The 112,614-nt window shown below is 64.3% G+C and carries 97 protein-coding genes, 1 tRNA gene and 10 pseudogenes (2 of these 108 only partly in view); 51 read left to right on the top strand and 57 right to left on the bottom strand.

Annotated elements, in window-relative coordinates:
• From AB3L03_RS19805 to AB3L03_RS19790, 4 genes and pseudogenes are all read left to right on the top strand, one after another.
• On the top strand, positions 1 to 979 hold the 3' portion of the coding sequence (locus AB3L03_RS19805) for an NADP-dependent oxidoreductase (RefSeq protein ID WP_018452994.1). Its footprint begins 23 nt before the window's first position; the window shows 979 of its 1,002 coding nt (coding positions 24-1,002); the start codon falls outside the window, past its left edge; its stop codon occupies positions 977 to 979.
• 151 nt (positions 980 to 1,130) lie between these two features.
• On the top strand, positions 1,131 to 1,946 hold the full coding sequence (locus AB3L03_RS19800; protein ID WP_368506903.1) for a cysteine rich repeat-containing protein: 816 nt from the start codon (positions 1,131 to 1,133) through the stop codon (positions 1,944 to 1,946).
• Positions 1,947 to 2,213: 267 nt separating this feature from the next.
• Positions 2,214 to 3,352 (top strand): annotated as a pseudogene (locus tag AB3L03_RS19795) (FAD-dependent monooxygenase).
• Positions 3,349 to 4,962, top strand: a complete 1,614-nt coding sequence (locus AB3L03_RS19790; RefSeq protein ID WP_018452991.1) for a benzoate-CoA ligase family protein — start codon at positions 3,349 to 3,351, stop codon at positions 4,960 to 4,962. The pseudogene AB3L03_RS19795 and the gene AB3L03_RS19790 overlap by 4 nt, the downstream one beginning before the upstream one ends.
• A 45-nt stretch (positions 4,963 to 5,007) precedes the next feature.
• On the opposite strand, the gene AB3L03_RS19785 is transcribed toward AB3L03_RS19790, so the two are convergent.
• Positions 5,008 to 5,520, bottom strand: coding sequence for a MarR family winged helix-turn-helix transcriptional regulator (locus AB3L03_RS19785; RefSeq protein WP_018452990.1), 513 nt, complete (start codon positions 5,518 to 5,520; stop codon positions 5,008 to 5,010).
• Complete coding sequence (maiA, locus tag AB3L03_RS19780; protein WP_018452989.1) at positions 5,510 to 6,142, bottom strand: maleylacetoacetate isomerase; 633 nt, start codon at positions 6,140 to 6,142, stop codon at positions 5,510 to 5,512. The genes AB3L03_RS19785 and maiA overlap by 11 nt, the downstream gene beginning before the upstream one ends.
• Positions 6,143 to 6,232: 90 nt before the next feature.
• Between maiA and gtdA the strand changes: the two genes are divergently transcribed.
• On the top strand, positions 6,233 to 7,273 hold the full coding sequence (gtdA, locus tag AB3L03_RS19775; RefSeq protein WP_018452988.1) for a gentisate 1,2-dioxygenase: 1,041 nt from the start codon (positions 6,233 to 6,235) through the stop codon (positions 7,271 to 7,273).
• A 108-nt stretch (positions 7,274 to 7,381) separates the two neighbouring features.
• On the opposite strand, the gene AB3L03_RS19770 is transcribed toward gtdA, so the two are convergent.
• The 4 genes from AB3L03_RS19770 to AB3L03_RS19755 are packed head-to-tail and all read right to left on the bottom strand — an operon-like array spanning position 7,382 to position 11,392.
• Positions 7,382 to 8,206, bottom strand: coding sequence for an ABC transporter permease (locus tag AB3L03_RS19770; protein WP_018452987.1), 825 nt, complete (start codon positions 8,204 to 8,206; stop codon positions 7,382 to 7,384).
• Positions 8,199 to 8,972, bottom strand: a complete 774-nt coding sequence (locus AB3L03_RS19765) for an ABC transporter ATP-binding protein (RefSeq protein WP_368506902.1) — start codon at positions 8,970 to 8,972, stop codon at positions 8,199 to 8,201. Before AB3L03_RS19765 ends, AB3L03_RS19770 begins: the two co-directional genes overlap by 8 nt.
• A 16-nt stretch (positions 8,973 to 8,988) precedes the next feature.
• Positions 8,989 to 9,993, bottom strand: coding sequence for an ABC transporter substrate-binding protein (locus tag AB3L03_RS19760; RefSeq protein ID WP_018452985.1), 1,005 nt, complete (start codon positions 9,991 to 9,993; stop codon positions 8,989 to 8,991).
• 34 nt (positions 9,994 to 10,027) lie between these two features.
• A complete protein-coding gene (locus tag AB3L03_RS19755) occupies positions 10,028 to 11,392 on the bottom strand; it encodes an FAD-dependent oxidoreductase (RefSeq protein WP_018452984.1) in 1,365 nt (454 codons plus the stop codon).
• Between the two features lie 113 nt (positions 11,393 to 11,505).
• Between AB3L03_RS19755 and AB3L03_RS19750 the strand changes: the two genes are divergently transcribed.
• Positions 11,506 to 12,390, top strand: coding sequence for a LysR family transcriptional regulator (locus AB3L03_RS19750; RefSeq protein ID WP_018452983.1), 885 nt, complete (start codon positions 11,506 to 11,508; stop codon positions 12,388 to 12,390).
• Between the two features lie 47 nt (positions 12,391 to 12,437).
• On the opposite strand, the gene AB3L03_RS19745 is transcribed toward AB3L03_RS19750, so the two are convergent.
• Complete coding sequence (locus AB3L03_RS19745; RefSeq protein ID WP_085351611.1) at positions 12,438 to 13,241, bottom strand: enoyl-CoA hydratase-related protein; 804 nt, start codon at positions 13,239 to 13,241, stop codon at positions 12,438 to 12,440.
• A 154-nt stretch (positions 13,242 to 13,395) separates the two neighbouring features.
• Between AB3L03_RS19745 and AB3L03_RS19740 the strand changes: the two are divergent.
• Positions 13,396 to 14,371 (top strand): annotated as a pseudogene (locus AB3L03_RS19740) (ketopantoate reductase family protein).
• A gap of 4 nt (positions 14,372 to 14,375) precedes the next feature.
• On the opposite strand, the gene AB3L03_RS19735 reads toward AB3L03_RS19740, so the two are convergent.
• On the bottom strand, positions 14,376 to 15,068 hold the full coding sequence (locus AB3L03_RS19735) for an alpha/beta family hydrolase (RefSeq protein WP_231189766.1): 693 nt from the start codon (positions 15,066 to 15,068) through the stop codon (positions 14,376 to 14,378).
• Between the two features lie 127 nt (positions 15,069 to 15,195).
• Between AB3L03_RS19735 and AB3L03_RS19730 the strand changes: the two are divergent.
• A pseudogene (locus tag AB3L03_RS19730) lies at positions 15,196 to 16,340 on the top strand (acyl-CoA dehydrogenase family protein).
• A gap of 26 nt (positions 16,341 to 16,366) precedes the next feature.
• Here AB3L03_RS19730 and AB3L03_RS19725 read toward each other — a convergent pair.
• From AB3L03_RS19725 to AB3L03_RS19700, 6 genes are all read right to left on the bottom strand, one after another.
• Positions 16,367 to 17,506: an amidohydrolase/deacetylase family metallohydrolase gene (locus AB3L03_RS19725; protein WP_018452978.1), complete on the bottom strand. Its 1,140-nt coding sequence runs from the start codon at positions 17,504 to 17,506 to the stop codon at positions 16,367 to 16,369.
• Between the two features lie 124 nt (positions 17,507 to 17,630).
• Positions 17,631 to 17,707: transfer RNA gene (locus tag AB3L03_RS19720), tRNA-Arg, on the bottom strand.
• 97 nt (positions 17,708 to 17,804) lie between these two features.
• Positions 17,805 to 18,761, bottom strand: a complete 957-nt coding sequence (locus AB3L03_RS19715; protein WP_368506901.1) for a tripartite tricarboxylate transporter substrate-binding protein — start codon at positions 18,759 to 18,761, stop codon at positions 17,805 to 17,807.
• A gap of 48 nt (positions 18,762 to 18,809) precedes the next feature.
• Positions 18,810 to 19,181: a cupin domain-containing protein gene (locus AB3L03_RS19710; RefSeq protein ID WP_018452976.1), complete on the bottom strand. Its 372-nt coding sequence runs from the start codon at positions 19,179 to 19,181 to the stop codon at positions 18,810 to 18,812.
• A 26-nt stretch (positions 19,182 to 19,207) separates the two neighbouring features.
• The gene (locus tag AB3L03_RS19705; RefSeq protein WP_204514026.1) at positions 19,208 to 19,846 is read right to left on the bottom strand and encodes an RraA family protein; all 639 of its coding nucleotides are present in this window, start codon (positions 19,844 to 19,846) and stop codon (positions 19,208 to 19,210) included.
• A gap of 26 nt (positions 19,847 to 19,872) precedes the next feature.
• Positions 19,873 to 21,390: an AMP-binding protein gene (locus AB3L03_RS19700; protein ID WP_247299205.1), complete on the bottom strand. Its 1,518-nt coding sequence runs from the start codon at positions 21,388 to 21,390 to the stop codon at positions 19,873 to 19,875.
• A 208-nt stretch (positions 21,391 to 21,598) separates the two neighbouring features.
• On the opposite strand from AB3L03_RS19700, the gene AB3L03_RS19695 reads away from it, so the two are divergent.
• Complete coding sequence (locus AB3L03_RS19695; RefSeq protein ID WP_018452973.1) at positions 21,599 to 22,231, top strand: hypothetical protein; 633 nt, start codon at positions 21,599 to 21,601, stop codon at positions 22,229 to 22,231.
• Positions 22,232 to 22,348: 117 nt separating this feature from the next.
• Here the strand turns inward: AB3L03_RS19695 and AB3L03_RS19690 are convergent, their stop codons facing one another.
• Positions 22,349 to 22,564, bottom strand: a complete 216-nt coding sequence (locus AB3L03_RS19690; RefSeq protein WP_083926313.1) for a hypothetical protein — start codon at positions 22,562 to 22,564, stop codon at positions 22,349 to 22,351.
• A 28-nt stretch (positions 22,565 to 22,592) separates the two neighbouring features.
• Complete coding sequence (locus AB3L03_RS19685; RefSeq protein ID WP_247299203.1) at positions 22,593 to 23,600, bottom strand: 2-dehydropantoate 2-reductase; 1,008 nt, start codon at positions 23,598 to 23,600, stop codon at positions 22,593 to 22,595.
• 158 nt (positions 23,601 to 23,758) lie between these two features.
• Between AB3L03_RS19685 and AB3L03_RS19680 the strand changes: the two are divergent.
• Together AB3L03_RS19680 and AB3L03_RS19675 are read left to right on the top strand one after the other, a co-directional pair.
• Positions 23,759 to 24,339, top strand: a pseudogene (locus AB3L03_RS19680) (YidB family protein).
• 30 nt (positions 24,340 to 24,369) lie between these two features.
• On the top strand, positions 24,370 to 24,642 hold the full coding sequence (locus AB3L03_RS19675) for a GlsB/YeaQ/YmgE family stress response membrane protein (protein WP_083926312.1): 273 nt from the start codon (positions 24,370 to 24,372) through the stop codon (positions 24,640 to 24,642).
• 221 nt (positions 24,643 to 24,863) lie between these two features.
• Here AB3L03_RS19675 and AB3L03_RS19670 read toward each other — a convergent pair whose 3' ends face one another.
• Complete coding sequence (locus tag AB3L03_RS19670; protein WP_085358831.1) at positions 24,864 to 25,649, bottom strand: SDR family NAD(P)-dependent oxidoreductase; 786 nt, start codon at positions 25,647 to 25,649, stop codon at positions 24,864 to 24,866.
• A gap of 238 nt (positions 25,650 to 25,887) precedes the next feature.
• On the opposite strand from AB3L03_RS19670, the pseudogene AB3L03_RS19665 reads away from it, so the two are divergent.
• The 3 genes and pseudogenes from AB3L03_RS19665 (at position 25,888) to AB3L03_RS19655 (ending at position 28,963) form a co-directional block, all read left to right on the top strand.
• Positions 25,888 to 26,951, top strand: a pseudogene (locus AB3L03_RS19665) (acyl-CoA dehydrogenase family protein).
• 17 nt (positions 26,952 to 26,968) lie between these two features.
• The gene (locus AB3L03_RS19660) at positions 26,969 to 28,129 is read left to right on the top strand and encodes an acyl-CoA dehydrogenase family protein (protein ID WP_008133127.1); all 1,161 of its coding nucleotides are present in this window, start codon (positions 26,969 to 26,971) and stop codon (positions 28,127 to 28,129) included.
• Positions 28,130 to 28,144: 15 nt separating this feature from the next.
• Positions 28,145 to 28,963, top strand: coding sequence for an enoyl-CoA hydratase/isomerase family protein (locus AB3L03_RS19655; RefSeq protein ID WP_368506900.1), 819 nt, complete (start codon positions 28,145 to 28,147; stop codon positions 28,961 to 28,963).
• Positions 28,964 to 29,062: 99 nt separating this feature from the next.
• On the opposite strand, the gene AB3L03_RS19650 is transcribed toward AB3L03_RS19655, so the two are convergent.
• The 4 genes from AB3L03_RS19650 to AB3L03_RS19635 form a co-directional block, all read right to left on the bottom strand.
• Positions 29,063 to 31,231 (bottom strand): acetate--CoA ligase family protein, encoded by a 2,169-nt coding sequence (locus AB3L03_RS19650; RefSeq protein ID WP_368506899.1) that lies wholly within the window; start codon positions 31,229 to 31,231, stop codon positions 29,063 to 29,065.
• A 136-nt stretch (positions 31,232 to 31,367) separates the two neighbouring features.
• Complete coding sequence (locus AB3L03_RS19645) at positions 31,368 to 32,120, bottom strand: hypothetical protein (RefSeq protein WP_026232430.1); 753 nt, start codon at positions 32,118 to 32,120, stop codon at positions 31,368 to 31,370.
• A 2-nt stretch (positions 32,121 to 32,122) separates the two neighbouring features.
• Positions 32,123 to 32,914 carry an enoyl-CoA hydratase gene (locus AB3L03_RS19640; RefSeq protein ID WP_085351625.1) on the bottom strand — a complete coding sequence of 264 codons (792 nt, stop codon included), beginning with the start codon at positions 32,912 to 32,914 and terminating at the stop codon, positions 32,123 to 32,125.
• Positions 32,915 to 33,048: 134 nt separating this feature from the next.
• A complete protein-coding gene (locus AB3L03_RS19635) occupies positions 33,049 to 34,254 on the bottom strand; it encodes an ABC transporter substrate-binding protein (RefSeq protein ID WP_018452962.1) in 1,206 nt (401 codons plus the stop codon).
• A 254-nt stretch (positions 34,255 to 34,508) separates the two neighbouring features.
• Here AB3L03_RS19635 and AB3L03_RS19630 point away from each other — a divergent pair.
• Positions 34,509 to 35,347 (top strand): annotated as a pseudogene (locus AB3L03_RS19630) (thermonuclease family protein).
• 134 nt (positions 35,348 to 35,481) lie between these two features.
• Entirely contained in the window at positions 35,482 to 36,873 is a 1,392-nt protein-coding gene (locus tag AB3L03_RS19625; RefSeq protein WP_368509062.1) for a M48 family metalloprotease, read from the top strand.
• Positions 36,874 to 37,071: 198 nt separating this feature from the next.
• On the opposite strand, the gene AB3L03_RS19620 is transcribed toward AB3L03_RS19625, so the two are convergent.
• The gene (locus AB3L03_RS19620; protein ID WP_007604615.1) at positions 37,072 to 38,397 is read right to left on the bottom strand and encodes an MFS transporter; all 1,326 of its coding nucleotides are present in this window, start codon (positions 38,395 to 38,397) and stop codon (positions 37,072 to 37,074) included.
• A gap of 47 nt (positions 38,398 to 38,444) precedes the next feature.
• Here AB3L03_RS19620 and cyoA point away from each other — a divergent pair.
• The 7 genes and pseudogenes from cyoA to AB3L03_RS19585 all read left to right on the top strand — a co-directional run.
• Positions 38,445 to 39,374: pseudogene (gene cyoA, locus AB3L03_RS19615) on the top strand (ubiquinol oxidase subunit II); the annotation flags it as partial.
• A gap of 378 nt (positions 39,375 to 39,752) precedes the next feature.
• On the top strand, positions 39,753 to 41,750 hold the full coding sequence (gene cyoB, locus AB3L03_RS19610; RefSeq protein WP_368509061.1) for a cytochrome o ubiquinol oxidase subunit I: 1,998 nt from the start codon (positions 39,753 to 39,755) through the stop codon (positions 41,748 to 41,750).
• The gene (gene cyoC, locus AB3L03_RS19605; RefSeq protein WP_007599270.1) at positions 41,751 to 42,380 is read left to right on the top strand and encodes a cytochrome o ubiquinol oxidase subunit III; all 630 of its coding nucleotides are present in this window, start codon (positions 41,751 to 41,753) and stop codon (positions 42,378 to 42,380) included. It abuts the gene before it with no gap.
• Entirely contained in the window at positions 42,377 to 42,763 is a 387-nt protein-coding gene (cyoD, locus tag AB3L03_RS19600) for a cytochrome o ubiquinol oxidase subunit IV (RefSeq protein WP_204512779.1), read from the top strand. The genes cyoC and cyoD overlap by 4 nt, the downstream gene beginning before the upstream one ends.
• A complete protein-coding gene (locus AB3L03_RS19595) occupies positions 42,760 to 43,614 on the top strand; it encodes an SURF1 family protein (RefSeq protein ID WP_204512780.1) in 855 nt (284 codons plus the stop codon). The genes cyoD and AB3L03_RS19595 overlap by 4 nt, the downstream gene beginning before the upstream one ends.
• Positions 43,586 to 44,965: an ATP-binding protein gene (locus AB3L03_RS19590; RefSeq protein ID WP_368506898.1), complete on the top strand. Its 1,380-nt coding sequence runs from the start codon at positions 43,586 to 43,588 to the stop codon at positions 44,963 to 44,965. Before AB3L03_RS19595 ends, AB3L03_RS19590 begins: the two co-directional genes overlap by 29 nt.
• Entirely contained in the window at positions 44,955 to 45,488 is a 534-nt protein-coding gene (locus AB3L03_RS19585; protein WP_018452952.1) for a response regulator transcription factor, read from the top strand. Before AB3L03_RS19590 ends, AB3L03_RS19585 begins: the two co-directional genes overlap by 11 nt.
• Before the next feature lie 37 nt (positions 45,489 to 45,525).
• Here the strand turns inward: AB3L03_RS19585 and AB3L03_RS19580 are convergent, their stop codons facing one another.
• Positions 45,526 to 46,236 (bottom strand): glutathione S-transferase family protein, encoded by a 711-nt coding sequence (locus AB3L03_RS19580; RefSeq protein ID WP_204512782.1) that lies wholly within the window; start codon positions 46,234 to 46,236, stop codon positions 45,526 to 45,528.
• 109 nt (positions 46,237 to 46,345) lie between these two features.
• Here AB3L03_RS19580 and AB3L03_RS19575 point away from each other — a divergent pair.
• A pseudogene (locus tag AB3L03_RS19575) lies at positions 46,346 to 46,718 on the top strand (winged helix-turn-helix transcriptional regulator).
• Between the two features lie 135 nt (positions 46,719 to 46,853).
• On the opposite strand, the gene AB3L03_RS19570 reads toward AB3L03_RS19575, so the two are convergent.
• From AB3L03_RS19570 to AB3L03_RS19550, 5 genes are all read right to left on the bottom strand, one after another.
• The gene (locus tag AB3L03_RS19570) at positions 46,854 to 47,678 is read right to left on the bottom strand and encodes a CarD family transcriptional regulator (RefSeq protein WP_018452949.1); all 825 of its coding nucleotides are present in this window, start codon (positions 47,676 to 47,678) and stop codon (positions 46,854 to 46,856) included.
• 344 nt (positions 47,679 to 48,022) lie between these two features.
• A complete protein-coding gene (gene fdxA, locus AB3L03_RS19565) occupies positions 48,023 to 48,361 on the bottom strand; it encodes a ferredoxin FdxA (protein WP_018452948.1) in 339 nt (112 codons plus the stop codon).
• Positions 48,362 to 48,493: 132 nt separating this feature from the next.
• Entirely contained in the window at positions 48,494 to 48,736 is a 243-nt protein-coding gene (locus AB3L03_RS19560; protein WP_018452947.1) for a S4 domain-containing protein, read from the bottom strand.
• Positions 48,737 to 48,785: 49 nt separating this feature from the next.
• Positions 48,786 to 52,202: a helicase-related protein gene (locus tag AB3L03_RS19555; protein WP_204512784.1), complete on the bottom strand. Its 3,417-nt coding sequence runs from the start codon at positions 52,200 to 52,202 to the stop codon at positions 48,786 to 48,788.
• Between the two features lie 677 nt (positions 52,203 to 52,879).
• Positions 52,880 to 53,689, bottom strand: a complete 810-nt coding sequence (locus tag AB3L03_RS19550; protein WP_085384094.1) for a DUF3108 domain-containing protein — start codon at positions 53,687 to 53,689, stop codon at positions 52,880 to 52,882.
• Positions 53,690 to 54,300: 611 nt separating this feature from the next.
• Here AB3L03_RS19550 and rpmB point away from each other — a divergent pair.
• From rpmB to AB3L03_RS19535, 3 genes are all read left to right on the top strand, one after another.
• Positions 54,301 to 54,612 (top strand): 50S ribosomal protein L28, encoded by a 312-nt coding sequence (rpmB, locus tag AB3L03_RS19545; protein WP_007604603.1) that lies wholly within the window; start codon positions 54,301 to 54,303, stop codon positions 54,610 to 54,612.
• A gap of 274 nt (positions 54,613 to 54,886) precedes the next feature.
• Positions 54,887 to 57,457 carry a sensor histidine kinase gene (locus AB3L03_RS19540; protein WP_368506897.1) on the top strand — a complete coding sequence of 857 codons (2,571 nt, stop codon included), beginning with the start codon at positions 54,887 to 54,889 and terminating at the stop codon, positions 57,455 to 57,457.
• Between the two features lie 4 nt (positions 57,458 to 57,461).
• On the top strand, positions 57,462 to 59,252 hold the full coding sequence (locus tag AB3L03_RS19535; protein ID WP_368506896.1) for a hypothetical protein: 1,791 nt from the start codon (positions 57,462 to 57,464) through the stop codon (positions 59,250 to 59,252).
• A gap of 667 nt (positions 59,253 to 59,919) precedes the next feature.
• Here the strand turns inward: AB3L03_RS19535 and AB3L03_RS19530 are convergent.
• The 4 genes from AB3L03_RS19530 to AB3L03_RS19515 form a co-directional block, all read right to left on the bottom strand.
• On the bottom strand, positions 59,920 to 60,513 hold the full coding sequence (locus tag AB3L03_RS19530; protein WP_368506895.1) for a DNA methyltransferase: 594 nt from the start codon (positions 60,511 to 60,513) through the stop codon (positions 59,920 to 59,922).
• A gap of 385 nt (positions 60,514 to 60,898) precedes the next feature.
• Positions 60,899 to 61,177: a DUF1488 family protein gene (locus AB3L03_RS19525; protein ID WP_007604598.1), complete on the bottom strand. Its 279-nt coding sequence runs from the start codon at positions 61,175 to 61,177 to the stop codon at positions 60,899 to 60,901.
• 149 nt (positions 61,178 to 61,326) lie between these two features.
• Positions 61,327 to 61,623, bottom strand: coding sequence for a hypothetical protein (locus AB3L03_RS19520; protein WP_204512787.1), 297 nt, complete (start codon positions 61,621 to 61,623; stop codon positions 61,327 to 61,329).
• Positions 61,616 to 61,882 carry a hypothetical protein gene (locus AB3L03_RS19515; protein ID WP_085351640.1) on the bottom strand — a complete coding sequence of 89 codons (267 nt, stop codon included), beginning with the start codon at positions 61,880 to 61,882 and terminating at the stop codon, positions 61,616 to 61,618. Before AB3L03_RS19515 ends, AB3L03_RS19520 begins: the two co-directional genes overlap by 8 nt.
• Before the next feature lie 360 nt (positions 61,883 to 62,242).
• Between AB3L03_RS19515 and AB3L03_RS19510 the strand changes: the two genes are divergently transcribed.
• The 3 genes from AB3L03_RS19510 (at position 62,243) to AB3L03_RS19500 (ending at position 64,605) form a co-directional block, all read left to right on the top strand.
• On the top strand, positions 62,243 to 62,374 hold the full coding sequence (locus AB3L03_RS19510; RefSeq protein WP_007599247.1) for a hypothetical protein: 132 nt from the start codon (positions 62,243 to 62,245) through the stop codon (positions 62,372 to 62,374).
• Positions 62,375 to 62,669: 295 nt separating this feature from the next.
• Positions 62,670 to 64,007 (top strand): DUF2235 domain-containing protein, encoded by a 1,338-nt coding sequence (locus AB3L03_RS19505; RefSeq protein ID WP_368506894.1) that lies wholly within the window; start codon positions 62,670 to 62,672, stop codon positions 64,005 to 64,007.
• A gap of 352 nt (positions 64,008 to 64,359) precedes the next feature.
• A complete protein-coding gene (locus tag AB3L03_RS19500; protein ID WP_027515169.1) occupies positions 64,360 to 64,605 on the top strand; it encodes a PilZ domain-containing protein in 246 nt (81 codons plus the stop codon).
• Between the two features lie 243 nt (positions 64,606 to 64,848).
• Here AB3L03_RS19500 and AB3L03_RS19495 read toward each other — a convergent pair whose 3' ends face one another.
• The 5 genes from AB3L03_RS19495 to cobS all read right to left on the bottom strand — a co-directional run bounded on the left by AB3L03_RS19495 (position 64,849) and on the right by cobS (position 70,884).
• Positions 64,849 to 65,259 carry a hypothetical protein gene (locus tag AB3L03_RS19495; RefSeq protein ID WP_026232425.1) on the bottom strand — a complete coding sequence of 137 codons (411 nt, stop codon included), beginning with the start codon at positions 65,257 to 65,259 and terminating at the stop codon, positions 64,849 to 64,851.
• A 265-nt stretch (positions 65,260 to 65,524) separates the two neighbouring features.
• Entirely contained in the window at positions 65,525 to 66,637 is a 1,113-nt protein-coding gene (locus AB3L03_RS19490) for an NADH:flavin oxidoreductase/NADH oxidase (RefSeq protein ID WP_368506893.1), read from the bottom strand.
• Between the two features lie 123 nt (positions 66,638 to 66,760).
• Positions 66,761 to 67,822, bottom strand: a complete 1,062-nt coding sequence (locus tag AB3L03_RS19485; RefSeq protein WP_085351644.1) for an esterase-like activity of phytase family protein — start codon at positions 67,820 to 67,822, stop codon at positions 66,761 to 66,763.
• A complete protein-coding gene (cobT, locus tag AB3L03_RS19480) occupies positions 67,819 to 69,723 on the bottom strand; it encodes a cobaltochelatase subunit CobT (RefSeq protein ID WP_018452934.1) in 1,905 nt (634 codons plus the stop codon). The genes AB3L03_RS19485 and cobT overlap by 4 nt, the downstream gene beginning before the upstream one ends.
• A gap of 162 nt (positions 69,724 to 69,885) precedes the next feature.
• On the bottom strand, positions 69,886 to 70,884 hold the full coding sequence (gene cobS / locus AB3L03_RS19475; RefSeq protein ID WP_018452933.1) for a cobaltochelatase subunit CobS: 999 nt from the start codon (positions 70,882 to 70,884) through the stop codon (positions 69,886 to 69,888).
• 310 nt (positions 70,885 to 71,194) lie between these two features.
• On the opposite strand from cobS, the gene AB3L03_RS19470 reads away from it, so the two are divergent.
• The 3 genes from AB3L03_RS19470 to AB3L03_RS19460 all read left to right on the top strand — a co-directional run bounded on the left by AB3L03_RS19470 (position 71,195) and on the right by AB3L03_RS19460 (position 72,488).
• A complete protein-coding gene (locus tag AB3L03_RS19470; RefSeq protein ID WP_018452932.1) occupies positions 71,195 to 71,854 on the top strand; it encodes a DedA family protein in 660 nt (219 codons plus the stop codon).
• Between the two features lie 105 nt (positions 71,855 to 71,959).
• On the top strand, positions 71,960 to 72,172 hold the full coding sequence (locus AB3L03_RS19465; protein ID WP_143273843.1) for an antitoxin MazE-like protein: 213 nt from the start codon (positions 71,960 to 71,962) through the stop codon (positions 72,170 to 72,172).
• Entirely contained in the window at positions 72,153 to 72,488 is a 336-nt protein-coding gene (locus tag AB3L03_RS19460) for a type II toxin-antitoxin system PemK/MazF family toxin (RefSeq protein ID WP_085351645.1), read from the top strand. Before AB3L03_RS19465 ends, AB3L03_RS19460 begins: the two co-directional genes overlap by 20 nt.
• A gap of 48 nt (positions 72,489 to 72,536) precedes the next feature.
• On the opposite strand, the gene AB3L03_RS19455 is transcribed toward AB3L03_RS19460, so the two are convergent.
• Complete coding sequence (locus tag AB3L03_RS19455; protein WP_085351646.1) at positions 72,537 to 73,757, bottom strand: citrate synthase family protein; 1,221 nt, start codon at positions 73,755 to 73,757, stop codon at positions 72,537 to 72,539.
• Between the two features lie 75 nt (positions 73,758 to 73,832).
• Between AB3L03_RS19455 and AB3L03_RS19450 the strand changes: the two genes are divergently transcribed.
• Positions 73,833 to 74,927 (top strand): citrate synthase/methylcitrate synthase, encoded by a 1,095-nt coding sequence (locus AB3L03_RS19450; RefSeq protein WP_018452928.1) that lies wholly within the window; start codon positions 73,833 to 73,835, stop codon positions 74,925 to 74,927.
• 198 nt (positions 74,928 to 75,125) lie between these two features.
• Here AB3L03_RS19450 and AB3L03_RS19445 read toward each other — a convergent pair whose 3' ends face one another.
• Entirely contained in the window at positions 75,126 to 75,761 is a 636-nt protein-coding gene (locus AB3L03_RS19445) for a J domain-containing protein (protein WP_027515160.1), read from the bottom strand.
• A 152-nt stretch (positions 75,762 to 75,913) separates the two neighbouring features.
• On the opposite strand from AB3L03_RS19445, the gene AB3L03_RS19440 reads away from it, so the two are divergent.
• Positions 75,914 to 76,189 carry a BolA family transcriptional regulator gene (locus AB3L03_RS19440; RefSeq protein WP_026232423.1) on the top strand — a complete coding sequence of 92 codons (276 nt, stop codon included), beginning with the start codon at positions 75,914 to 75,916 and terminating at the stop codon, positions 76,187 to 76,189.
• A gap of 142 nt (positions 76,190 to 76,331) precedes the next feature.
• Here the strand turns inward: AB3L03_RS19440 and AB3L03_RS19435 are convergent, their stop codons facing one another.
• The 3 genes from AB3L03_RS19435 to AB3L03_RS19425 form a co-directional block, all read right to left on the bottom strand.
• Entirely contained in the window at positions 76,332 to 77,636 is a 1,305-nt protein-coding gene (locus AB3L03_RS19435; protein ID WP_018452925.1) for an HlyC/CorC family transporter, read from the bottom strand.
• Positions 77,637 to 77,726: 90 nt separating this feature from the next.
• Positions 77,727 to 78,875, bottom strand: coding sequence for a 3-dehydroquinate synthase (gene aroB, locus AB3L03_RS19430; RefSeq protein ID WP_368506892.1), 1,149 nt, complete (start codon positions 78,873 to 78,875; stop codon positions 77,727 to 77,729).
• Positions 78,872 to 79,495, bottom strand: coding sequence for a shikimate kinase (locus AB3L03_RS19425; RefSeq protein WP_368506891.1), 624 nt, complete (start codon positions 79,493 to 79,495; stop codon positions 78,872 to 78,874). The genes aroB and AB3L03_RS19425 overlap by 4 nt, the downstream gene beginning before the upstream one ends.
• Positions 79,496 to 79,679: 184 nt before the next feature.
• Here AB3L03_RS19425 and AB3L03_RS19420 point away from each other — a divergent pair, with 184 nt between their 5' ends.
• The 4 genes and pseudogenes from AB3L03_RS19420 to AB3L03_RS19405 all read left to right on the top strand — a co-directional run bounded on the left by AB3L03_RS19420 (position 79,680) and on the right by AB3L03_RS19405 (position 84,029).
• Entirely contained in the window at positions 79,680 to 79,826 is a 147-nt protein-coding gene (locus tag AB3L03_RS19420) for a hypothetical protein (RefSeq protein WP_035669499.1), read from the top strand.
• Between the two features lie 16 nt (positions 79,827 to 79,842).
• Positions 79,843 to 80,825, top strand: a pseudogene (gene xerD / locus AB3L03_RS19415) (site-specific tyrosine recombinase XerD).
• Positions 80,826 to 81,106: 281 nt separating this feature from the next.
• A complete protein-coding gene (locus AB3L03_RS19410) occupies positions 81,107 to 82,069 on the top strand; it encodes an acetyl-CoA carboxylase carboxyltransferase subunit alpha (RefSeq protein WP_007599220.1) in 963 nt (320 codons plus the stop codon).
• A gap of 412 nt (positions 82,070 to 82,481) precedes the next feature.
• Complete coding sequence (locus tag AB3L03_RS19405) at positions 82,482 to 84,029, top strand: murein L,D-transpeptidase family protein (protein ID WP_247820915.1); 1,548 nt, start codon at positions 82,482 to 82,484, stop codon at positions 84,027 to 84,029.
• Between the two features lie 186 nt (positions 84,030 to 84,215).
• Here the strand turns inward: AB3L03_RS19405 and AB3L03_RS19400 are convergent, their stop codons facing one another.
• The 7 genes from AB3L03_RS19400 to AB3L03_RS19370 form a co-directional block, all read right to left on the bottom strand.
• Positions 84,216 to 84,911, bottom strand: a complete 696-nt coding sequence (locus AB3L03_RS19400; RefSeq protein ID WP_026232421.1) for an ABC transporter ATP-binding protein — start codon at positions 84,909 to 84,911, stop codon at positions 84,216 to 84,218.
• Positions 84,904 to 85,638: an ABC transporter ATP-binding protein gene (locus AB3L03_RS19395; RefSeq protein WP_018452918.1), complete on the bottom strand. Its 735-nt coding sequence runs from the start codon at positions 85,636 to 85,638 to the stop codon at positions 84,904 to 84,906. Before AB3L03_RS19395 ends, AB3L03_RS19400 begins: the two co-directional genes overlap by 8 nt.
• Positions 85,625 to 86,731, bottom strand: a complete 1,107-nt coding sequence (locus AB3L03_RS19390; protein ID WP_247820914.1) for a branched-chain amino acid ABC transporter permease — start codon at positions 86,729 to 86,731, stop codon at positions 85,625 to 85,627. The genes AB3L03_RS19395 and AB3L03_RS19390 overlap by 14 nt, the downstream gene beginning before the upstream one ends.
• Before the next feature lie 6 nt (positions 86,732 to 86,737).
• On the bottom strand, positions 86,738 to 87,955 hold the full coding sequence (locus AB3L03_RS19385) for a substrate-binding protein (protein WP_018452916.1): 1,218 nt from the start codon (positions 87,953 to 87,955) through the stop codon (positions 86,738 to 86,740).
• A 4-nt stretch (positions 87,956 to 87,959) separates the two neighbouring features.
• Positions 87,960 to 88,817 carry a branched-chain amino acid ABC transporter permease gene (locus AB3L03_RS19380; RefSeq protein WP_085351651.1) on the bottom strand — a complete coding sequence of 286 codons (858 nt, stop codon included), beginning with the start codon at positions 88,815 to 88,817 and terminating at the stop codon, positions 87,960 to 87,962.
• Positions 88,818 to 88,925: 108 nt separating this feature from the next.
• On the bottom strand, positions 88,926 to 90,440 hold the full coding sequence (locus AB3L03_RS19375; RefSeq protein ID WP_368506890.1) for an amidase: 1,515 nt from the start codon (positions 90,438 to 90,440) through the stop codon (positions 88,926 to 88,928).
• Between the two features lie 174 nt (positions 90,441 to 90,614).
• Positions 90,615 to 91,802: a substrate-binding domain-containing protein gene (locus AB3L03_RS19370; protein WP_085384113.1), complete on the bottom strand. Its 1,188-nt coding sequence runs from the start codon at positions 91,800 to 91,802 to the stop codon at positions 90,615 to 90,617.
• 178 nt (positions 91,803 to 91,980) lie between these two features.
• Between AB3L03_RS19370 and AB3L03_RS19365 the strand changes: the two genes are divergently transcribed.
• The gene (locus AB3L03_RS19365; protein WP_007599198.1) at positions 91,981 to 92,415 is read left to right on the top strand and encodes a MarR family winged helix-turn-helix transcriptional regulator; all 435 of its coding nucleotides are present in this window, start codon (positions 91,981 to 91,983) and stop codon (positions 92,413 to 92,415) included.
• Positions 92,416 to 92,635: 220 nt separating this feature from the next.
• Here AB3L03_RS19365 and secA read toward each other — a convergent pair whose 3' ends face one another.
• Positions 92,636 to 95,476, bottom strand: a complete 2,841-nt coding sequence (secA, locus tag AB3L03_RS19360) for a preprotein translocase subunit SecA (RefSeq protein ID WP_204512793.1) — start codon at positions 95,474 to 95,476, stop codon at positions 92,636 to 92,638.
• 361 nt (positions 95,477 to 95,837) lie between these two features.
• Between secA and AB3L03_RS19355 the strand changes: the two genes are divergently transcribed.
• Positions 95,838 to 96,770 (top strand): peptidylprolyl isomerase, encoded by a 933-nt coding sequence (locus AB3L03_RS19355; protein WP_018452911.1) that lies wholly within the window; start codon positions 95,838 to 95,840, stop codon positions 96,768 to 96,770.
• A gap of 102 nt (positions 96,771 to 96,872) precedes the next feature.
• Positions 96,873 to 98,113, top strand: a pseudogene (gene argJ / locus AB3L03_RS19350) (bifunctional glutamate N-acetyltransferase/amino-acid acetyltransferase ArgJ).
• 51 nt (positions 98,114 to 98,164) lie between these two features.
• On the opposite strand, the gene AB3L03_RS19345 reads toward argJ, so the two are convergent.
• Positions 98,165 to 99,520 (bottom strand): TadE/TadG family type IV pilus assembly protein, encoded by a 1,356-nt coding sequence (locus AB3L03_RS19345; RefSeq protein WP_085357815.1) that lies wholly within the window; start codon positions 99,518 to 99,520, stop codon positions 98,165 to 98,167.
• 140 nt (positions 99,521 to 99,660) lie between these two features.
• On the opposite strand from AB3L03_RS19345, the gene AB3L03_RS19340 reads away from it, so the two are divergent.
• Positions 99,661 to 100,071, top strand: coding sequence for a (deoxy)nucleoside triphosphate pyrophosphohydrolase (locus AB3L03_RS19340; RefSeq protein WP_247820911.1), 411 nt, complete (start codon positions 99,661 to 99,663; stop codon positions 100,069 to 100,071).
• A 156-nt stretch (positions 100,072 to 100,227) separates the two neighbouring features.
• Here the strand turns inward: AB3L03_RS19340 and AB3L03_RS19335 are convergent, their stop codons facing one another.
• Positions 100,228 to 101,097, bottom strand: coding sequence for a methyltransferase domain-containing protein (locus AB3L03_RS19335; protein ID WP_368506889.1), 870 nt, complete (start codon positions 101,095 to 101,097; stop codon positions 100,228 to 100,230).
• Between the two features lie 115 nt (positions 101,098 to 101,212).
• Between AB3L03_RS19335 and AB3L03_RS19330 the strand changes: the two genes are divergently transcribed.
• The 5 genes from AB3L03_RS19330 (at position 101,213) to AB3L03_RS19310 (ending at position 104,070) form a co-directional block, all read left to right on the top strand.
• Positions 101,213 to 101,527, top strand: coding sequence for an NIPSNAP family protein (locus tag AB3L03_RS19330; RefSeq protein ID WP_007599187.1), 315 nt, complete (start codon positions 101,213 to 101,215; stop codon positions 101,525 to 101,527).
• Positions 101,528 to 101,592: 65 nt separating this feature from the next.
• Positions 101,593 to 102,390: a ComF family protein gene (locus AB3L03_RS19325; protein WP_085357819.1), complete on the top strand. Its 798-nt coding sequence runs from the start codon at positions 101,593 to 101,595 to the stop codon at positions 102,388 to 102,390.
• Between the two features lie 47 nt (positions 102,391 to 102,437).
• Positions 102,438 to 102,713: a glutaredoxin 3 gene (gene grxC, locus AB3L03_RS19320; RefSeq protein ID WP_368509060.1), complete on the top strand. Its 276-nt coding sequence runs from the start codon at positions 102,438 to 102,440 to the stop codon at positions 102,711 to 102,713.
• Positions 102,710 to 103,588, top strand: coding sequence for a carbon-nitrogen hydrolase family protein (locus AB3L03_RS19315; protein ID WP_085348371.1), 879 nt, complete (start codon positions 102,710 to 102,712; stop codon positions 103,586 to 103,588). Before grxC ends, AB3L03_RS19315 begins: the two co-directional genes overlap by 4 nt.
• The gene (locus AB3L03_RS19310) at positions 103,585 to 104,070 is read left to right on the top strand and encodes a DUF1178 family protein (RefSeq protein ID WP_368506888.1); all 486 of its coding nucleotides are present in this window, start codon (positions 103,585 to 103,587) and stop codon (positions 104,068 to 104,070) included. The genes AB3L03_RS19315 and AB3L03_RS19310 overlap by 4 nt, the downstream gene beginning before the upstream one ends.
• Here the strand turns inward: AB3L03_RS19310 and AB3L03_RS19305 are convergent.
• From AB3L03_RS19305 to AB3L03_RS19295, 3 genes are all read right to left on the bottom strand, one after another.
• A complete protein-coding gene (locus AB3L03_RS19305) occupies positions 104,067 to 104,966 on the bottom strand; it encodes an EamA family transporter (protein WP_368506887.1) in 900 nt (299 codons plus the stop codon). The genes AB3L03_RS19310 and AB3L03_RS19305 overlap by 4 nt on opposite strands.
• A 251-nt stretch (positions 104,967 to 105,217) precedes the next feature.
• Positions 105,218 to 105,991, bottom strand: coding sequence for a bifunctional 2-polyprenyl-6-hydroxyphenol methylase/3-demethylubiquinol 3-O-methyltransferase UbiG (gene ubiG, locus AB3L03_RS19300; protein ID WP_162496295.1), 774 nt, complete (start codon positions 105,989 to 105,991; stop codon positions 105,218 to 105,220).
• Between the two features lie 14 nt (positions 105,992 to 106,005).
• Complete coding sequence (locus tag AB3L03_RS19295) at positions 106,006 to 106,473, bottom strand: PH domain-containing protein (protein WP_018452897.1); 468 nt, start codon at positions 106,471 to 106,473, stop codon at positions 106,006 to 106,008.
• Between the two features lie 150 nt (positions 106,474 to 106,623).
• Between AB3L03_RS19295 and AB3L03_RS19290 the strand changes: the two genes are divergently transcribed.
• From AB3L03_RS19290 to prfA, 3 genes are all read left to right on the top strand, one after another.
• A complete protein-coding gene (locus tag AB3L03_RS19290; RefSeq protein ID WP_085348397.1) occupies positions 106,624 to 107,880 on the top strand; it encodes an aspartate kinase in 1,257 nt (418 codons plus the stop codon).
• A 269-nt stretch (positions 107,881 to 108,149) separates the two neighbouring features.
• Positions 108,150 to 110,417 carry a phosphoenolpyruvate--protein phosphotransferase gene (gene ptsP / locus AB3L03_RS19285; protein WP_026232414.1) on the top strand — a complete coding sequence of 756 codons (2,268 nt, stop codon included), beginning with the start codon at positions 108,150 to 108,152 and terminating at the stop codon, positions 110,415 to 110,417.
• Positions 110,418 to 110,473: 56 nt separating this feature from the next.
• Positions 110,474 to 111,559, top strand: a complete 1,086-nt coding sequence (gene prfA / locus AB3L03_RS19280) for a peptide chain release factor 1 (RefSeq protein ID WP_085348398.1) — start codon at positions 110,474 to 110,476, stop codon at positions 111,557 to 111,559.
• 33 nt (positions 111,560 to 111,592) lie between these two features.
• On the opposite strand, the gene AB3L03_RS19275 is transcribed toward prfA, so the two are convergent.
• Positions 111,593 to 112,000: a helix-turn-helix domain-containing protein gene (locus tag AB3L03_RS19275; RefSeq protein WP_345946345.1), complete on the bottom strand. Its 408-nt coding sequence runs from the start codon at positions 111,998 to 112,000 to the stop codon at positions 111,593 to 111,595.
• A gap of 175 nt (positions 112,001 to 112,175) precedes the next feature.
• Positions 112,176 to 112,614: the 3' portion of a hypothetical protein gene (locus AB3L03_RS19270; RefSeq protein ID WP_368506886.1), read on the bottom strand. The gene runs 158 nt beyond the window's last position; the window shows 439 of its 597 coding nt (coding positions 159-597); its start codon lies beyond the right edge, outside the window; it ends in the stop codon at positions 112,176 to 112,178.

Below are 112,614 nucleotides of genomic sequence, written 5' to 3'. Positions count from 1 at the left end.
GATTCTTTTGGTGGAAAAGCCCAGCGGCAAGCTCGGTCCCGAGCACTTCAAGCTGGTCGAAGGTGCGGTGCCCGAGCCGAAGGACGGCGAGGCCTTGCTGCGCGTGCGTTACATCTCGCTCGACGCCGCCAACCGCGCCTGGATGCACGGCGCGACCTATCGTTCAGCGGTGGAGGCCAACAGCGTGATGGCCGGCGGCGCCATCGCCGAGGTCATCAGCTCGAAGGCGCCGGAGCTTGCGCCGGGCGACATCGTGTTCGGCGACACCGGCTGGCAGGAGTTGGCGACAGTGCCCGCCAAGCATCTCACCAAGATGCCGAAGCTCGAGCCGATGACGCATCTGCTCAGCGTGTTCGGCATTGCCGGCCTCACCGCCTATTTCGGCCTGCTGGAGATCGGCAAGCCCAGAGAGGGCGAGACGGTCGTGGTCTCCGCGGCCGCGGGCTCGGTCGGCTCGATCGTCGGGCAAATCGCGAAGATCAAGGGATGCCGGGTCATCGGCATCGCCGGCGGCGCCGACAAGTGCAGCTGGCTGACCTCCGAACTCGGCTTCGATGCCGCCGTCGACTACAAGGACGGCGCGGTGTTCAAGGCGTTGCGCGCGGCGGCTCCGAAGGGCATCGATGTCTATTTCGACAATGTCGGCGGCGACATTCTCGAAGCCTGCCTGCCGCAGATGAACAATTACGGCCGCATCGCCTGCTGCGGTGCGATCTCGCAATATGACGGCGCGCCCTCGGCACACGGCCCGCGCGGCGTGCCCGGCCTGATCGTGGTGAAGCGGCTCGTCATGCAAGGCTTCATCGTGATGGACTACATGAAAGAGAGTCAGCGAGCGCTCGCCGACCTCCAGGCCTGGGTCACATCCGGCAAGCTGAAGGTGCAGGAGGACATCATCGACGGCCTCGAGAACACGCCGAAGGCGCTGGTCGGATTGCTGGCGGGCGAGAACCGCGGCAAGCGGATGATCAAGCTCTGACGACGTAGTTACGTCGCAATTGCAAAGCCAATATCTACTTGCGGTAGAGGTCGCGGCGGCCAATGATGTCGCGCGCGGCATCACCCGCGACGATTGTTTGCATCACATTTGAAAAAATTGTCGGCGTTGCCGACAGGGCAGGAATACTCGGATGTTCAACACGTTGAAACATGCGTCGGCACGCGGGGCGTTGCTGGCGGCGGCTCTCTTCGCAACTGCAGCAGGCGCATTCGCACAAGCGCCGACCGAGGCGCAAAAGAGCGCGATCCGCTCCGCATGCCGCTCGGATTTCATGGCGCACTGCGCGAGCGTCACGCCCGGCGGCGTGGAAGCCTATCAATGCCTGCAGAAGAACATGTCCAGCCTGTCCTCGGGATGCCAAACCGCGGTCCGCGCCGTCGAGCCTGCTGCGGCGCCGAAGACCGAGGCTCCACCCAAGGCGGAGGCCGCGCCTGCCGCGCCGAAGGCTGAAACCGCCCCCGCCGCAAAGCCGGCATCTGGAGCAGCGCCGAAGGACGCGGCAGCCAAACAGCCGAGCAGCGCGCAGGTCGCTGCCGTCAAGAGCGCGTGCCGCGCCGATTATCCCAAGGTGTGCGCCAGCGTGCCGCCAGGCGGCGCGCCTGCGCTCGAATGCCTCGAGAAGAACAAGGCAAAGGTTTCGCCGGCCTGCGAGAAGGCCGTGAGCGCCGCGGCCGGCGGCGGTGGCACGGCAGCAACGGCGGCACCTCCGGGCGCGGCTCCCGCGGCGGCGGCAGCACCGGCAGCCGCGCCCGCCGTGATCGCGTTGCGCCCGCTGCGGCCGCGCGAAGAGCTGTTCATCGTCCGCTCCGCCTGCGGTGCCGACATCCGCACGCTGTGCGCCGGCGTAGCGCCTGGCGGCGGCCGCATCGTGCAGTGCATCGCCAGCAACGCCGCGTCGCTGTCACCTGCCTGCAAGGACGTGCTGGCGCCGTTCGCGGCACGCTAGAGAAGCGTGCCATCCGGCGGTCCGCTGCACCACCGTGCTCGTGGGCGGCGTACGGGTGAAGCGCTGCGTCTGACGGGGCGGATGGCCAAGCCGCCACGGTTTGGCTATGCTTCGCAAGGTCACTGCTTCGGACACGCGCCAAACGCGCGTCCGGACGTGAGCTGTGGTGTGCCGCGCGGCTTGCCGATAATTCCGCTGGCGCGGGTGGCCGGAGCACATTAGTCTACCCCTAGATAGTAAGTATACTGTCAATTAGGGAGGCAGACGTTGCGGATCGCCGTGATTGGCGGGGGGCCCGGTGGGCTCTACTTCGCCTATCTCTGGAAGAAGCGTCACCCCGAGGATCAAGTCGACCTGTTCGAACAGAACCCGGCCGACGCGACCTGGGGCTTTGGCGTGGTGTTTTCTGATCAGGCCCTGGAATTCCTGCGCGCCGACGACCCCGAGACGGTCGACGCGATCTCGCCGCACATGGAGAGCTGGGAGAACATCACGCTGAACCTGAGCGGCGACAGCGTGGCCATCGACGGCGTCGGCTTCTCCTCGATCGGCCGGCTCGAGCTCTTGCGATTCCTGCAGCAGCGCGCGATCAATGCCGGCGTCACCCCGCGCTTCGACACGCCGATTCATGCGATCGATCAGCTCAACGGGCACGATCTGATCGTCGCTGCCGACGGGCTGAACTCGCTGGTACGCCGCGCCTTCGAGGGCGATTTCGGCACCTCGCTGTCCTACTCCTCGAACAAGTTCGTCTGGTACGGCACCTCGAAGCGCTTCGAGACGCTGTCGCAGACCTTCGTCAAGACCGACCGCGGTGCCTTCAACGCCCATCACTACCGCTACTCGCCGACCATGAGCACCTTCCTGGTCGAATGCGACCATGCGACGTGGCAGGCCTACGGTTTCGCCTACAAGGACGTGGAGCAGTCCAAAGGTGTCTGCGAGGAGGTGTTCGCCGACACGCTCGGCGGCCGCTCGCTGGTTTCCAACAAATCGGTCTGGCGCAACTTCCCCTGGGTCTGGAACGAGCACTGGTCGTTCAAGAACATGGTGCTGCTCGGTGACGCCCTGCACTCGGCGCATTTTTCGATCGGCTCCGGCACGCGGCTCGCGATCGAGGACGCCATTGCACTGGTCAAGGCGCTGGAATCGGACGCCCATCTCTCGACCGCCCTGCATCGCTACCAGGCCGCGCGAAAGCCGGTGGTGCAGAAGCTCGTCAATGCCGCGCGGACCAGCGCTTTCTGGTACGAGCACTTTGCTCAGCACATGCAGCAGGGCCTGATGGACTTTGCCTATAGCTACATCACCCGCTCCGGCCGCATCGACGACCCCGCCTGCGCGCGATGTCGCCGGGCTTCATGGCGCGCTACGAAGCCGCCAAGAACGGTGGGGACGAGGCATGAGCCGGCAGATTCACGACCAGGTGCCCGCCGACTGCGCGGGCGCGCGCGAGATCGGCTTTTCCGTTCCGCAGGTCTACAATGCCAGCCGCGTGCTGTTCGACAATGTCGGCAAAGGCCACGGTGACAAGCTCGCGCTCATCGGCCCCGCGAGCACGCGCACCTACGCGGAGCTCTGCGCGGAAGCCGGGCGCTGGGGCAACGGCTTTGCCTCGCTTGGCCTCAAGCGCGGCGATCGCGTGCTGTTGTTCCTCGATGACACTCCGGCCTACCCGGCCGCGTTCTTCGGCGCGGTGCGCGCCGGCTTCGTGCCATTGCTGATCAACACGCTGACACCGCCGGATCTGCTGCAATTCTATCTCGCCGATTCCGGCGCGACTGTTGCGGTGGCGGACGCCGAGTTCTGTGCACGTTTCAACGCCGAGGCCTGCAAGGACACGGCCCTGCATACCCTGGTCGTCGTCAATGGCCCGGCGAGCGATCACGCCGCGCCGAACGCCGTTTCCGCCGCCGGCTGGCTCCCCCAGTTTCCGACTGAGCTCGCGGAAGCCGACACGCATCGCAACGAGATGGCGTTCTGGATGTATTCGTCCGGATCGACCGGCCGCCCCAAGGGCATCGTGCATCTCCAGCACGACATGGCCTATAGCGAAGTCGCCTTTGCGCAGAACGTCTTGAAGCTGACGCCGGATGACATCTGCTTCTCGGTGCCAAAAATCTTCTTCGCCTATGGCTTCGGCAACGCGATCACCTTCCCGTTCTCGGCGGGCGCGACGACACTGCTGTTGCCCGGCCAGCCGAAGCCCGTGGCAATCTTTTCGGCGATCGAGCAGTACAGGCCGACGGTCTTCTTCGGCCTGCCGACGCTTTATACATCGCTGACCAAGGCCGAGGGTGCGAACAAGACCGACTTCTCCTCACTGCGCATGGCGCTCTCGGCCGCCGAGGTGCTCTCGGCCGACGTCTTCAACGGCTGGAAGACGCTCACCGGTCTCGAGATCGTGGAAGGCCTCGGCTCGACCGAGGTGCTGCACATCTATCTCTCCAACCGCCCCGAGCGGAAGAAGCTCGGCGCCGCCGGCCTGCGCGTGCCCGGCTACGAGGTCGCGCTGCGCGACAAGGACGGCCGCGATGTCGCCGACGACGAGGAAGGCATCTTGTGGGTGCGCGGCGATTCCAACACGCCGCTGTACTGGAACCGGCCGGACAAATCCGCCGAGACCATCCGCGAAGGCGGCTGGATCTACACCGGCGACCGCTTCGTCCGCGATGGCGATGGCTTTCACTTCTTCCGCGGCCGCGCCGACGATCTCATCAAGATCTCCGGCCAATGGGTCTACCCGCTCGAGGTTGAGCTTTGCCTCGCCGACCACCCGGACATCCGCGAATGCGCGGTGTTCGCCGCCGAGCTGCCGGACCGGCGCATGACGCTTAAGGCAGTGGTGGTGATGAACACCCGCGCGGCGGATCAAAGCGAAACGACCCGGCGGCTGCAGGATTACGTGAAGGGCAAACTGCTTCCTTACAAATATCCGCGCGAGGTGATCTTCATCGACGAGCTGCCGAAGACCGGCACGGGGAAGATCGACCGGCAGGCGTTGCTGAGGATGTGAGCCACCGCTGCCATCGCCCGCGAAGGCGGGCGATGACAACCAGGATTAAGGTGCCTTCCCCAGATGCTCCATCGCGTCCTCCGCCCGGAGCGGCACCCGCGACGCCTCGTTGTTGAGATCGACGAGCTGCGCCAGGAGCCCCATAAGCGCCTTACGGTCCGCTGGCTTGAGCGGCTCGAGCATCCGCGCCTGGGCGCGTTCGACGGCGGGAATGATGTCGCGCAGGATCGCCGCGCCTGATTTGGTCAAATAGAGCAGCTTGATCCGCTTGTCTTCCGGCGCCGGCCTGCGCTCGACGAAATCCTTGGCCTGAAGCCGCTCGATCACGCTGCCGAGCGTGGAGCGATCGAAGGCGATCACCGCGGACAGCCGCGTCGCGTCGATGCCGGGGTGGGTGTGGATCGCGATCAGCGCCGCGTATTGCACCGGCGTGAGGTCGAACGCCTTGCACTCCTCCATGAAGATCGAGACCGCGATCTGCTGCATGCGCCGGAACAGATAGCCCGGCGCCGCATAGACCGCGTCTATCGTGATTGGAGGGGCAGGCTTACTCGGCATCGGGCTGCTTCTCCGGCGCGGCGTTGACGAACGCCGGCAGGGCCTTGGCCGCAGCTTCCGCTTCAAGCAGGCGCGGATAGGCGGAGACGTCGACGCCGAAGCGGCGCGCATTGGCGAGCTGCGGCACAAGACAGAGATCGGCGAGCGTCGGCACATCCCCGAAGCAGAACGGGCCCGGCTCGTTTCTGATCAGCGTCTCGCACGCCGCGAGCCCCTCGCGGTTGACCCAGGCCGCCCAGTCCTGAACCTTCTCCTCGGCAAGGCCGAGCTCGCGCAGCCGCGCCAGCACCTTCAAGTTCTGCACGGGGTGAGTGTCGCAGGCGATCGCCAGCGCGAACGCCCTCACCTTGGCGCGCTGCAACGCATCCCTCGGCAACAGGGGCGGGTTGGGATGGGTCTCGTCGAGCCATTCGATGATGGCGACCGATTGGGTCAGCACTGCGCCCGCATCGTTCTCCAGCGCCGGCACCAGGCCTTGCGGATTGATGGCGAGATAGGCTGGCGCACATTGCTCGCCCTTGCGAAGATGATGCGGCAGGTGCTCGGCACCGCGGCCTTTGAGGTTCAGCGCGATGCGTACCCGGTAGGCGGCGCTGGAGCGGAAATAGCCGTGCAGCTTCATCGGAACCCTCCCGTTTCGTTCTTGTTCGCACGTTGACGCTACCCAGATCGTAAGTATACTGTCAATCAACAAAGCGACGGGAGCCGCACCATGGAAGCCGTGACCAAGACGCCGGAACGCGAGGCGTTCTACAAGAAGATCGACGGCGAGAATCTCACCGCGCTCTGGACGGTCATGAGCGATTTGATCACGCCGGAGCCGAAGAGCGCCTGCCGGCCGCATCTGTGGAAGTTCGACATCATCCGCGACTACATGACCGAAGCCGGCAAGCTGATCACGGCGAAAGAGGCCGAGCGGCGCGTGCTGGTTCTGGAAAACCCCGGCCTGCGCGGACAGTCGAAAATCACCACGTCGCTCTATGCCGGCGTGCAGATGGTGGTGCCCGGCGACGTCGCGCCCGCGCACCGGCACAGCCAATCGGCACTGCGCTTCGTGCTCGAAGGCAAGGGCGCCCACACCGCCGTGGACGGCGAGCGCACCGCGATGGAGCCCGGCGACTTCATCATCACGCCGTCGATGACCTGGCACGATCATTCCAACGAGACCGACCAGCCGATGTTCTGGCTCGACGGTCTCGACATTCCGCTGGTGCAGTTCTTCGACTGCTCTTTCGCGGAAGGCTCCAACGAGGATCAGCAGAAGATTACAAGGCCGGCCGGCGACAGCTTTGCACGCTACGGCCACAATCTGCTGCCGGTCGACGTGAAGCGGAGCTCGAAGACTTCCCCGATCTTCAGCTATCCCTATGCCTACACGCGCGAGGCACTGGAGAAGGCTCGCGCGAGCCAGGAGTGGGATGCCTGTCACGGGCTGAAGCTGAAATTCAGCAACCCCGAGACCGGCGACTTCGCGATGCCGACCATCGGCACGTTCATCCAGCTGCTGCCGAAGGGCTTCAAGACCGCGCGCTATCGCGCGACGGACGCGACGGTGTTCTGTCCGATCGAGGGCCACGGCCGTACCCGCATCGGGGATGCGACGTTCGAATGGGGCCCGCGCGATTTGTTCGTGGTGCCGAGCTGGCAATGGGTCACGCACGAGGCTGATATGGATGCGGTGCTGTTCAGCTTCTCGGATCGCCCCGTGCAGCAGAAGCTGGATTTGTTCCGGGAGGATCGCGGGAATGCGTGAGGTACGCTGCTGGTAGCATCGTCATTGCGAGCGCAGCGAAGCAATCCAGAATCTTTCCGCGGCGACAGTCTGGATTGCTTCGCTGCGCTCGCAATGACGGAGTAAACCTCACCGCCAGTGCAACAGCCGCGTCTCCAGCCAGTTGATCACCCTCCCCACCATCAACCCAAACACCGACAAAATCACCACGCCCGCGAGCAGCTGATCCGTCTGCATCAAATTGCCAGCCTGCAGCACGAACGCGCCGATGCCGTACTGCGCGCCGATCATCTCGGCGCTGACGACGAGCAGCAGCGCCACCGACGAGGTGATACGGAAGCCGGCGAGGATCGCGGGCAGCGCGCCCGGCCAGACCACCTTGCGCACGATGGTGGCGAACGGCACGTTGAAGCTCTGCGCCATGCGGATGAGGTTGCGCGGCACCGCGTCGACGCCGCTATAGACCGAGATCGCGGTCGAGAAGAACACCCCGAGCGCAATGGTCGCGATCTTCGGCTCTTCACCGATGCCGAGCCAGAGGATCAACAGCGGCAGCAGCGCGATCTTCGGGATCGGGAACAGCGCCGAGATGAAGGTGATGCCGACGCTGCGCGCCAGACGCGACAGGCCGATGGCAAAGCCAACGGCGACACCGGCTGCCGTGCCGAGCAGCCAGCCGACACCGATGCGCAGGAGCGACGCGGAAAGGTGCTGCCACAGCGCACCCGAGATCGCGAGCTGGTAGATCGCCCGCGCGATCGCCGATGGCGGTGGCAGGAATAGCGGATTGACCAGGCCGGTGCTGCCGGCGGCCTGCCAGATCGCAATGACCAGCGCGAGCGCGATCCAGCCGCCGAAACGGCTGCTCGCCGGCACGAAGCCGGCGCCGCGAAAGCGGACGCGCCGGACCGCTTCATCCTTCGTCGATGTTCCCGCCGGAGCGCGATCAAGCATGCTGGACCTCGCGCTCGGCATCGATCGCCTCGTTGCGGATCAGCGACCAGATCTGGTTCTGAAGCGCGAGCAGCTTTTCACGGGCTGCAATGTCACCGCGCTCAGTGCGCGTCATCGGCACGCTCACGACCTCGCGAATACGGCCAGGGCGCCGCGACAGCACCACGATGCGGTCGGCAAGCCTCGCCGCCTCTTCGAGATTATGCGTGACATACACGGCGCCCATGCCGCCATCGGCGAGCAGCCGGACGAAATCCTCCATCAGCAGTTCGCGGGTCTGCGGATCCAACGCCGACAATGGCTCGTCCATCAGGAGAATGGCCGGCCTGACCGCGAGCGCGCGCGAAATGCCGACGCGCTGGCGCATGCCGCCGGAAAGCTGCTTTGGATAGGTTTTGCGAAAATCGGTCAGGCCGGTGCGGCGCAAGGCGTCCTCGACCAGCGCGCGGCGCTGCACGGCCGAGAGCTGGGTGTGCAGCAGCGGGAATTCGACGTTCTCCTCCACATTCGCCCAGGGCAGCAGCGCAAAGTCCTGGAACACGAAGGTGAGCGGATTGAGGCTGTCCGCCGGCGGCGATCCACGCAGCTCGGGCGCGCCGGAGGTCGGCAGCAACAGCCCGCCGAGGATCGACAGCAACGTGCTCTTGCCGCAGCCCGACGGCCCCACGATCGCCACCACCTCGCCCGCGCTGACGGTGAACGAGACGTTGTCGAGCACGGCGAGATCGCCGAAGCGATGGGTGATGTGGTTGGCGATCAGGTCCATGGACTGCGTTCTACTCTCAATCCGCCTTCACGAATTCCTTGGCGATGATCGCATTCGCGTCGAAGCCCTTGTCGGCAAAACCCTGCTCCTGGAGCCATTTGATCTGGTTGTCGACGTTCTTCACATCCAGCTTGCCGTCGGGATCGATATAGGCGCAGTTGCCGACCACCTGCTCGACCGGGAGGTTCGTATATTTGGCGATGATCTCCAGCAGCGGCTTTGTCTTGTCATTGATCGGCGCGACACCGTCCTTCATCGCGGCGAGGATGACGTCGTGATATTCGCGGTCGGCCTTTGCCAAGGCGCCGAGCAGCTTCGTCACCAGCACCTTGTTGGTCAGCGTCTTCGGCGAGGCGAACACCGCGCCCAATTGCCAGGGTGTCTCGTCGCCGACCCAGCCGAGAAACTTCGCACCACCGTCGTCCATCAGCTTTCGCGCGGTGGAGATCGGCAGCAGCGCTGCATCCACGGTCTCGCCCTTCAGCGCGGCCGCCGCATTCGACAGCGATTGCAGCGGCACAATCTTCACGTCGGCGAGCTTGAAACCGTATTTGTCGGCAAGCAGGCCGAGCGAATAGTGAAAGGAGGAGCCAACCTGCGTCATCGCCACGCGCTTGCCCGCGAGGTCCTTCGGCGTCTTCAGACCGCTCGCATAGGCGTTGTTGCTGGCGAAATAGCCGATCAGGGGATAACCAGCCTTCTCGCGGCTCATGCCGCCGATCACCTTGAGCACGCCCTTGCCGGCGAGATTGTAAAGACCTGCGGTGAAGGCGGTGACGCCGAAATCGATGTCGCCCGAGGTCGTCGCCACCGCGATCGGCTGCGCCGCGTCGAAGAATTTCAGCTCGACCTCGAGGCCGGCCTCGCGGAAATAGCCCTTGTCCTGCGCGATGAACACCGGCGCGGAGGAGGATAGCCTGAGCACGCCGATCCTGGCCTTCAGCGCGTCCTCGGCTCGGGCCGTGCCCATTGCTGTGATCGCCATCAGGCCAGCTAGCGCGAGCCGCACAATCCCGATCATTTCGTTTCCTCCGCCGTCGAAATCTTGCAGTCGGTTACAGGCCTTCAGGCACGGGCTGGTCCCGTCCGATAAAGGCGCCCTGTTGTTTCAACGTTTCCTGCAGCTTTTCAACGGGGATGTCACGCGGGATCCGGTTTCCGGAGAGCGCCAGCGCTGCCGCGGAACCGGCCGCCTCCCCCATCACGAAACAGGCACCGGAGACCCGGGCCGCCGATTGGCCCTCATGGGTCATCGAGGCGCAGCGGCCGGCGACCAGCAGATTATCGACGCCTTCGGGCACCAGCATCCGGTAAGGCAGCTCGTTATAGCCGCGCGATTCCGGGATCGGCGGGAAGGTGAAGACGACGTCGCCGGGGACATGGGCCTCGATCGGCCAGCCATTGACCCCGATGGAATCCTCGAACGAAGCGCAGCCGAGCACGTCCTCGCCGCTGAGCTGATAGCCGCCCGTGATGCGGCGGGTTTCGCGGATGCCGAGCTGCGGCGGCAGGTCGACGATGTAGGATTTTTCAAAGCCCGGCACGGTGCGCAGGAATTCGAACGCAGCCAGCGCCTGCTTGCGGCCCTCGATCTCGCCGCGGGTGAGATCATCAGGCTCGATGCCGTTGATGGCATGGCCGTCCTCGCGCGCCACTTGCGTAAAATTCACCCGCCATTCGATGCCGGACTTCTGCGGCCGCACGATCGCGCTCTTGCGCGGGAATGTGTGGGTGCCGGCGGCGGTGGCCTGCTCCATCAATTGCGGAATGGTCCGCCAGGCTTCGCCTGCCCTCTCCGGGTCGATGTTGTTGAGACGGAGCATCATCGAGGGATACATCGGATGACCGTGCTCGTCGCCGAATTCGAACGGCGCGCCGGCCCAAACCGCGAGATCGCCGTCGCCGGAGCAATCGATGAAGATCTCCGATCGCACCGCCTGCCGGCCGGCCTTGGTCTCGACCATCAGCGCATCGATGCGGCTGTTAGCGCCCATCACCACACCGGCACCAAGCGCGTGGAAAAGGATGTGCACCTTGTGACTGGCGAGCAGTTGGTCGGCCGCGATCTTGTAGGCGGCGGTGTCGTAGGCCTGGGCGAAGACCTTGCCGAGAATCAGATGCGGCGCGTTGAGGCCGTTCAAGCGATCGATCCGCGCCAGCAACTCCGACGCCATGCCCTGCACCAGCCGGTGGGCCTCGCCGTGGACATTGCCGTGCAGGCCGCAGAAATTGGTGACGCCTGCGGCGGTGCCCATGCCGCCAAGGAAGCCGTACCGCTCGATCAGCAGCGTCTTCCGTCCCGCGCGTGCGCTTGAGGCCGCCGCCACGATGCCGGCCGGACCGCCGCCGAGGACGACGACTTCATATTCGCCGTAAAGCGGCACCTGGCGCGCCGGTTCTTCGATCGTCATGGCCTGCATGGCGCGTCCTGTCCCTGAAATCCTTTGCTTGGGCCGGACTATGAATTAACCCGGATCGAGCTACAATCCGCCAAAATAGGCGATCACCTTTCTCGAATCGCGAAAGGCCGAAGATGGACATCCTGGTAAACCTTCAGGCGTTCCTCGCGACCGCCGACGCCACCGGCTTCTCCGCGGCCGCGCGAAAACTCGGCGTCTCGACGTCGGTGGTCGCCAAGCGCGTCACGCAGCTGGAGGCGCGGATCGGCACGCCACTGTTTCATCGCTCGACCCGGCAATTGCGGCTGACCGAGGCCGGCCAGCGCTACGTGCATCGCGCCCGCGGCGTCGTCACCGACGCCGCCGATCTGCTGTCGCGCATGGGCGAGAAGGGCCACGATCTCGTCGATCATCTGCGCATCAAGGCCCCGACCTCGCTGACGGTCGCGCGGCTTGCGGACGTCTTCACCGCCTTCCAGACCCAGAACCCGCGGCTCAAGCTCGAGATCGTGCTGTTCGACCGTCCGGTCGATCCCGTCACCGAAGGCTTTGACATCGCCATCGGCGCCTTCCCGCATTCCTTTGGCGGTGTCGTCGACGAACCCTTGTGCCCGCTGAAGCGGCTGCTCTGCGCCTCGCCTGCCTATTTGAAGAAACACGGCACGCCAAAACATCCGCGTGATCTGGTCGATCATCGCTGCCTCAGCTTTCTACCGACCGGCCCCGAATGGATCTTTGACGGGCCGCGCGGCCGCATCAGCGTCCAGGTCAGTCCGCTGCTGTCCTGCAACGAGGGCCAAGTGCTGGCGCGCAGCGCCATCGCCGGCAACGGCATTGTGTTGATATCGGACTATCTCGTCGCGGGCGCCTTGCGCGACGGCGCGCTCAAGCCGGTGCTGCGCGAGTTTCCGATTCCGGAATTGTGGGTGAAGGCTGCGATCCCTGAACGGCGGCGCAATGCCGCCGCGGTACAGGCGCTGCTCACTTTGCTGAAAAGGTCACTCGCGACGTCGCTGTAAAAGCCCGTAGCCCGGATGGAGCGAAGCGTAATCCGGGCTACTCGCGTTCAGCTTTTAGCACCTGCCCAATTCGCGGCGCGCTTTTCCGCGAACGACGCCAGCCCCTCGGCGGCTTCCGCGCTCTGTCGCTTCAGCGAATGCAGATGCACGAGCCGCTTGTAAGCCGCATCGTCCACCGCCATGCCGCCGAACGAACTTTCCAGCGCGAGCCGCTTGGTCTCGGCCATCGCCTCCGATCCGTTGGCAAGCAACTGCTCGACCACCTTGGCGCCGGCGGCGTCGAGATCGGCGAGCGGCACCACCTCGTGGACGAGGCCGATACGACGGGCGTCCTCGGCGCCGAAACGTTCACCTGTCAGCGCGTAGCGGCGGACTTGCCGTACACCAATGGCATCGCAGAGCTGCGGGATGATGATGGCCGCGGTCAGGCCCCAGCGCACTTCGGTGATCGAGAACAGGGCGTTGTCGGCCGCGATCACGACGTCGCAGGCCGCGATCACGCCGGTGCCGCCGCCAAAGCAGCCGCCCTGCACCAGCGCGACCGTCGGGATAGCCAGCGTATTGAGCCGCTGCACGGCCTCGAACGTCGCCCGCGACGCGGCCTCGTTCGCCTCGCTCGATTGCGGCCGCACGCCGTTGATCCATTTGAGGTCGGCGCCAGCCTGGAAATGCTTGCCATTGCCCTTGAGCACGACGACGCGAAGGTTGGGCTTGCTGCCGAGATCGTCCATGGCCGCGAGCACGCCTGCGATCAACGCGCCGTCATAGGCATTGTTAACCTCCGGCCGGTTCAACGTGACGGTCGCAACCCCACGCGCATCCAGGGTCCACAGGACGGGGCTGTCGGTCATCGGTGTTCCTCCGCTCGTTTGTTTGGCGCGCACTATGACCGAGGCTCCGCGCCCTGATCCATATCTTTCGAGCGTAGGGCAGCCGCGTCCATCGCATGGCGGCTTGTGTCATGCTGCCGCGGGGCGGCATCAAGGGATCAGGGACGGACATCACATGCGCATCTGCATTTTCGGCGCGGGCGCCGTCGGCAGCCATCTTGCAGTTCGGTTGGCCCGCGCCGGCCACGAGGTCTCGTGCGTGATGCGGGGCGCGCACCTGGAGGCGGTCCGGGCCAACGGCCTCAAGCTGCGCGTCGGCGATTCCGAGGTCTCCGCCAAGGTGAACGCCTCCGGCGATCCGGCCCAGCTCGGCCCGCAGGACGTCGTGATCAGCACCTTGAAGGCGACCGCGTTGACCGGGCTGGTCTCCAGTCTCAAGCCGCTGCTGCAGGACAACACCGCGATCGTGTTCGCGCAGAACGGCATTCCCTGGTGGTACCGGATCGGCCTGCCGCCGCGGCACCCGACCCCGCCGGACATTTCCTTCCTCGACCCGGGGCGGACGCCTGCGCGCCTGCATTCCGAAAGAGCGGATCGTCGGCGGCGTAGTCTTCTCCTCCAACGAGGTGATCGCGCCCGGCGTGGTGCAGAACCTGACGCCGGACCGCAACCGCCTGCTGATCGGCGAATGTGACGACCGCAATTGCGAGCGCATCACGACGCTCCGCGGTGTCTTCAGCGACGCACGGCTGGAATCGCCGCCGGTCGCCGAGATCCGCGAGGCGATCTGGTCAAAGCTGCTGACCAACATGTCACTGTCGGTGCTGTGCCTGCTCACCGGCCAGACCGCGCGCGGCGTGCGCGATGACCCCGCCTTTGCGGATGTCATTCCGCGGATGCTGAACGAGGCCAACGAGATCGCTCAGCATTTTATCCCCGAGGTCAAGCGCGTATCACGCAGCGGCCCCGCCCCCAACCACAAGCCGTCGCTGCTGCAGGATTACGAGCTCGGCCGCGCCATGGAGATCGACGTCCTGGTAAAGGCGCCCCAAGCCTTCGCGCGCACCGCCGGCCTGTCGACGCCGACGCTCGACTTGATCGCCGCGCTCGCGATCCAGAAGGCGCGCGACAAGGGGCTATATTCGGCGTGAGATTTCAGGCGAGGCTGTCGATCCAGGCCGCGAGCGTATCAAGCACCTCTGTCAGCGCCTCTTCATTGGTGCGGCCGGACTTTTTCAGCACCGCGAAGGAGTGATCGCCGCCTTCGATCTCATGCAGCGTCGCCTTCGGGGCAAGAGCGGCGATGACCGGCTTGAGGAGGCCGAGATCGGCGAGCCCGTCGCGGGTGCCTTGCAGGAACAGCATCGGGATCTCGACATGGGCGAGATGCTCGGCGCGCTCCGTCGACGGCTTCTTGTCGGCGTGCAGGGGAAAACCGAGGAAGGCGAGCCCTTTGACATCAGGCAGCGGAGCCTTGGACTGCGCCTGCGAGGTCATGCGCCCGCCGAAGGATTTTCCACCCGCAACGAGCATCACACCCGGGCAGAGCCGCGCGGCTTCCTCGACTGCCACGCGGATCGTGGCGTGGGCGACCGCAGGCTGGTCGGGACGGCCCTGCTTGTTTTCCATGTAAGGAAAATTGAAGCGGAAGGTCGCGATGTCGCGAGCAGCGAGCCCCTCCGCAATCTTGTCCATCGATGCATGCCGCATCCCTGCACCGGCACCATGCGCCAGGACGTAGCAGGCGCGCGCCTTGTCCGGCTGCGTCAGGATCGCGGAGACCGTGCCGATGCGCGCGATGTCGAGCTTGAGCTCTTTGGTTTTGACGGTTTGGATTTTGACAGCCACAATCAACCATCCCGATAGACGCTGCTCCGGCCGCCTTGGTAGCGTCACCGGCACAGCCTGAAAACACAATAATTGCCGCCAAAGGCTGGCCTAACCAGGCCGGCAAGCCGCATTGACCGAGTTGACCATGTCCTACCGCTCCTCCTGGATGACCGAAGAGCTCGAAATCTTCCGCGACCAGTTCCGGAAGTATCTTGCCAAGGATCTGGCCCCGCATGCCGAAAAATGGCGCGAGCAGAAGATGGTCGACCGCTTTGCCTGGCGCGGGCTCGGCGAGATGGGCGCGCTGCTGGCAAGCGTGCCGGAGGAATATGGCGGCCTGGGCGCCACCTTCGCCTATGATGCCGCCGTGCTCGACGACCTCGAAAGCACGGTGCCGGAGCTGACGACCGGCGTCTCCGTGCACAGCGCCATCGTCGCGCACTACATCCTCAATTACGGCTCGGAGGAGCAGAAGAAGCGCTGGCTGCCGAAGATGGCTTCAGGCGAGATGGTCGGCGCCATCGCCATGACCGAGCCCGGCACCGGCTCGGATTTGCAGGCCGTCAAGACCACCGCCAGGAAGCAGGGCAATTCCTACGTCATCAACGGACAGAAGACCTTCATCACCAACGGCCAGGCTGCCGACCTCGTCATCGTGGTTGCGCGCACCGGCGATGTCGGCGCCAAGGGCATTTCGCTGATCGTGGTCGAAACCTCAGGCGCGGATGGATACAAGCGCGGGCGCAACCTCGACAAGATCGGCCTGCATGCCTCCGACACGTCTGAGCTGTTCTTCGACAACGTCGCGGTGCCGCCGGACAATTTGCTCGGCGGCGAGGAAGGCCAGGGCTTCGTGCAGCTGATGCAGCAATTGCCGCAGGAGCGCCTCGCGCTCGCGGTCGGCGCGGTCGCGGCTATGGAGCGCGCGATAAAACTCACCGTCGACTACACCAAGGAGCGCAAGGCCTTCGGCAAGCCGCTGATGGATTTCCAGAACACCGCCTTCAAGCTCGCCGAGCGCAAGACCGAAGCGATGATCGCGCGCGTCTTCGTCGACTGGTGCATCGAGCGGCTGGTCGCAAGGACCTCGACACCGTCACGGCGTCGATGGCGAAATATTGGTGCTCGGAGAAGCAGGTCGAGACCGCCGACGAATGCCTGCAGCTGTTCGGCGGCTACGGCTATATGCAGGAATATCCGATCTCGCGCATCTTCATCGATTCCCGCATCCAGAAGATCTATGGCGGGACGAACGAGATCATGAAGCTGTTGATCGCGAGGTCGTTGTAATCAAGCCGGCGTGAACGGCCTGCCGCTCAATTCGGATGCCACCACCGGCCGCCGATCACGACGCCTTCGGAGACGATCTTGCGGTCGCCGATCAGGTGCTCGCCGACGACGTCCTCATAGTCGAACTGGCCTTCCCTCACCGAGATCAGCGTGGCGTCGCCGACGCTGCCCGGCTTGAGGCTGCCGAGCTCGGGGCGCCGCAGCGCCATCGCGGCGTTGACGGTCGAGGTTGCGATGACGTCGGACAGCGGCATGCCCATGCACAGGAATTTCGACAGGGTCGTCACCTGATCGAAGGCCGGGCCGTCGATGCAGAGCTGATGAATGTCGGACGAGATGGTGTCGGGATAGAAGCCGTTGGCGAGCATCGCACGCGCGGTCTTGAATGCGAACGAGCCCTTGCCGTGGCCGATGTCGAACAGCACGCCGCGCTCGCGGGCGTCGAGCACCGCCCGCTTCACCGTGCCCTGCGCGGTCGCAGGCGTGTTGGGGAAGGGACGGAACGCATGGGTGAGCACGTCGCCGGGGCGCAGGCGCGCCAGCACCTCCTCGTAGCTCGGCGGCGGATGATCGATATGCGCCATCAGGGGCATGCCGACCTCGTTCGCGACCTCGAGCGCGATGTCGAGCGGCACGACGCCCGACGTGCCCGAGGAATGCAGCCCCACGCGCACCTTGATGCCGACGATGAGATCGCGGTTGGCGTCGGCCACCTTGGCCGCCTCGATCGGATTCATCAGCCGCAGCTCCTCGCTCTCGCCGACCATGATCCGGTGCGAGAAGCCGAAAATGCCGGCATGCGAGACATGCAGATAAGCGAGGATACGAACCTGGCTCGGCTCGATCACATGCTTGCGGAAGCCCGCGAAATTGCCCGGCCCCGCACTGCCGGTATCGACCGCGGTGGTGACGCCGGAAAGACGGCAGAACTCCTCGGCGTCGATGCCGAGCGACGTGCCGCCCCAATAGACATGGGTGTGGAGATCGATCAGTCCCGGCGTCACGATGTAGCGAGAGACGTCGCGCACCTCGGTGCCCGGATCCGCCTTGAGCCCACTGCCGATCGCCGCGACCTTGCCGCCGGAAAAGGCGACATCGGTCACGGCGTCGAGCTTCTGGGACGGGTCGACCACACGGCCGCCGCGCAGGATCAAATCGAAAGGCATTGTCGTCTCCGGATATGGCAGCGAGGCGGGGCGGCAGTCAGCCCGGGCCAGGAGGAAGCTTCGCGCTTCTAGCAATTTTTGCGCCGACGAGCGTATCAAACGCGACGATTGCTCACTGAAAAACTGGCGATCCCGGGAAGACTCGAACTTCCGACCTACGGTTTAGGAAACCGTCGCTCTATCCGGCTGAGCTACGGGACCGCGGAACCCGCAGAGCGGGTTACCGGGGCTTCATATCAAAGCGGAAGGGGGATCGGAAGCCCTCCGCGTTGCTCAATGCGGAGGGCTGCCGGTCATCTCATGCCCGGATATTGTTGTCCTTGACCACCTTGCCCCAAATGGCGACCTGCTTGTCGAAGAAGGTCTTGAAGGCGGGAGCGTCCTCGAGCAGCAGCGTCATCTGCTGCGTTTCCTTGAGCTGGGCGGCGGTCGCGGGCTCGCTCAGGATCTCCTTGGACGCCGTCGCGAGGCCTGCGACGATGTCCGGCGGCGTGCCGGTGGGCGCGAAGATGCCCCACCAGGCCAGCGTCTCGAAATCCGGAAAGCCCGCCTCGATCGCGGTCGGCGTATCCGGCAGGCCCGGCAGCCGCTCGCGGCCGAGCTGCAGGATCGGACGCAGCATGTTGGTGCCGAGCTGGGCTGCGACCAGCGCCGCAGATCCCGCGATCAGGTCGACATGGCCGCCGAGCACGTCGTTCATTGCGGGGCCTCCGCCGCGATAGGGCACGTGCATGATCTCGACGCCGGCCTTGTTGCCGAGCACGGTCATGGCGAGATGGCCGAGCGTGCCGATGCCGACGGAGGCATATTTCACCGCGCCGGGCGTCGCCTTGCAGGCCGCCACCACGTCGGCAAAGCTCTTGTAGGGGCGGCCTGCACCGGCAGCGATCACGTAAGGCGCGGTGCCGACCAGCAACACCGGCATTAGCTCGCGCTCGACATCGACGGGCGGCTTGTCGAGGATGGAGGGGATCACCGCATGGGAATCGAAGGTGACCAGGAACGTCGAGCCGTCAGGCGGGCTCTTGGCGACCTGCGCCGCGCCGAGCGCGCCTGCCGCGCCCGACTTGTTCTCGACAATGACGATGCGGTTGAGCTTGGTTTGCAGATGGCTCTGGAGCAGCCGCGCCATCGCATCGGTGGATCCGCCCGGCGGAAACGGCACCAGCAGTGTGATTTTTGAAGCCTGCGCCAATGCCGGCGTCATCGCGAGAATAGCCGGCGCTGCCAGCAGCGTCCGTCGTGTGATCGTCATGGTATCCCTCCCCTGTTTTCTCGCGCCCGGCTTTTGCTCTTTGGCGCTTTAAGTGGTCCCGAAACCGGATCCCGCTTTTCTGTATTCTGGCCGCGGCGGACTGAAGATGTCCAGCACGCGGGCGCCGTCGGGGCCGGCGCGCATGGTGTGCGGCACATTACCCGGCGTGCGCCAGAAGTCGCCTTTCTTCACGGCAATCTCCTCATCACCCTGGACGCGGATGGCGGAGCCGTCGAGCAGCACGCCCCACTGCTCCTCGGGATGATGGTGCAGCGTGCCTTGCGCATGCGGCGCCAGCGTCACCACCGACAGCATCGCCTGCTCGCCGGAGAAGATGCGCGTGGTCACCCCTGCCGCGAGCTCGCGAAACAACCCGTCGCCGTTATCGTCGAGATTGTGGAATTCGTCCTGCTGGCTCACGCCGCCCTCCTCTTCATTCTCGCTGATCAGGATTTGCCATACGAGCCTTGATAACGGCCCTCGCGGATCGCCTTCAGCGTCTCCTCCTCGCGCGCGACCTGGGCTCGCACGGCGTCGAGCAGCGCCGCGGCACCGGCGGCGGCAAACGACACCACGCCGTCCTCGTCTCCGACGACGATGTCGCCGGGCGAGATCACGCTGCCGCCGATCGAAACAGGCACGTTGATCTCGCCGGGGCCGTTCTTGTAAGGGCCGCGGTGGATCACCGCGCGGGCATAGCAGGGAAAGTCATCGGCAGCGAACGCCGCGACGTCGCGGATCGCGCCGTCGATGACGTAGCCTTCGGCTTTGCGCCATTGCGCGATGTTCTTCATGATCTCACCGACCAGCGCGCGGGTCTCGTCGCCGCCGCCATCGACCACGATGACGTCGCCGGGGCCCACCAGCTCGAGCGCGCGGTGGATGGCGAGATTGTCACCGGGACGGGTGCGGACCGTGAAGGCCGTGCCCACCAGCTTGGCACCGCGATGATAGGGTTTGAGCCCCACGGCGCCCGGCAGCCGGCCGAGATTGTCCGAAATGACCGGGGTCGGCGCACCGCGAAAGCCCTCGATGATCGCGGCCGGCGGCTTCGGCACAGCGTTCGCGGCGATGGTGATGGTCATAATCTCGGTCCTTCCCATGAATTCTCTTAATCGGCGTCCGCCCGCGCCTTCGCCGGCCAAATCCGGAACGCGCGCCCCTCCTTCATCCACGCCGCGCGCTCGTCGCGCAACAGCGTGCGGCGAACTTTACCGGAATCGTCGCGTGGTGGGACGGTGACGATCTCGAAGCTCTCCGGGTGCTTGTAGCGGCTGAGCCTGTCTTTGAGGAAATCCGCCATTCCGTCGGCGATGGCTTGGCCGTCCGCATCGCTCTCCGGCTCGATGATGGCGTGCACGCGCTGGCCCAATTCCGGGTCGGGCAATCCCACCACCACGCAGGAGCGCACGCCCGGACAGGCGGAGACGGCAGCTTCGACCTCGGCGGGATAGATGTTGGCGCCGCCGCGCAGCACCATGTCGGCGAGGCGGTCACCGAGATAAAGGTAGCCTTCCGCATCCAGCCTGCCGATATCGCCCAGCGATTCCCAGCCGTCGGCGCGGCGCTTCGGCTCGGCGCCGAGATAGTGATAGGTGGCGTCATTGCCGTCATTGTTGAGGAAGTAAATCTCGCCGGTCTCACCCGGCGCAACGTCGTTGCCGTCCTCGCCGATGATGCGCAAGCGCGCCGTCTCGCCGATCTTGCCGACCGAGCCCTGGTGCGTCAGCCATTCCTTGCCGGAGATGATGCAGGAGCCCTGTCGCTCGGTGCCGCCATAGAGCTCCCAGATCCGCTCAGGCCCGAGCCAGGCGATCCAGTTCTCCTTCAGCCAGGGTGGCATCGGAGCGGCCATGTGGAAGACGGTTTGCAGGCTCGACACATCGTAGGCGTTGCGCACGTGCTCCGGGAGCGCCCAGATCCGGTGCATCATGGTCGGCACGAAATTGACCCATTGCACGCGCTCGCGCGCAATTTGCCGCAGCGCCTCCTCGGCGTCGAACTTGACGAGGCCGGTGAGCTGGCCGCCGGTGAACAGCGCGTAGTGCGACACGATGAACGGCGCATTGTGATAGAGCGGACCGGGATTGAGCAACGAGACCCCGAAGGGGATGTTGAGCGGCGGCGCGGCGACCGTGTCGATCACCGCCGGCTGGTGATCGAGGATCACCTTCGGGCGGCCGGTCGATCCGCCGCTGGTCATGGCTTTCCAATAGCGCGCCACCGGTGCGGTGAGCGGCTCGTCCGAAAACCCTTCCGGCACGAAATCCGCGGGCAGACGGTTCGGCGCGTTCCAGTCGGCTTCGCCGCCGACCACCAGCGCCGGCTTCAGGATGTCGAGCACCGCGGCGGCTTCGCCGCGCGGCAGCCGCCATGACAACGAGGTCGGCGTCGCTCCGCATTTCCACACTGCAAACGAGGTCTCGAAAAACGCATTGCAGTTGGGCAAACCGATCGCGACAAAGTCGCCGGGCTTGACACCCTTGGCCATGAACGCCCGCGCGCGCCGGTTGGCGCCGCGTTCGAGCGCGTCCCATGTCAGCGTATCCTGCCCGTGACGGACGGCGATCGTGCCTTGCGGTTTGCGTTCGGCGTACCAGCGCGGCACATCGGACAGGGGCAGCAGCATGAGGCGTTTCCACTTCGTATTCTTGGCGTCGCCGATGAGGCGAGCGCAGGATGAAGTGACGCTGTGACTCCTGCGCCACGTCAAGCAAAAAATGTCAGCATCACAGCCATGAAATTCCCGGGTTCCATGGGTGACAAGCAGGCCATAAAGGGGCAAAAATCAGCCCGACTCAGTTCGGGTTGAGTTTTGCAAGGAATGCTCTCGTAGAATGTCGGACGTAGTTGCATCGCGTCGTGCGGCGCTTGTCGTTGCTGCAGCAGGATTTTTCCTGCTGGCGCCGTCGCATGCCCAGGCACAATGGTGGAAGCGCGCGCCTGTTGACTTCGAGGCCTGCGCCGACGCCGCCGAGAAAGCTACGACCAAATCCGAGAAGACGGCTGCGCTTGCCGACTGCAACGCCAAATTCGCCGGCCGGCGCAAGGCGGGCGGCGGCTATTCCTATTACGATTTCCTCCAGGACCGCAGCTTCGACATCGCCGGGCCCAATCCGACGCCGGAGGAGCAGAAGAAGATCGACGAATCCTACACCGCCTATCTCGCCAATCAGCGCCGCAGCAATGAAGCCGCGCAGGCCACCGCGCGCCAGCAGCGCGAGCAGCAGGAACAACAGGTGCAGCAGCTCCAGCGGGTCGCGTTGCGAACCGAGGTCGAGCGCGTGCCCGTGCCGGTCGAGCGGCCGAAAGTCCAGCAGGCCGCCATCGGCGACGCGCGGCCGCGGCCGAAGGGCACACCCTGCACCAAGGGCTCGTTCTCCTGCGAATGGCCGCGGCTGTCGGATGGATTGAACGACATCAAGAAGCTGTTCAGCCCGACGCCGAGCAAGCCCGCGAAGAAGGGCTGAGCTGCGTCGCCGTCATTGCGAGCGCAGCGAAGCAATCCAGCATCTCTCCGCGGAGGCAGTCTGGATTGCTTCGCTACGCTCGCAATGACGAACTGGGCGGGGATCCGTCTCCTAGCCTCAGTTCGTGTGCTTCTTCTTGCTGCGCTTCGGTTGAGCAACCGGCGCATTCACCGGCGCCGTTGTTGTCGGTGAACTACCCAACTGCGAACGACTCTCCTTCAGGCGCGCGTCATAGCCGGGCGAATTCGTGACGGTCGGCGGCCTTGCCTGAGCAAACGTGGAAGCTGCACATAAGGCGGCGAGCACGACCCCGATCGTCAAACAACGTTTCATCGCACGTCTCCCGTCAGCCGGCGTGAACTCATGCAGCGCCGCGAACCTGCTGCGGCGTCAGCCGCGGCGGACCCTTGCCCGCGGCCTCAGCCTCGTTGATCAGCGCAACAATGCGGCGCGACAGCGGCACGTCGACACTGTTCTGTTCGGCGAGGGCGATGATCGCGCCCTGGAGATAGTCGATCTCGGTCTTGCGGCCCTGCTTCAAATCCTGCCACATCGAGGAACGCGCCTCGGGATCGATCTTCATGGTCCTTCCCAGGATCAGGTCGAAAATCGGATCAGGCAGTCTCAGCAAGGCGGGCGTCCAGGACGACGGGATCGGCGTCGCCGAGACCGGTGTGATGCCGGCGGCCCTCATTGCAGCCAGCCCCTCCGCCATCTGATCGGCGAACAACCTTCGCCATTCGCGGTTCCCCAATTGCGCAGCGAGGGGCATGTCGGACAAGGCGCTGAGCGCGTTGTTCAAATTGATGATCAGCTTGCCCCATTGCACGCCGGTGATGTCGCGGCTCGCGCGCATCGTGAGCCCCGGCACCGACAGAGCTGCGGCCGCGTTCGTGTCATCTTGGCCAACATGAATGTCGCCAGAGGTCGAGCGGTGGAAGCGGCCCTCGCCCATCCCGACCACGTTGAAAGGCACCATGCCGGCGAGCACGCGGCGATCGCCGAGGCGATCGCGCAGCACCGCGACGTTGCCGACGCCGTTTTGCAGCGAGACGATGACAGCGTCCTGCGGCGCATGCTGCGCGATCTGCTTGGCGACAGCTGCCGTGTCGGCGCTCTTCACCGTGACCAGCACGATGCCGGCGCTGTGCAAGATCGCGGGATCTTCCGATAGCGCGAGTTGGCCCGGATCGAGCTTCTTCTCGGAGCCGTCGAAATCGGTCAGAAGCAGACCGAACCGCTCGATCTCGGCCTTCACCCGCGGTCGCACCAGGAACGCGACGCGGCGACCGGCAGCCGCCAGGGTGCCGCCGACAAAACATCCGATGGCGCCCGCGCCGGCCACCACGATCGGTCGATCCGTCATCATCTTGGCTTGCCCCCTCAACGATCCGCCCTCGATAGCAGAGGCTGTGTCTGCTGCCCATTCCCGGAGTTGCGGCGCAATCGCCTTGTAACCGTCATGACGGCCTCATATGTTTTCGAACGGGGCTTGTTACCGGCAACAAAGCGCCAAGGGAGAACGCCATGGGTTTGCTCGACGTCCTCAACGGCATGCAGAACGGCCCGCGCGGGCCAAGCACGCCGAGTTCACAATCCTCATCCAGTGGCGGCATGTCGCCCATGACCATGGCGCTGCTTGGCCTGCTCGCCTGGAAGGCATTCAAGCATATGAGCGGCAACCAGAGCGGCAGCGCGCCGCAGCCGTCCCCGGCACCGACGCCGACGCATCTCCCCCGCCGGTGAATGCAGGCGCTGGTGGTGGCCTCGGCGACCTGTTGAAGGGCGGCCTTGGCGGCCTGCTCGCGGGCGGCGCGGCCGGCAGCGTGCTCAGCGGCGGGCTCGGCGATCTCCTCAACCAGCTTCAGCACAGCGGTCATGGCGATACTGCCAATACCTGGGTCGGCAAGGGCGAGAACAAGGCGATCGCTCCAGGCGATCTCGCCAATGCGCTCGGCGCCGACCAGATCGAGAGCCTGTCCGCCCAAAGCGGCCTGTCGCGTGACGAGCTGCTCTCGGGCCTCAGCCAGTATCTGCCGCAGGTGGTCGACCATCTGACGCCGGACGGACGGCTGCCGACCGAGCAAGAGATCGCGGGCAGAGTCTGATTGGTTTAGTCAAACGAGGGGAGCACGGACATGAGCATGGGTGGCTTGTTGTGGATCATCGTCGTCGGCTTCATCGCCGGCCTCATCGCGCGTTGGCTGGCGCCGGGACCGAACAATCCGAGCGGCTTCATCCTCACCACCATCCTCGGCATCGCCGGCGCGTTTCTCGCGACCTTCATCGGTCAGGCCATCGGTCATTACGGTCCCGACCAGGGTGCAGGATTCATCATGGCCACCATCGGCGCCGTGGTGGTGCTGTTCATCTGGCACCGGCTGGTGGCGAGCGGCGTGATCAAGGGGTGACGCTTCAAAACGCCGAAAGCGGCACACCGCCACCTCATCGTCATGCCCGGGCTTGACCCGGGCATCCACGTCTTTTGATCCGCGCGGCGACACGTGGATGGCCGGGTCAAGCCCGGCCATGACGTGGAGAGAGCGGAGGCCGGGTCAAGCCCGGCGACGACGTGGAGAGAGCGGAGGCCGGGTCAAGCCCGGCGACGACGTGGAGAGAATGTGCCGCGCGATCACGTCACCAAATGCATCCCCGCATCCATGCGCACGACTTCGCCGGTCATGTTGCTGGAGGCCGGCATCGCCAGGAAACAGACGAGCTGCGCGATGTCTTCCGCCGATGACGCGACCTTCAGCGGCACCTTCGCCACGACGCTGTCGCGCACCTGCTTGGCGCCCGCCTCGCCGCGGCCCTTGGTGAACCAGGGTGTATCGATATAGCCCGGGCATACCGTGTTGACGCGGATCAGCGGCGCCAGCGCGCGCGACAGCGACAGCGTCATGGTGTTGAGCGCGCCCTTGCTCGCGGCGTATGCGATCGACGATCCGACGCCGCTGATGCCGGCGACCGAGGAGATGTTGACCACGGCGGACGGCCGCCCAGAAGCTTTGGCGCCGGCCTCGAGCAGGCTGCGCGCCGCGCGCACCATCTGGAACGGGCCGATGGTGTTGACGCCGTACAGGCGCTGGAAATCTTCCGCCGACAATCCGTCGAGATCGGCATGGACGACATGCTTGGTGGTGCCGGCATTGTTGACGAGCACGTCGAGCCGGCCCCAGCCGCCAGCTGCCGCGACGATCTTGCGGCAATCGTCATCCTTCGAGACGTCGCCCTGCGCGACCAGAACTTCCGGTGAGCCCGCCTTGCGGCAATGCTCCGCGGTCGCCTCCGCTTCCTTCTGGCTCGAGGAATAGTTGATGACGAGCCGCGCCCCGCTCCGTGCGAGAATTTCCGCGGTCGCAGCGCCCAGGCCGGAGGCGGACCCCGTCACGATTGCGCACAAACTGTCCTTTGCCATCCGGATTTCCTTCCCCTTGATTGAGTATCGACGTTCTGTTTAGCGAGTTTGCCGCGCCCTGCAAATCGAGCAAACTCCGCTAAGCGGAATTAGCTCATCGCCCATGCCCGCGCCGCAGGTTGACCTGCGATCAGCGCTTGTCAGGGCCATGGCTTTTTTGGATCATCGGGCGCAAGAAGAACCTGCGCGCCCGCCCCACTGGGGCCGGATGCGCCAATGGCAAAACACGGGGAACGCTGTGGCGGAGAGTGACAATATCGTCGTCGAGACCGCGGAGAAAATCTTCGCCGATCTCGCCGATCCGCAGACCGTCAACAACGACAAGAAGGATTCGTGGCAGGCGCCGCTGTGGCAGGCGCTGAGCGAGGCCGGCCTGCCGCTGGCCTGGGTGCCCGACGATCTCGGCGGCTCCGGCGCGAGTCTGGCCGACGGCTTTGCGCTGCTGAACGCGGCCGGCCGTTTCGCAGTCGCGGTTCCCCTGGCCGAGACCATGCTGGCCGGCTGGCTGCTGGCGCAGGCGAAGATCGCTTCCCCGGAGGGGAGATGACGGTGCTGCCGGCGTCGCCCAAGGATCGCATCACCCGCGATGCCGATGGTGCGCTCTCCGGCCGCGCCCGCGGCGTGCCCTTCGCAAAGGCGGCAAAGCACTTCGCGGTGCTGGCCCACGGCAAGGACGGAGTCGCGGTCGCGCTGGTGGATGCGAGCAAGGGCCGGATCGAGACCGGACTCAATGTCGGCTATGACCACAGCGACACCGTCACGCTCGACAAGGTCCAGCCCCTCACCATCAAGCCCGCGCCGAGCGGCTTTGACCAGACCACAATGATGCTGATGGGCGGCGTCGCGCGCAGCCTTCAGATCGCGGGCGCGCTGGAATCGATGCTCGACATCTCCGTGCGCTATTCCAACGAGCGCGTCGCCTTCGAGAAGAAGATCTCCAAATTCCAGGCGGTGCAGCACAATCTCGCCCGCCTCGCCGGCGAGTCGGCTGCTGCGCTTGCGGCTGCGACTTCCGCGGCCGACGCCATCGCCAACGCAAAGTCGTTCGATGACGCGGTCTATCTCGAAGCCGCCTCCGCAAAGATCCGCTGCGCGGAAGCTGCGGAAAAGGGCGGCGCCATTGCGCACCAGGTCCATGGCGCGATCGGCTTCACCCTGGAGCACATCCTGCACCGCTATTCGCTGCGGGCGCTTGCCTGGCGCGACGATTTCGGTTCGGAAAGCCACTGGGCCGTCGAGCTCGGCAAGCTCATTGCCAACCGCGGCGCCGACGAATTGTGGCCGCTCGTGGCTTCGCGCTGATCAGGGACGAGACAACAATGACCGCTGCCCTCCGTTTCGATCCGATCCGCCTGCCCGAGAAATGCGAGCAATTGCGCAAGGAAGTACGCGCCTTCCTCGCGGAGGAAATCGCCGCCGGTACCTTCGATCCGCACAAGCCCAACCGCGAAGACACCGACGCGCCGGAATTCTCCCGCCGGGTCGGCGCCAAGGGTTGGCTCGGCATGACATGGCCGAAAAAATATGGCGGCCAGGAGCGCTCGTTCCTCGAACGTTACGTGGTGACGGAGGAGATGCGCGTCGCCAACGCGCCGACGCGGCGCTTCTTCGTCGCCGACCGCCAGAGCGGACCGGTGCTGATCAAATACGCGCCTGAGCACATCAAAATGGACATCCTGCCGCGCATCTGCCGCGGCGAGATCTGCTTCGCGATCGGCATGAGCGAACCGAACTCCGGCTCGGACCTGTTTGCCGCGAAGACCCGCGCGACCAAGACCGACGGCGGCTATCTCATCAATGGCACCAAGATCTGGACCTCGTCGGCGCATATCGCCGACTACATGATCGCGATCTTCCGGACGTCGCAGCCGACCAAGGAAAACCGACGTCACGGCCTGACCCAGTTTCTGGTCAAGATGAAGCAGCCGGGCATCCAGGTGAACCCGATCGGCCAGATCACCGGCCAGTACGAGTTCAACGAGGTCGTGTTCACCGACTTCTTCGTGCCCGACGATCACGTGCTCGGCGAAGTCGACGGCGCCTGGAAGCAGGCGACGAGCGAGCTTGCCTACGAGCGTTCGGGCCCCGAGCGCTTTCTGGAGACCTATTACGTGCTGACCGAGCTGGTTCGCGCCGTTGGTCCCAATCCGGATACGCGCAGTGCCGAAGGGATCGGCCGGCTGGTGGCGCAGCTCCACACCATGCGGCGCATGTCGGTCTCGGTCGCGGGCATGCTGCAAGCCGGCAAGGAGCCCGTCGTCGAAGCCTCCATCGTCAAGGACATCGGCACGGTGTGGGAGCAGCAGCTGCCGCACCGCGTGCGCGATCTCGCCGCCTTCGTCGAGGAGACCGCGACCAACCGCGAGACGCTGGAGCGGCAGCTCGACTTCGCCATCAAGACCGCACCGAAACTCACCATCCAGGGCGGCACCACCGAGGTGCTGCGCGGCATCATCGCCCGCGGGCTTGGCTTGCGCTAATCATTCGAGGACATCATGAGCACCTATAAAGATATCGGCGTCGAAACAGTTGGTCACGTCGGCACCATCGAGATCCGCCGCCCGCCGCTCAACTTCTTCGACATTTCGCTGATCAACCAGATCGCGGACGCACTCGACGAGTTCGATCGCGACATCGAGATCTGCGCCTCGGTGCTATCGGCCCAGGGCAAGGCGTTTTGCGCCGGCGCCAATTTCCAGGACCCGGCACGACAGGCGCAAGAGGCGCGCGAAGCCGATAAGACGGCCAAGGGCGATCCGGCCGACAGCCTCGGGGCGATCAATCATCTCTACATCCAGGCCGTGCGCATCTTCCGCGCCAAGAAGCCGATCGTCGCGGCCGTGCAGGGCGCCGCCATCGGCGGCGGACTGGGCCTCGCGGTCTCGGCGGACTTCCGGGTCACCTGCCCCGAAGCGCGCTTCTCCGCGAACTTTACAAAGCTCGGCTTTCATCCCGGCTTCGGCCTGACTGTGACGCTGCCCGAGCTGATCGGAAAGAACAACGCCGAGCTGATGTTCTACACCAGCCGCCGCGTCACCGGTGAAGAGGCCTTCAAATGGGGCCTCGCCAACGAGCTGGTGCCGCAGGACCAGGTCAAGGCGGCCGCACTGAAGCTCGCCGGTGAAATCGCCGAATGCTCCCCGCTCGGCCTCGTCTCCACCCGCGCCACGATGCGCGCTGGCCTCGCCGATCGCGTGATGGCCGCGACCAATCACGAGCTCGAGGAGCAGACCCGACTGCGCGCCACGGAAGACTTCAAGGAAGGCGTGAAGGCCACGGAAGAGCGGCGGGTCGCGAATTTCAGGGGGCGGTAGGTCCTTTCTTCCTTCTCCCCTTATGGGAGAAGGTGGCGCGAAGCGCCGGATGAGGGTTGTCTCCGCAAGCCATTCTCTTGCGCTTGTGGAGAGAGACCCTCACCCGTCTCGCCGCTTCGCGGCGAGCCACCCTCTCCCACAAGGGGAGAGGGATGATCTCCGCCCCACCACCAGCGCGTCCACGATCGTCACGCCCTGCCGTTCCGCGTGCACCAGCACCGGGTTGAGCTCGATCTCCGCGATCTCCTCTGCATGTTGCGCGGCAAGCACGGAAATGTCCGCGATCAACTGCGACACCGCCGCAACATCCGCCATCGCCGCCCCGCGAAATCCCGTCAGCAGCGGCGCGGCTTTCAAGCGCGCCAGCATCGTGCCGGCTTCTTCTGCGCTGACCGGCGCCGGGCGGTAGACGACGTCGCGGAACAATTCGGTCGTGATGCCGCCAAGGCCCACCATCACCATCGGCCCGAACGTCGCGTCTGTCATGGTGCCGATGATGATCTCGACACCCTGCTTCGCCATCGGGCAGACCAGCACGCCCTGAATGGCCGCCTCAGGCCTGTGCTGGCGCACATTGTTGAGCAGCGCCTCGAACGCCAGAAACGCTTCGCCCTTTGTGGTGATATTGACGCGCACGCCGCCGACCTCGCTCTTGTGCGCGATGTCCGGCGACTGGATCTTCAGCACCACCGGAAAGCCGACGCGGGCGACGGCATCATCGAGCTCGCCCTTGTCCTTCACCAGCACTTCATCCGGCAGCGCGATGCCGGCGGCGCGGAGCAATGTCTTGCTGTCGGCTTCCGAGAGCGCAGGCGATTTCAGCTGTGCTGAGATGTCCCGCGCGGGGACTTGCGCCCCGTCCGCGGGCCTCTGCAGCTCGAAGGTGGCATAATCGACGAGCTGCCGCATCGCGACGCCGACATAAGTGAGGCCGGAGAGCACCACGACGCCGGATTTGGCAAGCTCGCGCCGCGCGAAATCGGACGGTACCGTGTAGGAATAGAACACCACCGGCTTGTGCTGCGCGGCCAGCACCGGCGTCAGCTCGGCTTCCTTGAAGGGCTTCCGGACGTCGCTCGACAGCGACAGCACGATCAGGATTGCGTCGATCTCGTCCGACGCGGTGAGCACATCGACGCTCTTTTGCAAGCCGCCCGAGGTCACGCCCTGCGCCGTGACGTCGATCGGGTTGCGCGCGGTGCCGTAGGACGGCATCAGCGCGCTGATCTCCGCCTGGACTTTTTCGGAGAGCTCCGGCACCTGCAAGCCTTGCAGCGCCACGGCATCGGCGCCCCAGATGCCGGCGCCGCCGGAGACGGTGACCACGGCGACGCGATCGCCTTTCGGCAACGGATTGCTCGCAAGCACAGCTGCGATCGTCAGCGCCTCGTCGAGATCGTTGGAGACGATGAAGCCATATTTGGCGAACACCGCGTCGTAGGCCGCCGACCATCCGGCCATGCTCGCGGTGTGCGAGGCGGCCGCGCGCATCCCGGCGCCGGAGCGGCCGACCTTCGTGACGATGACAGGCTTTTTCAGTTCGGCGGCGCGCCGCGCTGCCGCGAGAAACTTGTCGACGTCGCGAATGCCTTCGATGAACAGCAGGATCACGTCCGTTGAAGCGTCCTGCACCATGTAATCCAGAAACTCGCCGGCCCCGAGATCGGATTCGTTGCCGGCACTGACGACATAGCTCACGGCAATGCCGAGCGCACTGGCGCGGTGATAATACGCAAAGCCGATGCCGCCGCTCTGCGCCACGATGCCGATCCGCTTCGTCGTGGCGACCAGCGGCACCACGCTCGGCTTGACGTCCACGGCGGGACTGAACGTCGCCGCCACGCGCTGCTTCTGGCTGAAAAAGCCTTCGGCATTCGGACCGGAAATCCGCATGCCGGTGCGCCTCGCCAGCGCCGCGATCGCGTCCTGCATCGCCGCGCTCTCCCCGCCCTCCTCGGCGAAGCCGGAGGAGATGATAACAGCGTTCTTCACGCCGGCGGCGGCGCATTGTTCGAGCGCGGCGAGCACCGCGCGGGCGGGGATGAGGATGATTGCGAGATCGACCGGCGCGCCGATGTCGGTGATCGATTTGTAGCAAATGAGGCCGTCGATCTCGGCGTAGTTCGGGTTCACCGGATAGATTTTTCCGGGATACTCGTTCTTGCGCAACATCGACAGCAGGCGCCCCGGAATCTTCTCGTGATCGCGCGAAGCACCGATCAGCGCGATGCTGGCGGGTGCAAAGAAGCTGTCGAGCGGATGCGGCATGTGCAGATTCCAATTGTCGGTCTGGCGCTACCCCCGTCATGGCCGGGCCTGTCTCGCCTGCGCGGCCGAAGCCGCTTCGGCCGCGCAGGCGAGACAGGCCTGGCCATGACGACACAACGAGAACTAGCGCAAGTGGTCAAGCAGCGAGCCGAAATGTCACGCCGCTCAGCAGAAACTCATTGCCCGCCACCGCGAGCCCCTTGGCCTTGGCGGCATGCAGCACCTGGGCCACATCTGTCACCTGAAACTCCAGCGCGCTCATGATTTCGCTGGCGCCCTTCACGAACCGGAAGGTCGCGTTGGTCAGCTTCAGTTCGACATCGCCACTCGGCGCCACGCCGATGAGCTTGCCCCAATGCTCGGCCAGCCCTTGCGGGTCCGGGCTCTGTATTTCCACGCTCGTCAACGCCTGCGTCACGTCCTTGCGGATGAATTTATGCCAGTCTGGCCCCGCTGGCGGATAAGGCCCCAAAATGTCGTCGCTGCCTTCGGTGTGGTTGAACTCGATGAAGGCGGCGCGACAGTCGCGGGGATGGAGCTGCACGCCGTGATAGGGCGCGTGGTCGATCACGTTGGCGGTGCGCACGCCCAGAGCGTTGGCGTTACGGCCGCGCTCGTCGGGATCGTTGCAGCAGAAGATCGCCATGTAGCCGCCGCGGCCGCCGCTCTTCTCGATGAAGCGGCCGGCCGTGGTGCCCTCCTTGAACGGCGCGACCACCTCCAGCAGGATCGTGTCGACCGGCAGCAGCGCGTTCTCCAGGCCGTATTTCGCGACGTTGCCGTCGCGGTAGCAGACAGCGAGGCCCATGATGTCAGCGATATCCGCGATCACGGGCGCGAGCTGCGGCGCGACCAGGCAGATCTGCCGCAACCGCATATAGGGCGCCATCGTCATGCGCCCTTGAAGGTCGGCTTGCGCTTCTCGACGAACGCCTTTGCGGCCTCCTTGTGATCCTCGGTATCGCTGCAGCGGGTGTGATGGATCGCCTCGCCGTCGAAGCAATCCTCCAGCGCGAGATGCTCGGCATTGTTGATGTTGCGCTTGATGAAGCCAAGCGCGATCGACGGGCCCTGCGCCAGCGACAGTGCGAGCTCGTGCGCGGCCGTATCGATCTCGGCGTCGGGGACAACCTTGGTCACCATGCCGATCGCATGTGCTTCCTTCGCGGTCAGCACCGGCGAGGTCAGATAGAGCTCGCGCGCCCGCGCACTGCCGAGCAGCTGGGTGAGGAAATAGGTGCCGCCGTAATCGCCGGAGAAGCCGACTTTTGCGAAGGCGGTGGTGATCTTGCAGGATTCGGAAGCGACGCGGAGGTCACACGACAGCGCCATCGACAGACCCGCGCCGGCGGCAGCTCCATCGAGCTGCGCCACCACGGGTTTTGGCATCTGGTGCAGGATGCGCGATACCTCCATGCCCCGGCGCAGGTTCGCCATCTTGACTTCGAACGGCAGCGGCGCCCGGCCCTCCGCCATCGACTTGACGTCGCCGCCGACGCAGAAGGAGCCGCCCGCGCCCTTGAACAAGACCGCGCGCACCTCCGGATCATCCGCCGCGCGCCGTGCCGCCACGACCAGCCCGGCCACCATGTCCGGGTTGAGCGCGTTCTTGCGCTCGGGCCGGTTCATGGTGATGGTGAGCAGCCCGCCTTCGAGCTTCTGCAGGACCATGTCGTTGCTCATGGGACGTCTCCCTTGTTGTTGTTTGCTTCGGTCTATCGACGCTCGTCATTGCGAGCGAAGCGAAGCAATCCAGAGATGTTTCCGCGGAGACAGTCTGGATTGCTTCGTCGCTTCGTTCCTCGCAATGACGGTGTTTATTTCTTCACCAACGGGCAGCGCGACTGCTCCAGCGACTGGAACGCCTCGCTGCCGGGCACGGTGGCGAGCAGCTTGTAGTCGTCCCAGCGGCCCTTGGATTCCGACGGCTTCTTGACCTCGAACAGGTACATGTCGTGCAGCATGCGGCCGTCCTCGCGGATCTTGCCGTTCTTGGCGAAGAAGTCGTTGATCGGCGTCTCCTTCATCACTTTCATCACCGTCGCAGCGTCGGTCGTGCCGGCTGCCTTCACCGCTTTCAGATAGTGAGTCACGGACGAATAGACACCAGCTTGCGCCGAGGTCGGCGGCCGCTTCATACGCTCCTGGAAGCGCTTCGAGAACGCGCGGGTGTCATCGTTGAGATCCCAGTAGAAGGCTTCCGCCAGCAACAGGCCCTGCGCGGTCTCGAGTCCGATGGAGTCGATATCGGTCACGAAGGCGAGCAGCGGCGAGACCTTCTGGCCGCCCTTGGTGATGCCGAACTCGGCCGCCTGCTTGATGGCGTTGACGGTGTCGCCGCCGGCATTCGCAAGCCCGATCACCTTGGCTTTCGAGGCTTGGGCCTGGAGCAGGAACGACGAGAAATCCGACGTGTTGAGCGGATGGCGCACGCTGCCGAGCACCTTGCCGCCGGTCTTGGTCACGACGGCGCTGGTGTCCTTTTCCAGATCCTGGCCGAAGGCGTAGTCGGCGGTGAGGAAGTACCAAGTGTCGAGGCCCGACTTCACGGCCGCAAGGCCGGTCACATTGGCCTGACCGTAGGTGTCGAACACGTAGTGAATGGTATAGGGACCGCAGGCCTCGTTGGTGAGGCGGATCGAGCCCGGGCCGTTGAACATGATGATCTTGTTGCGCGCTTTCGCGATCTCGCCGGCGGCGAGCGCGGTCGCGGAGGCCGCGACGTCATAGATCATTTCGACGCCCTGATTGTCGAGCATGTCGCGGGCGATATTGGCGGAGAGATCGGCCTTGTTCTGATGGTCGGCAGCCAGCACCTGGATCTTGCGGCCGAGCACCTCACCGCCAAAGTCCTCCACGGCCATCTTGGCCGCGGTCTCGCTGCCGGGGCCGGTGATGTCGGCATAAAGGCTCGACATGTCGAGGATGCCGCCGATCTTCAGTGGCGGCTTGTCCTGGGCCTGCACGGCGCTCGCGCTCAGCGCCAACGCAGCGGCAAAAATGCCCGACAAAACATGCTTCATCGAAAAGACCTCCCTTATCGCGCCGTACTCTGATGGCGGCTTGGTTATTGCTGTTACCGCAATCATGCCGCATGCGCGACAGCGCAGCAAGCGCACGGGACGATGCAGATGAACGATCAACACGCGCTTTCCGCAAAGCGGAATGACGAGATGCGGAAGAGTGCCTCCGCCGTCATTGCGAGCGCAGCGAAGCAATCCAGGATCTTTCCTCGGAGGGACTCTGGATTGCTTCCCTGCGCTCGCAATGACGGAGTATGAACAAACAGTCTTCGCGCCCCACCGCGCTTGAGTTATGGTTGGAGCGCAACGCAACCTTTCCGGGCAACGTGACGCGACTGCTTCATCTCATCGTCGCATGTCTTCTGGTCGCGGCTCGCGGTGCGTCCGCCACGCCGTGCCAGTTCGAGTCCCAGGGCGAAGGCCGCGTCACCGCGATCGATGCGCGCAGTCTGCGTCTCGATGACGGCCGGGAAATCCGCTTGACCGGCATCGAGCCGACCGCAACCACGAAGCAGGCGCTGACGACGCTGCTCGTCGGTCGCGACGTTATTTTGCGCAGCGCCGACGACACGCCCGACCGCTATGGCCGCCAGGGCGCGCTGGTCTTTGTCGGCGAGAGCGACATCTCCGTGCAGGCGACGCTCCTCGCCGAGGGCGACGCCATCGTCTCCGCCGAGATCGCCGATAAGGACTGCGCGGCCGCCCTGATGGCGGCGGAGGCCGAGGCAAGGCGCCAAAAAAGGGCAGCTGGGCTGACCTGTCGGCCATAAAAAACGCGGAAAGTCCGGACGATATTTTGGCGGGGATCGGGCGTTTTGTGGTGGTCGAGGGCAAAGTCCTGTCGGTCCGGCAAGCTGGGGCAATGACCTACCTCAACTTCGGACGAAACTGGACACGCGGCTTTGCCATGGCTATTTCAAAGCGCATGATACCCGCGTTCGAAAGCGCCGGGATCGCCCCTAAGTCTCTGGAAAATAAGCGTATTCGTGTCCGGGGCTGGGCTGAGGGGAATACGGGGCCGCGTATCGATGTACGCCTCGTGGGACAAATCGAGTTGCTGGGCGCAAACGAGCCGACAGGGGTAAGGCCCTAAAAAGGGCCAGGCACGGGTTAAGCGACGTGAATGGGGTGCTAGGACGGCACGGACGAGGTGAACGCCGCCGCCTGCGGGCAGCGCCGGCTGCGCTATGCCTCGTGCTGGGTTCAGCCCTCGCCGGTTGCGGCGATATGGGCCGGTTCCAGACCGCGGCGGCGCCCCCGACCGTCGCAATGCCCAAGCCGAAGCCGGCCGTCGCGCAGACCCCCGCCACCGAAAAGGAGCACGAGCGCATCCTGGCGAGCTACGGCGGCACATATGACGACCCCAGGCTCGAATCGCTCGTCACCAAGACCGTCGACCGCCTGGTCGCAGCGTCCGACCGCCCCGATCAGGGTTACAGGGTCACGATCCTCAATTCCGGCGCGGTGAACGCCTTCGCGCTGCCGAACGGCCAGCTCTATGTCACGCGCGGTCTTCTTGCGCTGGCGAGCGATACGTCGGAATTGTCCTCCGTGCTCAGCCACGAGATGGCGCATGTGCTGTCCAAGCACGCCGCGATGCGCGAGGACCAGGCCCGCCAGGCCGCGATCGTCACCCGCGTCGTCACCGACATGAGCAACGATCCCGATCTCACCGCGCTGGCGCTCGCCAAGACCAAGCTGACCATGGCGAGCTTTTCGCGCAATCAGGAGTTCGAGGCCGACGGCGTCGGCGTCGGCATCTCCGCCAAGGCCCATTTCGATCCTTATGGTGCTGCACGCTTTCTCTCGGCGATGGAGCGCAATGCCGAGCTGAAGGTCGGCAAGACCTCGCTCGATCCGCGGGCGCAGGATTTCACCTCGTCGCATCCGGCAACGCCCGAGCGCGTGCAGAACGCGCAGACCATCGCGCGGCAATACGCAGCGCCAGAGGGCGGCGAACGCGACCGCGAGACCTATCTCGCCGCGATCGACAATCTCGTCTACGGCGAAGACCCCAGCGAAGGTTTTGTCCGTGGCCGGCGCTTCCTGCATCCGAAGCTCGGTTTCACCTTCCAGGCGCCGGACAATTTTACGCTCGACAACACCGCGCAGGCCGTGATCGGCGTGCGCGACGGCGGCTCGCAGGCGATGCGCTTCGACGTCGTGCGGGTGCCGGCCGAACAGTCGCTGGGCGATTACCTGAATTCCGGCTGGATGGAGGGCGTCGAGAAGGCCTCCACCGAGGACATCACCATCAACGGTTTTCCGGCTGCGTCCGCCACCGCCAAGGGCGACCAGTGGCAGTTCAAGGTCTATGCGCTGCGCTTCGGCAGCGACATCTACCGCTTCATCTTCGCGGCACGGCAGAAGTCGACCGAGAGCGAGCGCAATGCGCGCGAGACCGTCGGTTCATTCCGCCGCCTGACGCTCGACGAGATCCAGGCCGCGCGCCCGCTGCGCATCAAGGTCATCACCGTACAGCCTGGCGACACCGTGGAATCGCTCTCCCACCGCATGGCCGGCGTCGACCACCCGGCCGAGCGTTTTCGCGTGCTCAACGGGCTCGATCGCAACGCGCAGGTGAAGGTGCGCGATCGTGTGAAGGTCGTGGCGGATTGACGCGCGGTGGTTCCGCAAACTCCGCTGTCGTCCCGGCGTCGGCCGGGACCCATAACCCCAGGGAGCAATTTGGCGGGCGCTGGTCGTTCGGGATTAAGAACACCCGCGTTCGATAGATCACGCGGTATGGGTCCCGGCCCCCGTGCGCAATTGCGCACTAGGCCGGGACGACATTCGCTTGTAGCTGCAGCTCACGCCCTAACCGCCCGCGTCCATATCGCCGGCCTCGCGCTGGCCGCTGAGCCAGAGCGCGAGCAAGGTCCAGAACGCGCCTGACAGCAGGTACGCACCCGAGGCGATGACGCCGAGATTGGTCGCCAGCAACAGAGCGACCAGCGGTGCAAAGCCTGCGCCGAACAGCCAGGCCATGTCGGAGGTCAGCGCCGAGGCCGTGTAGCGATACGCCTGCTTGAAGTTCGAGGCGATCGCACCCGAGGACTGGCCGAACGAGAGGCCGAGCAGGATGAAGCCGATCACCATGTAGATGGTCTCGCCGAACGCGCCGGCATCGAGCAGCTGCGGGGCAAAGCCGCTGTAGATCGCGATCGCGATCGCCGATCCCATCAGCAGCGACTTGCGGCCGACGCGATCGGCGATGACGCCGGAGAGCACGATCGCGCCGACGCCGAACACGGCGGCGACGATCTCGATGATCAGGAAGCGCACCGGGCTTTCGCGGGTGAACAGGAACACCCAGGACAGCGGAAACACCGTGACCATGTGGAACAGCGCGAAGCTCGCCAGCGGCGCAAACGCACCGAGCATGATGTTCTGGCCTTCGCGCGCCACGGTCTCGGAGATGCGCGAGGGCTGCAATTCGCGGGTCTCGAACAGCGAGGCATATTCTTCCGTCGTCACCATGCGCAGGCGCGCGAACAGCGCCACGACATTGATGGCAAAGGCGACGAAGAACGGATAGCGCCAGCCCCAATCGAAGAAATCGTCGGCCGACAGATTCCCGGCGAAATAGGCGAACAGCCCGCTCGCCACGATCAGACCGAGCGGCGCGCCAAGCTGCGGCACCATCGCGTACCAGCCGCGCTTCGAAGGCGGCGCGTTCAGCGCCAGCAGCGAGGCCATGCCGTCCCAGGCGCCGCCCCAGGCCAGACCCTGTGCGATGCGCGCCAGCGCCAGCAGCCAGATCGCGGCAGCGCCGATCTCGTGATAGCCGGGCAGGAACGCGATCGCGACGGTGGCGGTGCCGAGCAGGAACAGCGCCGAGATCAGCTTGGCCGTCTTGCCGTACTCGCGGTCGACCGTCATGAAAATGACGGTGCCGATCGGCCGCGCCATGAAGGCCAGCGCGAAGATCATGAAGGAATAGAGGGTGCCGGTCAGTTCGCTCGTGAACGGGAAGACCAGGCGCGGGAACACGATCACCGAGGCGATCGCGAAAACGAAGAAGTCGAAGAATTCCGAGGTGCGGCCGATGATGACGCCGATGGCGATCTCGCCGGGACTGGCCTGGTCGTGGCCGTGCTCGCCCGAGTGGTCTGCCATTGCGGGGGTCTGTGCCATCGCCATTCGCGCGCCCTTAACGTCCTGAAAACCAAAGCCGACCGCCCGGCGAGGTGCCATGCAATCTAGCCCTGTCTGGCGCAACATCCCGCACTGCAACATTGGACAAATTGTCCAATGTCCGGATTGCTGCGCCGCAGCTACCCCTTGGCCCCGCAAAAGAAACTCATTCTCATAAGGCTCGGCCCGTGTCCCGTTTCAAGATCCTGGCGCTGCTACCCCTGGCGGTTGCGCTCAGCGGCTGCAACTACGTCGTGCTGGCGCCGGCCGGCGATATCGCAGCGCAACAGCGCGACCTCGTCATCATCTCCACCGTCCTAATGCTCCTGATTGTCGTGCCCGTGATGGCGCTGACGGTGCTGTTCGCCTGGCGCTACCGCCAGTCCAACACCGACGCCCGTTACGAGCCGGAATGGGACCACTCGACAAGCCTCGAGCTGGTGATCTGGTCGGCGCCGCTTCTGATCATTGTTTGCCTTGGCGCGCTGACCTGGATGGGCACGCACCTGCTCGACCCCTATCGCACGCTCGGCCGCATCCATGCCGACCGCGCAGTCGACCAGTCCAAGGCCCCGCTCGAGGTCGACGTCGTCGCGCTCGACTGGAAGTGGCTCTTTATCTATCCGGATTACGGCATCGCCACCGTCAACGATCTGGAAGCTCCGGTCGATCGTCCGATCAACTTCCGCATCACCGCGTCCTCGGTGATGAACTCGTTCTACATCCCCGCGCTGGCCGGCCAGATCTACGCAATGCCGGGCATGGAGACCAAGCTCCACGCCGTCGTGAACCACGCCGGCACCTACCGGGGCTTTTCGGCGAACTACAGCGGGGCCGGCTTCTCCGGCATGCACTTCAACTTCCAGGGTCTCGACGACAAGGGCTTTGACGCCTGGATCGCCAGCGCCAAGTCCGGCGGCGGCTCGCTCGGCCGCGCCGAATATCTCCAGCTCGAAAAGCCCAGCCAGAACGAGCCGGTGCGGCGCTACGGTACCGTGGATTCCGATCTCTACCGCCTGATCCTCAACATGTGCGTCGAAACCGGCAAGATGTGCCAGAGCGAGATGATGGCGATCGACGCCAAGGGGGGCCTCGGCCATGAGGGTCTGAACAACACCCTGCCGCTGGCCTACGACAAGTACGCGCGCCGCGGCACCGCGCTTGGGCCGGAGCCGACTTTCGTCGCCGGCACCTGCACGCCCGATGCGCCGCAGGGCAGGACCACCGCTTCCATCACGGCACCTGTTGACACCGCGCCGTTGCTCGGCGCCGGCCTGAAGCGGCCGAGTTTCACGCCGCTGAAGTCCTCGTCCTTCTTCCTCGGACAACGTCCGAAGTCAGATTCTGTAAAGAGATCCCGCATGTCTCCTGATCTTCTCAAGCTCATCTTCGGCCGGCTCACCTTCGAATCGCTGCCGCTGCACGAGCCGATCGTCGTCGGCACGTTTGCCGTGGTGGCGACCGGCGGCCTCATCATGCTCGCCGGCCTGACCTATTTCCGCGTCTGGGGTTATCTCTGGAGCGAGTGGTTCACCAGCGTCGACCACAAGCGCATCGGCATCATGTACATGATCCTCGGCATCGTGATGCTGCTGCGCGGCTTCGCCGACGCGCTGATGATGCGGTTGCAGCAGGCGCTCGCCTTCGGCGGCTCGGAGGGCTATCTCAACGCCCATCACTACGACCAGGTATTCACCGCCCACGGCGTGATCATGATCTTCTTCGTGGCGATGCCGCTGGTCACCGGCCTGATGAACTTCGTCGTGCCGCTCCAGATCGGCGCGCGCGACGTGTCGTTCCCGTTCCTGAACAATTTCAGCTTCTGGATGACGGTCGGCGGCGCGGTGCTGGTGATGGCCTCGCTGTTCATCGGCGAATTCGCCCGCACCGGCTGGCTCGCTTATCCGCCGCTGTCGAACATCGGCTACAGTCCGGATGTCGGCGTCGACTATTACATATGGGGGCTACAGGTCGCGGGCGTCGGAACGACACTGTCCGGCATCAACCTGATCTGCACCATCGTCAAGCTGCGGTGCCCCGGCATGACCATGATGCGGATGCCGGTGTTCACCTGGACCGCGCTCTGCACCAACGTGCTGATCGTCGCTTCCTTCCCGGTTCTGACCGTCGTGCTCGCGCTGCTCTCGCTCGATCGCTACGTCGGCACCAACTTCTTCACGAACGATTTCGGCGGCAGCCCGATGATGTACGTGAACCTGATCTGGATCTGGGGTCATCCCGAGGTCTACATCCTGGTTCTCCCCGCCTTCGGCATCTTCTCGGAAGTGACATCGACCTTCTCGGGCAAGCGGCTGTTCGGCTACACCTCGATGGTCTACGCCACGGTGGTCATCACCATCCTGTCCTACCTGGTCTGGCTGCACCACTTCTTCACGATGGGGTCGGGCGCCAGCGTCAACTCCTTCTTCGGCATCACCACGATGATCATCTCGATCCCGACGGGCGCGAAGATGTTCAACTGGCTGTTCACGATGTATCGCGGCCGCATCCGCTTCGAGTTGCCGATGATGTGGACGATCGCGTTCATGCTGACCTTCGTGCTCGGCGGCATGACCGGCGTGCTGCTCGCGGTGCCACCGGCCGACTTCGTCCTGCACAACAGCCTGTTCCTGATCGCGCACTTCCACAACGTGATCATCGGCGGCGTCGTGTTCGGCGCGTTCGCCGGTATCGGCTACTGGTTCCCGAAGGCATTCGGCTTCAAGCTCGACCCGTTCTGGGGCAAGCTGTCGTTCTGGTTCTGGGTCACGGGCTTCTACCTCGCTTTCATGCCGCTCTATGTGCTCGGCCTGATGGGCGTGACCCGCCGCCTCCGCGTGTTCGACGACCCGAGCCTGCAGATCTGGTTCATCGTCGCCGGCATTGGCGCCTTCCTGGTCTTCCTTGGCATCCTCTCGATGCTGATGCAGTTCGCCGTCAGCTTCCTCAGGCGCGAGCAGCTCAAGGACGTCACCGGCGATCCCTGGGACGCGCGCACGCTGGAATGGGCGACCTCCTCGCCGCCGCCGGCCTACAACTTCGCCTTCACCCCCGTCGTTCACGACAATGACGCGTGGTGGGACATGAAGAAGCGCGGTTATCAGCGCCCGCTCACCGGGTTCAAGCCGATCCACATGCCGAGCAGCACCGGCACCGGCATCATCCTCGCCGGCTTCGCCACCGCGATGGGATTCGGCCTGATCTGGTACATCTGGTGGCTGGCGGCCGCGAGCTTCATCGCGATGCTCGCCGTCGGCATCGGTCACACCTTCAACTATCACCGCGATTTCGATATTCCGGCCGAGGACGTCATCCGGGCCGAAGACGCGCGCACCAAGCTGCTCGCCGGAGCCAAGTAAATGACTGTCGCTGTCAATCCCACGCAAACCGGCGAGCCGGTCTTCTACCTCGCCGACGAACACCCGCATCCGGAAGGCTACAGCACCTCGCTCGGCTTCTGGATCTATCTGATGAGCGACTGTCTCATCTTCGCGATCCTGTTCGCCACTTTCGGCGTGCTCGGCGGCAATTACGCCGCCGGCCCGGCGCCGAAGGATCTGTTCGAGCTGCCGCTGGTCGCGGTCAACACCTCGATGCTACTGCTGTCGTCGATCACGTATGGTTTTGCCATGCTGACGATGCAGCAGAACAAGATCGCGCAGACCCAGATCTGGCTGGCGATCACCGGCCTGTTCGGAGCCGCATTCATCGGCATCGAGCTCTCCGAGTTCGCCCACATGATCCATGAGGGCGCGACGCCGCAGCGTAGTGCTTTCCTGTCCGCCTTCTTCACCCTGGTCGGCACCCATGGCCTGCACGTCAGCTGTGGCCTGATCTGGCTGGTGACCCTGATGGTGCAGGTCTGGAAGTTCGGCCTGATCGAGGCCAATCGCCGCCGCCTGATGTGCCTGTCGATGTTCTGGCACTTCCTGGACGTGGTCTGGATCGGCGTCTTCACCTTCGTCTATCTCCTGGGAGTTCTGCGATGAACACCGATACTCACGCCGCCCACGCGGACGATCATCATCACGGCGACAGCCACGCCAATGCCCACGGCTCGTTCTCGACCTATATGCTCGGCTTCGTGCTCTCGGTCGTGCTCACCGCGATTCCGTTCTGGCTGGTGATGAGCGGCGCGCTTCCGAGCAAGCAGATCACCGCGCTCGTGATCATGGCCTTTGCGGTCGTGCAGATCGTCGTGCACATGATCTACTTCCTGCACATGAACACGACGTCCGAGAACGGCTGGAGCATGATGGCGCTGATCTTCACCATCGTCATGGTGGTGATCGCCCTGTCGGGTTCGCTGTGGGTGATGAACCACCTCAACAGCAACATGATGCCGATCCACCAGATGTCCGGAATGAAATGACAGAGACCGGGACCGTGGCCAGCAAGGCAACCGGGCGCGACGCTGCGCACCCGCCCTCATGGCTCGCGGTCCTCTCGCTCACGGCCATTGCACTTCTGATCGCGCTCGGCGGCTGGCAGATCGAGCGCCGCGCCTGGAAGCTGGCGCTGATCGATCGCGTCGAGCAGCGCGTTCATGCCCCGGCCCAGCCGATCCCCTCCCCGGCGGCATGGCCGACCGTCTCCGCCGCAAACGACGAATACAGACACGTCAGCGTCTCCGGCCGGTTCCTGCATGACCGCGAGACCCTGGCTCAGGCCGTCACCGAAGAAGGCCCGGGCTATTGGGTGCTGACACCGCTCAGGCGCGACGACGGCACGCTGGTCCTGGTCAACCGCGGCTTCGTGCCGTCCGACCGGCGCGATGCGTCGACGCGCTGGGACGGCAACCCGCAAGGCCAGGTCGAGATCACCGGCCTGTTGCGCGTGACGGAGCCAAAAGGCGGATTCCTCAGAAATAACGTGCCGGAGCACAATCGCTGGTACTCGCGGGATGTCGCAGCGATTGCGACGGCACGCGGCCTCGACCACGTCGCGCCCTTTTTCATCGATGCCGACGCTCGATCACAATCCGGCAGCGGCCCAATCGGCGGATTGACCGTGATCAGCTTTCCCAATAACCACCTGATCTACGCGCTGACGTGGTTTGCTCTGGCGTTCATGCTGGCCGGCAAACTTTTCGTCACATTCGGCGGCGGGCTGTTCCGCCGCAAGGAGCCCTGGAGCGGCTTCGCCCACGAAGCGGCCGGCGGCCTCGATGCTGTCGCCCGCAGGACGGGATCAGATGCTGGAACGATCGGCGAGCCCACCTGACAACGGAAGAACGCATGGCGCCGTCACGCTGCAATCGCAGGCGGACGCGCGCAGCGAGCTGATCGGCACAGCGCCAACCGACGACGAGACCAACCGCAAGAACATGGCGCTGCTGATCCAGCTACGCTGGACCGCAGTGGTCGGCCAGATCGTGACCATCGGCGGCGTGCATGTGTGGCTCGGCATTCCCCTGCCCCTCACCCGCATGGGCGCGGTAATCGGCGCCCTGATATTTCTCAACATCTCCAGCCTGGTCTGGGTGCGCCATCGCGCCGCGATCACCAACAATGAGTTGCTGGTCGCCCTGATGCTGGACGTCGCCGCGCTGACCGCGCAGCTTTACCTCAGCGGCGGCGCCACCAATCCCTTCACCTCGCTGTTCCTGCTCCAGGTGACGCTGGGCGCGGTGCTGCTCGATGGCCGCTCGACCTGGTCGCTGGTCGCCTTGACCTGCGCGAGCTTCGTCTGGCTGACCGTCGCCTACCGACAGCTCGATCTGCCGCCGAACCCGCTGAGCGAGACCTACACCCTCACGGTTGCCGGCATGCTGCTGGGCTTCGTGCTCAACGCCGTGCTGCTGGTGGTGTTCGTCACCCGCATCAACAGGAATTTGCGCGAGCGCGACGCGCATCTGGCGGCGCTGCGCCAGCATGCCGCCGAGCAGGATCATATCGTGCGCATGGGCCTGCTCGCCTCCGGCGCGGCTCACGAGCTCGGCACGCCGCTCGCCTCGCTCTCGGTCATCCTCGGCGACTGGCGCCGCATGCCCGACCTCGCCGCCGATCAGGAGCTGGCCGAGGACCTCGAGGAGATGGAGACCTCGCTGCAACGCTGCAAGTCGATCGTGACAGGCATTCTGGTGTCGGCGGGCGAAGCCCGCGGCGAGGGATCGTCGCCGACGACGGTGGCGGCTTTCGTCACCGCGCTCGTGGAAGAGTGGCGCGACGCGCGCTCGGCGCGCACGTTGTATTTCGTCAACACTTTCGGCGAAGACGTCGCAATCGTCTCGGACGTCGCGCTGAAGCAGGTGATCTTCAACGTGCTCGACAACGCCTACGAGGTCTCGCGCGACTGGGTCGAGCTCGTTGCCGGGCGCGAGGGCGATCATCTCGTGCTGTCGATCAGCGATCGCGGCCCCGGCTTTGCGCCGGAGATGCTGGCACAGCTCGGAAAGCCCTATCAATCGAGCAAGGGCCGCGCCGGCGGCGGGCTCGGCCTGTTCCTGGTGGTGAACGTGGTGCGCAAGTTAGGGGGCAGCGTGACCGCCGAGAACCACAGGAAGCGCGGCGCTACGGTCCGCCTCACGCTGCCGCTCGCAACGCTCGCGATCGGAGGCAGCTTTGACGCCTGATCGTTCGCTCGTGGTCGTCGAGGACGATGCCGGCTTCGCCCGCACCCTGAAGCGTTCGTTCGAGCGCCGCGACTACGAGGTCGTGCTCGCCGCCTCGATCGAGGACGTGCGGAAAGTCCTGGAGGAGCGATCGTTTGGCTATGCCGTCGTCGACCTCAAGCTCGGCGGCGCCTCGGGACTGGCCTGCGTGGAGCTCTTGCACACGCACGATCCAGAGATGCTGATCGTGGTGCTGACGGGCTTTGCCAGCATCTCCACCGCCGTCGAGGCCATCAAGCTCGGCGCATGCCACTATCTGGCAAAGCCGTCGAACACCGACGACATCGAGGCCGCCTTCAACAAGGCCGCAGGCAATGCCGAGGTCGCGCTCGACGCCCGGCCGACATCGATTAAGACGCTGGAGTGGGAACGCATCCACCAGACCCTGATCGAAACCGATTTCAACATCTCGGAAGCCGCAAGGCGGCTCGGGATGCATCGGCGGACGCTGGCGCGGAAGCTCGAGAAGCGGCCGGTGAAGTGAGGAGGAGCGGATCGAAGCCGCTCCTCCTCTCCACTGGTTAAGCTTGCTTGCCATATCGCGCGATGACGTCGGCCAGGGCGGTGTGGCCTGCGCAGGATCCTGTTCCCGGATCATTGCTGCCGCTCTCCACGGCGGTGGCGTAGATGACCCCGGGATCGGCCTCGAGTTGTTGGCGCAGCGCGGCCAGCTTTGGCCAGCGGCTCCTGTCCGCGACAGCGTGGAAGTCGAGCCAGCGCGCCACACCTGCCAGCAAGGCGTCCGCGAGGGTCGGCCGGTCGGCGAGCAGGAACCTTGCCGGCTCGATCATGCCTTCGAGCTTGTCGTGGCGTTCGATCACCTTTCTCCTTCCGAACTCCCGCAAGGCCGAACGCATGGCGTCGTCCATCGCCACGCCTTCCATTGCGACCCAAAGCGGCGCGAAGGCGCCGGTAAAGCCGGTATTCACGAACGCCATCAGCTGGTGCATGCGATCGGCTTGCGGCGACAACGGATCAAAGCTGATGCGCCGTTCGGTATCCCTGGCTTCGAGCCAAGCCGCGATCGCCATGGTTTCCGTCAGCACATCGCCCTGGTCCGTTATAAGTGCAGGCGTCTCGTGTCGCGGATTGATCCTGGCGTATGACGGGCTCAGCATCTCGCCCAGCATGTCGACGCGACACAGGCGATATGGCCTGCCAAGCCATTCAAGAGCTGCAACGAGTCCCATGGAGCTTCCCATCGGGAAGCCGTAGAGTAGGATTGGATCCATCGATCTATTCTCCGTGATTTCTGATGATCACGCTGCGCAGCGGTCCCGAACCCTAGTCGCTCGCTCCATCAAGTAAATTGCGAACATTTTTGTAACCTGGAGTCCGCCGATGAAAGACCTCGTTTCGAGATGTCCCATCGAGGAAGTGATGCAGATCCTGGAGCGGCCGGTGGCCTACGCTTCTGATCTACTATTTGAAACAGGGCACCAAACGGTTCAGCGACTTGCGTCGGGACAATCCGACCATCTCGCACAGGATGCTCGCCCTCGAGCTTCGCAAGCTGGAGGACGCCGGTATCGTGAACCGCACGGAATTCGACGGATACCCGTTGAGGGTCGAGTACGATCTGACCGCCGCCGGCCACACCTTGGTGCCGTTGATCGATGCGTTGGGCGCCTGGTGGTCGACGGTTGCGACTGACGCGCGCGGAGACGACCGCGAGACCGGGCGCGGCGCTTCGGGAAGCGCATCGCGGGTTTAATCCTGTTCAGGACCGCATAGGCTCAAAGCAATTCCGCCCGCTGACGTCCCCGAACCGGGACGGTCAGCGTCTCCAAAACAAGAAGCCCGGCCGTAAGGCCGGGCTTTGATCTGTTGCGTTCGACGCGCGAGACGCTTACGCGGCCTCGTCGGCGACCGTGGCGCCGCCCTCGGTCTCGTCGCTATCGCCCTCGGCGTCCGCATCGGCCTCGCCTTCGGCGGCTTCGGACTTGGCGCCAGTGCGGCGCGGGCTCTTGGCGAGCTGGGCCTCGATCTCCTTGACCGCTTCGGTCTCGGTCGAGTGCTGCACCACCGCGATCTCGCGGGAGAGACGGTCGAGCGCTGCTTCATAGAGCTGGCGTTCGCTGTAGGACTGCTCCGGCTGCGACTCGGAGCGATAGAGGTCGCGCACGACTTCCGCGATCGCGACGATGTCGCCCGAATTGATCTTCGCTTCGTATTCCTGGGCGCGGCGCGACCACATGGTGCGCTTGACGCGGGCACGGCCCTTGAGGGTCTCGAGCGCACGCTTCACCAGCGCGGGGTCGGAGAGCTTGCGCATGCCGACATTGGCGACCTTGGCGGTCGGCACGCGCAGCGTCATCTTGTCCTTGATGAAGTTGATGACGAACAGCTCGAGCTTCGCGCCGGCAATCTCCTGCTCCTCGATGGCCAGAATTTGGCCGACGCCGTGAGCGGGATAGACGACGAATTCGTTGGCCTTGAAGCCCTGACGCTGGGTCACAACCTTCTTTTCCTCGACCTTCGGCGCAACAGCCGCGGGCTTCACGGCCGGCTTGGCGGCAGCAACAGGGGCCTTGGCAGGAGCAGCAGCAACAGGAGCCTTTGCGGCGGGCTTGGCAGCGGGAGCCTTGGCAACAGCGGGCTTGGCGGCAGGCTTGGCGGCAACAGGCTTGGCAACGGTCGCTTTCGCGGCCGGCTTGGCAGTCTTGTTAGGCATTGCGCTTCTTTTGTTCTTCGAGGACTTTGCAGCCGGCGCCTTCGTCGCGGTCCGACCCTTGGATGCGCTACGGCTGGCCGCGGCGACTTTCTTGGCGTCCTTATGGGAAGCCTTCGCTGAAGTACTCTTTTTACGCGTTTTCTGTGACACAGCCTGCGCGCGGAAACTGCCACGCCCCTGTTCGACATTTGGTTTCACGGGAACCCAACGGGGCCGACGGGGCTAACCAGGGTTCGGCTCAATGTGCCCAATATAGCACATTTCCCGCAAAAATCAATGATTTAGGGGTGTTAAGGCCTAGTTTTCGGCGGTAAGGCCGCTAATAGGGTTAAGTTTGGCCCGAATTAGTCGCCGGAGCCGGGGTTCGGCGAGAAATACTTGTCGAACTTGCCCTCCATGCCGTCGAAATCCTTGGCGTCGTCGGGTGATTCTTTCTTCTGGGTGATGTTCGGCCAGCTCTTGGCGTAGTCGGCGTTGACCGTGAGCCACTTTTCCAGGCCCGGTTCCGTGTCCGGCTTGATGGCATCGGCGGGGCATTCCGGCTCGCACACGCCGCAGTCGATGCACTCGTCAGGATGGATGACGAGCATGTTCTCGCCCTCGTAGAAACAGTCGACCGGGCAGACCTCGACGCAGTCGGTGTACTTGCACTTGATGCACGCTTCAGTGACGACGTAAGTCATCCAACGCTCCGAAAAGCTCTTTTAAAAGTCGCGGCTTGCGTAGCGCGGATGGCCCGGCGCCGCAAGCTCAGGAACGGCCGATCATGACGGCTTTATGCGCTTGATCGACCAAGAAATGAATTCGAAGCGCAATTAATTGCGCTGAGAACTTGGCGGGCCTTCACCGAGCTCTTCGTAGAGCACACGGGCCGAGGCGGCATCGCCACGGCGCTCGTTGAAGGCGATGACTTTCAAGACGCGCACGGTGCGATCGAGCGCGATGGTGAGCACGTCGCCGATCTTGATCGCATGCCCCGGCGATTTCTCGCGTGCGCCGTTGACGCGAACATGGCCGGACTCGACAAGCGCGGCCGCGGAGGTGCGCGCCTTCACCACCCGCGCGTGCCACAGCCATTTGTCGATGCGCTGCCGCTCGGTCGTGGGCTCACTCCTTACGCCCGGACAGCTGCTCCTTCAGCGCAGCGAGCTTCGCGAACGGCGAGTTCGGATCGACCGGACGATCGCGCTCGCGCGGGGTGGCGCTCGATGCGTAGGGGCGCAGCGACGGTCCGCCCTGGCGGTCGCGGCCCTTGTCGCGGTCACGGCCACGGTTATCGCGGCCCTTGTCGCGATCGCCGCCGAACTTGCCCTTGTTGCGGTCCTTGTTGTCGCGGTCCTTGCTGCCGCCATTCTTGCCCTCGAAGCGGCGGTTCTTGTCGTCGCGGCCCTCGGGACGCGGCGCAGCTTCGGCGCCACCTTCTCGCGGCTTGCGGAAGTCCCTGCCACCATCTCGACGATGACCGCCGCCATGGCGATGGCGCTCACCGCGCTTCTCGCCGTCGGCGGCAGGCTGGGCTTCGCCTTCGGCAGGCGCAGCGCCGGCTTCAGCGCCCGCCTGTGGACGCGGCTGGTGATGACGCTGGTTGCGATGGCGCTCGTGGCGCGGCTTGCGATCATCGTGACGGCCCGCGGGACGCCAGACCTCGATGAGCTCGGGCTCGGCAGGCGTCGCCGCGGCTTCCACGGGCGCTGCCGCATCGGCCGACGCAGCGGCTTCAGTTGCAGCGGTCTCTGCAGGCGCGGTTTCGGCAGGTGCGGTTTCGACAGCTTCAGCGGGGGCAACAGGCTCTTCCGCAGGTGGCGCGATGCCGGGAGCGTCTTCCGGCGTGACGGAAGCTTCGAGCGCCGGCTCGTCATGCGCGGGCTCGTCGTGCTGCTCCATCCCGGGCGCGTCTTCGACGGTCACAGGCTCGGCAGCGGCTTCGATCGCGGCATCCGCAGGGGTTGCGGCGTCCTCGACCGGCGTTTCGGTTGCGGGCGTCTCTTCGCTGGAGGCTTCAGCAACAGGCGCCTCAGCAATAGGCGTCTCGACAACAGCCGCGGCGGGCTTCGCCGGCAGCGGCGGGCGCTTGTCCATGCGATAGCCGAGCGCACGCAGCACGGAGGCAAAGTCTTCGCCGGCGGAGCCGGTGAGCGAGGTCATCGCCTGCGTCACCACAAAGCTGCGGCCGTCGAATGCCCCGGCGGGCTTTTCGCCAGACGCGTTCTCGCGCCAGGCCAGCGCCGGACGGATCAGATCGGCCAGGCGCTCGAGGATATCGACGCGCACGGCGCGCTCGCCGGCCTGCTTGTAGCCGAGCACGCGATAGGCATCGCGCGGCAGCTGCTTGTCGACCGGGAACGAGGTGCGGCCCGAGCTTGCCAGATGCTGCGCGCCAGACAGCGCGGAGGGATCGACATTGTCCTGCTTCAGCGCCCAGAGCAGCGCGGCCAGCGCACGCCCGGCCGGCTTGAGCAGGCCGGGGAAATAGAGGTGATAGGCGCCGAAGCGGACGCCGTATTTGCGCAAGGTCGCGCGCGAGGGCTGGTCGAGATCCTTCAGCTCGTTGGCGATCTTCGGGCGCTCCAGCACGCCGAGCGCCTCGACGAGCTGATAGGCGATGCCGCGGGCGATGCCGGTGACGTCCTCGGCCTTGCTGAGCTCGAACAGCGGCCCGAGCAGCTTTTCGATATGCGTCTTGAGCCAGAGCTCAAGCCGCGCCTGCACCTTGTCGCGGGGGGCGCCCGTGAGGCGTTCGTCGGAGATGATGCGGATGCGCGGATGCAGCGCTTCCTCTGCGGCAGACAGCCGCGCCACGGCGTCGCCGGTCCAGCGGATGATGCCTTCCGAGGTCAGCACGAACTGCTCGTCCGGCGCATTGCCCAGTTTTTCGGCGCGCGCGTTGATCTCGCCGGCGAGCACGGCCTGCGCTGCAGCCTGCAACGCTTTCGCATCGGAGCCGGCTTCCGCCGCATCCGGTGCAAAGGTGAAGCCATCGAGGCGGCCGATGACATGGCCTTCGACGATGACTTCGCCGGTCTTGCCGATTTCCGTATTCAAGCTCGTGTTCTCCCGCAGGCGGCGCATCAATACACTGGTCCGGCGATCAACGAAACGCTCAGTCAAGCGTTCATGGAGCGCATCCGATAATTTATTTTCGACCTCGCGGGCGATCCCCTGCCAGCGTTCGGGGTCTTTCAGCCAGTCGGGGCGGTTGGCGACGAAGGTCCAGGTGCGAATCTGCGCGATCCGGGCCGACAGCGTGTCGATATCGCCGTCAACGCGGTCGGCCTGGTCGATCTGGGTCCTGAACCAGGCGTCGGGGATGCATCCCTTCCGCATCAGGAAGCCGTACAGCGTCGTCACCAGCTCGGCATGGGCGGCCGGCGACAGCTTTCGATAATCCGGGACCTGGCAGGCCTCCCACAGCCGTTCCACCGCATCCTTGCCATGCGCGACATCGCGCACTTCGGCGTCGCGCGCGGCGTGGTCGAGCACGCGCATGTCCTCGGCGATCGGCGCACGCGTCAGCGCGTCGTGGCCGGGGGCCAGGTTCAGCGACACCTGGAGCGCGCCGAGGGACGCAAAATCCAGCTTCGAATTGCGCCATTGCAAAACCTTCACGGGATCGAAGGTGTGGTTCTGCAGCGCATTGACGAGCTCGGGCTCGAACGGCGCGCAGCGGCCGGTGGTGCCGAAGGTGCCGTTGCGGGTGGCGCGGCCGGCGCGGCCGGCGATCTGGGCGAATTCGGACGGCGTCAGGCGACGGAACTGGTAGCCGTCGTACTTGCGGTCGGAGGCAAAGGCGACGTGGTCGACGTCGAGATTGAGGCCCATGCCGACGGCGTCGGTGGCGACGAGGTAATCGACCTCGCCGTTCTGGAACATCGCGACCTGCGCGTTGCGGGTGCGCGGCGACAGCGAACCCAGCACCACGGCGGCGCCGCCATGCTGGCGGCGGATCAGCTCGGCGATGGCGTAGACCTCGTCGGCCGAGAAGGCGACGATGGCGGTGCGGCGCGGCTGCCGCGTGATCTTGCGATCACCCGCGAATTCCAGCTGCGACAAGCGCGGCCGCGTGATCATGGAGACGCCCGGCAGCAGCCGCTCGATGATCGGGCGCATGGTCGCAGCGCCGAGCAGCAGCGTCTCGTCGCGGCCGCGGCGATTGAGGATGCGATCGGTGAAGACGTGGCCGCGTTCCAGATCGGATGCGATCTGCACCTCGTCGACGGCAAGGAACGAGACGTCGAGATCCCGCGGCATCGCCTCGACGGTCGAGACCCAGTAGCGCGGCGCTTTCGGCTTGATCTTCTCCTCGCCGGTCACGAGCGCGACGGCGTCGGGGCCGACCCTTGCTGCGATCTTGTTGTAGACCTCGCGCGCGAGCAGGCGCAGCGGCAGCCCGATCATGCCGGAGGGATGCGCGAGCATCCGCTCGATGGCGAGATGGGTCTTGCCGGTGTTGGTGGGACCGAGCACCGCAGTGACGCCGGCGCCGGGAAGCCGCTCGGAAGCGAAGGGGGAGGAGGAAAAAGGCATCTGGGGGATTAGGTAATGGCGATTGGGGCGAATGTCAGTGCTGTTTTGGGGCGGTGGCGCGAAGGGCTCGCCTCACACGCTGCTGTCCTCGCCCGGCTCGACCGGGCGATCCAGTATTCCAGAGGCGGCGCAGATCAAACCGAGAGGGCGCGGCGTACTGGATGCCCCGGTCAAGCCGGGGCATGACGGCGGAGAATGCGGCGCCCCTTCCCAGATCCCGCGCAACTGTCTCACTTTGCGACGCTTTTCCCGTTGGCTTTAAGCTTCGGAACGAGTTGAGAACGAATCGCGGCCGAATCGCTGACTCCCCCTTGAGTCCTGTTCCGTTCTCGCAAGATGTCGCGGGAGGCTTGTGGGTTCGCACTAGATGGAGTTTTGCTCCGCCGCACAAGCGACGTTGAGATGGCGGATTCGTTAAAGCTGGGGACGGCGCGGAGTCGAATCAGAATCGGGGAGGAGTCAAATGGATTCCCGGTTCTCGACCCCCTCCAAACAAAATGCGCGAAAACAACCCCATGCACAGTAGGGATGTTGTTGAAATCATTGATGTTTATTTTCACCAAAAGGGAGGTCCGTAGCCCGCATGGAGCGGAGCGCAATGCGGGGGCCGAAGCAAAGAACCCCGGATTACGCTGCGCTCCATCCGGGCTACGGCAGCAGGGCTACGGCACCCAGCCCTACTGCGTCTTCGCGACCTTGGGCGGCTGGGCGCTGGTGATGAAGCTGGTTGCTTCCAGCATGGCCGGCCCGAGCGGGGTCGGCACTTTCAGCCAGAACGGGACCAGGATGCGCGTGCCGGCGATCGGCGCGAACGCGACCTCGATGTTGCGCTGGGCGGCGAGATATTTGATCACGGGACGGTCGGGGATGTAGCCGGCGATGGGCACGAAATACAGCGAGCAGACCACGACCTGGCCGTGATAGCCCTTCTCCGCCTTGACGTTCTCCATGCGCTTGAAATCGAGCTTGAGCTCATAGCGCATGCGGCCGTCGAACACGGCGGCGCTGCCGTGGCAGGCGTCCGCCGACAGCACGTCGCCGGTGCCGGATACGCGCACCAGCGAGGCCGTCATCGGGTCCCAGACGCCGCGGCGATGCGCATCGGTGACGACGATGCGGTCGGGATCGACCGGCGGCTCCGGCAGGATGGCAAAATCCTTCACATTGCCCTTGTCGAGCGTGATGCGGATCTCTTCGGTCTTCTTCGAGGTGGTGGTGGAGGCCTGGTAGCCGGTCGCGACCAGCGCGCCGTTGACCACGCGCCCTTGCGAGGCGCCGGTGCCCGACCCGCCCGCGAAGGATTTTAGAAGCCCCGAGGTGCCGCCGGAGGCCGCGGCCGCGAACACGTCGTCCTGGATGTCGATATTCCAGGCGCCCTTGCCGACGGGAATGCCCGCCAGCGTCGCCTCATATTGCGCCTCGAGCTTGCCCTGCGCCGCCGCGGGCTCCGCCGCCCACGCCAAGACCAGCCCGCCAAGGGCCGCCATGACCCAGCGGCCGGCAGCGCGCGGATTCCTCGCGCGCCGCTCCGCTGAGCGCAGGCCGGGCGCAAGATGAGGCGTTGTGAGCACGAAACAATCCAATCGGGCGCGAACGGTTGTTACTTAAGCCAAATACCGCGCCAAGCAATGCGTCCGGGCCTGTCGGCGTCCGGAACTCCACCGGACTTTTCGGGCGCGAATGCGCCCTTTATGTGATGGTAAGGCGCGATAATCATTGCCGTTTTGGTGATCGGGGTGGGACTGAAAAGCGCACCTCACCCCGCCACCTCCACCGGCGTCATGCCCCGGCTTGACCGGGGCATCCAGTACGCCGCGGCTCCTCTGGTCAGCCGCACCGGCGCGGAGTACTGGATCGCCCGGTCCCGGCTCCGCCAAGGCTACGCCGAGGCCCACACGGGTGCTCGGCCCGCCGAAGCTTCAGCGAAGGCGGCGAGCCGGGCGATGACGGCTACCTTGGAGCACGAAACCCGCCCCAAAACCTTGACGTCCCGCCGCTTCCCCCCTATACGTCCGCCCGCTCCCTGCAAGGACAGAGATTTGCCCGTGGCGCCCCGAATGGCGGCCGCACATCGTTGGGAAAGATTGAGGATTTTGCCATGTCTCGCCGCTGCGAATTGACGGCCAAGGGCCCCCAGGTCGGCCACACGGTCAGCCACTCCAACATCAAGACCAAGCGCCGCTTCCTGCCGAACCTGGTCAACGTGACCTTCATCAGCGAAGCGCTGGGCCGCAACGTGCGCCTGCGCGTCTCCACCAACGCGATCAAGAGCGTCGATCACAATGGCGGCCTCGATCCCTTCCTGCTCAAGGCCAAGGCCGCCGTGCTGTCGCCGCGCGCCCTCGAGCTGAAGCGCGCCATCCAGAAGAAGGTCGGCCCGACCCCCGCGCCGGCGAAGAAGGCGAGCTGAGAATTTTCATATTGGGCGAGGGCTTGCGTCGCGAGGCGTAGGCTTAGCCGGAATAGTTTTGCGAGACGGCCGGATCGGAAGATCCGGCCGTTTTTGTTTGTGCAGACCCTCATTATTCCTTACCAAAGAACTATTCCCATTGGTAACGATAGGCGACATGATACTACCCCAAATTGAACGCCGCTGGGGAGGGCTCCACGATATTGGAGAATCGCGATAACTTCCGAGAATCTAAAATTGAAAGCGCCAAGCGCGCCCAAATCGGAATGTATTGATGGTCGCAGAACCCCAGTTAAAAGTCGGGGCACACGTGCTCGTGCAGCTCGGAAGTGAGTTAGTAACCGACGTGGAGCAGGCAATCCTTGAGTGCGTGAAGAACTCCTATGATGCCGATGCGCCAGGCTGCATCATTGAAATCGATACTGCGGAAAAGAGCACAAGGACAGAAACTGGACCCGCGTCCAGGCTTCGAGAGTTCAATCGTCCATTCGACACCGTGCAAGTTACTCTTTGCGATTCAAGCGGCAAGGAGCTGGAGAACGGCCTCTCAATTCCCGACAACAAGCTGATTCAAAGACGGCTCGCCTATACTGGCAGGATATCAATTGAGGACCGTGGCGAGGGCCTTACACCAGCCCAACTCCAATCGTCATGGCTGGTGATCAGTCAGTCCAGCAAACGAAGCAACGGCGGGGACAAAAAACAAAAAACGAAGGCTGGCCGAACTCCGCTTGGAGACAAAGGCCTCGGCAGACTCGGCTCCATGAAACTTGGCGACATCCTTCTGATAGAAACCGCCACATCAAGCCACGAGCCATTGTCGAGTGTGCAATTTAGATGGACCGATTGTGAGTCGGCCCGAACAGTCGACGAAATACCCGTCTATGTCGCCCAGAAGAAAAATGACGAAGCCTTCAAAGGAACGCGTGTGTCCGTGCTAGGCCTTCGTGATTTGGCCGACTGGAAACGAAAGGACCGCATTTTCGACTTAACGAGAAGCCTGGCCAAGCTAATTTCCCCGTTCGAAGCAACTTCAACCTTTCCGGTTAGAGTTTCGCTAGATAACGTCGAACAATCGCTTGTTACGATTACCGACGAAGTCCTCAAGCAAGCCATCGCCGAATTTCAGTTCAGATGGGAGAAGGGTGAGGATGGGCTACCCTGCCTAACCGCGGAAGCTCGCTTTCGAAAACGCTTGTTTACATCGAAGCGCACTCGCAAGCTCGAAGAACGAACACAGCTAATTTTCGAGAGTGATCAAGGCAAGGCGTTTGCCGAGCACCTTCCAACTGACAGAAGATTAAGCGCATACGATAGGCGAGACGTATCGCTCTTCGGACCGTGGTTCGTTGAACTAAAACGCACCTTCGCGTGGGCGAACATAATGCCTAGCGGCGGGGCAACAATCGAAGATCCGGGGCCGTTTCACGGCGCGTTCTACTTCTTCCATCTTGACAATCTGGAGGAGCAGGATGGGAGCGCAGCAGCCGGGATCGCAATCGACAAAAACCTCATAAAGAGCATGTCCGGAATATCCGTTCTTCGCGACGGCTTTCGTGTCCGCTCTCAAGGCGACTGGCTCGACTTGTCCGCAGGCATGACCTCGGGCAGCACTTACAATATGCGCGTCGACAATACCGTTGGCTATTTCGCTTTAACCGGAGAGCAAAACTATCGCCTGGTCGAGAAATCTGATCGAGAAGGATTCGTCGAAGATGCCGCTTATCGCGGCTTCCTGCAAATCGCAGTCGCCTGCAGGAATTTCGCAAACGATGCACTTGTAAGCGCCCGAAGAGCCCTGGATGAGTACGCAAAGACGGCGCGCGTTCCCAAGGACGCGAGCGTCGCAAAGACACCCGAAGGGTCTCTTCAAGTCGTTGAGGACAATCTTCGCTCTGCCCATGAGGCGAGAAGGGCAGCGGACGACCTTGCAGGTGAGCTGCAGAAGGAAATCGACAAAATCGAAAGTGGCGAGATCGATTCAGGAAAGCTCACTGGACGCGCTCTACAAATAGCAACGTCGGCCATCCGCGCCATCGATCAAGTCAAGTCAAAGCTGACGACAAGCAAATTTCCTGAGTTTGATTTAATCCGCCTACGCCAGGAGCTGGAAGATCGGAACGAACGAGCACTAATGCTACTGGAGAGCGCTGCAGTTGGATTAAGCGCGCGGGGATTGGCACACGAATTACGGACTCATCTGACGGAGATTCGGAAGCGAACCACATCTCTCGAGAAAGCTATAAAACGAACAGACAGGGATGCTCAGAATAGCATCGTCGATCTTCGAGCAATACGAGGCTCATGCAATGCAATTGTGAGCGCCGCCTCCTTGATTGACCCAATGCTCCCGCGCACTCGCGCAGTCAAGGAAAGCATCGACCTTAGGGACTTGATCGAGGAATACATAAAAACTCGGCAAGCAAGTTTGGACGGAGCTGGAATCAGGACCAGCATTACGGGCGCGGCGCGTACTGTGAGAGCCAATCGGGCGAGACTGATTCAAGTCATCGATAACTTGGTACGCAATAGCATTTATTGGCTACGGCGCGGTGAAGCAATCGGCGAAACAGATCGAGCTAAAGAGATCAAAATTCAGCTCACTGAGTTTGGCTTTATAGTCGCCGACACTGGGCCAGGCGTAGACGTTCGCTATGAGGAAACTCTGTTTGATATGTTTGTCACTGCGAAGCCAGAGCGTGATAGCGGACAAGGATTGGGATTATTCATCATACAGCAATTACTTCAACTCGACGCCTGCGACGTCGTGCTCTTAGATGACCGAAACGAAGATGGTCGCAGGTATAAATTTGCCGTGAATCTCGGCCCACTTGTGAAAGTTTAATTCCATGCTGGTGAGTGACGCCCTTTCCTGCCTCGGATCGGAACGTACAATTTGGATCGACGACGTTTTCAATGAGACTCCCGAACAACTTAGCGACTTGCTATTGCGAAGTTGGGAGACCGCTCTGGAATGTAATTTCCCCGAGCTCAACGATATTCTGCAAAAGGCCGAGTTCGATCCTGAGAGCACGCGCGTTGAGCTAGTCGAGCGCATTACAGAGCTAACTCCGCAGCGGCGGAAGGAGATTAAAGAAACCTTCTTTTTCGAAGAGACTGTAGAAGGAGATTTCGAGTCTGACGAACTATCCGGCTCGTCAACGGCAAAAATCTGTACGCTCCTCGGCATTGCCAAGGACGATTGCTGGACGTTCGACAGAGCGGAAAGTGGGCTTGCGGATGTGTGCGCCGCTGGCGACGCAAATATCAGCTATATCGTCGATCTAAATGAATCTGGTATTTCCAGCAATCGGGGGCTCGACGTCATACGGTTACTCTGGGGAAAGAAGTCTCAGGGCACGGCCTTCATTCTGACGCACGAAGTAAGCTCTTCGGGAGAGGCCGCAAAAGAGGCAGAACTTCGAAATTTACTAAAGGAGAGTGAAGATGATCCACTCGGCGTTCCGATCTGTGTAATCGCGAAAGATCGACTCTTTGAGATCGACGATGAGGATCGCCTCAAAGAGTCGCTGAAAGTGAGTATCAAGCGCGCCGGACTCCGGAAGAATTTATCTAACGTCGTGTCGAGAACGCAAGGAACGGTCTATAAGGCTTTTGTCACGGCCGCCGAGGGATTGTTAAGTATACCTCCAGAACAGCTTGAGGCACACGTTTTCGAACGCGGCTACAAGGAAGGCGTGTCGGAGCTACATGTAGTCGAGCGCATTCTGACCTCCCACATTGCCCAACAGCTGAGAGGCTTCTTTGGCACGGATCAGGGCGTACTCGAAAGCACAAGACATCTTCGCGCTCTTCGGGAGATCCAATTACAGGATCTGAAGGGAGAACCAGATTCTCATCTAGCGGCATTTCGCCTCGCGGAGGTATGGGAGAGCGATGAATTGATAAATGCTGCTCGCACCCCAATTGCTTGTGGCGACGTATTTGAGGTCGACAGCTATGAAGTCGCCCCTCAGATCGCAATCCGGAAGTACATCGTACTCGCTCAACCCTGCGATATTGCTCTCCGACCTCTCGGAAAAGAGCGAGCACAGCAAACCGCGTTTTTGGTACCCCTGAAGAAATTGAGCAATTTCGTTGCATCCGAGAAGGACGCAAAACTGCCTTTGCTTCCCTGCAAGATCGACGACCATCATTGGTCTTGCGACTTCCGAAGCGCGTCGGTGGCGAGGATGGCGATCCTAGATCTGGCTTCCTTCCGAGAAGACGGAAGAGTCAGAGTGGATGAGGGGTGTACGGCCCCGTCGGATCTTTTGGCAGCTCAGAGCCGTATCTACGCAAAGAGGACCACCGCCGCACTAGAGGCGATCGCTACGGGGCAGCCGACCTCTGTCAGTGCTCTCGCGGTTCACCCTGGACTACAACTCACTTTCAGTGCCGAAGCTACATTCAAGAATGTCCACTGTGGAACGGTAAAAATGCAGCAAGCGGCCAGGCCAGCAATTGGAGCACCTGCGTTGCCTAAGCGCGCCACGTGGCAACTCCGCAGATGTGGGCGAGTACGCATGCCCTACTCTGTATCGCTCCTTGACCAGTTCGTGAGTATCATGAGTCGCCGGGCATTCGATCTGGACTACATGGCCCCCGGCTTTGGGGACGGCAATACCGGCGCTGAGTAGGTTCTTCCGCCCCCAGGAGGCGCGCCCTATACATTCAGAAGCGTAGGCCTACTTTCTGCGATGAAATAGTACCACCTCTTTCGACGCCGGCGTTCTACCGCGTTGCTCGCTGTACCATCGACGACTTGGCACGTCCCTCCAAAGACGCCCATCCTCATGGCCACGTTGAGACGGTAACTTTAGCTCTGTGAGACCTGCTTCCGCCATTGCATGCAGATAAGTCGGGAGCTGCCAAGCAGCATCACTAAACGCTACCATCTGGACAAATATCGTCTCGCTGCTTGCAACTGCGGCGACAGAAGTCATACTCGCTTGTATATTATCGAAATAAGTTTTTAGCTTGGGCACCTTTCGGTCTCCCATCGTGTAGTAACTCCCGCCGGCGCCATCGAGCTTATTCGTTATCATGAATGGAAGAGGGATCTCCTTTCTGCCATCCACTTGCCATCGGTGATACAACACGTGAACTCCCGGGTAGGGTGGTGAGGTAATCACCAACTTGGGAGCTTCCCACTTTTTTAGACGGAGATCTCTTTCTAAGCCGACGGACGAGCGGTTTAGTACCTCGACAGCTCGCCCTTTTGGATCAGCAGACCTCACCGCAGACCGCAACGACCGAGCGCCGGCTATCATATCAAGTGTCACATCGAGGAGCATCGCCCTGAAGTCATCGAGGCTCGGCAACCGCCTCCGCCCGTCCAGTGCCCATTGGGCAGTCCCGCAATATTGCGCACCGAGCGAAGTTCTCGAGGCGAGGAGGGGATAATTGGACCGCGCTGTGAACACTTTGCTCAATCGCTTTGCGCAATCGCCAACGAAGAGGATCGTTCAGATGTTTATAGTAGCCGAGGCTTTCGTATTCGCGGAGCGATGAACTGGGATACCTCATGTTGATGCTCGCGCTGGTACGATTTGCCCAATCGGCCAGAGCCTCTAATTCGGCCTCCTCAAAGATGGTGGTTTTGATCTTTGCGACGAACTCCGCCAGTTCGCTAATATCAACCCCAATACCCTTACGACCAAGGGCGATGGCTTCGACGAGGGTCGTGCCTCCTCCGACGTGAGGATCGAGGCAAACATCCCCTGGCTGCGTAAAGGCCTGTATAGCGGCACGAGCGAAGCTCGGACTAAACCGAGCAGGATACTTGTAAAAGCTGTGGGTTAGCCCCCGAACAGGACTTTCGTCTCGCGCGCCGGCAACGAGCAATTCCTCGACGTCGGCCGGCAATTTGATATAGCTGACCGAACCATTAATAATCATGGTTAATATTTTCTCACGAGGAAGTTAATAACCCTCTAATTTACGTGGACTCGAGCGGCCCACGTCGTTTGCGAATCAAAAGTTAATTTACTCTATACTCGCCTAGGTAGCATCGCCTGAGGGCGCCGTGGAGCCCGACAGGAACACATGGTCGGAAAACTTCGTCATCTACTATGATGGCACCGGCAACAGGATCTCGGAAAGCACCTCCATCACTGCCTGTGCAACACGGAGAGACTGAGCGTGTGGCGGACGGTATTCTCCGTCTGGAGGTAACGGAACGGCACTAACCGCGCGGCGTATCTGGATGCCACGTCAATCAGGTGCTGGGGCTCGCCACCGGCTGCGGTGTCCACGAGGAAGTGCTCGCGATTCCACCGCGTCCCTACCCCCGAAAATCAATGCTCCGCAGCACGATCCCCGGCGGCGTGCCTTCGAACTCCGTCGCCTGATATTTGCGACCGGTGCAGGCTTCGATGCGCTCGCGCAGGCGAGTGAACTGCTCTTCGCGCTCGCTGGGCCTGGCGCGCGGGCCGCGCTCGAGGTCGTCCATGGCGGAGGTCGAGATCGCGCAGGCGATCTCCTTACTGCCGTCCTGCATCGAGAACTGGACGATGCCGCGGTCCTGGTCGTGGGCGATGAAGCGGCTGCTGGTGAGCGTCATGGGGGTACTCCTTTTGCGGCCGCGCGTCGCGCACTGGGGGCGCCGGTCAGCGTTATCGAAGCAGGCTGTGGCACGAGGGTGCACAACAACTGACTTCGGTGGTTATGGGTCCCGGCCTTCGCCGGGACGACGGGTGACTTGGTTCGCCGTCAGCCGTCGCCGTTGAGCCTTGCGAAATCGTCGAACAGCGCGGCCACCAGCGCGCGGTGGCGGGTGTCCTCGGTGGGCAGGCTCGCAGCATAGAGGTTGAGCAGATGGCGGGCCTTCACGGCGGCCTCCGGCCAGGACGTGGCGGGCACCGACATCATGCGGTTTTCGAGCTCGGCCTCGCGCTCGCGCAGCTCCCTGACCTGGGCCTCGACATCGGCCAGCGCGCGGCGCAGATCGGTTGCCTTCTGGGCGGCCATGCCGCGGTGGCTGTCGAGATCGACCGGAATTTCAGTCATTGGCGGCACTCGCGTCGATACGTTGGGCATCCGCCAGGTCGACCGAGCCGATCGACAGCATCTCCGTCGCACCGCGCACGCCTTCGGAGGGCACCGTGATCATGGTGGCGACGCGGCGATAGGACGCGAAGGACAGGCCCTCGATCATCTCCTCGTCGGTGACGACCTCATAGGCGCCGGCCGGCAATTCGCGCTCGAGACCGCGGATGTGGAATGGATGCTTGAAGGTGATGGTTTCTCGCCGCGAGCGGATGGTCATGCGCGCCTGCCTTTCGCAAAGAAGGGGCCCCAACCGACACCAGCTAAGGCGAACCATGCGCTTGTTACCCGGCAATAGCCAGCATTATGTCAGCGTGGGCCGGGACTTAAGGCGCAAGCGCGGTGCTCGCACGCGGCGTTTTAGTCCTCGCAATCGGCAGGGCACGGGCGTACGCTCGACCACGTCAGCGCAGCTCACGCAATTGCCGCGCGTCGATGTTGCGCTGCATCTTTCGCGCCTCGTGTGCGCAGCGGCGATCTTCATTGGTTCGGGCGGGTGCATCTCAGAGCCCTGCCCAGCGACCATTGCAACGCCGATCTCGCACGCGGACGAACTCGAAACCCAGGAGGAGACGACGTCATGGCCAAGGGACAGCAACGCAGCAACCGCGAGACCAAGAAGCCGAAAAAGGACAAGATCAAGACCAGCGCCGCAGCGCCGAGCCGCAAGGACGCGGCGTGGCAGCCGGAGATCGGCCAGAAGAAGAAGTAGAGGTGCGGGCGCTGTTTTCCCTTCTCCCCTTGTGGGAGAAGGTGGCATAGGCGGCCTTCGGCCGCCGTTCTTGAAAACGCCGATGCTTCGCATCGGCTATGGCGCCGGATGAGGGGTCTGTCTCCGGGAGTTCTGACGCGAGAGATTCGCACGCGGAGAGAGACCCCTCACCCGGCTCGCCGCTTCGCGGCGATCCACCCTCTCCCACAAGGGGAGAGGGGAAGAAGCGCCATCTCCCTCTCCCCACGCTTTTCCGCTATACTCGCCCGGGTAGCATCAGCGGGAGGGGCATCCTGTGGATCACGAGCGCAACGCCGAGCATACATCCGAGCCGAAGAACCTCGTCATCTGCTGTGACGGCACCGGCAACGAGATCTCGGAGAACATCTCCAACGTCCTGAAGCTCTATCGCTGCCTGCGCAAGACCGACAAGACGCGGCCGCGGCAGCTGGTGTTCTACGATCCCGGGGTCGGCACGGTGACGGAGCCGTCGACGTGGCACCGCTGGAAAGCCAACGTCAATCTGGTGCTGGGGCTCGCCACCGGCTACGGGCTCGATGACAACACGCTGTCGGCCTATTGCTTCCTGGTCCAGCATTACGCGCCCGGCGACAGGATCTATCTGTTCGGTTTTTCGCGCGGTGCCTACACGGTTCGCGTGCTGGCGGGGCTGATCCACAAGATCGGCCTGATCTCGCCGGAGCAGGCCAACCTCGCAGGCAGTGGCCTCGTCGCCTACAAGCAATATTCCGGCAGCGGGCGCGGCAACGATGTCAGCGACCTCATCGATGAGGGGTTTGACGACAGCGGGCCGCTGCCGAAAAACAAGTTCGATCTCGCCGCGCAGTTCGCACGCATCACCTCGTCGCGCTGGCCGACCATCCACTTCATCGGCGTCTGGGACACGGTGGCGAGCGTGATCGTGCCGCGCGCCGACCGGGGCTATTTGCCGAGCTTCGAGGAGCTCGCCTTCACGCTGCGCAATCCCAGCGTCAACATCTTCCGCCAGGCGATCGCGATCGACGAGCGGCGCTGCATGTTCCGCCTCAAGCAGTATGAGGAGCCGCAGGAGTACTGGCGCAACCGCTTCGTGCCCGACGACAAGAAGGAGCCGCAGGACATTTTGCAGGTGTGGTTCGCCGGCGTGCATTGCGACGTCGGTGGCGGCTATCCGGAAGTCGAGAGCGGCGAGTCCAAGTATCCGCTGCTCTGGATGATCGAGGAGGCGACCAAGGCGGGGCTGAACTTCAACCCGCGCACGGTGAACCAGCTCGCCTGGGGCATCCAGCGCAAGAACTCGCCGTTCCAATACGTGCCGCCGGCTTACACCGGCAAGACCGGCGAGCTGCATGATTCGATGACGGCGCCCTGGCGCGTGCTGGAGTATCTGCCGAAGAGCGCGACCTACAAGGAATGGCCGGCGCGGAAGGTGTTTCTCGGGCTCTACATCCCCAATTGCGAGCCGCGCCTGATCCCCGAGGGCGCGCATGTGCATGAGAGCGTGTTGAAGCGGATGGCGGTGGAGCCGGGATATCGGCCGGTGAATCTGCCGAAGGAGTATGTGACGGTGCCGATGCCGGTGCCGCCGGGTGTGGGGATGGCGGCGGAGTCGGGGGAGATCGTGGTGGGGTGAGGGCCTTCCCTTCTCCCCCTGTGGGAGAAGGTGGCATAGGCGGTCTTCGGCCGCCGTTCTTGAAAACGCCGATGCTTCGCATCGGCTATGGCGCCGGATGAGGCGTTGTCGCCGCGAACGCGAAAGCTTCGTATGCCGTGCGAGACCCCTCACCCGTCTCGCCACTTCGTGGCGATCCACCCTCTCCCACAAGGGGAGAGGGGAAAGCAGACCACCCCGCTACCGCCGCTTTCTCCACTCGCCGACACTTTTCATTAAAATTCTCCAGCCCGCCTTAGCCGGATCGAATCAACTCCTTGGCATCATCTCCCAGACCACCCGCGCCATCCGCGGAAATTGGAGGAGAGTGCCAATGCATCCGCGACGACATGCCCGTGTCAAGCCTGCGGGCCTCGTGTCCCGCCAGGCCAAGATCATCACCGACCCGCGCGCGCCGGTGATCCCCTGCACGCTGATCGACTATTCGCCGGGCGGCGCCTGCGTCGATCTCGGCGGCCAGGTGAAGATTCCCGATCGCTTCGAGCTGCTGCATGTGAACACGAAAAAACGCTGCCGCGTGGCGTGGAAGCGCGGCTCGAAGGTGGGCGTGGTGTTTTGACTCCTTCCAGCTGCTGAACAAGGCCGCGCTCCACACTCCGCTCGGCTCCCTCCCGCCTTGTGGGGGAGGGTTGGGGAGAGGGGTGGCCCAGCAAAAGGTGTTAGTTACGTGCGAAGCGATGGCAACAGAGTGTCGCTTCATTCGACAGAGCACGCCGTGTGGCTACCCCTCTCCCTACCCCTCCCCCACAAGGGGGAGGGAACGCAGTGTACTTGCGGCGCGATCTCTCCCAACACAACAAATTCACGGCTTCCGCATCCGCGCCTTTGCGCCCGCGACGATCTGCATCGCGACGCCGGCGATCCAGCCGAACAAGGCGAACCAGCTCCAGGCGATGTGCGGATCGAGGCGGAGCACGATGATGGCGACGGAGGCGAGTGCGGTGAGCGTGGCGCAGAGCGTGCCGGCGGCGCTCAACAGTTCCGCGGCGTCGATGTCGCCGTGGGCCTCGTCGAACGGCAATTGCGGCGTGTCGATGCCGAGATAGAAGCCGACGAAGCCCAGCACCATCATCAGCAGCAGGAACCCCTCGGTGGTGAGCGCGGGGATCGCCGATCCCACATAAGCGCCGACAAACAGCCCGCACGCCGCGCCCGCCATCGCAAGGCCCACGCGCTCGATGACGTGGGCAGCTTTTCGAACACGAAATCGCATGGCGGGCCTCCGCGAGGCGTTGGACGCACGCGAGGTTAGGCCAGATTTGGGTGGGGTGGAAGCTGAGAGGGTTTACGGATGCGTGAGGCGGAACGGCACGGGACCAAAAGGTACGCGGAGCAACGACCTTGGCGTGTGTCGCATGGCTGCCGAGCGCAGCGAAGCAATCCAGGCTCTTTCCGCGGACACAGCCTGGATTGCTTCGTCGCAAGGGCTCCTCGCAATGACGAGTTTGCGGCGCGGTCCTCGCGCCACACTCGCCCCCTCACCGCGCCCCGAACGTCGTCTTGCCGAACAGCGCCTTCTGGGTCGAGGGCTGCGAGCGCCAGTATTGCGGCGGGGCTTCGACCTCGCCGCCGAGCTCGGCTGCGGCGTGCCAGGCCCAGCGCGGGTCGTAGAGCAAGCCGCGGGCGAGCGCGACCATGTCGGCCTTGCCGGATGCGACGATCTCTTCGGCCTGCTTCGGCTCGGTGATCAGGCCGACGGCGATGGTAGGCAAACCCGTCTCGCGCTTGATGGCCTCGGCAAACTGCACCTGATAGCCGGGGCCGAGCGCGATCTTCTGCAGCGGCGAGACGCCGCCGGAGGAGGCATCGATCCAGTCGACGCCGCGCGCCTTCAGCGCGTTTGCGAATGCGATGGTCTGCGCCAGGTCCCAGCCGCCCTCGACCCAGTCGGTCGACGACACCCGCATGCCGACCGGCTTGTCGTGCGGGAATACGGCGCGGACCGCGTCGTAGACCTCCAGCGGGAAGCGCATGCGGTTCTCGAGCGAGCCGCCATATTCGTCGGTGCGCCTGTTCGAGATCGGCGACAGGAATTGATGCAGGAGATAGCCGTGCGCGCCGTGCAGCTCGATCGCGTCGATGCCGATGCGATCGGCGCGCTTGGCGGCATCGACGAAGGCCTCGCGGATGCGCTTGAGGCCCGCGGCATCGAGCGCCAGCGGCGCGGCCTCGCCCTCCTTGTGCGGCAGCGCCGACGGCGCCACGGTCTGCCAGCCGCCCGCATCCTGCGGAATCAGCTGGCCGCCGTCCCACGGCCGCGCGCTGCTGGCTTTGCGGCCCGCATGCGCGAGCTGCATTGCGACCGCGGTCGAGGAATGTTTCCGCACCGAGGTGAGGATCTGCTTCAGCGCGGCCTCGGCGGCATCGCTGTAGAGCCCGAGGCAGCCCGGCGTGATGCGGCCGATCGCCTCGACATGGGTCGCCTCGATGCAGAACATCGCCGCGCCCGACAGGCTGAGATTGTTGATGTGGGTGAAGTGCCAGTCGGTGGGAACGCCGTCCTCCGCCGAATATTGGCACATCGGCGACACCACGACGCGGTTCTTCAAAGTCAGGCCGCGCAGCTTGATCGGGGAAAACAGGGCGCTCATGCGGGGGAGTTCCGAAAAGGATGGAGGGCAGGGAGATGGAGAGAGTGTAGTGGGCGATGCGCCGATTGCCAGCCGCGCGGGGGGCATGGCAGCTCGCGGGGGATGCATTGCGGCCGCGCCGCCCTACTCCACCAGCGCGAACTGCAGCAGCAGCGTGCGCTGGAGCATCGAGAAATTGTCGTCGGACACCAGCGTCAGCACGGTCTCGCCGTCGGCCGTGACGTGGGCGTCGATGCCTTCCATGTTGTCGATCTCGTGGCCGAGATCGGCCTTGAACAGCACGGGGCCGTCGACCAATGCGCCCGGCGCGATCGATTTCAGGGGGATCGCGCGGATGCGGATATCGATGCCGGTGAACCAGGAGAATTTGCGTTCGAGGATCAGGAGATCGCCCGAGGGCAGCAGCACGGCGTCGCTGATGAGCTGCTGGTCGGTGCGGCGAATGCTGAATTGGCCCGGTGTGGGGCCGCCGAGCAAAAATCCGATCAGATTGCCGTCGGCATCGAAGCCGCCCTCCGACAGCGCGATCAAGGTGCCCGCGAGCGGCTGCCCCTTTGGAACGAACACCAGCGCCTCGAGCCCCTTGTTGTAGGGCAGCTTGCGCACCGCCGGCGGGGTCGGCAGCACCTCGCCGCGCGCGCGTGTGCCGCCCTTCGCAAAATCGAACCGCATGATCTGGTTGACGCGCTCGAGCCCTACATAGACGAGGTCGCCGTCACGCGCGAGCGACTCGGTGTCGTACCACAGCCGCTTCTCCGTGATCGGCCGCCCCTCCGCATTGAGCACCGGCGCGGCCTCGACGTCGTCGAGACCCGTCATGCTCCGCCCGGAATAACGGATGCGACCGGTGAACCAGGTGCCCTGGTCGGAGATCGCGAGGAAGCGCTCGCCTTTGCTGTCGAGGAAGCGGAAGCCGGACAGGCCGCCGAAGCCGCGATGCGGCGAGGTCAGCACCAGGCCGCCGCGATAGTCCAGCGAACCGAACCGCGTGCGCGCGCGGTCGCGCGGCTCGAAATTGGGGATCGGCCGCGCGTTGACCTCGATGCCAACGGGCGCGGCGACGGCGTGCTCGATCAGCGCCGGCTTCGGCGCGGGCTGTGCCTGCGCCAGGCGAGACAGTACGAGAGTGGAAAATCCCGCCGCCGCGTGGCCGATGAAGCTGCGGCGGGATCGATGGTTGCTCACGAATGCAGTTTGCGGCGCGGGCGGTTGGCCGGCTGCGTGGGCGCGGTGTTGGTCTCGCTGAAGAGTTCGGCGAGCTTCTCGGTGATGGCGCCGCCGAGCTCTTCGGCGTCCACGATCGTCACCGCGCGGCGATAATAGCGCGTCACGTCATGGCCGATGCCGATCGCGATCAGCTCGACCGGCGAGCGGGTCTCGATCTCCTCGATGATGTGGCGCAGGTGCCGCTCGAGATAGTTGCCGGGGTTGACCGACAGCGTGGAATCGTCGACCGGCGCGCCGTCCGAGATCATCATCAGGATCTTGCGCTGTTCGGGCCGGCCGAGCAGGCGCTTGTGCGCCCAATCCAGCGCCTCGCCGTCGATGTTCTCCTTCAACAGCCCTTCGCGCATCATCAGGCCGAGGTTTTTCCGCGCACGACGCCAGGGGGCGTCCGCCGACTTGTAGATGATGTGGCGGAGATCGTTGAGGCGGCCGGGGCTGGCCGGCTTGCCAGCGGCAAGCCACGCCTCGCGCGATTGCCCGCCCTTCCAGGCGCGCGTGGTGAAGCCGAGAATCTCGACCTTGACGCCGCAACGCTCCAGCGTGCGGGCGAGGATGTCGGCGCAGGTCGCCGCGACCGTGATCGGCCGCCCGCGCATCGAGCCGGAATTGTCGAGCAGCAGCGTCACCACGGTATCGCGGAACGTCGCCTCCTTCTCGTGCATGAAGGACAGCGGGTGATAGGGATCCGTCACCACGCGCGACAGCCGCGCGGGGTCGAGAATGCCCTCTTCGAGATCGAACTCCCAGGCGCGGTTCTGCTGCGCCATCAAGCGCCTCTGCAGCCGGTTGGCGAGACGGGCGACGATGCCCTGCAGATGCGCGAGCTGCTTGTCGAGATAGGCGCGCAGCCGCTCCAGCTCGTCATGGTCGCAGAGGTCTTCGGCGGCGATGACCTCGTCGAACTTCGGCGCGAAGGCGTGATATTCCGGCCCGCGCGGCTCGTTCTTGCCGTGCGAATTCGGCCGCGTCGCCTCGCCCGGCGTCTCGTCGTCGCCGAGCTCGCCGTCGTCGAAGGTGTCGGAGGTCGAGGCCTGCGCGCTTTCCATCGCGCTCTCGCTCATCTCCTCGCTCGACGCCTGGGCCTGATCGGCGCTCATCTCCTGCGCGGCGTCGGAATCGGGCGAGCCCTCGGCGCCGGACTGATCGTTGTCGCCGTCCTGGTTCTCGTCGTTCTCGTCATTGTCTTCGCTGTCGGCGCTGCGCTCGTCGCCGATCTCGAGCGCCGTCAGCAGATCATGCACGGCATCGCCGAACCTGGTCTGGTCCTCGACCACGGTATCGAGCCGGTCGAGCCGCCTGCCGATCTTGTCTTCGAGGATAGGACGCCAGAGATCGACCATCTTCTTCGCGGCCGTCGGCGGCGCCATGCCGGTCAGGCGTTCGCGCACCAGCATCGCCAGCGCGTCGGCAAGCGGGGCGTCGGCCCGGTCGGTGATCTCGTCGAACTTGCCGCGATGGAAATGGTCGTCGAGCATCGCGGTGAGGTTTTTCGCAACGCCCGCCATGCGCCGCGCGCCGATCGCCTCGACACGGGCCTGCTCCACCGCCTCGAACACGCCGCGCGCCTGCGGATTGCCCGGCATCAGCTTGCGATGCACCTTCGGATCGTGACAGGCGAGCTTGAGCGCGATGGAATCGGCGTGGCCGCGCACGATGGCGGCATCACGCCTGGTCATCTTTCGCGCGGGCTCGGGCAGCCGCGCCTTGCCCGGCGCGAGCCCGGGACGCTCGGCGGCGAAGCTGACGTCGAGCTCGGGCGCCTTGGCGATCGCCTTCAGGCAGGAGGCCACCGAGCGCTTGAACGGCTCGGTCGGGGCTTCCTTGGTGTTGCGGAATTTGGAGTTGGAGGTGGTGCTCATCTCGCCCTTACCCGTCGTCCCCGCGAAGGCCGGGACCCATAACCACCGGCGATCATTGCGTCAGGAGAAATTAGCAGCGTCGCTTCACAGAGAGACCTCGCGGTATGGGTCCCGGCCCCGTGCGCAATTGCGCACTCGGCCGGGACGACACACCGAGAGCGATCAGCTGAGCGCCACGTTCACCGACGATTCCGGCAGCTCCGCGTTGAAGCAGCGCTGGTAGAACTCGGCGACGAGGGGACGTTCGAGCTCGTCGCATTTGTTGAGGAAGGTGACCCGGAACGCAAAGCCGATGTCGCTGAAGATGTCGGCGTTCTCCGCCCAGGTGATCACCGTGCGCGGGCTCATCACCGTCGACAGATCGCCATTGGCGAAAGCGTTGCGGGTGAGGTCGGCAAGGCGAACCATCTTGTTGACGATGTCGCGGCCTTCCGTGGTGCGATAGTGCTTGGCCTTGGCCAGCACGATCTCCACTTCCTCGTCATGGCTGAGATAGTTCAACGTGGTGACGATCGACCAGCGGTCCATCTGACCCTGGTTGATCTGCTGGGTGCCGTGATAGAGGCCCGAGGTGTCGCCGAGGCCGACGGTGTTGGCGGTCGAGAACATGCGGAATGCCGGATGCGGCTTGATCACCTTGTTCTGGTCGAGCAGCGTCAGGCGGCCGGAGACTTCCAGCACGCGCTGGATCACGAACATCACGTCCGGGCGGCCGGCGTCGTATTCGTCGAACACCAGCGCGACGTTATGCTGGAGCGCCCAGGGCAGGATGCCGTCGCGGAATTCGGTGACCTGCTTGCCGTCGCGGACCACGATCGAGTCCTTGCCGACGAGGTCGATACGGCTGATGTGGCTGTCGAGGTTGACGCGCACGCAGGGCCAGTTCAGTCGCGCGGCGACCTGCTCGATATGGGTGGATTTGCCGGTGCCGTGATAGCCCGTGACCATGACGCGGCGGTTGTGGGCGAAGCCGGCGAGAATGGCGAGCGTGGTGGCACGATCGAAGCGGTAATCGGAATCGACTTCGGGGACGTGAGGATCGACTTCGGAATAAGCGGGGACTTCGAGATCGCTGTCGATCCCGAACACCTGGCGCACCGACACCTTCATGTCGGGCAAACCGGAAACTTCCTCAACTTTGGACATCGCGGCGGTCGTCATCAATCCTCCGAGGTCCCGGGCGATCCCGAGACCAGTTATTGCACGTTGGCTGCGGCTGGGTGCGATCGCGAACCTATCAGAGACAACGGGCGGGCAGAAGCCCGCCCCCCGATCAAAGTTCCGTTGTCTTTTCATCTAGATAGGCAAGGAACGCGATTTTTGGAAGGCTGCCCTGCGAATCACGCCTGAATTTCGTGCCGAAGGCACCGTCCTTGCCCCCGCGGGTGGCACTTTTACCGCCGCTCGTTACTTATGTAGGGTCTGGATATAGGGTTCGAACCCCAAGGCCCAATCCCACCACAGAGACGATGTGACGTCCTTTCTCGATCCCCTCATTTCATTCGTCTCGGCCCATGCGTGGCTGGCCTATCTGACCCTGTTTCTGGCGGCCCTGCTCGAGGCGGTTCCGGTGGTGGGGTCGGTCATCCCCGGCTCGACGATCATCCTGGCGCTGAGCGCCCTGGTCCCAGGCGGCGAGCTCAAGCTGCAATGGGTGTTGCTGGCGGCGGCGCTCGGCGCAGTGCTCGGCGATGGTTCGGCCTACTGGATCGGACACCGGCAACAACGGGAGATCCTCAACACCTGGCCGCTGACCAATTATCCGCGTGTGGTCGAACAGAGCGAGAATTTCTTCCACCGCTTCGGCACCTGGGCGGTGTTCTTCGCCCGCTTCGTGCCGCCGATCCGTGCCTTCGTCCCGGTCACGGCGGGCGCGCTCGGCATGCCCCCGGCCCGCTTCTACGCCATCAACATCCCGGCGATCCTGGTCTGGGCGCCGGCGCATGTGCTGCCGGGCGTTTTGGCGGTGTCGGCCCTGCACGAATATGCCGGGCTGCCGCACCATGGGCATCCGTATAAGCATATGTGGATTTTGACCGTGGTCGGCGTGGCAATCGTCGTAGGCCTGGCGGTTTGGATCTATCGCCGCCGGAACGGCGGCGGCGTGGCGGTGGCGAAGCCGCGAGGGTGATAGCGTCGAGCGGCGCACTGCGGTTTGGGGACTTCGCAACGTGGCGGCCCTTGCCTCCAAGCCGTAACGCGTTACATTGTAACGCGTTACATGGGATCGTTTCCAATGACTGCACCCGCTGAAAGAATGAAAATGATGCGCCAGCGGAGGCGGCTGCGGGGCTTGCGCGAACTGCGCCTGGTCGTAGCTGATGCTCGCTCGCGGTCAGTTCGACGACGGGTGGCGAAGCAAGTTGCCAGCCTCGACCCCGATCGCGAGCGCAACGCGCTGCAGTGGATCGAGTCGGTCTCCGAGTTTGATGCAGATGCAACGCGGTGACGTCGTGACGGTCGCTGCAACGGGCGACTATGGCAGACCCTGCCCGGCGGTCATCGTGCAGAGCGACGCTTTCCCTGAAACTCATGCCTCCGTCGTGATCTGCCAGTTGACTTCCGAACTGGCGCACGCCCCGGATTTTCGGGTGACTATCGAGCCAACCCGCGAAAATGGATTACGACTGAGATCGCAGGCGATGGCCGACAAGCCGATCACCGTGAGACGCGAACGGATCGGACAGAAGATCGGGCGCCTCGGCAGCCAGGATATGGCGCGGATCGGGATTGCTTTGGCGTTCGTGTTAGGGCTTGCGGATTGATCAGGTACCCGAGCACGGGCTTCCGCCAGGACGACCGCAGCAGCGATCCTAGCTAGCAGCGCCTCCCCTCCGCCCCGGTGCCGGCCCGACATACCTCGCCCGTGGCCTGATCAGCTTGCCGAACTGCAACTGCTCGCTCGCATGTGCGATCCAGCCGACGCTGCGGGCCATCGCGAACAGGGCGAGCTCGCTGCCGCCAGGCAGGCGCATCGCGTGCACGAGCACCGCGAGCGCGTAGTCGATATTGACGAGTTCGCCGGTCGCCTCCGCGATCCGCTCGGGCACCTCCTTGGTGAATTTACGCGGTGCGCCTGCGCGAGAGAGCGCGTTGAGCAGCGATTGCGCGCGCCGATCGCCCCGCTTGTAGACGCCGTGACCGAAGCCGGCAAAGCGTTCGCCGAGCGCGACACGCTCGCGGACCATTGGCTCGACGTCACGATCGACCAGCGCCTTGACGAGCTGCGAGGCGAGCACGCCGGCACCGCCGTGCTTCGGTCCCTTCAGCGCGGCGAGGCCGGCGATGACGGAATCATAAAGATTAAGACCGGTCGAGGCTGCGCAACGCGCGGTGAAGGTGGACGCGTTCAACTCATGCTCGGCGAGCAGAACCAGCGCGCGGCGTATGAGATCGGCCGCGTGCTTGTTGTCGGGAGCCCAGGCACTGGCGATCTGCTGGTGCAGCGGCTCGGCGGACGGCTCCGTATTGAGCATGGTCGCGACCAGGAGCCGGACGATGCGCGCACCGACCATCGCACGTCCATCATGCGCGCGGGTGAAGGCGCGGGGATCGGCGCTCGATGCGAGCGCCAGCACGGCAATGGCGCGATCGATCGGCGCGGCGCGCCGCGCGGCCTGCGCGATCAGGCGCATCTCATCGGACACCGCGGGAAAATTGTCCGGCGCAAAGGGATCGACGCCGGAGACGTCCCACAGAAGCGTCGCCGTGTGCTCCAGCGTGTCGTTCTCCGCGAGATCGACGCAATTGACGCCGCGATAGATCGCGCCCTCCTCGGTGATGGTGGAGATCTCCGTGTCCATGACCGGCAGATCGGCATCGAAGCTGCGCAGGCCGCGCGGCTCCGGCGACGGTACCCGACGCTCCTTCAGCGCCCGGACGTCCTCGGCGCGATAGCGGTTCTTGCGCGAGTCGGGCGTCGGCTCGGAGCGGACCAGGCCGCGGCTGACATAGGCGTAGAGCGTGGCCGGCGAGATCGCGAGCTCGGCGGCGGCTTCCCGGGCGGAGAGGTAGAGACCTTCCGAATTTTTCATATTGATTGATGTAATCAAGATTGATCAATCTGTCGAGAGGCCTGATCTTTGGCTGGTGCAAAGGAGATTTGGGCCATGAACATCCACCTCACCAAGAGCCAGATCGGGCTGGACGGCGTTCCCGCGGCCGAAACCGTGCTGAGCCATGTCGACGGCGAGCGCGGCGAGTTGATCATCGCCGGCGAGCATGTTGGCCGACTGGCGAGCCAGTCGAGCTTTGAGGGCGTCACCGCCCGGCTCTGGAACGGCGCCAGCACGACCACGCTGAGCGAAGCCGATGTGCGCGCGAGCCTGGGCGCCGCACGCGAGCGCGCCTTCGCGCGACTGGATGAGCTGCTGCCGGCAACGCGCGGCATGGGCATCATCGACGGATTTCGCGCGGCGGTCGCGGGAGTTCGCGCCGAGCACGGGCTCGCCCATGAGGCGACGATCGTCGGCGCATTCCCGGTGATTGCGGGCGCGCTCGTCCGCCGGGCTAGGGGTCTCGATCCCGTGGCGCCCGATCCGAACGTGAGCCAGGCTGCCGATACGCTTCGCATGCTGCACGGGCGCGCGCCCGAACCACGCGAGGTCAGGGCGCTGGACGCCTATCTCGTCACCGCCAGCGACCACGGCATGAACGCCTCGACCTTCACCGCGCGCGTGGTGGCCTCAACGCACGCAGATCTGTTTGCCGCCGTCACCGCCGGCTATTGCGCGCTGACGGGTCCGCTGCATGGCGGCGCGCCGGAGCCGGTGCTGGAAATGCTCGACGCGATCGGCTCGCGCGAGCGCATCCAGCCCTGGGTGGACGCGGCACTCGCCCGCGGCGAGCGAATGATGGGCTTCGGCCACCGCGTCTATCGCGTGCGCGATCCCCGCGCCGACGTGCTCAAGACCGCGATCGAGGCGCTGGCCTCGGACGGCGCCGACCTGCCGTTTGCCGGCGAGGTCGAGGCCTATATCCGCGCAGCCTTGCGCAAGAAGAATCCGGACCGGCCGCTGGAGACCAATGTGGAGTTCTTCACCGCGATCCTGCTCGATGCGCTGGCGATTCCGAGGCAGGCCTTCACGCCGATCTTCGCCGTGGCGCGCGCAGCCGGCTGGACGGCGCATGCGCGGGAGCAGCAGCGGACCGGGCGGCTGATCCGGCCGAGCTCGTCATATGTGGGCGCGATGCCGAAGGCGTAGGGAATGCGTAGCCCGGAGCGCGTGCTTCCCCTCTCCCCTTGCGGGAGAGGGTGGCTCGCCGCAAAGCGGCGAGACGGGTGAGGGGTTGTCTCGACACCCTCATATCTTGCAGTTGAATTCGCCGAGAGAAACCCCTCATCCGGCGCTTCGCGCCACCTTCTCCCGCAAGGGGAGAAGGGAAGAAAGCGCGCGCGAAGCCTACGCCTCGCGCACCACGGTCTTCAGATAATTATACGCCTTGATGATTTCGATCAGGCGATCCTCGGTGGAGCGGTCGCCACCGTTGGCATCGGGGTGGTGCTGCTTCACCAGCGCCTTGTACTTGGACTTGACGTCGGCGAGCGTGGACTCGGGGCCGAGGCCCATCACCTGAAGCGCCTTGCGCTCGGCGTTCATGATCTTGCGCGTCTCGGCCTTGGGCGCGGCCTGCGGGCCGGCGCGCCAGCCGGTGCGGCCGTTCAGCTCCTGGAACATGCTGAACGGATCGAAGGCGCCGTCGATCTCGGCCTCGGCGCCCTTCTTGACGCCGCCATTGGCGCCCATCTTCCAGGTCGGACGATGACCGGTCAGCGCATCTTTCTGATAGCGCGCGACAGCGTCGGCATTCATGCCGGAGAAAAAATTGTAGTTCTGGTTGTACTCGCGCACGTGGTTCAGGCAGAAGTGCCAGTACTCACGCTGATTGTCGCGACCCTTGGGCGCACGATGCGCGCCCTTGTTCTGACACCCGGTCCATTCGCAATTGACCACGGCGTCGCGCGGCTTCACCTCCGGCTGCTTGCCTTTCGGCTTGATCCGGATGGAGTCGAAGAACTTTGATGAATCGATCGGCATGGCTGACTTTGACTACGCAATGCAAAAACCTTCAAGTCTTGACATTGCAATTAGCTGAAAAGCATAGCCGAAACTATGCTGAGGCGTCCTTGAACGGCCGCTAGAGGCGGCCTATCCAATACGGAGAGCGATCTCGCACCGTAATGACCCAGATGGCCATCAGAGACACTATCAGCAACAAGTTGCAGGAAGCTTTCACGCCGGAAAGCCTGCAAGTCGTCGACGAGTCACATTTGCATGAGGGCCACGCCGGCCATCGGCCGAGCGGCGAGACGCACTTTCGGGTTTATATTGTGTCTTCCGCCTTCAAAGGGAAGAGCCGGGTCGATCGCCACCGCATGATAAATTCGGCGCTGGCCGCGGAACTCTCCGGCAGCGTGCACGCGCTGGCGATCCACGCGCAAGCGCCGGGAGAAGGCGGCAGCTAGCTCGCCGATGCGGCTGTCATGCCCGCAAAGGCGGGCATCCAGTACTCCGAGGCGGCGCGGCTAGAATCGAGCCGCTGCGGCTTACTGGATCGTCCGCCCCAGTGCGCAAGCGCGCACAAGGCGGACGATGACAGCTACCGCTTCAAAACGACGTCCCCGCCCGCCGCCGCTTGGCTTCCTCCATTTCCGTCTCGCGCGGCACCGGTGAAATACGGAGCGCGGTGATGCGGTTGCGTTCGCGGCGGAGGACGCGGAAGCGGAAGCCGTGAAAGGTGAAACTCTGGCCGCGGTCGGGGATCGAGCGCGCCTCGTGAATGACGAGGCCGGCGACCGTCGTTGCCTCTTCGTCGGGCAGGTGCCAGTCCATGGCGCGGTTGAGATCGCGGATCGGGACCGAGCCGTCGACGACAACCGAGCCGTCCGGCTGGGCGCGCACGCCCGCGACCACGACGTCATGCTCGTCGGAGATGTCGCCGACGATCTCTTCCAGAATGTCTTCCAGCGTCACGAGGCCTTCAACTTCGCCGTACTCGTCGACGACCAGGGCGAAATGAGTCTTGCGGCGGCGGAACGCCTTGAGCTGCTCGGAGACGGGCCGCATTTCCGGCACGAACCAGGGCGGCAGCGCGATGGTGGAGACGTCGATGCGCGAGGTGTCGCCGTCGGACGCGCGGATCGCGCGCAGCAGATCCTTGGCGTGGAGCACGCCGATGATGTTTTCCGGTTTCTCGCGCCACAGCGGGATGCGGGTGTATTCGGCCGCCAGCACCTCGCGCACCAGATCCTCCGGCGGCAGGTCGGCGTTGATCATCGTCATCTCGGTGCGATGGATCATGACGTCGGAGACCTGGAGCTCGCGCAGATCGAGCAGCCCGCCGAGCATGTCGCGGTCGTGCTTCTCGAACTTGCCTTCATGATGCAGCAGGTCGACCGCGCCGCGGAGGCGCTCGGTCGGCGACAGGATCGCCTGGTGCTCGCCGGCAAGGCCAAACAGGCGCATCAACAGCCGCACGATGACTTCCACGATCCGCAGCAGCGGCCCCAGCACGTACATCGTCAGCCGCATCGGGCGCGCGACCGCGAGCGCCATACGGTCGGGCGCGTTGATCGCGATGGTCTTGGGCAGCACCTCGGCGAAGATCACGACCAGTGCGGTCATCAAGCCGGTGGCATAGAGCACGCCGACGTCGCCGAACCAGGCCGTGAAAATGCTGGTGGCCAGGGCGGATGCACTGATATTGGCGATGTTGTTGCCGAGCAGCAGGGCGCCGATCAGGCGCTCGCGCATGTCGAGAAGCTGCGAAACCACGTCGGCGTCGCGATTACCCTGCTTGGAGAGCCGCAGCATGCTGGCGCGCGAGGCGCCCGTCAGTGCGGTCTCGCTCGCGGCGAAGAAGCCGGAGACCAGCAGGCAGAGAATGACGATGGTGAATCCGAGCCAATCCATGAACCACTCTGGTTTCTTGTTTTGACGCGTTTCTTACGCGAACCGGTACCCACTTCGCGCGAAAACGCTGTAGCGCCGTTCAGCCTCGCGTCATGCCTTTTGCGCGAGCTTGTCCTTGAGGAAGTCGCGCACCGGAGCCGGCTCGACGTTCTTCACGGCGACGGCCCGCCCCACCGCCTCCAGCAGGATGAAGGTGAGCCTGCCGCGCTCTACCTTCTTGTCCTGCGCCATCAGCGTCATCAGCGCGTCGGCATCGGCAAGCCCCTCCTGCGCGAAGCCCGCGATGTCCTGCAAGCGCGTCGGCAAGCCGGCGTCAATGAGGTGACGCTCGACTCGCATCGCATCGGCTTCGCCGATCATGCCGAGCTTCGCCGAAAACTGCGCCGCCAGCGTCATGCCGATCGAAACGCCCTCGCCGTGAAACAGGCGGTCGGAGAAGCCGGTCGCGGCTTCTAGTGCATGGCCGAACGTGTGGCCGAGATTGAGCAGCGCACGCTCGCCGGTCTCGCGCTCGTCGCGCGAGACGACGCCGGCCTTGGCGCGGCAGGAGGTCGCGATCGCATGCTCGCGCCCCGAACCGCCTTTGGAGATGTCGGAATGGTTGTTCTCGAGCCAGGCGAAGAAGGCCTCGTCGCCGAGCACGCCGTATTTGGCGACCTCGGCATAGCCGGCGCGGAACTGCCGCGGCGACAACGTGTCGAGCACGGCGGTGTCGGCGATCACAAGCACCGGCTGGTGGAAGGCGCCGAGCAGATTCTTGCCCTGCGGCGAGTTGATGCCGGTCTTGCCGCCGACGGAGGAATCGACCTGCGCCAGCAGCGAGGTCGGCACCTGCACGAAATCGACGCCGCGGCGCAGGATCGCCGCCGCAAAGCCGGCGAGATCGCCGACCACGCCGCCGCCAAGCGCGATGACGAGATCGTTGCGTTCGATTTTCGCGGCGATCAGGGCTTCGCTGACCTTTTCGAGACCGGCATAGGTCTTGGAGATCTCGCCTTCCTCGACGACGATGCGCGATGTCGGAATGCCCGCGGCTGCGAGCGAGGCCTCGGCGGGTTCGAACCAGTATTTCGCGACGGTGCGATCCGTCACGATCGCGGTGCGCACGCCGGGGCGCAGGCGCGCGACGCGTTCGCCGAGCGAGGCCAGCACGCCGCGGCCGATGACGATGTCATAGGCGCGATTCCCCAGCGCGACTTCGACATTGACAGGATCTGAATGTTTCAAAGGCGCGGTCATCGTGCGGCACTCGCGACGTCGGCTGGTGGCGGGGACGCCCGTTCGCCGCAAAGATGCGCGCGCAGCGTCTCGATGGTCTCCTCAACGATCTTGTCGTGCGGCACGTCGCGCGAGGCGATGGTGAGGTCGGCATGGCCGTAGACCGGCTCGCGCTCGGTGAGCAGGCGCGTCACGGTTCCTTCGGGATCGGCGGTCTGGAGCAGCGGACGGTCGGCGCGCCGGCGCACGCGGCGCATGATGACATCATGATCGGCCTTGAGCCAGATCGATATCGCCTTCGCCGCGATCCGGGTCCGCGTCTCCTCGCGCATGAAGGCGCCGCCGCCGGTCGCCAGCACGATGGGACCGCCGTCGAGCAGACGCGCGATCACGCGGGCCTCGCCGTCGCGGAAATGCGGCTCGCCATGGCGCTCGAAGATTTCCGGTATGGTCATGCCGGCCGCCGCCTCGATCTCGGTGTCGGCATCGACGAAGGGCAGCTTGAGCCGGAGAGCCATGCGGCGGCCGATGGTGGATTTGCCCACCCCCATCATGCCGACGAGCACGATCGAGCGCGTCCCCAGCGCCGACAGGATGTCGGCCTCGGGCGAGGCTTGGATCGGCAACGCGGCGTCGGGCATTTGTCTCGCTCGAATGGGTCTCGCTCGATCTGCCGCCAAAGGCGGCATCCTTTGGCCACCTATACGACCCCGCAGGGGCCCTCGCCAGAGGACTCTTGCCACGAAACGGCGAACGTGTTGGATGATTTCATTGGTTAATTTGCCCGCCAAGCCCCTGACCGAGACCCTCTCCGAGATCCTGCCGATGCCCAGCCTGTTCCGCTTCCTGACGGTCGTCGCCGTGATCGCCGGCATCGTCTATGGCGTGGTCTTCGCGCTGGCGAACTTCGTCAATCCCAAGCCGCGGGAAATGACGGTGACGATCCCGCCGGATAAGTTTCTCAAGAAATAGCAGCTAGGCTGCCGGCATGCGTGCCAGATCTTCCGATAACAAGTCCTCAGACGCCAAGCTCACCGGCCTGTTCCTCGACATGCTCGCGGCGGAACAGGGCGCCGGCCCCAATACGCTCGACGCCTATCGCCGCGACCTCACCGACTTCTCCGAGTTTCTTGGTCGCGCCGGCCATGCATTCGCGGACGCGGAAACACAGACGCTGCGCGACTATCTCGCCGATCTCGATACGCGGGGCTTCAAGTCCACCAGCGTCGCGCGACGGCTGTCGGCGATGCGGCATCTCTATCGCTTCCTCCTGAACGAACGCATCAGAACCGACGATCCCGCGGCGATCCTGTCCGGCCCCAAGCGCGGCCGCGGCCTGCCGAAGGTGCTGTCGATTGCGGATGTCGACCGCATGCTCCGCCGCGCCAAGGAATTGAGCGAGGCGGAGGATGCTTCGCTCTCGAAACGGCTGCGCGCCCTGAGACTCTATTGCCTGCTCGAGGTGCTCTACGCCACCGGCCTGCGCGTCTCCGAACTGGTGGCGCTGCCACGTACGGCCGCGAAGCGCGACGCCCGCATGATCGTGGTGCGCGGCAAGGGCAACAAGGAACGGCTGGTGCCGCTCAACGAGGCCTCGCGCCAGGCGATGGCCGATTATCTCGCGGCGACCGAGGCGGCCAAGGACAACAACAAGACCGACAAGAAGAACAGCGTGGCGGCCTCGAAATGGTTGTTCCCCTCGTTCGGCGAGAGCGGACATCTGACGCGGCAGCATTTTGCCCGCGACTTGAAGGAGCTCGCGGTCGCTTCGGGCCTGCAGGCCCGGCTGGTCTCCCCCACGTGCTGCGCCACGCCTTCGCCAGCCACCTGCTGCACAACGGGGCCGATTTGCGCATCGTGCAGACGCTGCTCGGCCACACCGACATCTCGACGACCCAGATCTACACCCACGTGGTCGAGGAGCGGCTGAAGAGCCTGGTCCGCGACCTGCACCCGCTGGCGGAGAAATAGTTGCTGCCGTAGCTGCAGTAGCCCGGATGAGCGAAGCGACATCCGGGATTGACGATCGGGCGACCTGCCCCGGATATCGCTTCGCTCATCCGGGCTACGGTACTGGAACGATGAAACCGCCTTGACTTCGGCCACATCTCCGCAGAAAGAGCCGGGGCCTCACGATGATTTGGCCTGCGCTCGTTGCGAGCACACAAGCCAACTCATTGACGAACCTACACTTCTTTCCGCGACATCGAATCCGCTTCGCCGCCTCGCCCCGTCCTCCCTATATTGAGTTGATGCCAGACCAGATGCGCAGCTATCTCGATTTCGAAAAGCCCGTCGCCGAGCTCGATTCCAAGCTCGATGAATTGCGGACGCTTGCGGCCTCCGGCAGCGACATCGCCGAGGAGATCGGGCGGATCGAGGACAAGGCGGCGCAGGCGATGGCCGACCTCTATCTGAACCTGACGCCGTGGCAGAAAACGCTGGTCGCGCGGCATCCGCAGCGGCCGCATTTCAACGACTTCATCAAGGGCCTGATCACCGAGTTCACCCCGCTCGCCGGCGATCGCAAGTTCGGCGAGGACGAGGCGCTGGTGGCCGGCTTCGGCCGCTTCCGCGGCGAGGCCATCTGCGTGATGGGCCAGGAAAAGGGCGATTCCACCGAGAGCCGCATCAAGCATAATTTCGGCATGGCGCGGCCCGAGGGCTATCGCAAATGCGTGCGGCTGATGGAGATGGCGGAGCGGTTCGGCCTGCCGGTGCTGTCGCTCGCCGATTCCGCCGGCGCCTATCCCGGCATCGGCGCGGAAGAGCGCGGCCAGGCCGAGGCGATCGCGCGTTCGACTGATGCCTGCATGGCGCTGACCGTGCCGAACGTCGCCATCATCACCGGCGAGGGCATGTCGGGCGGCGCCATCGCCATCACCACCGCCAACAAGGTCCTGATGCTGGAGCACGCGATCTACAGCGTGATCTCGCCCGAGGCGGCGTCCTCGATCCTCTGGCGCGACGGCTCCAAGGCGCAGGAAGCCGCCAACAACATGAAGATCACGGCCCAGGACATGCTCCGCTTCGGCGTGATCGACAGCATCCTGAAGGAGCCGGTCGGCGGCGCCCATCGCGACCCCGCCGCCATGATCGCCACCACGGGCGACGCCATTGCCAAGGCCTTTGACGAACTCCGGGGTCTGGACGGGGACGCCATCCGCAAGCATCGGCGGCAGAAATTCCTCGATATTGGCCGGAAACTGGGCTGATTCGGGCGGGCTTTGGGGCCCGTTGGACGCGTCCCCCTCCGCCGTCGTCCTGGCTTTCGCCGAGACGACGCTGAATTTGAGGCCGGCCAAACCGTCCCGGAGGCCCCCGGTAACCCCGCGTTAACCCTTTTTTTGCCCAAATCAGCGATCTCAGTGCTGGTTTGGCCGAAAGGCCCAAGTTTCAGCCCAGTTTAAGTCTTCGTTGACCACGCCTTTGGGCCAACGGGCTCGTGATCCCCGTGCGGGTTGCGACCACATGACCCAGAGGTTAGAATTTTAATCAATGGCTTCAGGGCATAAGCGCTGGAGCGTGATTGCGAAAAAGCCCGTCGCGACGGGTCCCGGTCTCCGGTCGGATCATGCTTCAAGATTGGGGTTTGCGCGCGATGCCTTGGACGGTGTGGGGTCCATCTTGATTTCTCGTTCGCTTGCTCGCGCGTTTCTGGTTTCGGTGGCGCTTGCCGCCAGCTTCGTGCTGGCCGGCTGCGACACCGACCAGGTTTCGCTTGCGACCAATGCCAAGGCCAACCAGCCGGTGCCGCCAAAGCTTCTCGCCGCGATGGTCGAGAAGAACATGGATCTGCAATCACCGATCCTGGTGCGCCTGTTCAAGCAGGAGGCCGAGCTCGAGGTCTGGAAGCAGACCCGCAACGGCCAGTTCGCGCTGCTCAAGACCTATCCGATCTGTCGCTGGTCGGGCGATCTCGGCCCGAAGGTGCGCGAAGGCGATCGCCAGGCGCCGGAAGGATTCTACTCGATCAATCCGGGCCAGATGAATCCGCAATCGGCGTACTATTTGTCGTTCAACACGGGCTATCCGAACGCGTTCGACAAGGCTTTGGGCCGCAGCGGCTCGCAGCTGATGGTGCATGGCGATTGTTCGTCGCGCGGCTGCTACGCGATGACGGACGAGCAGATCGCCGAGATCTATTCGCTCGGGCGCGAATCCTTCTTCGGCGGCCAGAAGGCGTTCCAGCTGCAGGCCTATCCGTTCAAGATGACGCCGGTGAACATGGCCAAGCACCGGAACAATCCGAACATGCCGTTCTGGAAGATGATCAAGGAAGGCTATGATCATTTCGAGGTGACGCGGCAGGAGCCGAAGGTCGATTTCTGCGAGAAGAAGTACGTGTTCGACGCGGCGAAGCCGCCCGACGCCAAGCGCGATCCGGTGTTCGATGCATCGGCAAAGTGCCCGGCCTATGTGATCCCCGAGGAGATCGCCAGCGCCGTGCGCGAGAAGGATGCGCGCGACCAGGCGGAGTACAACAAGCTGGTTTCGCGCGGCACGCCCGTTGCGCGCATGAACACCGGCATCGACGGCGGCATGAACAAGATCTTTGCCGCAAAGATTCCGGAAGGCTCGACCGGCCTGTCGGAGGGCGCCGAAGGCACCACGCTCCAGATGTTGGCGATGGCGAAGGCGCCGGGCACCATCCCTGGACACGTCAATCCGCCGAAGCCGAATCTCGATGCAGCCGCGCCCTCGCCGCAGGAAGAGCCGGTCGTCGCCGTCAGCGCGCCCGCCGCCAGCGCCCGCGTCGCCACCGCAGCTCCGCCCGAGAAATCCGGCTTCTTCTCCAATCTCGGCCGCAAGATGGGTGTGGGCAATGCCGACGCCACCGCGACCACGCCGCCGCCGCAGGCCACGGCATCCGTCGCTCCGGCTGCAACGACGACCACGACGCCGCCCACCGCAGCGTCCCGGCTGAAGGCCGCGGTGACCCGGTTCGTACCGGGCCGCGACACGTCCAAGGACGCAGCGAAGGATGCACCGAAGCCGGCTGTTGCCGCTGCCAAACCCGCCGAACCTGCGAAGCCCGACACCCGCCTCGCCGCAACCCGCCCGACGCTGAAGCCGTCGGTGTCGGATGGCGCGGGTGAAGCGACCCAGATCATGGGCGCCGCGCCGGTGGTGCAATCGAACTCGTTCGACAGCCGGTTTGGGGCGGTGAAGTAAAGCGGGCGCTCCGCTTAATCTCTTCGATCCATCCCAGCCTGACGCCGTCATTCCCCGCGAAGGCGGGGAATCCAGTATTCCAGAGGCACCCCTTATCGATCGAGAAGCTGCGGCGTACTGGATGCCCCGCCTTCGCGGGGCATGACAGCCGAGTTCGGTGTGAGAGCGACGCGCTTCACGCGCGCCCTACGGCGCCAGATACCGCAGCAGCTCCGGATTGCCCCTCACCTCGCCCGCTTCGCCTTGCAGCGCGACGCGGCCGCGGTCCAGCACGTAGGCGTAATCGGCGACGCGGAGCGCGAGGTCGAGGTGCTGCTCGACGATGATGACGGCGATGGTTTTCGCAAGCTCGATCAGGCGCTCGGTGATCTCCTCGATTACGCCGATCCAGACGCCTTCGGTCGGCTCGTCGAGCAGAAGAAGTTTTGGATCGCCCAGCATGGCGCGGCCGATGGCGAGCATCTTGCGCTCGCCGCCGGAAAGCGTGCCGGCGGGCTGGTCGAGGCGCTGGCCGAGCTTTGGGAAGATGGTCAGCACGTGCTCGACCGCGTCGGCTTTCCTGCTCGCGAGCGACCCGACCGCGAGATTGTCGCGCACCGACAGGCGCGCGAACACCGAATGCTCCTGCGGCACGTAGCCGATGCCGGCGCGCACGCGCTCCTGGGTCGCGCGGCGGCTGATGTCGCGGCCATCGAAGGCGACCTCGCCCTTCCACGCCGGCAGTTCGCCGACGATGGTCTTCATCAGCGTGGTCTTGCCGGCGCCGTTGCGGCCCAGCACGGCGACACCGCCGCGCCAGGGAATGCCGAGGTTGACGTCGAACAGGACCTGGCTGCGACCATAGCCGGCGTCGAGATGCTTGATGTCCAAAAATTCAGGCACGGCGCAAATAAATCTCCTGGACGGCCTTGTTGGCCTGGATCTCCGACACCGTGCCGGACGCCAGCACCTTGCCCTGGTCGAGCACGGTGAGACGATCGCAGATGTCGCGGATGAAATCGAGATCGTGCTCGACGATGACCAGCGAGCAATGCTTTTTGATCGGCTGCAGCAATTCACCGGTGACGCGGCGCTCCTCCAGGCTCATGCCGCCGGTCGGCTCGTCCAGCAGCAGAAGCTTCGGCTTGCAGGCCAGCGCCATCGCGATCTCCAGCCATTGCTGCTGGCCGTGCGACAGCGCCGCCGCCGCGTCGAAAGCGCGGTTGGCGAGGCGAAATTGCGTCAGCATGGTCATGACCTGATCGTGCAAGAGCCCGCGCGTGCGCGAGAACACGAGATCGAACAGCGAGGATTGCGCCTGCAGCGCGAGCAGAATGTTGTCGTAGAGCGTCAGCGTCGGCAGCACGGATGTGATCTGAAATTTCAAGCTCATACCGGCGCGGGCACGCTCGGTCGGCGTGAACGCGGTGATATCGGCGTTGACGAAGGAGACCTTGCCCTGTGTCGGCACCTCGGCGCCGGCGATGCACTTCATCAGCGTGCTCTTGCCGGAGCCGTTCGGGCCGATCAGGCCGTGAAACTCGTTCTCGCCGACGGTCAGCGCGGCGCCGTCGAGCGCGGTGAGCTTCCCGAAGATCTTCTTGACGCCGCTGGCTTCAAGGAGCGGCATCGCGCTTCTCCTTCCCGGTCTTCCTGGATTTGCCACCAAAGCTGCCGACCCGCTCGCGCTCGCCGAGCACGAAGCTGATCAGGCCGAGCGGCCGGAACAGAATCACCAGCAGGAGCAGCACGCCAAGGATGATCGGCCAGACCTCGCGGTAATTGTCCGAGAGCCAGAAGCTGACGCCCTCAACGATGACGGCACCGATGACGGCACCGATCAGCGTGCCGGAGCCGCCGAACAGCACATAGAGCACCACTTGCGTCGAGACCACGACGCCGACCATGTTGGGCCAGACGAAACCTTCGTGGAAGGCATAGAGGCTGCCGGCGAGGCCGGCCACTGCGCCTCCGATCGCAAAAATGATCGCCTTCAGATGCTGCGCCTTGTAGCCGAAAAAGGCGATGCGCTGCTCGTTCTCGCGCAATCCCGCGAGCGCCAACCCGAACTGCGAGCGCACCAGAAAGCGGCAGAGGAGATAGACCACGACGAGCAGGCCAAGCACGAGATAATAGAACGGCGGCCCTTCCGAGAACTCGTAACTGCCGAGCGTCATCGAGGAGATCGAGGGGATGCCGTTCTGGCCACCGAGATAGTACCAGCCGCGCGCAAGCCGATCGGCGGCGTAGGATCCGGTCAGCGTGCCCAGCGAGACGAAGATCACGCTGGAGGGATGCCGTCCAAGCAGCAGGAAGCCGCCCAGCAGTAGCGCAAAGGTGAGCCCGATCATGGTGCCCGCGGGCAGCACCAGGAAGATGTTGGTAATGTCGAGATCGCGCGCGAGCAGCGCCACGCCATAGCCGGCCGAGCCGAAAAACAGCGCCTGGCCGAAGCTCATGATGCCGGCATAGCCCCACACCAGGTCGAATGACAGCGCGAACAGCGCGAGGATGATCACGCGCGTCGCGAACACCGTGAGGTAGTCCTGCAGCACCAGCGGCGCGAGCAGCGCCGCGACGAGCACGACGCCCTCCACGATCGGCAGGATTTTCCGCGCCGAACCGGCTTGCCCTGCTGATCCGTGTTCAACCATGGCAACGTTCTGCTCCCCGCCGATCTCGGCGGGGACTGCCTGCTTCACTGCGCCCATCGCTTTCGGCATTCGACTCTAGCATTCCTTGGGATCGACGAGTCCGTCGCTGCGTCCGACGATCTCGTAGTTCCCGCCTTTGGCGACAGCGGTGTACATCTTCATCTTGCAGTGGCGCTTGCCCGGCACCATCTCGGCAGGTCCGCCGGGACCTTCGGCGATCTTGGCATGATCGAGCGCAGCGGCGACCGAGTCGCGATCGACCTTGCCGGCTTCCTTGACGGCGGCTTCCCACAGCTTCAGGCCGCGATAGGTGCCGGTGGCGGCGCTGCCGGCAGCGAACAGGAAGTTGCCCGGGAAATCCTTCTCGTAGGCCGCCTGGATTTTTGCGTCGAACGGGTTCTCCTTGGTGAGCACCTTGAAATAATCGAGACAGCTGGCGAGACCCTCGATCTCGGCCGCCTGATTGATGTTGAGCGTGTTCTCGTCATAGTAGACGCAGGCCAGCCGTCCGCCATTCTTGAGAAAGCCGGCCTCGTAGAGCTGCTTGAAGAACGGACCGACGCCGGGCGGGATGACGGTGTTGAAGACGACGTCGACCTTGTTGGAGATGATGCGGTTGACGGTCGAGGAGAAGTCGACCTGGTCGAGTGGATAGTATTCCTCGAACACGACCTCGCCGCCGTTGGCCTCGATCACCTTGCGGGCGTAGACGTTGAGCGTGTGCGGCCAGACATAGTTGGCGCTCGGCAGCGCGAACTTCTTGCCGCCGTTCTTGATCAGCCAGGGAATGAACTCGTCACACTGCTGCGCCGGCGTCGGCCCGGTACAGAACAGATAAGGCGTGCACTCCTTGCCTTCGTAGAGCTGCGGATAGATGTAGAGCGTCTTGCCGCGCGCGACGATCGGGTCCTTGATGGCGTTGCGCATCGACGAGGTGATGCCGCCCAACACCATGTCGACCTTGTCGCGCTGGATCAGCTTGCGGACGTTGCCGACCGCGACGGATTCGTTCGAGGCGGTGTCCTCGACAAAGAGCTCGAGCGGGCGGCCGAGCAGACCGCCGCCGGCGTTGATCTCCTTGATCACCATCTTGGCGACGTTGGCGTCGGCATTGCCGGCGTAGGCAATCGGCCCGGTGAGGTCGGTGGCGATGCCGACCTTGATCGGGGCTTCGGCCGCATTGGCCCAGGGCGCCGGGATCACCCAACTGCCGACGCCGGTTGCGACTGCACCGGAGGCAAAGGCGAGATTCGAAAGGAACCGGCGACGGGAGAGCTGAGAACGATCGGACATGTGACTAAACCCCTTTTCCAGCGATGAGGCCCTGCGGCCGGAATTTGATGAAGACGATGGCGAGAACGAAGACGAGGACATCGGCCACGACGGGCGCCATCACCCAGGGCAGCGCGGCGCTGAGCGTGCCGATGACGCCGGCGCCCGCGACCGGCCCGATGAAGGAGCCGACGCCGCCGACCATGACCGCAACAAAGCCCTGGATCAGGAAGCGCAGGCCGAGATCGGCGAACAGGCTGAACACCGGCACGATCAGTGCGCCGGCAAGGCCGGCAAGCGCCGCGCCGAACGCAAAGGTGGCGCCGTAGATCAGCGGCGTGGAGATTCCGGAGGCGCGGGCCAGCGAAGGATTTTCCAGGGTAGCGCGCACGCGCAGGCCGAAGCTGGTGCGCGCCAGCAGCAGATAGCAGCCGCCCATCACCAGCGCCGTGATGATGATGATGGTGAAGCGCCAGGCCGAGATGTGCATGGCACCGATATCGATCGAGCCGCCGATCGGCTCCGGCACGGTGAGATAGAAGCCGCCGATCAAGCCGCGCACGGATTCGCGGATGATCAGGCCGAGCGCATAGGTGCCGAGCATGGCGACGATGGGGGCTGCGTAGAAGCGTCGGATGATCAGCGCCTCCAGGACGAAGCCGAGCGCGCCGACAATGAATGGTGCGGCGACCATGCCGGCCCAGATCGGCAGGCCCTTGGCGTAGGCGAGATAGGTGATGTAGGCCCCGAGCAGGACGAACTCGCCCTGCGCGAAGTTGAAGATGCCCATCATGCTGGCGATGATCCCGAGCCCCAGCACGATCAGGACGATGATCGCGCCGAAGCTCAGGATCTCGAACGCCGCGACGAACGCGTTAGCCATGCGCCGGAGCCTTTCCCGTTCCGAAGGAATCGGAACGGGGCTCCGGCTCGTTGTCTTGACGCGTCCGAAAACGCTTCCCTGTTCCGTTGGCCCGCATCAATGCCTCGCTCACATCTTCTTCCAGTCGCCGATCTGCTCGAAGGCGTGGGCAGCCCGGTAGATGGTGGATTCCTCGAACATGCGGCCGACCAGCATCAGGCCGACGGGCAGGCCGTCGACCATGCCGCAGGGCAGCGACATCGCCGGATGATGGGTGATGTCGAACGGCGCGGTGTTGGAGATCATCTCCAGCGCACGCGCGACATAGTCTTCGCGGCTGGCCGTGGGCTCCGGCAGCTTCGTCGCCTTCATCGGCGTCGTCGGCAGCAGCAGCAAATCGTAGTCTTTGAAGGCCTTGTCGTAAGCCGCGGTCAGGCGTCGGGAAATGTTGAGAGCCTTGCCGTAATAGCGCGGACCAAACGTGTTGTTGATGTAGGTGCCGAGCAGCAGGAACAGCTTTGTGGTCTCGGACAGGGAATCCGCCTGCCGGCGCCAACCCCGATGGAAATCCATCAGAGTGGTCGAATAGAGGTCGGATCGGCTCAGCCCATAACCGTCGCCATACATCATGGTCTGGGTCATGCCCTCGGTGCCGATCGGCGTCCAGATCGCGGGGCCCATGAGATGCATCGGGATCGAAACGTTCTCGACCGTGGCGCCCAGATCCTTGAAACGCTTTGCGGCCTCCCGCACGCTCTCGTTGACGGCGGCTTCGGCCGTCGCCTGCTCAAAGCCTTCCTTGAGGATGCCGATCTTCATGCCCTTGACGCCCTGGCCGAGCGCCTTGGTGTACTCCTCGACCTTGGGCGCCTTGATGCGGGGATCGTAGCCGTCGTCACCGGCCAGCACCTCCAGCAGCAGCGCGTTGTCGGCGACGGTCGCCGTCATCGGGCCGGTGTGGTCGACGAACACCTCGATCGGCATGATGCCGGTGTAGGGCACGAGGCCCCAGGTCGGCTTCATGCCATAAGTGCCGCAGAACGAGGACGGCATGCGGATCGAACCGCCCTGGTCGCCGCCGATCGCCATGTCGACCTCGCCGAGCGCGACGACGACGCCGCTGCCTGACGACGAGCCGCCGGCCGAATAGCCCATCTTGTGCGGATTGTGGACGGCGCCGACCGCATTGGTGTGGCTGCCGCCGGACATGCAGAAGGATCTGCAATGAACTTTTCCGGCGATCTCGGCGCCGGCATCGAGCATGCGGGTGACGATGGTGGCGTCGAAATCGGGGACGTAGCCTTCGAGCGTCGCCGAGCCGTTCATCATGGGAACGCCGGCGAGCATGATGTTGTCTTTCAGGGCGACCGTCTTGCCCTTGAGCTTGCCGCTCGCCGCACCCTTCACGGTCGACTTGCGATACCAGGCGTTGCGCGGGTTCTCTTCCGGCGAGGGCCGATAGCCCGGCGTGCGCGGATATTTGACCTCCGGCACCTCGTCCGGCATGGCTCCGACGAGATTGTAGGCCTCGATCGAGCCCTGCATCAGACCGCGGAACGAGGCGACATCGTCGTCGGTCAGCGAAAGGCCGCACTGGTCGGCGACACTGCGCAATTGGGCTGGCGTGGGAAGGACAACTGTCACGGCGCTCTCCTCAAAGGCTTCTTGATCCCTGGAATTGGAATCCCTGGCATTGGAGCCTCATTGGCGCGCGTGTGCGGCGCGCGCCCATCGGCTCTACCTCGATATTACAGACGGAAATATTTTCCTTTTCAAGTATTATTTTGGATTCGGGCGTTTGCAGATGGGGCGCCGGCGTCAGATCGGTTTGATCAGCTTGAAATCGAGGCCATCCGCGCCGGCGAGATACATTTGCATCCGGGTATGACCGTTCCTGACGGTGACGGGACCGCGCGCGCCGCCATAGACGATGTTGCGGCCGGCCGCGAGCATGGGCCCCATCGCCAACGTGCCCGCCTTGTTTGCCACGGCCTCAAGGAAGCGCAGTCCCTCATAGCTGGATTGACCGAGCGAGCCGATCGGGGGGCCGTTCGGTCCGAACATCGCGCGATAGCGGCTCTGGAAGTCGTCGTTGGCCCGCGATCCGATGCCCGGGAAATAGCCGGAGGCACAGAACAGATTTTCGCTGTTGTCGGCGCCGATTCCGAGCAGCACGGTCTCGTCCATCGCCCCGGCCAGCCGCAGCGTCGTGGCGCCGAGGCCGCATTCGCCGAACGCGCGATTGAACGTGATGCTGTCGGTGCCGATCAACGAGATCAGGACGACGTCAGGCCTCGCGGCACGGATGCGCTCCAGATGCGGCTCGTGGTTGTCTTCGCCGAGGGGAACGAACTCTTCGCCGACGACATGGCCGCCGGCCTCCTTGATGTAGCGCTTCACCGCGCGGTGCGACTGCCAGGGCCAGACATAATCGCTGCCGATCAGGTACCAGCGCGCCGCCTTCTTGACGTCGGCAAGCCAGTGGATGGAGGGGCGGCTCTGCCAGCGCGGCGTCTCGCCGATCGCCATGACACCCGGCGTCTGCTCGCCGCCCTCGTAGACGGGCGTATAGATGTAGGGGATACGGTGGCGGGTCGTGACCTTGCGCAGCGCCACACGCACCGCGCTGGTATGCAGTCCCACGATGAGGTCGATCTCATCGGAAGCGATCGCCTGCTCGGCGCGGCTCAGAATCCCGTCGAGCGGCCCGCCGGCATCGTAGATCGAAAGCTCGATCTCGCGCCCGAGAATGCCGCCGCGCTTGTTGATCTCGGCGACCGCGAGCTGCGCGCTGCTTGTCGCGCACGGGCCCCAGACACCGGGCGAGCCGGTGCAGCAAATGAAGCCCCCGATGCGGAGCTTGTTGTGTGCGCCGCGGCGCTTCATGAAATGCGCATCAGCCGGCGACAGGTCGAAATCCGCTGCCGCGGGCGACAGATTCCTGAACAGCAAGGACGGCGGTAACGCCGGACCGCCGTGAGCCGGGAAGTTTACCGTCGCGCGCACGCCAACTCCTGTCTGATACCAGACTTGAAAGCTCATTCAGCAGGCGGCCGCGGCACCCGCCCTATTGTTGGGCAATATCCTATTTTGAAAATATTGAATATTCAAGAATTGAAGTGCATATAGATGCAGCATCGATTGCAAGACATTCACTCATTTGGGTCAAGACAAAGTCTTAGCCGTGGCAAAACCGAACACCCCGATCACCGAACACCTCGCGTACCTGCTCGCGCAAGCCAACCGGGAGATCAACCGGCAGCTCGAACTGCGGTTGAGCAAGGAAGGCGTGCCCGTCGAGCAGTGGCGCATTCTGAAAGTCCTGTCGGATGGCAACGGCCATTCGATGGGAGAGCTCGCGGATGCCGTGCTGCTCAACCATCCGACGCTGACCAAGATGATCGATCGCATGGTCTCGGACACGCTGGTCTACCGCGTGCAGGACCCGAACGACCGCCGCAAGGTCCTGATGTTCATCTCCGATCGCGGCAAGGTGCTGAGCAAGAAGCTCAACTCGCTCGCGGTCGACCAGGAAGAGCACATCCTCGAGAGCTACGGCGACAAATCGACGAGCGAATTGAAGCGGCTGCTGGAGAGCTTGATCGACAGCTCGAATTGAGCTGGCGTGTTTAGCAAGCTCTCTCCACACGGTCGTCCCGGCGAAGGAGATGGAGCCGCGCGCCCCATACTCGATGTCATCGCCCGATTTAATCGGGCGATCCAGTATTCCAGAGACTGACGTGATTGAACCGAGAAGCCGTGGCGTACTGGGTCGCCCGGCTAAACCGGGCGACGACAGTGGAATGTGAGGCGCCGACGTCGCACCTCACACCTGATCGCTAAGCGTACCGCCCGTGGCAGTGCTTGTACTTCTTGCCTGAGCCGCAGGGGCAATCCTCGTTGCGGCCGATCTTGCCCCAGCTTGCCGGGTTCTTGGGATCGCGCAACGCCGCGTCGGTGGCCTGCGCTCCGAGCGTGACGCTCGCGAGCGCCATTTCGTCCTCGCCGGTGTTCGGGTCGAACTTGTGCGCTTCCATCGGCGGCAGCACCGGGGCTTCCTGCTCCGGCGGCACGATCTCGACCCGCATCAGCTGCGCCGTGACGGCCTCGCGCAGATGCGCGCTCATCTCCTGGAAGAGGTTGAACGCCTCGGTCTTGTACTCCTGCAGCGGATCGCGCTGGCCGTAGCCGCGCAGGCCGATGACCTGGCGCAGATGGTCGAGCATGATCAGATGCTCGCGCCAGAGATGGTCGAGCGTCTGCAGCAGGATGGTCTTCTCGACGTAACGCATCACGTCGGGACCCCATTGCGCGACCTTTGCGGCCATGTGCTCGTCGGCGCGGGTCTCGATGCGCGTGAGCAGCTCCTCGTCGGCGATGCCCTCTTCCTTGGCCCAGTCCTCGACCGGCAGGTCGAGATCGAGCACGCGCTTGAGCTCTTCCTTCAGGCCCGCGACGTCCCACTGCTCGGCATAGGCATGCTCGGGCACGTGCTTGGCGACGAGGTCGTCGATGAAGGCGTGGCGCATGTCGGCGACGGTCTCGGCGACGCTGTCGTCCTTCATCAGGTCGACGCGCTGGTCGAAGATCACCTTGCGCTGGTCGTTCTGGACGTTGTCGAACTTGAGCAAATTCTTGCGGATATCGAAGTTGCGCGCCTCGACCTTCTGCTGCGCCTTTTCGAGCGCCTTGTTGATCCAGGGATGGATGATGGCCTCGCCCTCCTGCAGGCCGAGACGCTGCAACATGCTGTCGAGGCGATCCGAGCCGAAGATGCGCATCAGATCGTCTTCCAGCGACAGGAAGAATTTCGAGCGGCCGGGATCGCCCTGACGGCCGGAGCGGCCGCGGAGCTGGTTGTCGATGCGGCGGGATTCGTGGCGCTCGGAGCCCATGATGTAGAGGCCGCCGGGCTTCTTCACGGTCTTGGCGGGCTTCGAACCCTTCGCGGGCTCGATCTCGACCTCTTCCTCGGCCTTCAGCACGATGTCGCGGAAGTGCTCGATGTCGGCCTTGATCTGCTCGATCTTCAAGGCCTTCTCGGCTTCGTCCTCGATCGAAGCGGCCTCCTGCTGGATGCGCATTTCCAGCGAGCCGCCGAGCTTGATGTCGGTGCCGCGGCCGGCCATGTTGGTCGCGATCGTGATCGCGCCGGGGACGCCGGCTTCCGCGACGATGTAGGCTTCCTGCTCGTGGAAGCGCGCGTTGAGCACCGCGAACAGCTTTGCCGGTTTGCCGGCGCGGGCCGCCGCGTACAGCTTCTGCATCGAATTTTCGTTACCGAAATCGATCTGCCGATAGCCGTGCTTCTTGAGATATTCGGCGATCACTTCCGATTTTTCGATCGAGGCGGTGCCGACCAGCACCGGCTGCAGCCGCGCATTGGCGCGCTCGATCTCGGCCAGAATCGCGGCGTATTTCTCGTTCTGGGTGCGATAGACCTCGTCGTCTTCGTCGAGACGGGCGACCGGCAAATTGGTCGGGATCTCCACGACCTCGAGCTTGTAGATGTCGAACAATTCGTCGGCTTCGGTCAGCGCCGTGCCGGTCATGCCCGCGAGCTTTTCGTACATCCGGAAATAGTTCTGGAAGGTGATCGAGGCCAGCGTCTGGTTTTCCGGCTGGACCTGCACGTGCTCCTTGGCTTCCAGGGCCTGATGCAGGCCTTCCGAATAGCGGCGGCCCTGCATCATGCGACCGGTGAACTCGTCGATGATGACGACCTCGTCGTCGCGGACGATGTAGTCCTTGTCGCGCGTGAACAGCGTGTGGGCGCGCAGCGCCTGATTGATGTGGTGCACGACGGAAACGTTCTCGACGTCGTAGAGCGATTCACCCTTGAGCTGGCCGGCATCGCGCAGCAGCGTCTCGATCTTCTCCATGCCGGCTTCGGTCAGCGTCACCGTGCGCTGCTTCTCGTCGACGTCGTAGTCGGACTTGTCGAGCTTGGGCAGGAAGCCGTCGATGGTGTTGTAGAAGTCGGAGCGGTCGTCGAGCGGGCCGGAGATGATCAGCGGCGTGCGCGCTTCGTCGATCAGGATGGAGTCGACTTCGTCGACGATCGCGTAGAAGTGCGGCCGCTGGACCATGTCCTCGAGCCGGTACTTCATGTTGTCGCGCAGATAGTCGAAGCCGTATTCGTTGTTGGTGCCGTAGGTGATGTCGCAGGCATAGGCCGTCTTGCGCTCGGAATCGTCGAGGCCGTGCACGATCACGCCGGTGGTCAGGCCGAGGAAGCCGTAGATCTGGCCCATCCAGGCGGAGTCGCGGCGGGCGAGGTAGTCGTTGACCGTGACGACGTGGACGCCCTTGCCGGCGAGCGCGTTGAGGTAGACCGCGAGCGTTGCGACCAGGGTCTTGCCTTCGCCGGTCTTCATCTCGGCGATGTCGCCCTCGTGCAGCACCATGCCGCCGATCAGCTGGACATCGAAATGGCGCTGGCCGAGCGTCCGCTTGGCGGCTTCACGGACCGTGGCGAAAGCGGGGACCAGCAGGTCGTCAAGGGTCTTGCCCTCGGCGAGCTGCTTCCTGAACTCGACGGTGCGGGCCTTGAGGGCCTCGTCGGAGAGTTTCGAGACCTCGGGCTCCAGCGCGTTGATCGCGTTGACGCGGGACTGATATCCCTTCACCCGCCGGTCGTTGGCGGAGCCGAAAAACTTGCGGGCGAGCGCGCCGATCATGCTTAGTTCCTGTGTTCGCGATTCAACCGCGTTCGCGTTGCAGCCAAGAGGTTGTCACCCGCCTGCCTATCAACTCACCGTGACGCCTGCTGGGCGCCAGAGCCCCGTCTGCGGGGGGTCCATCCGCCATATGGGTGGGAGTTGGGCAAGTCTGGGTTCAACGGCCAAAAACGCAGCAAAATAAACGCCATCGCATGGACGCGACCGGGCAGAGATATGGCCCGGTCAGGGCCTTGTCAACGGCGGGTGCATTGCGGCTAATTCATCATTTTGACAGACTTTTCGCGTTGCCAAGGCCCCCTGAATTGGGCGAGTGTCCGCCCCGCTCGAGCAGCCCCCTGCTTCAACAAAAGGATTTTCCATGACCACCTCGTTCCCGGTAACCAGAACCGGCCTGCGCTTCGGCCTCGCCACCGCCCTCGTGGGCTGCCTTGCGCTGGCGCTGATCGCGGGTCCCGGCCGGGCTGCCGACGATCCGGTGCTGGCGAAGGTCAATGGCGCGGAAATCAAGAAGAGCGACGTCGCCATGGCCGAAGAGGAACTCGGGCCGAGCCTCGCCCAGATGGACCCGGCGACCAAGGACGAGAACGTCCTGTCCTTCCTGATCGACATGAAGATCGTCGGCAAGGCCGCCGAGGACAAGAAGCTCGCCGAGGGCGAGGAGTTCAAGAAGCGGCTCGCGTTCGCCCGCAACCGCCTGCTGATGGACAGCCTGCTCGCCGGCGAGGGCAAGGCCGCCACCACCCCGGATGCCATGAAGAAGGTCTATGAGGAGGCCTCCAAGCAGATCACCGGCGAGCAGGAAGTGCACGCCCGCCACATCCTGGTCGAGACCGAGGACGAGGCCAAGGCGGTGAAGGCCGAACTCGACAAGGGCGCCGATTTCGCCGAACTCGCCAAGAAGAAGTCCAAGGATCCGGGCTCGGCCGACGGCGGCGACCTCGGCTTCTTCACCAAGGAGCAGATGGTGCCGGAATTCTCGGCGGTCGCCTTCGCGCTCGAGCCGGGCAAGATCTCCGACCCCGTGAAGTCGCAGTTCGGCTGGCACGTCATCAAGGTCGAGGAAAAGCGCAGCCGCAAGGCGCCGGACTTCGAGCAGGTCAAGGCGCAGATCGAGCAGTATGTCACCCGCAAGGCCCAGGCCGATTACGTCGCCAAGCTGCGCGCGGAAGCCAAGGTCGAGCGGCTGGACCAGCCGGCGGATGCGGCAAAGGACGCCAAGCCGGCCGATGCGGCCAAGCCGGCTGACGCCAAGCCGTCCGACAGCAAGATGGCGCCCCCGGCGAAGAAGTAAGAATTCGCTGTCACTTCGGTGACGTGAAGAGTATCTAAGCCTTTGTGATGCCCGGCCCCCGCGCCGGGCATCTGCATGTCCAGATCCCACCAAGGCGCCCCGATGTCCTCCTCCGTTTCCCCCTCGCCCCGAAACACGTTCCCGACATGCCCGTGATCGCGGGGGTCCGTCTCGCGACGGCCGAAGCCGGCATTCGCTACAAGAACCGCACCGACGTGCTGCTGGCGGTGATGGACAAGGGCACCGCGGTCGCAGGCGTCTTCACCAAGTCGAAATGTCCCTCCGCGCCGGTGGAATGGTGCCGCGCCAAGCTGAAAGGCGGCAAGGCCCGCGCGTTGGTGGTCAATTCCGGCAACGCCAATGCCTTCACCGGCAAGACCGGCCGCAGCTCCACGGCACTGACCGCGAAGATCGCGGCCAAGGCCGTCGGATGCACCGAGGGTGAGATCTTCCTGGCCTCGACCGGCGTGATCGGCGAGCCGCTGGATGCGAGCAAGTTCGATGGCGTGCTCGGTCGGCTCGCGGAAACCGCCGAGGCCGGCGATTATCTGGCGGCCGCCAAGGCGATCATGACCACTGACACCTTCCCGAAGGTCGCGACCGCGACCGTGAAGCTCGGCAAAGCCAAGGTCACCATCAATGGCATGGCCAAGGGTGCCGGCATGATCGCGCCCGATATGGCGACGATGCTGTCCTTCATCTTCACCGACGCACCGATCGCGCCTGCCGCGCTGCAGGCGCTGCTCAAAAGCGGCGTCGAGGACACCTTCAACGCGGTCACGATCGACGGCGACACCTCGACCTCGGACACGCTGCTGGCCTTTGCCACCGGTGCTGCTGCGGAACACGGCGCGCCGAAGATCAGTCGCGCCACCGACCCGCGCCTGAAAGCCTTCGTCAAGGCCTTCAACCAGGTGCTCGCCAATCTTTCCGAGCAAGTGGCCCGCGACGGCGAAGGCGCGCGCAAGCTGGTCGAGATCACCGTCGAGGGCGCCAAGACCAAGGCCTCGGCGCGCAAGATCGCGATGTCGATCGCGAACTCGCCGCTGGTGAAGACCGCAATCGCCGGCGAGGACGCCAATTGGGGCCGCGTGGTGATGGCGGTCGGCAAGGCCGGCGAGCCGGCTGACCGCGACAAGCTCTCGATCTCCTTCAACGGCATCCGCGTCGCCAGGAGCGGCGCGCGAGATCCGTCCTATGACGAGGCGCAGGTGTCGGAAGCGATGAAGGCGCCGGAGATCGCGATCAAGGTCTCGCTCGGCCTCGGCAAGGGCCGCGACCGCGTGCTGACCTGCGACCTCACCAAGGAGTATGTCGCGATCAACGGGGATTACAGGTCGTAGCCGGACTCGCGGTGAGTCCGCTTGACCCGCAAGCGGGCGGGGTGATCAAAATCACCCCGAGATCCGCGCATCCGCGAGTGCCTTCTTGAACAGCGCGTTCATCGCTTCCGAAATGCCCTGGGTGGGGCTGACCTCGAAATAGAATCCCGGCGAAGCGCAGCTCTGCATGTTCTGCGCGATCTTGCTGTTCGGAGACGGCCCCCACGGCCCGGGGTTAAAGGGCGAGATCCAGGTGGTGTACCAGGTGTCGGTAGGTGGTTGATACGTCGTGTACAGCACCGCGATCTTGATACCGCGGTCCTTGATGGCCGTGCAGAGCGCCGGATTGATCGGCGACTGACAGCGATTCGATGACGCGAGAGGATACGAAGAAGACGAGACACTACACATCGTCGTGCCTGAGTTGGTTTCGTCAGCGACCCCATCGGATACAAAAAACAGATATTTCAGCGGTGACGCGGATGTGCCGGCTCCCGGCGAGGCGATTGCGCTATTGATCGCGGGAAAAATCGTGGTGAAGGGAGTATCTTTGTCTTTAGTATACGAGTCATTCTGACCGGCGACCGCCATCAGGTCGATGTTTCCCGCCGCAGTCTTGGCGGAGCTCAGGCTCGACGACAGCGCGAACAGATTTCTCAATCCGATCGTCGCTGACGAAGCGCCGAAATCGTAGATCGCCATTCTGAACTGGTTCGAATAGGTCTGCGTGTTCTGGGCTGTGTCCATCAGGTTCGCGCTCGCCTGGCGCACCACGTCAATTCGGGTCGTGATGCCGTTTGCTTTGGCGATGTCGTAGTTGCTTGTGCCGGCGGCCTTGGTGGTGTCGTGACACGCGAATGCACATCCACCCGTCTTTCCCTGCAATTTCGTTATGTCGGTCGGTGTCGCTGCGACGCCCATCGACGGAGAATTGTCCAGCAGGAGATAGAAGTCGACATAGAGCGGCATATTGGCCGTCGACGACGACGTGCCGCTCATGGTCAGTGTGGTCTTGCCGATCAGGCCGAGAAACATGGTGTTGATGGTGGCGGTGAAAGAGACGGTCGAGTTGATGGTCGAGCCGGTCTTGACGACGGTCGGGGTGACGCTGTCGAGCGTATAGCCGGTCAGGTTGGCGCGATTGGCATCGAAGATTTTCTGGGCGTCGTCGACGCCGGCCGTGATCGTGCCGTCCGTGGTCATCGAGCCCGCGGCGGCAAACCCCGGCGATGCCTTGGCGAGCGCACCGACGCTGGCCGCGTCAGCCGCGCCCTGAAGCTTGGCCCGGACCTGCGTCGCGCGGGAGTAGTCGATCGCGGTGCCGATGAACGTGATCAGGGGGACGCAGCAGATTGCGAAGATCACCGCGACATTGCCGCGCCGGTCGCGAAGGAACCGACGGAAGATGGTACGACACTCAGCGCGCATGGATCTGGCCCGAAATGGTTTCAGCGTTTCCACTCTAGGAACCGTGGATTAAATATGACTTATGGAGACCTCGGAAACACGGGCCGTAACAGGGTTAACGAACCGTTGCGGATGATCCTTCAGCGAGCGGAATTCCAGGCATGGCTGATCTCAAACTGACGCTCGTGGTGGCTTGCGCCCTCGTCGACGCCGACAAGCGCGTCCTGATCGCGCAGCGCCCCGAGGGCAAGACGCTGGCCGGCCTTTGGGAATTTCCCGGCGGCAAGTGCGAGCCCGGCGAGCGGCCGGAACAGAGCCTGATCCGCGAACTCCACGAGGAGCTCGGCATCACCGTCGCCGAACCCTGCCTGGCGCCGCTGACGTTCGCGAGCTACGGCTACGAGACCTTCCACCTCCTGATGCCGCTCTTCATTTGCCGGCGCTGGGACGGACAGGTCACGCCGCGCGAAGGCCAGGCCCTGGCCTGGGTTCGCGCCAACAAGCTGCGCGACTATCCCATGCCGCCCGCGGACATTCCGCTGATCCCGCATTTGATTGATTTGTTGATGTGAATTCGAAGCGGGCACCACACTCTCGGCGTCATGCCGGCTTGTCCCGGGCATCCACGATCTTCGTGCTGAACCGAGAGGCGTGGATGGCCGGGACATAGGCGAGCGGAAGCGACGCCGTCCTTCGGACGGCATGCCGGCCATGACGGCGGAGAGAGCTTACGTCCCTCCGGCCTTCTTCACCGCTCCCGCCAGGCTCGCCTTCGCTGATCCAGGCTTGAGCGGCTGCTGCTGGCTCGCATGCGGCGCCCAGCCGGAAAGCCAGATGATGTCGAATGTCGCACGGATGCGGCCGTCGGCGTCGGCAAAGCGTTCCGCGTAGATTTCAGCCATCCGCAGCAGCGTCGATCGCCGGCTCGGCGTGCGTCGCCGCTCGATCAGCACATTGGCGGCGCCCATGCGCCTGATATCCTGCATCAGCGCGAACGCGTTGGCGTAGCGCACCACGACGCGGTCGACATCGGTGACCGGCAGCGCAAACCCCGCCCGCTGCAACAGCGCGCCAACGTCGCGCAGATCGGCGAACGGTGCGACTCGCGGCGATACGCCGCCCTCGCATTCGGCCTCCGCGGCGGCAAAGGCCTGGCGCAGCTCGGTCAGGCTGTCGCCGCCGATCATCGCCGCCAGCAGCAGCCCGTCCGGCCTCAGCGCGCGACGGATCTGCGCGAGCACACCCGGCAGATCGTTGGCGAATTGCAGCGCCAGCGCCGAGACCACGAGATCGAGGCTCTCCGGTACAAAGGGCAGCTTCTCCGCACCCGACGCATCGAGCTCAATGCGCTCGATCGAGGGCAGTCGCGCGCGCAGCACCGCGAGACCCTCGCCGGGCGTCCAGAGATCGGCCGCTGTGTGAAACTCTCGCATCACCGCGGCCAGCCGGTCGGAGATGTCCTCGGCGACCCGATCCAGCAGGAAGCTCGCGGCACCTTGCGCCTGCGCGCGGCGCTGTCGCGCGCGCAGCAAGGCACGATCGAACAAAGCGGGCGGGGTTTGCGGGTCTTGAGCCATGCCGCTGGTTACGCCGATCATGCTGGTTCTGGCAATCCACTGCGCGCGGCGCTAGCCTTGCCTCATGGAGCCGGCACCGGCCCCGTGTTCCAAACTAGCAATCCGCACCAGGCCCGCGGCGCCGGAGCGTCAAACGATGATCACCTGTTATCTGCGATACGAGATCCCCCCGGACAAGCTCGCCGAATTCGAAGCCTATGGCAGGATGTGGCTGGAACTAGTGCCAAGATTCGGCGGCATCCACCACGGGTACTTCCTGCCATCGGAAGGCGCCAGCGACGTCGCCCTCGCGATGTTCAGCTTCCCGAGCTTCGCGGCGTACGAACAATATCGGAAGGACAGCGCCGAAGATCCGGACGTCCAGAAAGCGATCGAGTTCGCAAGGCAAACGCGCTGCTTTCGCCGTTATGAGCGATCGTTTTTCCGGCCCGTGCTGCCGAAAGAGCCGTAGGCCGGGCGCGGACGAGAACAGCCCATTGACTTGAGCGTGGCGCAGGACGGCGCTAGCCTTGCCCAATGGACGCCGAGGCATCACCACCACGCTCCATTTCCAGCCATTTGCGCGGCGCGCTTCAGGCCTGCCGCAGTGTGATGGCGCATCTGCCAAGGCTTGCGCTCGACGTTGCGCTGCCGACACTGTGCGTGTCCTGCCGCGAGCCGGTCGACGGCGAGGGCGTGTGCGCGGCGTGCTGGGCGCGGCTGTCGTTCATCGAACGGCCCTACTGCCCGCGGCTCGGCATTCCCTTTGTGTACGATCCCGGGCCCGACATGCTGTCGATGGAGGCGATCGCGAGCCCGCCGGCCTACCAGCGGGCGCGCGCCGCGGTGCGTTATGACGACGTCGCGCGCACCCTGGTGCATGCGCTGAAATACCAGGACCGGACGGATTTGGCGCCCGCCATGGGCCGCTGGATGGCGCGCGCGGGCGGCGAACTGCTCGCCGAAGCCGACATGCTGGTGCCCGTTCCCCTGCATTGGCGAAGGGCGTGGCGCCGCCGCTACAACCAGTCCGGGGCGCTGGCGCGGATCATCGAGCGGCAGAGCGGAGTGAAGGCGAAGGCTGAGGTGCTGCGCCGGGTACGCGCGACCGAGCAGCAGATCGGCCTGTCGCGGGCCCAGCGCGCCACCAATGTGCAAGGCGCATTCCAGGTATCCCCCGACCGCCAGGCGGACGTCCAGGGTCGGCGCATTGTCCTCATCGACGACGTCCTGACGTCGGGCGCGACGCTGGATGCCTGTGCGCGGGCCCTGCTCCGGGCCAAAGCGGCGCAAGTGGACGTGCTGGTGTTTGCCCGGGTTGTCGAGAGCCGGTGAAGTCCCATATAATTCAATGAATTCATGACATGAGAGCGCCAGACAAGATGACCGCTGCTGTCGAGATCTACACGAGGCCGGGCTGCGGCTATTGTTCCGCCGCCAAGTCGCTGCTGACCCGAAAGAAGGCGACGTTCACGGAGTTCGATATCGCCAAGAACCCGTCCTGGCGCCAGGAGATGTACGATCGCTCAGGCGAGGGCTCGACCTTCCCGCAGATCTGGATCGCCGGAACCCATGTCGGGGGTTGCGACGAGCTCTACGCGCTCGATCGCGAAGGCAAGCTCGACGCCATGCTCGAAAGCGTCAAGGCGGAGTCATGAGCGACAACAGGACCTTCACGGCGGCGATGGTGCAAATGCGCACCGGCCTCATGCCCGAGCCCAGCCTCGCGCAGGCCACCAGGCTGATCCGCCAGGCTGCAGCCAATGGCGCCGACTACGTGCAGACGCCCGAAGTCAGCAACATGATGCAGCTCAACCGCAAGGCCCTGTTCGAGCACCTCCAGAGCCAAGACGACGACAGCTCGCTGAGGGCGTACCGGGCGCTCGCGGCGGAACTGAAGATCCACATCCATGTCGGCTCGCTGGCGCTGCGCTTTTCGGACGAGAAAGCGGTCAACCGCTCGTTCCTGATCGGGCCCGAGGGCAATGTGCTCGCGAGCTACGACAAGATCCACATGTTCGATATCGAGCTGCCTGACGGCGAGAGCTATCGCGAATCCGCCAATTACCAGCCGGGCGAGACGGCCGTGATCTCCGACCTGCCCTGGGGCCGCGTCGGCCTGACGATCTGTTATGACGTGCGCTTCCCCGCGCTCTACCGCGCGCTGGCCGAAAGCGGCGCGTACTTCATCACGGTGCCCTCGGCCTTTACCCGCAAGACCGGCGAGGCGCATTGGCACGTGCTGTTGCGTGCGCGCGCGATCGAGACCGGTTGCTTCATCTTCGCCGCGGCACAGGCAGGCCTGCACGAGAACAAGCGCGAGACTTATGGCCATTCGCTGATCATCGATCCCTGGGGCGAGATCCTCGCCGAAGGCGATGTCGAGCCCGGCATCATCATGGCAAAAATCGATCCGGCCAAGGTCGAGACCGCGCGCCGCGCGATACCCTCACTCCAGCACGGCCGCCGCTTCGGCGTCGCCGACCCCAAGGCGGGGCCGGATCATCTGCACCTGGTGCGGGGATCGGCATGATCCGCTACGCGCTCCGCTGCGACCGGAGCCACGACTTCGAGAGTTGGTTCCAGAGCTCGGCCGCGTACGACCAGCAGGTGAAGCGCAAGCTCGTGACCTGTCCGATCTGCGGCTCGGCCAAGGTCGACAAGGCGATCATGGCGCCGCGCATCGTCGGCAAGAAGGGCCGCGGACGCGCCACGCCGCCGCCTGAGCCCACCGCCACGGCGACCGCGCCTCAGGCTGCGCAATCCGCACCGACCTCGCTGTTGATGGCGCAGGAGCGCGAGCTGCGCGCCAAGCTCAAGGAGCTGCGCGATCACATCGTGAAGAACGCCGACAATGTCGGCGAGCGATTCGCCACCGAAGCCCGCGCGATGCATTACGGCGACAAGGAGCACCGTCCGATCTATGGCGAGGCCTCGCCCGACGAGGCCAAGTCGCTGATCGACGAAGGCATCGAGGTGTCGCCGCTGCCGACGCTGCCGGAAGATCGGAATTAGACTCCCACCAACACCGCCACGCCGACCACGATCAGCACGATGCCAATAATCTCGCGCGGCGCGATCGGCTGCTTGAACGAATAGTACGCCACGCCTTGCGCGAACAGCACCTCGATCAAAGCGAGGGTGCGGACATTGGCGGCGGCCGTCAGCGCGAACGCTAGGAACCAGAACTGCGAGGCGAAGGCGCCCATGAAGCCGGCGAGCAGCGATGGCTTCCAAAGCCTCAGGATCGACTGAAGCACTTTTGGCGCCCGCCAGAGCAGATAGACCGTCAGGATCAGCGTCTGCACGAACAGGCCGAGCACCAGCGTGAACGATGCCGCAGTCACGAACGAGACATCAGGCACGTTGATGATGGCGCCGCGGAAGCCGACCGCAGAGAGCGCGAAGGCCGCGGCCGCGACGAGGCCGGTGATGGTCGGCTTCAATTCGGCAAAGCTCTTCTCGCCGCCGGGCCGCAGCGCGGTGATGACGACGCCGATTGTCGCGATCACGATCGCAAGCACCTTCAGCCATGTCAGATGATCGCCGAGGAAGACGAAGCCGAAGATGGCGGTCTGGATCGCCTCGGTTTTCAGATAGGCCGTCGTCACCACGAAGGAGCGGTCGTTCATGGCGAGCAGCATCAGGCCGGTCGCGACGATCTGGCTGAGCGCGCCGAGCAGGAGCCACAGCCAGAACACACCGGGCGGCATGTCGAGATGATCGCCGGTGGCGACCAGCACCACCGCCAGGAAAAGCAGCGAGAACGGAAAGCCGAACAGGAAGCGGATATTGGTTGCGCCCCAGGTCCCCAGCGGCTTCGTCAGCGACCGCTGCATCGCATTGCGCGCGACCTGGCCAAGCGAGGCAATGACGGTGAAGGGAATCCAGAGGCTGGCGATGGTCAACATGGGTGGGACTGCGCTGGGAGCGAGAGGACGTTGAGTCAACGTGCCGCTCGCGCTCAAGCAGGTCAATCACGCGGATGTCATGGGTGCGATGCTTGCCTGACGAATTCGGTGTCGTCCTGGACAAGCGAAGCGCAGATCCAGGACCCATTACCCCAGGGAGTGGTTTGGCGAAGACTCGTAATTATCAGTTTTCGCCTAACTAGACCCTGGCTTTCGTCAGACGACGCCGAATGTTTGGAAGCGGCAACGCCTCACACCATGCCTTCCGCCACCACCATGTAGTTCACGTCCATGTCTGACGAGAGGGTCCATTTGTCAGCGAAGGGGCTGTAGACGACGCCGGTCTGCTCGGTGATGACCAGGCGGTTGTCGAGCAGGTATTTCGTCAGCTCGTCGGGGGTGACGAACTTGTTCCACTCGTGGGTGCCGCGCGGCAGCCAGCGCAGGACATATTCAGCGCCGACGATGGCAAGCGCAAAGCTCTTCCAGTTCCTGTTCAGCGTCGAGACCACCATCAGGCCGTTCGGCTTCAGCATCGCGGCGCAGCGCTTCAGGAAAACGCCGACGTCGACGACGTGCTCGACCACCTCCATCGCCAGAACGATGTCGAAGCGCTCGCGCGGGTCGATCTCCTCAACCGTGGTGCAGCGATAGTCGATCGCGAGGTGCGCCTTGTCGGCATGCAGCTTGGCGGCCGCGATGTTGCTGACCGACGGATCGACGCCGATGACCTGCGCACCCAGGCGCGACAACGGCTCGCAGAGCAGGCCGGCGCCACAGCCGATGTCGAGCACGCGCAGACCGCCGAGGCAGTTGAGGCTGCGCGCGTTGCGCTCGAACTTGCGGCAGGCGGCATCGCGGATATAGCCGAGCCGCAGCGGGTTGATCCGGTGCAGCGGTGCCATCTTGCCGTTGGGATCCCACCACTCCGCCGAGAGCTTTGAGAATTTCGCGATCTCGGCGGCATCGACGGTCGAGCCCGGCGAGGTGCTTGCGGTTACGGAAGTATCTTGCTGCATGCTCATGGTTACGCGCGGTCCTACCGCGTGGTGATCGAACTACGGAAGGCGAGCGGCGAGGCGATGGTCTTGATCGTCTCGATCCCCTCGCCGACGCCGCGAATCGTCACGTCGCCGTAGTTGAGAATTCGTCCAAGAATGGTCTGATCGACATCGACGCTCTCGACCTTGTCCAGCGCCATCTCGAAGGTGCGGCGCTTGATGAAGCCGGTCTTGTGCACGACCCGCAAATTGGTCACGTCGGTCTCGGTGGTAAAGCGATGGAACCAGCCCTTCACAGTCCAGTACAGCGCCGCCAGAGCGACCAGGCCGGCCGCAACCAGACAGAGCATGACGAGCCCCTCGACGGTGGTTTGCCGGGACAGGACGAACAGGACCAGCGCCACGATCCAGGCCAGGATCGCCGGAAAATAGAAGATCCAGTGCGCATTGGTCGAATACAGCACCTTCTCGCCAGGCTGCAGGATCTCGTCGATATAGCGCGCCATGATCTCGGTTAACCCACTACCCCGCACCCTGCCCCGCAGGAACCCGCTTGCCCCCGGCCCCGCCGCTATGTATACGCGCGGTCGGTGTCCGCGAGGCCCGTCCAGTGCGGGCCACCATACTGATCCTTATGAAGGAATGCACGCGTCGTCATGAGCCGCCTCGTGATGAAATTCGGCGGCACGTCCGTCGCCAACATCGAACGTATCCGCAACGTCGCACGCCATGTGAAGCGTGAGGTCGACGCCGGCCATGAAGTGGCCGTGGTCGTCTCGGCGATGTCCGGTAAAACCAACGAGCTGGTGGCCTGGTGCACCGAGGCCTCGCCGATGCACGACGCGCGCGAATACGACGCCGTGGTCGCCTCGGGCGAACAGGTGACGTCCGGCCTGCTTGCCATCGTGCTTCAGGGCATGGGTATCCAGGCCCGCTCCTGGCAGGGCTGGCAGATCCCGATCACGACCAGCGACGCCCATGCTTCGGCCCGGATCGAGGGCATCGACGGCAGCGAGATCATCAAGCGCTTCAGGGAGCGCAAGGAAGTCGCCGTGATCGCCGGCTTCCAGGGCATCAACCCCGAGACCAACCGCATCACCACGCTCGGCCGCGGCGGCTCCGATACCTCGGCCGTGGCGATCGCCGCCGCCGTGAAGGCGGACCGCTGCGACATCTACACCGACGTCGACGGTGTCTACACCACCGATCCGCGAATCGTGCCGAAGGCGCGCCGGCTCGACAAGATCGCATTTGAAGACATGCTGGAGCTGGCCTCCCAGGGCGCCAAGGTGCTCCAGGTCCGCTCGGTGGAACTCGGCATGGTCCACAACATGCCAATTTTCGTCCGCTCGAGCTTCGACAAGCCCGAGGATATCGACCCGCATGCCAACCAGCCGCCCGGCACGCTGATCTGCAGCGAGGAGGAGATCATGGAAAGCCACATCGTCACCGGCATCGCCTTTTCGAAGGACGAGGCCCAGATCTCGGTACGCCAGATCGAGGACAAGCCCGGCGTGGCGGCGTCGATCTTCGGCCCGCTCGCCAATGCCAACATCAACGTCGACATGATCGTGCAGAACGTCTCCGAGGACGGGAAGACCACCGACCTCACCTTCACGGTCCCGGCCGCCGACTACACCAGGGCCAAGGAGACGATTACCGCGGCCAAGAGCCAGATCAATTATGCCCGGCTCGACACGGCTACCGATGTCGCCAAGATCTCGGTGATCGGCAGCGGCATGCGCAGCCATGCCGGCGTTGCCGCCCAGGCGTTCTCGGCCCTCGCAGGACGGAATATCAACATCCGGGCCATTACAACCTCCGAGATCAAATTCTCGGTTCTAATCGACACCGCCTATACCGAGCTTGCGGTGCGCACCCTGCACACGCTCTACGGTCTCGATCAGGCTTAGGCTAATTTTCTCTTAGCGGTCGCAGCAAACGCGAAGGTGTCCACACTTTCGCGTTTGGCAGGCGTTTTGCTTGGCAAAACAAGCCCCAATTCGCTATACGGCGAACTGGGTGGGCTGCCAGAAACTGTGCCCCAGTTGAGGCGGTGCTGATTCGGCCCAGGCAACCGCCGGGGCTGGCGCCGGACGAGCAAATTTGTTGTTTTTCTGGATTTCTGGGCGAGCCGCCGCGGGTCCTTTCGGCCCCGGCAGACGGAGGAGATTGACGGTTCATGCGGAGCGCGTCGGGAGGTCCCCGCGTCTTGTTGAGACGGCTCCGCGAAACCATGGCGGAGCAGGTCTCGGCCCAGGAGCGGCTGGACAAGATCGTGGTGCTGATCGCCGCCAACATGGTGGCCGAGGTGTGCTCGGTCTATGTGCTGCGCGTCGACAACACGCTCGAGCTCTATGCCACCGAAGGCCTCAACCGCGAGGCGGTGCACCACACCGTGCTCAGCGCCCATGAGGGCCTGGTCGGCCTGGTCGCGAGCGAGGCAACGCCTCTCAACCTAAGCGATGCGCAAAGCCATCCGGCCTTCTCGTTCCGCCCGGAGACCGGCGAAGAGATTTACCACTCCTTCCTCGGCGTGCCGATCCTGCGCGCCGGCAACACGCTCGGCGTGCTGGTGGTGCAGAATCGCGCCAAGCGCAACTATGTCGAGGAGGAGCTCGAGGCGCTTCAGACCACCGCGATGGTGCTGGCGGAGCTGATCGCCTCCGGCGAGCTGTCTGCGCTGGCCCAGCCAGGCCATGAGCCCGCGGCGCGCCATTCGGCGCAGAAGGTCGGCGCCATCCTGTCGGAAGGCATCGCACTCGGCCATGTCGTGCTGCACGAGCCGCGCGTGGTTATCAAGGACTACATCGCCGAGGACCTGCCAAAGGAGATCAAGCGGCTCGACACCGCGCTCGCCAAGCTGCGCGCCGATCTCGACCGCATGCTGGAGCGCGGCGACGTCGCCGAGGGCGGCGAGCATCGCGAGGTGCTGGAAGCCTACCGCATGTTCGCCAACGACCAGGGCTGGTCGCACAAGCTGCACGAGGCGGTCGCCACCGGCCTCACGGCGGAAGCCGCCGTCGAGCGTGTGCAATCCGACACCCGCGCGCGCATGCTGCGCTCGACAGATCCCTATTTGCGCGACCGGCTGCATGATCTCGAGGATCTCGGCTATCGCCTGATGCGACAGCTGGTCGGCCAGGATCACGCGCCGTCACGCGAACAATTGCCCGACAACGCCATCGTCATCGCGCGCGCGATGGGCCCGGCGGCGCTGCTCGACTATGACCGCAAGCGCCTGCGCGGCATCATATTGGAGGAAGGCACCGCCAATTCCCACGTCTCGATCGTGGCGCGCGCGCTCGGCATTCCCGCGGTCGGCGAAGTCCCGAACGCGCCTGGTATCGCCGATCCCGGCGACGCCGTCATCGTCGACGGCACCTCCGGCATGATCTATGTGCGCCCATCGCAGGAGGTCGAAGCGGCCTTCGCCGAGCGCGTGCGCTTCCGGGCCCGCCGCCAGGCGCAGTATCTGGCGCTGCGCGACCGGCCCTGCGTCACCAAGGACGGCCAGAAGGTCGAGCTGATGATCAATGCGGGTCTAGCGATCGACTTGCCGCACATCGAAGACACCGGCAGCGCCGGCATCGGCCTGTTCCGCACCGAGCTGCAATTCATGGTCGGCCAGAGCCTGCCGCGCACCAGCGACCAGCTCGCGCTCTATCGCACCGTGCTGGATGCCGCCGGCACCAAGCCCGTCACCTTCCGCACCCTCGACATCGGCGGCGACAAGGCGCTGCCTTATATGGAGGCGGTAATCGAGGAGAACCCCGCGCTCGGATGGCGCGCGATCCGGCTCGGGCTCGACCGTCCCGGCCTGTTGCGCGGGCAGATCCGCGCACTGCTGCGCGCCGGCGGCGGCCGCGCGCTGCGCATCATGTTCCCGATGATCTCGGAGGTGGGTGAATTCGATTCTGCGAAGGCGCTGGTCGAACGCGAACTGACCTATCTGCGCCAGCACGGCCACACGCTGCCGGAGCGGATCGACATCGGCACCATGGTCGAGGTGCCGGCGCTGCTTTATCAGCTCGACGAGCTCCTGAAGAAGGTCGACTTCATCTCGGTCGGCTCCAACGATCTGTTCCAGTTCCTGTTCGCGGTCGACCGCGGCAACGCGAAAGTCTCGGAGCGCTTCGACACCATGTCGGCGCCGATCCTGCGCGCGCTTCGCGACATCGCACGCAAGACGCAAGCCGCGAACAAATCGCTGTCGCTCTGCGGCGAGATGGCGTCGAAACCGATCGGCGCGCTGGCGCTGATCGGGATGGGCTATCGCTCGCTGTCGCTCTCGGCCACCGCGCTCGGCCCGGTCAAGGCCATGGTGCTCGATCTCGACGCCAAGAAGGCCGAGGCGATGCTCGGGCCGTTGCTGGACGCGCCCGCCGGCAGCGTCTCGATCCGGCAGAAGCTGACGGAATTTGCCGAGGCCGAAGGCCTGGCCTTGTAGCGGGCCTGTCGCCCCCTCCTGCCGCCTCGCCCTTTTCCGCATTTGAGACCGAACCGATGTCGTCACTCCCCGAAGCCAAACTGGACGTCCTGCTCGCGCATCACGCCTCACTCGAGGCCGAATCGCTCGGTCAGCTCGCCTCCGAACGCTATGTGCAGATCACGCGTGAGCTCGCCGAGCTCACGCCATTGATCGAAGCGGTCAAGACCTATCGTTCGGCCCTCAAGGAGCTCGCCGACACCGAGGCGCTGATCGCCGATCCCGCGACCGATGCCGAGATGCGCGCCATGGCGGAAGCCGAGCGCGGCGAGCTGACGCCGAAGATCGAGGAGTTGGTCCAGAAGATCCGCGTCGCGCTGCTGCCGAAGGACGCCATGGACGATCGCAACGTGGTGCTGGAAATCCGCGCCGGCACCGGCGGCGACGAGGCTTCGCTGTTTGCCGGCGACCTGTTCCGGATGTACGAGCGCTTCGCGGCCCTGCAGGGCTGGAAGGTCGAGGTGATCTCGGCCAGCGAAGGCAGCGTCGGCGGCTACAAGGAAATCATCGCCGAGGTGCAGGGCCGCGGCGCGTTCTCGAAGCTGAAGTTCGAGTCCGGCGTGCACCGGGTGCAGCGCGTGCCGGACACCGAGACGCAGGGGCGCATCCACACATCTGCCGCCACCGTCGCCGTGATGCCCGAGGTGGAGGAGGTCGACGTCGAGATCCGGAACGATGATTTGCGTATCGAGACGATGCGCGCCGGAGGCGCCGGCGGCCAGCACGTCAACAAGACCGAATCAGCGATCCGCATCACCCACATCCCGACCGGCATCGTGGTGATGATGCAGGATAGCCGCTCGCAGCACAAGAATCGCGCTTCCGCCATGAACATCCTGCGCTCGCGCATCTACGACGCCGAGCAGCAACGCCTCGACGCGGCGCGCTCGGCCGAGCGCAAGGAGAAGGTCGGCTCCGGCGACCGCAGCGAGCGCATCCGCACTTATAATTTCCCGCAAGGACGCGTCACCGATCACCGCATCAATTTGACGCTCTATAAGCTGCCGCAGGTGATGGCGGGCGAAGCGCTGGGCGAACTGACCGACGCGCTGACCACCGAGCACCAGGCCGCGCAGCTCGCCGCTCAGGGCGCGGCGGCGTAGAGCTCGCGGCTTCGCGCTTTCTTCAGCGTGTCCTCAGCGTCTCTTGGCTCGAAACGCTCGCAGGATCTTGCCCAAACCGGGCGCGGCGGCGCTGAGCTCGTCCAGATGGATGCGCGAGAGGGATCGCAGCTTCCGCTCGCCCTTCGCTGTCAGCTTGACCAGGACGCGCCGCGCATCATCCGGGTCGGCTTCCCGGCCAATCAGCTTCAGTTTCGCCATGCGATCCACCAGCTCCACCGCGGTGTGGTGCCGGATCAGCAGGAAGCGCGCGATGTCGCCGACGCTGGCGCCGTCAGGGGCAGCCAATCCCTTGATCGCCAGCAGCGCCTGGTGCTGCTGCGGCGTCAAGCCGGCGCTCTGGGCCGCGGCTTCGCTGAAGGCCAGGAAGGTTCGGAGCTGATAGCGAAACTGCGCAAGCGCCCCGTAGTCGGCCTCGCGCATCGCGCCACCCTTTGTGGGCACAGCACGCGCCGGGCGTGTCGTCTTCCGCTTCGATGGGGCCATTCCCTGCCTGCGACGTCGAGCCAGCCGGTGCAACGGGCGGCCTCACCGAGACTAGCAAGGAAGGCCAAGCCGAACCAACCGACCGGCGCCCCGGACACACAAATATCGCCACCTATTCGAAGCTGGACAGCAGGATCTTCACCAGGATGACCTGGAACGCGATCGGGATACGGACGCTCTTTCGCCGGATCGAGCGCTGCAGCGCGCCGGCAATCTCGGCGCTGGTCAAGGCACCCGCGGATGCATTGCTAATCAACTCGGCCCACATCTGCGACAGCGAGCCGCCGGGCGGGATCACCGGCTTGATCGTCACGCCACAGCCCTGCGCCCAGTCGATGATTTCCCTCATCGTGTGAGGACCGCAATTGCGCGCGGTCGCGAGGCGTTCGGCCGTCAGCGCAAGCAGCAATTCGCGCGAGGGCGACCAATTCCCCTTCGGCGGTTGCTCGGCAGTGAGCTCGACCGCGAGTTCCTTGAGGACGTTCTGGGCGCGCACGCTCAGCTTCTGCATCGGACCGGGCGCGCGCTTCGCCTGAACGGGGCCGACGGCG

It is taken from the genome of Bradyrhizobium lupini, assembly GCF_040939785.1.
Classification (GTDB): Bacteria; Pseudomonadota; Alphaproteobacteria; order Rhizobiales; family Xanthobacteraceae; genus Bradyrhizobium; species Bradyrhizobium canariense_D.
This window is presented reverse-complemented; position numbering and strand designations above follow the sequence as displayed.

Excerpts from the sequence above, each read along its gene's own strand:
- AB3L03_RS19330 (WP_007599187.1), top strand. The coding sequence starts at position 101,213 with ATGATCACCTGTTATCTGCGATACGAGATCCCCCCGGACAAGCTCGCC.
- maiA (WP_018452989.1), bottom strand. The coding sequence starts at position 6,142 with ATGAAGCTGCACGGCTATTTCCGCTCCAGCGCCGCCTACCGGGTACGC.
- AB3L03_RS19445 (WP_027515160.1), bottom strand. The coding sequence starts at position 75,761 with ATGCCGATCGATTCATCAAAGTTCTTCGACTCCATCCGGATCAAGCCG.
- AB3L03_RS19655 (WP_368506900.1), top strand. The coding sequence starts at position 28,145 with ATGAGCACCTATAAAGATATCGGCGTCGAAACAGTTGGTCACGTCGGC.
- AB3L03_RS19420 (WP_035669499.1), top strand. The coding sequence starts at position 79,680 with ATGCCCAGCCTGTTCCGCTTCCTGACGGTCGTCGCCGTGATCGCCGGC.
- AB3L03_RS19425 (WP_368506891.1), bottom strand. The coding sequence starts at position 79,495 with ATGCCCGACGCCGCGTTGCCGATCCAAGCCTCGCCCGAGGCCGACATC.
- AB3L03_RS19725 (WP_018452978.1), bottom strand. The coding sequence starts at position 17,506 with ATGCCTTTCGATTTGATCCTGCGCGGCGGCCGTGTGGTCGACCCGTCC.
- AB3L03_RS19355 (WP_018452911.1), top strand. The coding sequence starts at position 95,838 with ATGACCACCTCGTTCCCGGTAACCAGAACCGGCCTGCGCTTCGGCCTC.
- gtdA (WP_018452988.1), top strand. The coding sequence starts at position 6,233 with ATGGAAGCCGTGACCAAGACGCCGGAACGCGAGGCGTTCTACAAGAAG.
- AB3L03_RS19495 (WP_026232425.1), bottom strand. The coding sequence starts at position 65,259 with ATGCGATTTCGTGTTCGAAAAGCTGCCCACGTCATCGAGCGCGTGGGC.
- ptsP (WP_026232414.1), top strand. The coding sequence starts at position 108,150 with ATGCGGAGCGCGTCGGGAGGTCCCCGCGTCTTGTTGAGACGGCTCCGC.
- AB3L03_RS19700 (WP_247299205.1), bottom strand. The coding sequence starts at position 21,390 with ATGCTGCTGCCCCTGTCCGATGTGCCGCGCTGGTACGCCGAACGCAAA.
- AB3L03_RS19790 (WP_018452991.1), top strand. The coding sequence starts at position 3,349 with ATGAGCCGGCAGATTCACGACCAGGTGCCCGCCGACTGCGCGGGCGCG.
- AB3L03_RS19390 (WP_247820914.1), bottom strand. The coding sequence starts at position 86,731 with ATGCCGAAAGCGATGGGCGCAGTGAAGCAGGCAGTCCCCGCCGAGATC.
- AB3L03_RS19345 (WP_085357815.1), bottom strand. The coding sequence starts at position 99,520 with ATGCGCGCTGAGTGTCGTACCATCTTCCGTCGGTTCCTTCGCGACCGG.
- AB3L03_RS19540 (WP_368506897.1), top strand. The coding sequence starts at position 54,887 with ATGGTCGCAGAACCCCAGTTAAAAGTCGGGGCACACGTGCTCGTGCAG.
- AB3L03_RS19290 (WP_085348397.1), top strand. The coding sequence starts at position 106,624 with ATGAGCCGCCTCGTGATGAAATTCGGCGGCACGTCCGTCGCCAACATC.
- AB3L03_RS19745 (WP_085351611.1), bottom strand. The coding sequence starts at position 13,241 with ATGACCGACAGCCCCGTCCTGTGGACCCTGGATGCGCGTGGGGTTGCG.
- cyoD (WP_204512779.1), top strand. The coding sequence starts at position 42,377 with ATGAACACCGATACTCACGCCGCCCACGCGGACGATCATCATCACGGC.
- AB3L03_RS19800 (WP_368506903.1), top strand. The coding sequence starts at position 1,131 with ATGTTCAACACGTTGAAACATGCGTCGGCACGCGGGGCGTTGCTGGCG.
- AB3L03_RS19755 (WP_018452984.1), bottom strand. The coding sequence starts at position 11,392 with ATGCAGGCCATGACGATCGAAGAACCGGCGCGCCAGGTGCCGCTTTAC.
- AB3L03_RS19520 (WP_204512787.1), bottom strand. The coding sequence starts at position 61,623 with ATGACTGAAATTCCGGTCGATCTCGACAGCCACCGCGGCATGGCCGCC.
- AB3L03_RS19535 (WP_368506896.1), top strand. The coding sequence starts at position 57,462 with ATGCTGGTGAGTGACGCCCTTTCCTGCCTCGGATCGGAACGTACAATT.
- AB3L03_RS19715 (WP_368506901.1), bottom strand. The coding sequence starts at position 18,761 with ATGACGATCACACGACGGACGCTGCTGGCAGCGCCGGCTATTCTCGCG.
- AB3L03_RS19325 (WP_085357819.1), top strand. The coding sequence starts at position 101,593 with ATGGACGCCGAGGCATCACCACCACGCTCCATTTCCAGCCATTTGCGC.
- AB3L03_RS19705 (WP_204514026.1), bottom strand. The coding sequence starts at position 19,846 with ATGACCATCACCATCGCCGCGAACGCTGTGCCGAAGCCGCCGGCCGCG.
- AB3L03_RS19625 (WP_368509062.1), top strand. The coding sequence starts at position 35,482 with ATGGGCCGGTTCCAGACCGCGGCGGCGCCCCCGACCGTCGCAATGCCC.
- cyoB (WP_368509061.1), top strand. The coding sequence starts at position 39,753 with ATGTCTCCTGATCTTCTCAAGCTCATCTTCGGCCGGCTCACCTTCGAA.
- AB3L03_RS19305 (WP_368506887.1), bottom strand. The coding sequence starts at position 104,966 with ATGTTGACCATCGCCAGCCTCTGGATTCCCTTCACCGTCATTGCCTCG.
- AB3L03_RS19295 (WP_018452897.1), bottom strand. The coding sequence starts at position 106,473 with ATGGCGCGCTATATCGACGAGATCCTGCAGCCTGGCGAGAAGGTGCTG.
- AB3L03_RS19500 (WP_027515169.1), top strand. The coding sequence starts at position 64,360 with ATGCATCCGCGACGACATGCCCGTGTCAAGCCTGCGGGCCTCGTGTCC.
- ubiG (WP_162496295.1), bottom strand. The coding sequence starts at position 105,991 with ATGAGCATGCAGCAAGATACTTCCGTAACCGCAAGCACCTCGCCGGGC.
- AB3L03_RS19380 (WP_085351651.1), bottom strand. The coding sequence starts at position 88,817 with ATGGCTAACGCGTTCGTCGCGGCGTTCGAGATCCTGAGCTTCGGCGCG.
- prfA (WP_085348398.1), top strand. The coding sequence starts at position 110,474 with ATGTCGTCACTCCCCGAAGCCAAACTGGACGTCCTGCTCGCGCATCAC.
- aroB (WP_368506892.1), bottom strand. The coding sequence starts at position 78,875 with ATGACCGCGCCTTTGAAACATTCAGATCCTGTCAATGTCGAAGTCGCG.
- AB3L03_RS19750 (WP_018452983.1), top strand. The coding sequence starts at position 11,506 with ATGGACATCCTGGTAAACCTTCAGGCGTTCCTCGCGACCGCCGACGCC.
- secA (WP_204512793.1), bottom strand. The coding sequence starts at position 95,476 with ATGATCGGCGCGCTCGCCCGCAAGTTTTTCGGCTCCGCCAACGACCGG.
- AB3L03_RS19310 (WP_368506888.1), top strand. The coding sequence starts at position 103,585 with ATGATCCGCTACGCGCTCCGCTGCGACCGGAGCCACGACTTCGAGAGT.
- AB3L03_RS19690 (WP_083926313.1), bottom strand. The coding sequence starts at position 22,564 with ATGAAACGTTGTTTGACGATCGGGGTCGTGCTCGCCGCCTTATGTGCA.
- AB3L03_RS19395 (WP_018452918.1), bottom strand. The coding sequence starts at position 85,638 with ATGCCGCTCCTTGAAGCCAGCGGCGTCAAGAAGATCTTCGGGAAGCTC.
- grxC (WP_368509060.1), top strand. The coding sequence starts at position 102,438 with ATGACCGCTGCTGTCGAGATCTACACGAGGCCGGGCTGCGGCTATTGT.
- AB3L03_RS19765 (WP_368506902.1), bottom strand. The coding sequence starts at position 8,972 with ATGGACCTGATCGCCAACCACATCACCCATCGCTTCGGCGATCTCGCC.
- AB3L03_RS19555 (WP_204512784.1), bottom strand. The coding sequence starts at position 52,202 with ATGCCTTTTTCCTCCTCCCCCTTCGCTTCCGAGCGGCTTCCCGGCGCC.
- AB3L03_RS19770 (WP_018452987.1), bottom strand. The coding sequence starts at position 8,206 with ATGCTTGATCGCGCTCCGGCGGGAACATCGACGAAGGATGAAGCGGTC.
- AB3L03_RS19440 (WP_026232423.1), top strand. The coding sequence starts at position 75,914 with ATGGCCATCAGAGACACTATCAGCAACAAGTTGCAGGAAGCTTTCACG.
- AB3L03_RS19595 (WP_204512780.1), top strand. The coding sequence starts at position 42,760 with ATGACAGAGACCGGGACCGTGGCCAGCAAGGCAACCGGGCGCGACGCT.
- AB3L03_RS19675 (WP_083926312.1), top strand. The coding sequence starts at position 24,370 with ATGAGCATGGGTGGCTTGTTGTGGATCATCGTCGTCGGCTTCATCGCC.
- AB3L03_RS19490 (WP_368506893.1), bottom strand. The coding sequence starts at position 66,637 with ATGAGCGCCCTGTTTTCCCCGATCAAGCTGCGCGGCCTGACTTTGAAG.
- AB3L03_RS19660 (WP_008133127.1), top strand. The coding sequence starts at position 26,969 with ATGACCGCTGCCCTCCGTTTCGATCCGATCCGCCTGCCCGAGAAATGC.
- AB3L03_RS19410 (WP_007599220.1), top strand. The coding sequence starts at position 81,107 with ATGCCAGACCAGATGCGCAGCTATCTCGATTTCGAAAAGCCCGTCGCC.
- AB3L03_RS19515 (WP_085351640.1), bottom strand. The coding sequence starts at position 61,882 with ATGACCATCCGCTCGCGGCGAGAAACCATCACCTTCAAGCATCCATTC.
- AB3L03_RS19590 (WP_368506898.1), top strand. The coding sequence starts at position 43,586 with ATGCTGGAACGATCGGCGAGCCCACCTGACAACGGAAGAACGCATGGC.
- AB3L03_RS19645 (WP_026232430.1), bottom strand. The coding sequence starts at position 32,120 with ATGGCGCCCTATATGCGGTTGCGGCAGATCTGCCTGGTCGCGCCGCAG.
- cyoC (WP_007599270.1), top strand. The coding sequence starts at position 41,751 with ATGACTGTCGCTGTCAATCCCACGCAAACCGGCGAGCCGGTCTTCTAC.
- AB3L03_RS19685 (WP_247299203.1), bottom strand. The coding sequence starts at position 23,600 with ATGATGACGGATCGACCGATCGTGGTGGCCGGCGCGGGCGCCATCGGA.
- AB3L03_RS19335 (WP_368506889.1), bottom strand. The coding sequence starts at position 101,097 with ATGATCGGCGTAACCAGCGGCATGGCTCAAGACCCGCAAACCCCGCCC.
- AB3L03_RS19550 (WP_085384094.1), bottom strand. The coding sequence starts at position 53,689 with ATGGCGGCCCTTGGCGGGCTGGTCTTGGCGTGGGCGGCGGAGCCCGCG.
- AB3L03_RS19450 (WP_018452928.1), top strand. The coding sequence starts at position 73,833 with ATGAACATCCACCTCACCAAGAGCCAGATCGGGCTGGACGGCGTTCCC.
- AB3L03_RS19695 (WP_018452973.1), top strand. The coding sequence starts at position 21,599 with ATGTCGGACGTAGTTGCATCGCGTCGTGCGGCGCTTGTCGTTGCTGCA.
- AB3L03_RS19525 (WP_007604598.1), bottom strand. The coding sequence starts at position 61,177 with ATGACGCTCACCAGCAGCCGCTTCATCGCCCACGACCAGGACCGCGGC.
- AB3L03_RS19650 (WP_368506899.1), bottom strand. The coding sequence starts at position 31,231 with ATGCCGCATCCGCTCGACAGCTTCTTTGCACCCGCCAGCATCGCGCTG.
- AB3L03_RS19510 (WP_007599247.1), top strand. The coding sequence starts at position 62,243 with ATGGCCAAGGGACAGCAACGCAGCAACCGCGAGACCAAGAAGCCGAAA.
- AB3L03_RS19275 (WP_345946345.1), bottom strand. The coding sequence starts at position 112,000 with ATGCGCGAGGCCGACTACGGGGCGCTTGCGCAGTTTCGCTATCAGCTC.
- AB3L03_RS19580 (WP_204512782.1), bottom strand. The coding sequence starts at position 46,236 with ATGGATCCAATCCTACTCTACGGCTTCCCGATGGGAAGCTCCATGGGA.
- cobS (WP_018452933.1), bottom strand. The coding sequence starts at position 70,884 with ATGACGACCGCCGCGATGTCCAAAGTTGAGGAAGTTTCCGGTTTGCCC.
- AB3L03_RS19620 (WP_007604615.1), bottom strand. The coding sequence starts at position 38,397 with ATGGCGATGGCACAGACCCCCGCAATGGCAGACCACTCGGGCGAGCAC.
- AB3L03_RS19640 (WP_085351625.1), bottom strand. The coding sequence starts at position 32,914 with ATGAGCAACGACATGGTCCTGCAGAAGCTCGAAGGCGGGCTGCTCACC.
- AB3L03_RS19385 (WP_018452916.1), bottom strand. The coding sequence starts at position 87,955 with ATGTCCGATCGTTCTCAGCTCTCCCGTCGCCGGTTCCTTTCGAATCTC.
- fdxA (WP_018452948.1), bottom strand. The coding sequence starts at position 48,361 with ATGACTTACGTCGTCACTGAAGCGTGCATCAAGTGCAAGTACACCGAC.
- AB3L03_RS19760 (WP_018452985.1), bottom strand. The coding sequence starts at position 9,993 with ATGATCGGGATTGTGCGGCTCGCGCTAGCTGGCCTGATGGCGATCACA.
- AB3L03_RS19435 (WP_018452925.1), bottom strand. The coding sequence starts at position 77,636 with ATGGATTGGCTCGGATTCACCATCGTCATTCTCTGCCTGCTGGTCTCC.
- AB3L03_RS19785 (WP_018452990.1), bottom strand. The coding sequence starts at position 5,520 with ATGCCGAGTAAGCCTGCCCCTCCAATCACGATAGACGCGGTCTATGCG.
- AB3L03_RS19530 (WP_368506895.1), bottom strand. The coding sequence starts at position 60,513 with ATGATTATTAATGGTTCGGTCAGCTATATCAAATTGCCGGCCGACGTC.
- AB3L03_RS19460 (WP_085351645.1), top strand. The coding sequence starts at position 72,153 with ATGCAGATGCAACGCGGTGACGTCGTGACGGTCGCTGCAACGGGCGAC.
- AB3L03_RS19455 (WP_085351646.1), bottom strand. The coding sequence starts at position 73,757 with ATGAAAAATTCGGAAGGTCTCTACCTCTCCGCCCGGGAAGCCGCCGCC.
- AB3L03_RS19315 (WP_085348371.1), top strand. The coding sequence starts at position 102,710 with ATGAGCGACAACAGGACCTTCACGGCGGCGATGGTGCAAATGCGCACC.
- AB3L03_RS19670 (WP_085358831.1), bottom strand. The coding sequence starts at position 25,649 with ATGGCAAAGGACAGTTTGTGCGCAATCGTGACGGGGTCCGCCTCCGGC.
- rpmB (WP_007604603.1), top strand. The coding sequence starts at position 54,301 with ATGTCTCGCCGCTGCGAATTGACGGCCAAGGGCCCCCAGGTCGGCCAC.
- cobT (WP_018452934.1), bottom strand. The coding sequence starts at position 69,723 with ATGAGCACCACCTCCAACTCCAAATTCCGCAACACCAAGGAAGCCCCG.
- AB3L03_RS19635 (WP_018452962.1), bottom strand. The coding sequence starts at position 34,254 with ATGAAGCATGTTTTGTCGGGCATTTTTGCCGCTGCGTTGGCGCTGAGC.
- AB3L03_RS19570 (WP_018452949.1), bottom strand. The coding sequence starts at position 47,678 with ATGCCTAACAAGACTGCCAAGCCGGCCGCGAAAGCGACCGTTGCCAAG.
- AB3L03_RS19340 (WP_247820911.1), top strand. The coding sequence starts at position 99,661 with ATGGCTGATCTCAAACTGACGCTCGTGGTGGCTTGCGCCCTCGTCGAC.
- AB3L03_RS19465 (WP_143273843.1), top strand. The coding sequence starts at position 71,960 with ATGACTGCACCCGCTGAAAGAATGAAAATGATGCGCCAGCGGAGGCGG.